At 60.4% G+C, this 115,343-nt stretch carries 104 protein-coding genes, 1 tRNA gene and 1 pseudogene (2 of these 106 running past the window's edge); 59 read left to right on the top strand and 47 right to left on the bottom strand.

The genetic code is table 11. The features are described 5' to 3' along the window. Both HBO11_RS04840 and HBO11_RS04835 read left to right on the top strand, forming a co-directional pair. Window positions 1–188 carry the 3' portion of an SCP2 sterol-binding domain-containing protein gene (locus tag HBO11_RS04840; RefSeq protein ID WP_169956963.1) on the top strand. The gene continues 127 nt to the left of window position 1, outside the view, so 188 of the gene's 315 nt are visible here — the last part of the coding sequence; its start codon lies beyond the left edge, outside the window; the stop codon is at window positions 186–188. A 179-nt stretch (window positions 189–367) separates the two neighbouring features. Then, window positions 368–1,738: a VOC family protein gene (locus tag HBO11_RS04835; protein WP_169956962.1), complete on the top strand. Its 1,371-nt coding sequence runs from the start codon at window positions 368–370 to the stop codon at window positions 1,736–1,738. 150 nt (window positions 1,739–1,888) lie between these two features. On the opposite strand, the gene HBO11_RS04830 is transcribed toward HBO11_RS04835, so the two are convergent. The 8 genes from HBO11_RS04830 to HBO11_RS04795 form a co-directional block, all read right to left on the bottom strand. Then, complete coding sequence (locus HBO11_RS04830) at window positions 1,889–2,128, bottom strand: DUF465 domain-containing protein (RefSeq protein ID WP_032857259.1); 240 nt, start codon at window positions 2,126–2,128, stop codon at window positions 1,889–1,891. Window positions 2,129–2,206: 78 nt separating this feature from the next. Beyond that, on the bottom strand, window positions 2,207–4,741 hold the full coding sequence (locus HBO11_RS04825; RefSeq protein ID WP_169956961.1) for an excinuclease ABC subunit UvrA: 2,535 nt from the start codon (window positions 4,739–4,741) through the stop codon (window positions 2,207–2,209). Between the two features lie 57 nt (window positions 4,742–4,798). Beyond that, the gene (locus HBO11_RS04820) at window positions 4,799–6,928 is read right to left on the bottom strand and encodes a PAS domain-containing hybrid sensor histidine kinase/response regulator (protein ID WP_169956959.1); all 2,130 of its coding nucleotides are present in this window, start codon (window positions 6,926–6,928) and stop codon (window positions 4,799–4,801) included. Window positions 6,929–7,157: 229 nt separating this feature from the next. Then, on the bottom strand, window positions 7,158–10,256 hold the full coding sequence (locus tag HBO11_RS04815; protein WP_346266870.1) for an error-prone DNA polymerase: 3,099 nt from the start codon (window positions 10,254–10,256) through the stop codon (window positions 7,158–7,160). After that, a complete protein-coding gene (locus HBO11_RS04810) occupies window positions 10,232–11,647 on the bottom strand; it encodes a DNA polymerase Y family protein (protein WP_169956957.1) in 1,416 nt (471 codons plus the stop codon). Before HBO11_RS04810 ends, HBO11_RS04815 begins: the two co-directional genes overlap by 25 nt. A 7-nt stretch (window positions 11,648–11,654) precedes the next feature. Continuing rightward, window positions 11,655–12,266, bottom strand: a complete 612-nt coding sequence (gene imuA, locus HBO11_RS04805) for a translesion DNA synthesis-associated protein ImuA (protein WP_169956956.1) — start codon at window positions 12,264–12,266, stop codon at window positions 11,655–11,657. Then, window positions 12,266–12,883 carry a transcriptional repressor LexA gene (lexA, locus tag HBO11_RS04800; protein ID WP_169956955.1) on the bottom strand — a complete coding sequence of 206 codons (618 nt, stop codon included), beginning with the start codon at window positions 12,881–12,883 and terminating at the stop codon, window positions 12,266–12,268. The genes imuA and lexA overlap by 1 nt, the downstream gene beginning before the upstream one ends. A 79-nt stretch (window positions 12,884–12,962) precedes the next feature. Beyond that, on the bottom strand, window positions 12,963–13,931 hold the full coding sequence (locus tag HBO11_RS04795; protein WP_169956954.1) for a Gfo/Idh/MocA family oxidoreductase: 969 nt from the start codon (window positions 13,929–13,931) through the stop codon (window positions 12,963–12,965). Between the two features lie 141 nt (window positions 13,932–14,072). Between HBO11_RS04795 and HBO11_RS04790 the strand changes: the two genes are divergently transcribed. Next, entirely contained in the window at window positions 14,073–14,435 is a 363-nt protein-coding gene (locus HBO11_RS04790; RefSeq protein WP_169956953.1) for an NUDIX hydrolase, read from the top strand. 3 nt (window positions 14,436–14,438) lie between these two features. Here HBO11_RS04790 and HBO11_RS04785 read toward each other — a convergent pair whose 3' ends face one another. Both HBO11_RS04785 and HBO11_RS04780 read right to left on the bottom strand, forming a co-directional pair. Further along, window positions 14,439–14,687 (bottom strand): DUF1652 domain-containing protein, encoded by a 249-nt coding sequence (locus HBO11_RS04785; protein WP_169956952.1) that lies wholly within the window; start codon window positions 14,685–14,687, stop codon window positions 14,439–14,441. Between the two features lie 462 nt (window positions 14,688–15,149). Next, on the bottom strand, window positions 15,150–15,479 hold the full coding sequence (locus HBO11_RS04780) for a hypothetical protein (RefSeq protein WP_169956951.1): 330 nt from the start codon (window positions 15,477–15,479) through the stop codon (window positions 15,150–15,152). Window positions 15,480–15,647: 168 nt separating this feature from the next. Here HBO11_RS04780 and HBO11_RS04775 point away from each other — a divergent pair, with 168 nt between their 5' ends. Beyond that, the gene (locus HBO11_RS04775; protein ID WP_169956950.1) at window positions 15,648–16,193 is read left to right on the top strand and encodes a hypothetical protein; all 546 of its coding nucleotides are present in this window, start codon (window positions 15,648–15,650) and stop codon (window positions 16,191–16,193) included. 57 nt (window positions 16,194–16,250) lie between these two features. Here HBO11_RS04775 and HBO11_RS04770 read toward each other — a convergent pair whose 3' ends face one another. From HBO11_RS04770 to HBO11_RS04750, 5 genes are all read right to left on the bottom strand, one after another. Further along, complete coding sequence (locus HBO11_RS04770; protein WP_169956949.1) at window positions 16,251–16,889, bottom strand: hypothetical protein; 639 nt, start codon at window positions 16,887–16,889, stop codon at window positions 16,251–16,253. 119 nt (window positions 16,890–17,008) lie between these two features. Beyond that, entirely contained in the window at window positions 17,009–19,486 is a 2,478-nt protein-coding gene (locus HBO11_RS04765) for a TonB-dependent siderophore receptor (RefSeq protein ID WP_169956948.1), read from the bottom strand. A gap of 102 nt (window positions 19,487–19,588) precedes the next feature. Beyond that, window positions 19,589–20,533: a FecR family protein gene (locus HBO11_RS04760; RefSeq protein WP_169956947.1), complete on the bottom strand. Its 945-nt coding sequence runs from the start codon at window positions 20,531–20,533 to the stop codon at window positions 19,589–19,591. Further along, window positions 20,533–21,075: a sigma-70 family RNA polymerase sigma factor gene (locus tag HBO11_RS04755; RefSeq protein ID WP_169956975.1), complete on the bottom strand. Its 543-nt coding sequence runs from the start codon at window positions 21,073–21,075 to the stop codon at window positions 20,533–20,535. The genes HBO11_RS04760 and HBO11_RS04755 overlap by 1 nt, the downstream gene beginning before the upstream one ends. Window positions 21,076–21,207: 132 nt before the next feature. Beyond that, window positions 21,208–23,355: a TonB-dependent receptor gene (locus HBO11_RS04750; RefSeq protein ID WP_169956946.1), complete on the bottom strand. Its 2,148-nt coding sequence runs from the start codon at window positions 23,353–23,355 to the stop codon at window positions 21,208–21,210. 171 nt (window positions 23,356–23,526) lie between these two features. Between HBO11_RS04750 and HBO11_RS04745 the strand changes: the two genes are divergently transcribed. The 4 genes from HBO11_RS04745 to HBO11_RS04730 all read left to right on the top strand — a co-directional run bounded on the left by HBO11_RS04745 (window position 23,527) and on the right by HBO11_RS04730 (window position 26,077). After that, entirely contained in the window at window positions 23,527–23,688 is a 162-nt protein-coding gene (locus HBO11_RS04745; RefSeq protein WP_169956945.1) for a hypothetical protein, read from the top strand. Between the two features lie 5 nt (window positions 23,689–23,693). Next, on the top strand, window positions 23,694–24,332 hold the full coding sequence (locus HBO11_RS04740) for an XRE family transcriptional regulator (protein ID WP_169956944.1): 639 nt from the start codon (window positions 23,694–23,696) through the stop codon (window positions 24,330–24,332). Window positions 24,333–24,399: 67 nt separating this feature from the next. Beyond that, a complete protein-coding gene (locus tag HBO11_RS28795) occupies window positions 24,400–24,891 on the top strand; it encodes a hypothetical protein (RefSeq protein ID WP_169956974.1) in 492 nt (163 codons plus the stop codon). Window positions 24,892–25,240: 349 nt separating this feature from the next. Then, entirely contained in the window at window positions 25,241–26,077 is an 837-nt protein-coding gene (locus HBO11_RS04730) for an HAD family acid phosphatase (RefSeq protein ID WP_169956943.1), read from the top strand. Between the two features lie 498 nt (window positions 26,078–26,575). On the opposite strand, the gene HBO11_RS04725 is transcribed toward HBO11_RS04730, so the two are convergent. Then, on the bottom strand, window positions 26,576–27,145 hold the full coding sequence (locus HBO11_RS04725; RefSeq protein WP_170058829.1) for a hypothetical protein: 570 nt from the start codon (window positions 27,143–27,145) through the stop codon (window positions 26,576–26,578). 341 nt (window positions 27,146–27,486) lie between these two features. After that, window positions 27,487–28,254 carry an AraC family transcriptional regulator gene (locus tag HBO11_RS04720; protein ID WP_169956941.1) on the bottom strand — a complete coding sequence of 256 codons (768 nt, stop codon included), beginning with the start codon at window positions 28,252–28,254 and terminating at the stop codon, window positions 27,487–27,489. Between the two features lie 200 nt (window positions 28,255–28,454). Between HBO11_RS04720 and HBO11_RS04715 the strand changes: the two genes are divergently transcribed. Genes HBO11_RS04715 through HBO11_RS04695 form a run of 5 tightly spaced genes read left to right on the top strand, consistent with a single transcriptional unit; the run spans window position 28,455 to window position 34,917 of the window. Next, window positions 28,455–30,071 carry an APC family permease gene (locus HBO11_RS04715; protein WP_169956940.1) on the top strand — a complete coding sequence of 539 codons (1,617 nt, stop codon included), beginning with the start codon at window positions 28,455–28,457 and terminating at the stop codon, window positions 30,069–30,071. Window positions 30,072–30,097: 26 nt separating this feature from the next. Beyond that, entirely contained in the window at window positions 30,098–31,024 is a 927-nt protein-coding gene (locus HBO11_RS04710) for a 4-hydroxyproline epimerase (RefSeq protein WP_170058828.1), read from the top strand. Window positions 31,025–31,068: 44 nt separating this feature from the next. Continuing rightward, on the top strand, window positions 31,069–32,016 hold the full coding sequence (locus HBO11_RS04705; protein ID WP_169954303.1) for a dihydrodipicolinate synthase family protein: 948 nt from the start codon (window positions 31,069–31,071) through the stop codon (window positions 32,014–32,016). A gap of 55 nt (window positions 32,017–32,071) precedes the next feature. After that, entirely contained in the window at window positions 32,072–33,643 is a 1,572-nt protein-coding gene (locus HBO11_RS04700) for an aldehyde dehydrogenase (NADP(+)) (protein WP_169954304.1), read from the top strand. Window positions 33,644–33,645: 2 nt separating this feature from the next. After that, on the top strand, window positions 33,646–34,917 hold the full coding sequence (locus HBO11_RS04695) for an FAD-dependent oxidoreductase (RefSeq protein ID WP_169954305.1): 1,272 nt from the start codon (window positions 33,646–33,648) through the stop codon (window positions 34,915–34,917). 20 nt (window positions 34,918–34,937) lie between these two features. Here the strand turns inward: HBO11_RS04695 and HBO11_RS04690 are convergent, their stop codons facing one another. From HBO11_RS04690 to HBO11_RS04650, 9 genes are all read right to left on the bottom strand, one after another. Further along, entirely contained in the window at window positions 34,938–36,065 is a 1,128-nt protein-coding gene (locus tag HBO11_RS04690) for a fimbrial protein (protein WP_169954306.1), read from the bottom strand. Further along, window positions 36,062–38,521, bottom strand: a complete 2,460-nt coding sequence (locus tag HBO11_RS04685) for a fimbria/pilus outer membrane usher protein (protein ID WP_346266869.1) — start codon at window positions 38,519–38,521, stop codon at window positions 36,062–36,064. The genes HBO11_RS04690 and HBO11_RS04685 overlap by 4 nt, the downstream gene beginning before the upstream one ends. 171 nt (window positions 38,522–38,692) lie before the next feature. Beyond that, the gene (locus HBO11_RS04680) at window positions 38,693–39,358 is read right to left on the bottom strand and encodes a fimbria/pilus periplasmic chaperone (protein ID WP_307830297.1); all 666 of its coding nucleotides are present in this window, start codon (window positions 39,356–39,358) and stop codon (window positions 38,693–38,695) included. 153 nt (window positions 39,359–39,511) lie between these two features. Then, a complete protein-coding gene (locus HBO11_RS04675) occupies window positions 39,512–40,060 on the bottom strand; it encodes a fimbrial protein (RefSeq protein WP_169954308.1) in 549 nt (182 codons plus the stop codon). Window positions 40,061–40,462: 402 nt separating this feature from the next. Continuing rightward, window positions 40,463–42,811 (bottom strand): transporter substrate-binding domain-containing protein, encoded by a 2,349-nt coding sequence (locus tag HBO11_RS04670; protein WP_169954309.1) that lies wholly within the window; start codon window positions 42,809–42,811, stop codon window positions 40,463–40,465. After that, a complete protein-coding gene (locus tag HBO11_RS04665; protein ID WP_262380956.1) occupies window positions 42,808–45,171 on the bottom strand; it encodes an ATP-binding protein in 2,364 nt (787 codons plus the stop codon). The genes HBO11_RS04670 and HBO11_RS04665 overlap by 4 nt, the downstream gene beginning before the upstream one ends. Window positions 45,172–45,191: 20 nt before the next feature. After that, window positions 45,192–45,857 carry a response regulator transcription factor gene (locus HBO11_RS04660; RefSeq protein WP_169954311.1) on the bottom strand — a complete coding sequence of 222 codons (666 nt, stop codon included), beginning with the start codon at window positions 45,855–45,857 and terminating at the stop codon, window positions 45,192–45,194. Window positions 45,858–45,970: 113 nt separating this feature from the next. Next, window positions 45,971–46,636, bottom strand: a complete 666-nt coding sequence (locus tag HBO11_RS04655) for a response regulator transcription factor (protein WP_169954312.1) — start codon at window positions 46,634–46,636, stop codon at window positions 45,971–45,973. Window positions 46,637–47,017: 381 nt separating this feature from the next. Continuing rightward, window positions 47,018–48,352: an EAL domain-containing protein gene (locus tag HBO11_RS04650; protein ID WP_169954313.1), complete on the bottom strand. Its 1,335-nt coding sequence runs from the start codon at window positions 48,350–48,352 to the stop codon at window positions 47,018–47,020. A gap of 298 nt (window positions 48,353–48,650) precedes the next feature. Between HBO11_RS04650 and proP the strand changes: the two genes are divergently transcribed. Then, on the top strand, window positions 48,651–50,153 hold the full coding sequence (gene proP, locus HBO11_RS04645; RefSeq protein WP_169954314.1) for a glycine betaine/L-proline transporter ProP: 1,503 nt from the start codon (window positions 48,651–48,653) through the stop codon (window positions 50,151–50,153). A 177-nt stretch (window positions 50,154–50,330) separates the two neighbouring features. Here the strand turns inward: proP and HBO11_RS04640 are convergent, their stop codons facing one another. The 6 genes from HBO11_RS04640 to HBO11_RS04615 all read right to left on the bottom strand — a co-directional run bounded on the left by HBO11_RS04640 (window position 50,331) and on the right by HBO11_RS04615 (window position 54,823). After that, entirely contained in the window at window positions 50,331–51,653 is a 1,323-nt protein-coding gene (locus tag HBO11_RS04640) for an OprO/OprP family phosphate-selective porin (RefSeq protein WP_169954315.1), read from the bottom strand. 207 nt (window positions 51,654–51,860) lie between these two features. Further along, window positions 51,861–52,772: a LysR family transcriptional regulator gene (locus tag HBO11_RS04635; protein WP_169954316.1), complete on the bottom strand. Its 912-nt coding sequence runs from the start codon at window positions 52,770–52,772 to the stop codon at window positions 51,861–51,863. A gap of 11 nt (window positions 52,773–52,783) precedes the next feature. Continuing rightward, complete coding sequence (locus tag HBO11_RS04630; protein WP_169954317.1) at window positions 52,784–53,116, bottom strand: DUF2790 domain-containing protein; 333 nt, start codon at window positions 53,114–53,116, stop codon at window positions 52,784–52,786. A gap of 95 nt (window positions 53,117–53,211) precedes the next feature. After that, window positions 53,212–54,027 carry an aminoglycoside phosphotransferase family protein gene (locus tag HBO11_RS04625; protein ID WP_222931752.1) on the bottom strand — a complete coding sequence of 272 codons (816 nt, stop codon included), beginning with the start codon at window positions 54,025–54,027 and terminating at the stop codon, window positions 53,212–53,214. Next, window positions 54,024–54,230, bottom strand: coding sequence for a hypothetical protein (locus HBO11_RS04620; RefSeq protein WP_169954318.1), 207 nt, complete (start codon window positions 54,228–54,230; stop codon window positions 54,024–54,026). The genes HBO11_RS04625 and HBO11_RS04620 overlap by 4 nt, the downstream gene beginning before the upstream one ends. A 167-nt stretch (window positions 54,231–54,397) precedes the next feature. After that, complete coding sequence (locus HBO11_RS04615; RefSeq protein WP_169954319.1) at window positions 54,398–54,823, bottom strand: hypothetical protein; 426 nt, start codon at window positions 54,821–54,823, stop codon at window positions 54,398–54,400. Window positions 54,824–55,118: 295 nt separating this feature from the next. Here HBO11_RS04615 and HBO11_RS04610 point away from each other — a divergent pair, with 295 nt between their 5' ends. The 3 genes from HBO11_RS04610 to HBO11_RS04600 all read left to right on the top strand — a co-directional run bounded on the left by HBO11_RS04610 (window position 55,119) and on the right by HBO11_RS04600 (window position 56,859). Beyond that, a complete protein-coding gene (locus HBO11_RS04610) occupies window positions 55,119–55,838 on the top strand; it encodes an endonuclease (RefSeq protein ID WP_262380955.1) in 720 nt (239 codons plus the stop codon). 60 nt (window positions 55,839–55,898) lie between these two features. Then, window positions 55,899–56,081 carry a hypothetical protein gene (locus HBO11_RS04605; protein WP_170058695.1) on the top strand — a complete coding sequence of 61 codons (183 nt, stop codon included), beginning with the start codon at window positions 55,899–55,901 and terminating at the stop codon, window positions 56,079–56,081. A gap of 259 nt (window positions 56,082–56,340) precedes the next feature. Beyond that, window positions 56,341–56,859, top strand: a complete 519-nt coding sequence (locus HBO11_RS04600) for a hypothetical protein (protein WP_169954321.1) — start codon at window positions 56,341–56,343, stop codon at window positions 56,857–56,859. Window positions 56,860–56,905: 46 nt separating this feature from the next. Here the strand turns inward: HBO11_RS04600 and HBO11_RS04595 are convergent, their stop codons facing one another. From HBO11_RS04595 to HBO11_RS04585, 3 genes are all read right to left on the bottom strand, one after another. Next, complete coding sequence (locus tag HBO11_RS04595) at window positions 56,906–57,226, bottom strand: hypothetical protein (protein WP_169954322.1); 321 nt, start codon at window positions 57,224–57,226, stop codon at window positions 56,906–56,908. Window positions 57,227–57,298: 72 nt separating this feature from the next. Next, complete coding sequence (locus HBO11_RS04590; RefSeq protein WP_169954323.1) at window positions 57,299–57,736, bottom strand: hypothetical protein; 438 nt, start codon at window positions 57,734–57,736, stop codon at window positions 57,299–57,301. Window positions 57,737–58,013: 277 nt separating this feature from the next. Further along, window positions 58,014–58,904: a LysR substrate-binding domain-containing protein gene (locus HBO11_RS04585; RefSeq protein ID WP_169954324.1), complete on the bottom strand. Its 891-nt coding sequence runs from the start codon at window positions 58,902–58,904 to the stop codon at window positions 58,014–58,016. 115 nt (window positions 58,905–59,019) lie between these two features. On the opposite strand from HBO11_RS04585, the gene HBO11_RS04580 reads away from it, so the two are divergent. Together HBO11_RS04580 and HBO11_RS04575 are read left to right on the top strand one after the other, a co-directional pair. Further along, a complete protein-coding gene (locus HBO11_RS04580; protein ID WP_169954325.1) occupies window positions 59,020–59,460 on the top strand; it encodes a PACE efflux transporter in 441 nt (146 codons plus the stop codon). Window positions 59,461–59,510: 50 nt separating this feature from the next. Continuing rightward, on the top strand, window positions 59,511–60,041 hold the full coding sequence (locus tag HBO11_RS04575; protein WP_169954326.1) for a hypothetical protein: 531 nt from the start codon (window positions 59,511–59,513) through the stop codon (window positions 60,039–60,041). A gap of 76 nt (window positions 60,042–60,117) precedes the next feature. Here the strand turns inward: HBO11_RS04575 and HBO11_RS04570 are convergent, their stop codons facing one another. After that, a complete protein-coding gene (locus tag HBO11_RS04570; RefSeq protein WP_169954327.1) occupies window positions 60,118–60,678 on the bottom strand; it encodes a hypothetical protein in 561 nt (186 codons plus the stop codon). Between the two features lie 486 nt (window positions 60,679–61,164). Between HBO11_RS04570 and HBO11_RS04565 the strand changes: the two genes are divergently transcribed. Continuing rightward, the gene (locus HBO11_RS04565; RefSeq protein ID WP_169954328.1) at window positions 61,165–61,773 is read left to right on the top strand and encodes a hypothetical protein; all 609 of its coding nucleotides are present in this window, start codon (window positions 61,165–61,167) and stop codon (window positions 61,771–61,773) included. Between the two features lie 637 nt (window positions 61,774–62,410). Here the strand turns inward: HBO11_RS04565 and HBO11_RS28580 are convergent. Further along, a complete protein-coding gene (locus HBO11_RS28580; protein ID WP_262380976.1) occupies window positions 62,411–62,536 on the bottom strand; it encodes a hypothetical protein in 126 nt (41 codons plus the stop codon). Between the two features lie 92 nt (window positions 62,537–62,628). Between HBO11_RS28580 and HBO11_RS04560 the strand changes: the two genes are divergently transcribed. The 7 genes and pseudogenes from HBO11_RS04560 (at window position 62,629) to HBO11_RS04530 (ending at window position 72,664) form a co-directional block, all read left to right on the top strand. Next, window positions 62,629–62,982, top strand: coding sequence for a siphovirus Gp157 family protein (locus HBO11_RS04560; protein ID WP_169954329.1), 354 nt, complete (start codon window positions 62,629–62,631; stop codon window positions 62,980–62,982). Between the two features lie 101 nt (window positions 62,983–63,083). Continuing rightward, complete coding sequence (locus tag HBO11_RS04555; RefSeq protein WP_169954330.1) at window positions 63,084–63,860, top strand: hypothetical protein; 777 nt, start codon at window positions 63,084–63,086, stop codon at window positions 63,858–63,860. Between the two features lie 186 nt (window positions 63,861–64,046). Next, window positions 64,047–64,457, top strand: coding sequence for a hypothetical protein (locus tag HBO11_RS28500; protein ID WP_178121766.1), 411 nt, complete (start codon window positions 64,047–64,049; stop codon window positions 64,455–64,457). 528 nt (window positions 64,458–64,985) lie between these two features. Next, window positions 64,986–66,653 carry a ShlB/FhaC/HecB family hemolysin secretion/activation protein gene (locus HBO11_RS04545; RefSeq protein WP_262380975.1) on the top strand — a complete coding sequence of 556 codons (1,668 nt, stop codon included), beginning with the start codon at window positions 64,986–64,988 and terminating at the stop codon, window positions 66,651–66,653. A 104-nt stretch (window positions 66,654–66,757) separates the two neighbouring features. Next, the gene (locus HBO11_RS04540) at window positions 66,758–71,710 is read left to right on the top strand and encodes a hemagglutinin repeat-containing protein (RefSeq protein ID WP_169954332.1); all 4,953 of its coding nucleotides are present in this window, start codon (window positions 66,758–66,760) and stop codon (window positions 71,708–71,710) included. A 188-nt stretch (window positions 71,711–71,898) separates the two neighbouring features. Further along, window positions 71,899–72,108: pseudogene (locus tag HBO11_RS04535) on the top strand (hypothetical protein). A gap of 319 nt (window positions 72,109–72,427) precedes the next feature. After that, window positions 72,428–72,664, top strand: coding sequence for a hypothetical protein (locus HBO11_RS04530; RefSeq protein WP_178121765.1), 237 nt, complete (start codon window positions 72,428–72,430; stop codon window positions 72,662–72,664). A 115-nt stretch (window positions 72,665–72,779) separates the two neighbouring features. On the opposite strand, the gene HBO11_RS04525 is transcribed toward HBO11_RS04530, so the two are convergent. Further along, window positions 72,780–72,870, bottom strand: a tRNA-Ser gene (locus HBO11_RS04525). A gap of 152 nt (window positions 72,871–73,022) precedes the next feature. Between HBO11_RS04525 and HBO11_RS04520 the strand changes: the two genes are divergently transcribed. The 7 genes from HBO11_RS04520 to HBO11_RS04490 all read left to right on the top strand — a co-directional run bounded on the left by HBO11_RS04520 (window position 73,023) and on the right by HBO11_RS04490 (window position 77,242). Beyond that, the gene (locus tag HBO11_RS04520) at window positions 73,023–73,694 is read left to right on the top strand and encodes a Bax inhibitor-1/YccA family protein (protein ID WP_029293588.1); all 672 of its coding nucleotides are present in this window, start codon (window positions 73,023–73,025) and stop codon (window positions 73,692–73,694) included. 87 nt (window positions 73,695–73,781) lie between these two features. Beyond that, entirely contained in the window at window positions 73,782–74,174 is a 393-nt protein-coding gene (gene tusD / locus HBO11_RS04515) for a sulfurtransferase complex subunit TusD (protein ID WP_169954333.1), read from the top strand. A gap of 1 nt (window position 74,175) precedes the next feature. Beyond that, window positions 74,176–74,526, top strand: coding sequence for a sulfurtransferase complex subunit TusC (tusC, locus tag HBO11_RS04510; RefSeq protein ID WP_057960003.1), 351 nt, complete (start codon window positions 74,176–74,178; stop codon window positions 74,524–74,526). After that, window positions 74,526–74,819 (top strand): sulfurtransferase complex subunit TusB, encoded by a 294-nt coding sequence (tusB, locus tag HBO11_RS04505; RefSeq protein ID WP_169954334.1) that lies wholly within the window; start codon window positions 74,526–74,528, stop codon window positions 74,817–74,819. The genes tusC and tusB overlap by 1 nt, the downstream gene beginning before the upstream one ends. Beyond that, complete coding sequence (locus HBO11_RS04500) at window positions 74,816–75,151, top strand: TusE/DsrC/DsvC family sulfur relay protein (RefSeq protein WP_169954335.1); 336 nt, start codon at window positions 74,816–74,818, stop codon at window positions 75,149–75,151. Before tusB ends, HBO11_RS04500 begins: the two co-directional genes overlap by 4 nt. Further along, window positions 75,148–76,149: a glycosyl transferase family protein gene (locus HBO11_RS04495; RefSeq protein WP_169954336.1), complete on the top strand. Its 1,002-nt coding sequence runs from the start codon at window positions 75,148–75,150 to the stop codon at window positions 76,147–76,149. Before HBO11_RS04500 ends, HBO11_RS04495 begins: the two co-directional genes overlap by 4 nt. Window positions 76,150–76,237: 88 nt before the next feature. Then, window positions 76,238–77,242 (top strand): glutathione S-transferase family protein, encoded by a 1,005-nt coding sequence (locus HBO11_RS04490; protein WP_169954337.1) that lies wholly within the window; start codon window positions 76,238–76,240, stop codon window positions 77,240–77,242. Window positions 77,243–77,308: 66 nt separating this feature from the next. On the opposite strand, the gene cysG is transcribed toward HBO11_RS04490, so the two are convergent. The 6 genes from cysG to HBO11_RS04460 are packed head-to-tail and all read right to left on the bottom strand — an operon-like array spanning window position 77,309 to window position 84,794. After that, a complete protein-coding gene (cysG, locus tag HBO11_RS04485) occupies window positions 77,309–78,703 on the bottom strand; it encodes a siroheme synthase CysG (protein ID WP_029293572.1) in 1,395 nt (464 codons plus the stop codon). Beyond that, entirely contained in the window at window positions 78,704–79,984 is a 1,281-nt protein-coding gene (serS, locus tag HBO11_RS04480; RefSeq protein ID WP_076963826.1) for a serine--tRNA ligase, read from the bottom strand. A gap of 16 nt (window positions 79,985–80,000) precedes the next feature. Further along, on the bottom strand, window positions 80,001–80,375 hold the full coding sequence (crcB, locus tag HBO11_RS04475; RefSeq protein ID WP_169954338.1) for a fluoride efflux transporter CrcB: 375 nt from the start codon (window positions 80,373–80,375) through the stop codon (window positions 80,001–80,003). Continuing rightward, on the bottom strand, window positions 80,372–81,697 hold the full coding sequence (locus HBO11_RS04470) for a replication-associated recombination protein A (RefSeq protein ID WP_169954339.1): 1,326 nt from the start codon (window positions 81,695–81,697) through the stop codon (window positions 80,372–80,374). Before HBO11_RS04470 ends, crcB begins: the two co-directional genes overlap by 4 nt. 10 nt (window positions 81,698–81,707) lie before the next feature. Beyond that, entirely contained in the window at window positions 81,708–82,331 is a 624-nt protein-coding gene (gene lolA, locus HBO11_RS04465) for an outer membrane lipoprotein chaperone LolA (protein ID WP_029293564.1), read from the bottom strand. 57 nt (window positions 82,332–82,388) lie between these two features. After that, on the bottom strand, window positions 82,389–84,794 hold the full coding sequence (locus tag HBO11_RS04460; RefSeq protein WP_169954340.1) for a DNA translocase FtsK: 2,406 nt from the start codon (window positions 84,792–84,794) through the stop codon (window positions 82,389–82,391). Window positions 84,795–85,315: 521 nt separating this feature from the next. On the opposite strand from HBO11_RS04460, the gene aat reads away from it, so the two are divergent. The 3 genes from aat (at window position 85,316) to infA (ending at window position 87,078) form a co-directional block, all read left to right on the top strand. Further along, window positions 85,316–85,996, top strand: coding sequence for a leucyl/phenylalanyl-tRNA--protein transferase (gene aat, locus HBO11_RS04455; protein ID WP_170058827.1), 681 nt, complete (start codon window positions 85,316–85,318; stop codon window positions 85,994–85,996). 55 nt (window positions 85,997–86,051) lie between these two features. Then, a complete protein-coding gene (locus tag HBO11_RS04450; protein ID WP_169954342.1) occupies window positions 86,052–86,759 on the top strand; it encodes an arginyltransferase in 708 nt (235 codons plus the stop codon). A gap of 100 nt (window positions 86,760–86,859) precedes the next feature. Beyond that, complete coding sequence (gene infA / locus HBO11_RS04445; protein ID WP_002553999.1) at window positions 86,860–87,078, top strand: translation initiation factor IF-1; 219 nt, start codon at window positions 86,860–86,862, stop codon at window positions 87,076–87,078. Between the two features lie 178 nt (window positions 87,079–87,256). Here the strand turns inward: infA and clpA are convergent, their stop codons facing one another. Both clpA and clpS read right to left on the bottom strand, forming a co-directional pair. Further along, a complete protein-coding gene (gene clpA / locus HBO11_RS04440) occupies window positions 87,257–89,527 on the bottom strand; it encodes an ATP-dependent Clp protease ATP-binding subunit ClpA (RefSeq protein WP_070995983.1) in 2,271 nt (756 codons plus the stop codon). Between the two features lie 29 nt (window positions 89,528–89,556). Further along, entirely contained in the window at window positions 89,557–89,925 is a 369-nt protein-coding gene (gene clpS, locus HBO11_RS04435; RefSeq protein ID WP_029293391.1) for an ATP-dependent Clp protease adapter ClpS, read from the bottom strand. A gap of 224 nt (window positions 89,926–90,149) precedes the next feature. On the opposite strand from clpS, the gene cspD reads away from it, so the two are divergent. Further along, the gene (cspD, locus tag HBO11_RS04430; protein WP_169954343.1) at window positions 90,150–90,449 is read left to right on the top strand and encodes a cold shock domain-containing protein CspD; all 300 of its coding nucleotides are present in this window, start codon (window positions 90,150–90,152) and stop codon (window positions 90,447–90,449) included. A gap of 68 nt (window positions 90,450–90,517) precedes the next feature. On the opposite strand, the gene icd is transcribed toward cspD, so the two are convergent. Next, window positions 90,518–91,774, bottom strand: a complete 1,257-nt coding sequence (gene icd / locus HBO11_RS04425) for an NADP-dependent isocitrate dehydrogenase (RefSeq protein ID WP_169954344.1) — start codon at window positions 91,772–91,774, stop codon at window positions 90,518–90,520. 495 nt (window positions 91,775–92,269) lie between these two features. Here icd and HBO11_RS04420 point away from each other — a divergent pair, with 495 nt between their 5' ends. The 21 genes from HBO11_RS04420 to nuoL form a co-directional block, all read left to right on the top strand. Beyond that, complete coding sequence (locus HBO11_RS04420) at window positions 92,270–94,495, top strand: NADP-dependent isocitrate dehydrogenase (protein WP_170058826.1); 2,226 nt, start codon at window positions 92,270–92,272, stop codon at window positions 94,493–94,495. A 162-nt stretch (window positions 94,496–94,657) separates the two neighbouring features. Further along, window positions 94,658–95,875 (top strand): serine hydrolase, encoded by a 1,218-nt coding sequence (locus tag HBO11_RS04415; RefSeq protein ID WP_262380954.1) that lies wholly within the window; start codon window positions 94,658–94,660, stop codon window positions 95,873–95,875. Between the two features lie 70 nt (window positions 95,876–95,945). After that, window positions 95,946–96,392 carry an NUDIX hydrolase gene (locus tag HBO11_RS04410; protein ID WP_169954346.1) on the top strand — a complete coding sequence of 149 codons (447 nt, stop codon included), beginning with the start codon at window positions 95,946–95,948 and terminating at the stop codon, window positions 96,390–96,392. A gap of 59 nt (window positions 96,393–96,451) precedes the next feature. Further along, window positions 96,452–97,576, top strand: a complete 1,125-nt coding sequence (gene mnmA, locus HBO11_RS04405) for a tRNA 2-thiouridine(34) synthase MnmA (protein ID WP_169954347.1) — start codon at window positions 96,452–96,454, stop codon at window positions 97,574–97,576. After that, a complete protein-coding gene (hflD, locus tag HBO11_RS04400; protein WP_005789104.1) occupies window positions 97,573–98,196 on the top strand; it encodes a high frequency lysogenization protein HflD in 624 nt (207 codons plus the stop codon). The genes mnmA and hflD overlap by 4 nt, the downstream gene beginning before the upstream one ends. Before the next feature lie 125 nt (window positions 98,197–98,321). Then, complete coding sequence (gene purB, locus HBO11_RS04395; protein ID WP_029293372.1) at window positions 98,322–99,692, top strand: adenylosuccinate lyase; 1,371 nt, start codon at window positions 98,322–98,324, stop codon at window positions 99,690–99,692. An 84-nt stretch (window positions 99,693–99,776) separates the two neighbouring features. Continuing rightward, window positions 99,777–100,946, top strand: a complete 1,170-nt coding sequence (locus tag HBO11_RS04390; protein WP_029293370.1) for a cupin domain-containing protein — start codon at window positions 99,777–99,779, stop codon at window positions 100,944–100,946. After that, window positions 100,939–101,361: a GNAT family N-acetyltransferase gene (locus tag HBO11_RS04385; RefSeq protein WP_169954348.1), complete on the top strand. Its 423-nt coding sequence runs from the start codon at window positions 100,939–100,941 to the stop codon at window positions 101,359–101,361. The genes HBO11_RS04390 and HBO11_RS04385 overlap by 8 nt, the downstream gene beginning before the upstream one ends. A 240-nt stretch (window positions 101,362–101,601) precedes the next feature. After that, complete coding sequence (locus tag HBO11_RS04380; protein WP_169954349.1) at window positions 101,602–102,327, top strand: secretin N-terminal domain-containing protein; 726 nt, start codon at window positions 101,602–101,604, stop codon at window positions 102,325–102,327. 507 nt (window positions 102,328–102,834) lie between these two features. Next, window positions 102,835–104,160 (top strand): isocitrate lyase, encoded by a 1,326-nt coding sequence (aceA, locus tag HBO11_RS04375; RefSeq protein ID WP_003219577.1) that lies wholly within the window; start codon window positions 102,835–102,837, stop codon window positions 104,158–104,160. Window positions 104,161–104,817: 657 nt separating this feature from the next. Then, a complete protein-coding gene (locus HBO11_RS04370; RefSeq protein ID WP_003219575.1) occupies window positions 104,818–105,231 on the top strand; it encodes an NADH-quinone oxidoreductase subunit A in 414 nt (137 codons plus the stop codon). 10 nt (window positions 105,232–105,241) lie between these two features. Continuing rightward, entirely contained in the window at window positions 105,242–105,916 is a 675-nt protein-coding gene (locus tag HBO11_RS04365) for an NADH-quinone oxidoreductase subunit B (protein ID WP_012724951.1), read from the top strand. A gap of 71 nt (window positions 105,917–105,987) precedes the next feature. Further along, the gene (nuoC, locus tag HBO11_RS04360) at window positions 105,988–107,772 is read left to right on the top strand and encodes an NADH-quinone oxidoreductase subunit C/D (RefSeq protein WP_090402815.1); all 1,785 of its coding nucleotides are present in this window, start codon (window positions 105,988–105,990) and stop codon (window positions 107,770–107,772) included. A 2-nt stretch (window positions 107,773–107,774) separates the two neighbouring features. Beyond that, entirely contained in the window at window positions 107,775–108,272 is a 498-nt protein-coding gene (gene nuoE, locus HBO11_RS04355; protein WP_029293358.1) for an NADH-quinone oxidoreductase subunit NuoE, read from the top strand. Next, window positions 108,269–109,624: an NADH-quinone oxidoreductase subunit NuoF gene (nuoF, locus tag HBO11_RS04350; protein WP_169954350.1), complete on the top strand. Its 1,356-nt coding sequence runs from the start codon at window positions 108,269–108,271 to the stop codon at window positions 109,622–109,624. Before nuoE ends, nuoF begins: the two co-directional genes overlap by 4 nt. A 135-nt stretch (window positions 109,625–109,759) precedes the next feature. Then, the gene (gene nuoG, locus HBO11_RS04345) at window positions 109,760–112,474 is read left to right on the top strand and encodes an NADH-quinone oxidoreductase subunit NuoG (protein WP_169954351.1); all 2,715 of its coding nucleotides are present in this window, start codon (window positions 109,760–109,762) and stop codon (window positions 112,472–112,474) included. After that, window positions 112,471–113,478: an NADH-quinone oxidoreductase subunit NuoH gene (gene nuoH, locus HBO11_RS04340; protein ID WP_017737147.1), complete on the top strand. Its 1,008-nt coding sequence runs from the start codon at window positions 112,471–112,473 to the stop codon at window positions 113,476–113,478. Before nuoG ends, nuoH begins: the two co-directional genes overlap by 4 nt. Before the next feature lie 11 nt (window positions 113,479–113,489). Then, on the top strand, window positions 113,490–114,038 hold the full coding sequence (nuoI, locus tag HBO11_RS04335; RefSeq protein WP_003174725.1) for an NADH-quinone oxidoreductase subunit NuoI: 549 nt from the start codon (window positions 113,490–113,492) through the stop codon (window positions 114,036–114,038). Window positions 114,039–114,047: 9 nt separating this feature from the next. Next, complete coding sequence (gene nuoJ, locus HBO11_RS04330) at window positions 114,048–114,551, top strand: NADH-quinone oxidoreductase subunit J (RefSeq protein ID WP_017476146.1); 504 nt, start codon at window positions 114,048–114,050, stop codon at window positions 114,549–114,551. Window positions 114,552–114,553: 2 nt separating this feature from the next. Next, complete coding sequence (nuoK, locus tag HBO11_RS04325; protein WP_003219560.1) at window positions 114,554–114,862, top strand: NADH-quinone oxidoreductase subunit NuoK; 309 nt, start codon at window positions 114,554–114,556, stop codon at window positions 114,860–114,862. Next, window positions 114,859–115,343: the beginning of an NADH-quinone oxidoreductase subunit L gene (gene nuoL, locus HBO11_RS04320; RefSeq protein WP_029293339.1), read on the top strand. It continues 1,369 nt past the right edge of the window; only the first 485 of its 1,854 coding nucleotides appear in the window; its start codon is at window positions 114,859–114,861; the stop codon falls past the right edge of the window. Before nuoK ends, nuoL begins: the two co-directional genes overlap by 4 nt.

The raw sequence follows: 115,343 nt of genomic DNA, 5'->3' as shown, positions 1-115,343 counted from the left end.
ACAGCACTTGCGAATTGCAAGAAGGCGAGAACCCTGACGCCCAGGTGACTCTGGTGATGGATGCTGAAACCATGAAAGGTATCGTCAGCGGCGAAACCGATGGCATGCAGGCCTTCATGGGCGGCAAGCTGCGCGCCGAAGGCGACATGATGCTGGCAATGAAGCTGAGCGAATTGTTCCCAGGCTGATCCAGGGCAACCTGGGTTGACCAATCCCGCCTACCCAGGCGGGATTTTTGTTTATGCCTGTGGCGCTCATTCATTTGCAGAATGAAGTCCAGAGGAATCTTCGTTTGCACCCAAGGGCACCGCCCAACAAAATCTGGCTCACGGCCCATACCACCGTTATCGCAGCCAGGAATTTTTCTATGCCTACCCCGCGCCATATCAGCCCCGACGACATCCGCAAAGACTTCTCCAGGGCCATGTCCGACATGTACCGCGAGGAAGTACCGCTGTATGGCGCGCTGCTGGAGTTGGTGGCCCAAACCAATGCCCGGGTACTGGCCAGCGATACCGACCTGGCGCAGCAACTGCAGCGCACCGGTGAAATCCAACGCCTGGACATGGAGCGCCACGGCGCCATCCGCCTGGGCAGCGCCTATGAGCTGGCAACCATCCGCCGCCTGTTTGCGGTGATGGGCATGCAACCGGTGGGCTACTACGACCTCACCCCGGCCGGCGTGCCGGTGCATTCCACCGCCTTTCGCGCGGTGCATGAAAGCGCCTTGCAGGCAAGCCCGTTCCGGGTCTTTACCTCGCTGCTGCGCCTGGAACTGATCGAAAACCTTGAACTGCGAGCCTTTGCCGAAGCCGCCCTGGCCAAGCGCTCGATCTTCACCCCACGAGCCCTGGCGCTGATAGAGCAAGCTGAAACCGACGGCGGCCTGAATGCCAGCGATGCCCAGGCCTTTGTCCAACAAGCCCTGGAAACCTTTCGCTGGCACCACACCGCCACGGTCAGCGCAGCCCAGTACCAGCAACTCAGCGACCAGCACCGGCTGATTGCCGATGTGGTGGCCTTCAAGGGCCCGCACATCAATCACCTGACCCCACGAACCCTGGACATCGACCGCGTACAAGCCGACATGCCCGGCAAAGGCATCACCCCCAAAGCCGTGATCGAAGGCCCGCCCCGCCGCCAATGCCCGATCCTGCTACGCCAGACCAGCTTCAAGGCCCTCGACGAAGCCATCGCCTTTACCGATGCCAAGGGCAGCCACAGCGCCAGGTTTGGTGAAATCGAACAGCGTGGCGTGGCCCTGACACCCAAAGGCCGGGCACTCTACGACCAGTTGCTCAACGCCGCGCGGGATGAACTGGGCGCCTTCCCCAACGAAGCCAACGCCCAGCGCTACACCGAACTGATGGCGCAGCATTTCCAGGCCTTCCCGGATAATCACCGGGCCATGCGCGAACAAGGGTTGGCGTTCTTTCGCTACTTCGTGACCGACACGGGCCGCGCAGCCGACAAGAGCCCGCAACCCAATCTGGACGCACTGCTTGCGGCCGGCTGCGTGGCAATCGAACCATTGGTGTACGAGGATTTTCTGCCGGTCAGCGCGGCGGGGATTTTCCAGTCGAACCTGGGCGATGCGGCGCAGAGTCACTACACGGCCAACGCCAACCAGGCCGAATTTGAACAGGCCCTGGGCCGCCGGACCCTTGATGAATTGCAACTGTATGCAGACACCCAGCAGCGCTCGATCGACGCTTGCCTACAGGCGCTACGCACCTAGAAAAGAGAGTTCGCCCGACACCACAACGCATTCCATGCGCAGTCAACGTGCCCCAGGGTCGGGCGAACGGTTGGGATAATAGGCAGTGGAGGGGCTGCTGTCCTTCGGTCAATTCTGAACAAATATGGACACCCCCGCTCCCAACGTTGGCTAGTGCCCCTTGGTCTGTTCCAGTTGTTCGACGATTTTATCTTTGATCAACAGGCGTTTCTTTTTCAGGTTCTCTACATCATCGTCATTGGCACTTGCGGATTCTGCTTCCAGCACCTCCTTGTCGGCGACGTCATACTGGGTGAGCAATACATCTAACCGATGGTGGCTTGCCCGACGCTGCTGAACGTCTTCCTTGCTCAACCCCAAATCCTGATAAAGATCATGTTTCACTGGCATGAAGTACCTCCGCAAGTTAATCAATGACTGGTACACCTTGAAGCTAGCCCATCCATGGGCCTCTTGTCATGCCCAAGGTCAATTCCCCTGGCCCAGTTCCCGTGCGAGGAACGGGGCGGTGCGGCTGGTTTTGTTCTGGGCGAGGTGTTGGGGCGTGCCGCTGGCGACGACTTTACCGCCACGGTCGCCGGCGCCTGGGCCGATGTCGATGACCCAGTCGCTCTGGGCCACCACGCGCATTTCGTGTTCGACCACGATCACCGTGTGACCGGCGTCCACCAGGTGGTTGAGTTGCAGTAGCAGGCGGTCGACGTCACGAGGGTGCAGGCCGGTGGTCGGCTCGTCGAGCACATACAAGGTCGCGCCCCGCGCGGTGCGTTGCAGTTCGGTGGCCAGCTTGATCCGCTGGGCCTCGCCGCCGGACAGTTCGGTGGCCGGCTGGCCCAGGCGCAGGTAACCCAGGCCGATGTCGCGCAGGACTAGCAACGCACGCAGTACGCCCGGTTGTTCGGCGAAGACGTCCACCGCCTGCTCGACGGTCAAGCCCAGCACCTGGGCGATGTTCAGGCCCTGCCAGGTAATCGCCAGGGTCTGGGGGTTGTAGCGCGCGCCGTGGCAGATGGGGCATGGTGCGTAGACGCTGGGCATAAACAGCAATTCGACGCTGACAAAACCCTCGCCCTCGCAGTTCGGGCAGCGGCCCTTGGCGACGTTGAAGGAGAACTGCCCGGCATCGTAGTGGTGTTTTTTCGCCGCCGGGGTGGCGGCGAACAGCTTGCGCACGTTATCGAACAGGCCGGTATAGGTCGCAAGGTTGGAGCGCGGGGTGCGGCCGATGGGCTTCTGGTCCACCTGCACCAGGCGGCGGATCTGCTCCAGGCCCGCGCGGATGCGCCCGCCGCTGGTTTGCGGTGCGTCTTCCAGATCGGGCTCGTCGTCGCTGACCACCACCCGCCCCAGGCCCTCCCCCACCAGGTCCAACAGGGCCTGGCTGACCAGGCTGGATTTACCCGAGCCGGAAATCCCCGTCACCGCGGTAAAACAGCCCAGGGGGAAGTCCACGCTCACCCCGTCGAGATTATTGCGGCTGACCCCTTCCAGGCTGAGCCAGCCACTCGGCGCACGGTGCGAGGTGTTCAACGGGCGCGGCTCGGCAAACAGGTACTCGCGGGTCTGTGACGCTTCAATCTGTGCCAGGCCCGCCGGTGGGCCGCTGTACAGCACCTGGCCGCCTTGCTCGCCGGCTGCCGGGCCGACATCGATCAGCCAGTCGGCGCGGCGCATGGTTTCCAGGTCGTGCTCCACCACAAACAGCGAGTTGCCGGCGGCTTTCAGGCGTTCCAAGGCAGTGAACAAGGCTTCGCCATCGGCCGGGTGCAAGCCCGCCGACGGTTCATCCAGCACGTAGATCACGCCGAACAACTGCGAGCCCAATTGCGTCGCCAGGCGCAGGCGCTGCAACTCGCCAGAGGACAGGGTCGGCGTGCTGCGCTCCAGCGACAGATAGCCCAGGCCCAGGTCGGTCAGGGTGCTGACCCGCTCCAGCAAATCCTGGGCGATGCGTTGGGCGGCCAGGCGTTTTTCCACCGAGAGTTTTACCCGCCCCTTGCCCTCGGCCACCGGCCGTAAAAGCTGTGCCAGTTGCAACAACGACAGCTGCGACAACTCGCCAATATCCACTCCGGCGAATGTCACCGACAGCGCAGCCTTGGTCAGGCGCTTGCCCTCGCACAAGGGGCACGGGCTGCCTTGCATGAACTGCGCGACACGCTTTTTCATCAGCGCACTCTGGGTGTGGGTGAAGGTGTGCAGGATGTAGCGCCGGGCGCCGCTGAAGGTGCCCTGGTAACTGGGTTCGAGTTTGCGCTTGAGGGCGTCGCGGGTTTGCGCCGGGGTCAAGCCGGCATACACCGGCACCGTGGGCGTGTCCTCGGTGAAGAGGATCCAGTCACGCTGTTTTTTCGGCAGCTCGCGCCAGGGGACATCGACGTCATAGCCCAGGGTCACGAGGATGTCCCGCAGGTTTTGTCCTTGCCAGGCCAGCGGCCAGGAGGCGACGGCGCGTTGGCGAATGGTCAGCGAGGGATCGGGCACCATCAGCGCCTCGGTCACCTCATACACGCGGCCCAGGCCGTGGCACTGCGGGCAGGCGCCCTGGGGCAGGTTGGGCGAGAAGTCTTCGGCGTACAGCATCGGCTGCCCCGGCGGGTAGCTGCCAGCGCGGGAATAGAGCATGCGGATCAGGCTGGACAAGGTGGTCACGCTGCCCACCGATGAGCGCGTGCTCGGCGTGCCCCGCTGCTGTTGCAAGGCCACGGCGGGCGGCAGGCCTTCGATCGAGTCCACATCCGGCACGCCCACCTGGTCGATCAGGCGCCGGGCATAGGGCGCCACCGACTCGAAGTAACGCCGCTGCGCCTCGGCGTACAACGTGGAAAACGCCAGGGACGACTTGCCCGACCCCGACACCCCGGTGAACACCACCAGGGCATCCCGTGGGATGTCCACATCGACATTGCGCAGGTTGTGTTCCCGGGCGCCCCGCACCCGGACAAAACCGGGGCGCGCGGCAGGCAGATCGGTGGCAGGCGGCAAGTGGCGCTGTGAAGTCATGGTCAACCTTATAGGAGGCGGCAAGTCCAGTGGTGGATCCGGCACCTTGGCAAACGTTCAATCGCAGTGGTTTATCCGCGCGGTCAGCACCGAGCGTACCTGTTGCGTCAGCTCTTCGGGGCTGTAGGGTTTGCCCAGCAGATGTATTTCGCTGCCCAGCAGGTGGTCGCTGGAAAGAATGTCACGGGTATGCCCGGAGGTGAACAGTACCGCAACCGGCGGCTGTTGCGCCTTGGCCCACTCGGCCAGGTCGGTGCTTTTGATTCGCCCCGGCATCACCACATCGGTGAAGATCAGGTCCGGCCGCAAGCCGGTGCGCAGCATCAGCATCGCATCATCGCCATCCTCGGCGGTGAGCACTGTGTAGCCGGACTGTTGCAGCAACTCCACGGCCGCGCCGCGTACACCTTCGTTGTCCTCCACCACCAGGATGGTTTCCCTGCCGCCTTCTTGCAGTGCCACGGCGGCAGGTGCTTCCTGGCTTTCCGGCTCAAGGCTGTGGGGAAAGTACATCTGCACCACGGTGCCCTGCCCTGGCTCGCTGCTGATCTGCACGTGCCCGCCGCTTTGCTTGACGAAACCAAACACCATGCTCAAGCCCAGGCCAGTGCCGTGACCGTCCGGCTTGGTGGTAAAGAATGGCTCGAAGACCCGCCGTAGCACCGCCGGCGGCATGCCCGCCCCGGTGTCACTGACCGACAGGCGCACATATTCACCGGGGGCAATCCCGTTGCGGCTGCCATCCTCGGGTGACAGGGTGATGTTTTCACCGGTGATGCGGATCACCCCCTCGCCCTTCATGGCATCCCGGGCATTGATCGCAAGGTTGAGCACGGCGTTTTCCAACTGATTGCGATCGACATGGATGCACCATGGATCTTGCGGTAATTGCACATCGATCTGGATCGTTTCCCCCAAGGCCCGCTGCAGCAATTCACCCAGGCCTTCATAAATGCGCCGGGGGTTGAACACCGCCGGTGACAGGGGCTGGCGCCGGGCAAAGGCCAACAGTTGCGAGGACAGCTTGGCGCCGCGCTCGACAGCCGCCAGGGCGGCACCGACGCGCCGTTGTACCTGGGGATTGTCCCGTTCATGGCGGGCCAGCAAGTGCAGGTTGCCGGCAATCACCTGCAGCAGATTATTGAAGTCATGGGCCACGCCCCCGGTCAGCCCGCCAATGGCCTCGAGCTTTTGCGACTGGCGCAACTGGTCCTCGGCGGCCGAGCGCGCCTGGACTTCGGCAGCGACGCGCTGCTCCAGGTTATGGGTGAGTTTGAGCAGGGATTCTTCGGCAATCTTGCGCACATGGATATCAATGATCACCCCCGGAAAACGCAGCGGCCGCCCGCCCGCATCCAACTCGCAACGCCCACTGGCCAGTACCCACAGATAGCTGGCGTCAGGGCGCCGCACGCGAAACTCGACGTTATACGACCCACCGGTTTCCAGGGTGCGGGCAATCAGGCGGTTGACCCGCGCCAGGTCATCGGGGTGGATGATCTGGGTGGCAACGGCAATGGACAGGCCCTGCTCCACGTCATCCATAGACAGGCCCAGGGTGCGGGCAAAACGCTCGTCGCCCGACAGCCGATCCGGCAGCACATCCCAGACAAAGGAGCCCAGCAGCGCCCCGGCATTGAGCGCCAGTTGCAAGCGCTCGTCCGCCACGCGGTAAGCGCCCTCGGCTTCCTGGCGCAAACGCTCGGACAGCACATGCGCGGTGGTTTCCACGACAATCGCCAGCACCCCGGCCGGCTGCTGGTCGTCACCGGCCACCGGGCTGTAATAGAGGTCGAGCCACAAGTCTTCGGGGCTGCCATTGCGCAGCAGCATCAAGGCCTTGTTGCGATAGGACAAGGTGCCGCCAGCCAGGCAGGTGTCCATGACATGCCGGTTGAAGTCGGCCACTTCCGGCCAGCCTTGCTCCACCGGCACGCCCAGCAGAAACGGGTGGCGCCCGCCGGCGAACACTGAGTAACTGTCGTTGTAGATCATGTGCCCGGCGCGCCCCCAGAGCATCACCATCGGCACCGGCGAAGCCAGGAGCATCTGCACGGCGCAGGTCAGGCTGGTGGACCAACTGTCAATCGAGCCCAGGTCCGTGGTCGACCAGTCAAAGGCACGAATCCTTTGGGCCATTTCACCGCCCCAGCCGTCACAACCATGGGTATTGGATAAAAATTGCATGGATCAACTCGGTGCAGAGAGAGGACAGTCGCCAATGTTGGAGCATAGCCGGACGCGATGGTTTCACTGCATCTGCGAACCATTGCAGGAGCAAGCTTGCCGGCGATGGTCGTTAACCATGGCGTGGGCCCTAGGTGTTCTTGCTGGCAAGCCTGCACCCACAGAGGATAGCGCTCCGCGCGCAGGCTCTGCCCGTTACACCACGATGGCCGCAGGAAGGTTGCCCCCCTCAGCGGAAATCCCGGCTACGCACGCTGATCCCCGCCAACAGCGGCGTCAGGTCGCTCAAGCGGCCAGCGATCAAATGGCGCACTTCGCCTACCGCTTCCCAGCGCCCATCCACCTTGAGCAGCCGTGAGCCCACCAGCACCTGGCGCTGACGCTCGGCCAGGTCGCGCCAGACCACCACGTTGATGTTGCCAAACTCATCTTCCAGGGTCACGAAGGTCACGCCGCTGGCGGTGCCCGGTCGCTGGCGCCCGGTGACCAGGCCGGCAACGCTGACATTGCGCCCATGCTCCACCGCCTGTAGCTCCTGGGAACTGCGACAGCGCCGTGCGCGCAGTTGATCACGCAGCAGCGCCAAGGGATGGGGCCCCAGGGTGGTGCCCACGCTGGCATAGTCGGCGTACAGGTCTTCGCCGACGCTGGGGGCCGGCAGTTGCACCGCCTCTTCCTGCGGGCTCGACACCCCGGCAAACAAGCCCAGCTGTTTTTCCACCCCGGCCACGTCCCAGCGCGCCCGATGCCGGTGCCCGGCCAACTGGCGCAAGGCCCCGGCATCTGCCAGTAGTTCCTGGGCCCGGCTGTCCAGTTGGGCGCGTTCACCCAGGTCGGCGATAGTCGCAAACCTGGCGCCCTGGCGAGCTTTTTCGATACGCCGGCCCTCTTCTTCGCGAAAGCCGCTGATCATGCGCAACCCCATGCGAATCGCCGGTTGCTGGCCGTCGATGGGTTCCAGGCTGCAATCCCAGTCACTGGCGGTCACGTCCACCGGGCGAATCTGCAAGTGATGGCGGCGTGCGTCCTGCAGGATCTGGTCCGGGCTATAGAAACCCATGGGCCAGCTGTTGATCAGGGCACAGGCGAATGCCGCCGGTTCATGGCATTTGAGCCAGCAACTGGCATAGGTCAGCAAGGCGAAACTGGCCGCGTGGGACTCCGGAAAACCGTAGCTGCCAAAGCCCTTGATCTGCTCGAACACCTGGGCGGCGAAGGCCTCGCTGTAGCCGTTTTTGAGCATGCCGGTGCGCAGCCGCTGGCGATGGGGCTCCAGGCCGCCATGGCGCTTCCAGGCCGCCATCGAGCGGCGCAACTGGTCTGCTTCGCCAGGGGTGTAGTGCGCCGCGACAATGGCGATCTGCATCACTTGTTCCTGGAACAGCGGGATACCCAGGGTGCGTTTGAGTACCGCCTCCAGCTCGGGCGACGGATAGGTCGTAGGCTCTTCCTTGTTCCGCCGCCGCAGATATGGATGCACCATGCCGCCCTGGATCGGCCCGGGGCGTACGATGGCCACCTCGATCACCAGGTCATAGAACGTCTTGGGCCTGAGCCGGGGCAGCATGGACATCTGCGCCCGCGATTCGATCTGGAACACGCCTATCGTGTCGGCGCGGCTGATCATTGCGTAGGTTGCCGCATCGTCCGGGGGCACTGTCGCCAGCGTCAGGTCGCGATGGCGATGGCGGCGCAGCAGGTCGAAGCAGCGGCGGATCGCGCTGAGCATACCGAGGGCGAGGATATCCACCTTGAGTAGGCCCACCGCGTCCAGGTCGTCCTTGTCCCACTGGATGATGGTGCGCTCGGCCATGGCGGCGTTTTCCACCGGCACCAGGGTGTCCAGCGGCTGCTCGGAAATCACGAAGCCGCCGGGGTGCTGGGACAGATGGCGCGGAAAGCCGATCAGTTGTTGGGTCAGGCCCAACACCCGCCGCAACACCGGGCTGTCCGGGTCGAAGCCACCCTCGCGCAAGCGTTCCAGGGGCGGCGCCTCATCGCTCCAGCGCCCACAGCAATCGGCCAGCGCGTTGACCTGATCCGGTGGCAGGCCCAGGGCCTTGGCCACATCCCGCACTGCGCCGGCACCGTGGTAGCTGCTGACCACCGCGGTCAAGGCCGCACGACGCCGGCCATAGCGCTGGAACACGTATTGCAGCACCTCTTCGCGGCGTTCGTGCTCGAAGTCCACGTCGATGTCCGGTGGCTCGTTGCGTTCGCGGGACAGGAAGCGTTCGAACAGCATGTTCATCCGCCCCGGGTCGATCTCGGTGATGCCTAGGGCAAAGCACACTGCCGAGTTGGCCGCCGAGCCACGGCCCTGGCAGAGGATCGAACGGCTGCGGGCGAAGCGCACGATGTCGTGCACCGTCAAAAAGTAGCTTTCGTAGCCCAGTTCGCTGATCAACTGCAGTTCATTATCGATCTGCTCCAGGGTCTTGGCTGGCGCGCCCTCGGGCCAGCGATGGGCGATGCCCTCTTCGGTCAAGGCACGCAGCCAGGATTGTGGGCTCTGCCCTTGCGGCACCAACTCCCTGGGGTATTGATAGCGCAACTGGCTCAGGTCGAAAGTGCAACGGCTAGCAATGTGCAGCGACTCCGCGAGCAAGTGCGCCGGGTACAGCGCGCGCAGGGCCTCCAGGCTGCGCAGGTGTCGCTCGCCATTGGGGTGCAGGCGCTGGCCGGCCTGCGCCACCGGCAGGTGGTGGCGGATGGCGGTCATGGTGTCTTGCAAGGCGCGCCGGCTGCGCACATGCATATGCACATCGCCACAGGCCACGGCCGGCAGGTGCAGGCTGGCGGCCAGTTGCAGGCGCTGCGCCAGGCGGCGGGCATCGTCCTGGGCGCAATGCAGCTCTACCGCCAGCCATAGCCGCCCGCTGAAGGCCTCGCACAGCCACTGGCCGTCGGCAGGCGTATCGCCCTCCTCGGCCAGCCACAGCACCAGCAACCCCGGCAGCGGGTCGGCAAAGTCTTCGCGCAACAGGCGGTACTGGCCTTTTTCGGCACGGCGCCGGGCCAGGGTGATCAACCGGCACAGGTGCTGATAGCCCTGCAGGTTCTCCACCAGCAGCACCAGTTTCGGGCCGTTTTCCAGGCGCACCTCACTGCCGACGATCAACCCCAGCCCGACCTCCTTGGCCGCCTGCCAGGCGCGCACGATGCCGGCCAGGGTGCATTCATCGGTGATTGCCAGGGCCTGATACCCCTGCTGTTTGGCGCGCTCGAACAACTCGCGGGCACTGGACGCGCCACGCTGGAAGCTGAAGTTCGACAGGCAATGCAGTTCGGCGTAGCCCTCCATCATGCAAACCAGCCTTGCAGCCACAACCCGGCGCTGTCGCCCACGGTGCGATAGGCCCAGCCTTGCTGCCCGGCGCGGGTGCGCACCAGGTAGTAATCGCGGCGGATATCGGCGCCATCCCACCAACCGGATTCGATACGCTCCGGGCCCAGCAGGATCTGGATGCCCTGCTCGGCCAGCAAGGTCGGTTCGTTGAGCAGCCAGCCAGGGCGTTGCACCGGGCTCAAGGCTGGGCAGGCGCGGCTGTCGGCGCCCGGCAGCCAGGCGCACTCGGGGCGATGGTCAGCATTAAAGCGCAGGCCCTGCACCGCCTCATCCCCCAGGCGCGCCCGCAGACGTTCGCGCAATTGCACCCACGGTAGGGTTTGCTGCGGGCGCTCGTCGAACAGGTCCTGGCGCTGTGGCACAAACACCGGCAGGTCCTCGGCCAGCAGGCGCAGGCCACGCACCGGTGCGGCCACTTGCACCTGCTCCAGGCGGCCACGGGCCAGTTCAAACAGCATCGAGGGTTCGCGCTCGGCACTCAGCAGGCCCACCGTGATCACGCTGTCTGGCGCCTCGGCATGCTCCAGGTGCAGGGCAAAACGCTGCACGCCACTGTCGCGGCCACAGAGGAACGCGGCGAGGTCGCCAGTCAGGCGCCGCAAGGGAAACAGCAACGCCTGGTGGGACTGCACATCGAAATTCAATTCGATGCGCAGGTCAAACCGATCCGGCGGCTGATAAAAATCCAGGCCCAGCGGCCGCAGCCCGGTCAAGGCATCCAGGTGCTTGAGCAACCCGGCGTCGAAGCGCCTGGCCAAGGTATGCCGGGGCAACGCCTGGACCTGGGCCAGGGTCCGCAGGCCCATGCGCGACAAGGCCGTGGCGGCTTGCGGGTCGATGCCGACGCGATCGATCGGCATCGGCCCAAGGGCTTGCTGGAGCGCCTCGGCATCGGCCACCGCCAGGCCATCGTAGGCATTGGCCAACACCCGCGCGGCGGCCGGGTTGGGGGCGGCGACGATACGGTGGCGAAAGCCCAGGTCGCTCAGTTCCTCGCGCAAGCGTGCTTCCAGCAGCGGCCACGGCCCGAACAGGCCCAGGCTCGATTCGATTTCAAACAGCAAGGCCCGTGGATAGAACACGCTGACCTGGGAACTGAAACGGTAGGCCCAGGCCGCGAGCAGTTGTTGGCAGCGCTCGATATCCACCGGGTCGTATTCGACGCAGGCAAAGGCCTTGGTCAGGGCATGGGCCGCCGTCAGGGATAGGCCGGGGCGCAGGCCCAAGGCACGCGCGGCGCCATTGACGGTTTGCAGCACCCGGCGTTGCGGCGGGCCGGCCAACAACGCCAAGGGTTGCTCGGGCTCGGGACGTCGACGCAAGACCCCGTCCAACGCCAATTGCGGGAAGACAATACACACCCAGCGCATATCAACCTCAGTGCCCGCTGGCCAGGGCAATGGGTGCGGGATGGGCCAGGCCACCGCGGCACTTGAGCACCCGCACCTGGCTCGGCTCGACGGCCAGACGCAGGGCGGCCGGTGACGGGTTGATCGCCTCGCCCATGGCCCGCCAGGCAAACGCCAGGGTCTGGCCGGTCTCGGCGGCCACCTGCAAGCGGCGCAAGGCCCGGTCATCGGCCTTGCGTGGCCAGCACAGCACCGCGCCGCAACTGCCGGAGCGCAGGCACTGCTCGGCCGCCCACAAGGCATCGCGCTCATCGGCCTGGATCACCGAGAGCTGGCGCAGGTCCACCCCGGCGTTCTGCCAGGCGTGGGGGTATGGGGTATACGGCGGCGCCACCAGCACAATGCGCTCGCCGGCCGCCGACAGCCGCGCCAGGGTCGGCCAGACCAGTTGCAACTCGCCCACGCCCTGCTGGGCCACGAGGATTTCACTCAAGGCCGCCGCCGGCCAGCCACCGCTGGGCAACACCGCATCCAGGGCCGCCAGCCCGGTGGGATACACACTGGCCGGCGGCGCGGCCGGCCGCCCCTTCCACACCCGCCCGCCATTGAACAGCGAGTCCAGTGCAACCACGGCGCCCATCACCCTTGCCTCACCAGGCCACAGAACACGCCTTCGATGGCCAGGTCCTGGTCGGCACGGACCACGATAGGTTGATAGGCCGGGTTGCGCGGCAACAGGCGCACGCTGTGGCCCATCCGCTCGAAGCGCTTGATGGTGACCTCGCCGTCCAGGCGCGCGACCACGATCTGCCCGTTCAGCGCCTCGGCACTGCGGCGCACGCCCACCAGGTCGCCATCGAGGATGCCGTCTTCGATCATCGAGTCACCCTGGACCCGCAGCAGATAATCCGGGACCCGGGCAAAGGTCGCCGGGTCCAGCATCAGCCGCGCATGCACTTCGGCGTCGGCGCCGATGGGCAGGCCGGCGGCCACGCGGCCCAGCACCGGGACCTCCAGCCATTGCGGGCGCGCCGGTTGATTGAGCAGGCGAATACCCCGGGCCTGGTTCGGGTTGACCTCGATAAACCCGGCCTCGGTCAGCGCCAGCACGTGTTTGCGCGCCACACTGCGCGAAGCAAAACCGAAGGCCTCGGCGATCTCGGCGAGGCTGGGGGACTGACCTTGCTGCGCGATACGTTCGCGGATGAAGTTCAGGATGGCGGAGCGGCGGGGAGTGAGAGTCGTCATGGAGTACATTTGTACTCCTGTGGGAAATTTCTGACAATAGCCGCCAGTCAGACAAACACCTTGGCGGCTCCGACAAGGGTAGGCGGGGTCAGGGCTTGCGCTGCAACACCCGATCCATGATGCGGTCGGTCTTCAAGGCCTCGATCGCCAGTGCCGGGTGTACGCTCTCGCCACGGATATGCGCGTTCATGCCCAGCACGTGATGCCACTGGATATGGGGGTGATGGGCAATATGCAGGGTCTGGCTGACCTCGGCCTCAAGGTGCAACGGCTGCTCGTCGAACACTGCAAAGCTGATCCGCCCTTTGCTACCGATCAACTCGACCCGGTCTTCACGCCGGTCCGCCACAAAGTTCCAGCAGCCCATCCCCAGCGCGCCCGAGCTGAAGCTCCAGCAGGCGGTGACCGCATCTTCCGCCGCATAGCGCCCGGCCTGGCGCGCGGTATACCCCGTGACCTCGACGATATCCCCCGCCAGGTACTGGAACAGGTCGAAACCATGGCTGGCGAGGTCGGCAAAATAACCACCGCCGGCAATCGCCGGGTCGGTGCGCCAGTTGCTGGCGTTGGTGTCCGTGGGCGATGGCGGCTTGCACAACGTCCAGCTCAGGTGCCGCAACTCACCGATGCGCCCTTCTTGCAGCCAGGCACGGACCTGCTGGAAGCGCGGCAGGGAACGGCGGTAATAGGAAACAAACAGATGCAGCCCGGCCCGCTCGAAGGTGCGCTGCATCAACGCGCTCTGCTCGGCATTCAGCGACATCGGTTTTTCTACACAGCAATGCTTGCCCGCCGCTGCCACCAACAGGCTGTACTCCAGGTGGCTGTCGGGTGGCGTGGCGATGTACACCGCATCCACTTCGGGGTCATCGATCAGCGCCTGGGCATCCGTGTAAAAGCGGGCAATCCCGTGGCGTGCCGCATAATCGCGCACCGCTTCCTCGCGACGCCCCATCACGGCCACCAGGGCCGAGCCTGGCGCTTTGTAGAAAGCGGGTCCACTCTTGAGTTCAGTAACACTGCCACAACCGATCATGCCCCAGCGGATGGTGCTCATCAGACTTTCCTTCAGCGGTATTTTTTCAGTCGGGCAGTATCGGCGTTTTCCTGCGTGGTCTCCAGCCTCCCCCTATAAAGACCTAGCATGACAATTGCATTACACTTTTATGACAATCATCCAGCTGCGGGGGCACAGACGATGAAAATACGCGCAACGGTGATTTGCGAACACGAGGGGCACATTCTGTTCGTGCGCAAGGCCAGGTCGAAATGGGCATTGCCCGGGGGCAAGGTCGAGCGCGATGAGCGCCCGGTCGGCGCGGCCGAGCGGGAGTTGCAGGAGGAAACCGGGCTGAACGTGGATGGGTTGCTGTATCTACAGGAATTGAAAGCCAGTGACACGCTGCATCACGTGTTTGAAGCCTCGGTGGTGAACATCGACCAGGCCCGGCCCTGCAATGAAATCATCGATTGCCAGTGGCATGCCTACAGTGCGTTGGAGCAACTGGACGCCACCGACGCCACCAAGCGCATTGTGCGCTCGTTTCTGCGCCGGCTCTGACGCCTAGCCGAATGCCGCAAACCCACGGCGCCCGGCCTTGAGCTCGGTGCGCAGCTCGCCGATCAGGTTGGAGATGGCACGGATGCTATCCAGGCCCTGGGGCGACACGCCGGTCAACAGCAGGTCGACGCGACCGGACTCCGGTTCAAAGACACGGATGGTCAAGAAACCCTGGGGGTTGACGCTACAGTCGCACGCCAGCGGGACGAAACCGGACGCCATGATGCGGCTCAACTCAACGATCGGAATCATCCTGGGCACCCTTGCTCGCACATGACGCGATGGACGTGATCCATGCAGGGTAGATCAGGTTGTGCAACGCGTGTAGGCAATCCTACGAAAGTGTTAGCTACCCCACACTTTTCCCCGAAAGCGCCGGCGCAATGACGCCAGAAAAACCACGAACACTTATCTGCCAAGCAGGTATGAAGGTCAAATCCCGGGCAAAAAAAATCCCAAGTAGCTGATGGAAACTTGGGATTTAAAAATGCATAAACCGTGGGAGGTGAACGCCCGGTCATAATAACCACCGAGACAACCTGTAACAAGTTTATTATTAGCCTTTCGTCGGATTGAAACAGCGCTAAGTCATTCAATAACCACACATTTTTCATGGTTCGCGATATCTTTAGTGCCACTTTTTGGTGCAACTTCCAAACTTGCCGGGTTAAAACCCTAATAACTATCAGGTTAATAAACCAGTCTGCAGCGTGTCTATCTACGCGCCAGTTTGTAGCGCACGCACTCTTCATAAAAACTCGAACGCACCGCCGTCGGCTTGAGCCGCGAGGGGCTGTCATAAGTCTGCTCGGTGATGCCCATGGCCATCATGCGCATCCACGACTTGTCGAACTTGTACCGCTGAATCTTCTGCCGCGCCGCATACAACGAAACGCCAGCCAACTTCAGCTCCTGGGCCCTGGCCGCCGTACCCGCCCCCCAACTGCACATGTACCGATCCCCTTCACGCAGCGCCTTGCCCTGGGCTGCCGCCGCCCCGCTCGCCAGGGCCAAGGCAATCAGCGTGATTTTTACGTTGCGCATTGGCATCCACCTAACCAACTGAAAATAAAAGTGATTTTGGCGAAACATGCAGCAGATGGGGGCCAGCAAAATGCCTTCTTGGCGATCTCCCCTTCCCGCGCGGGTTGCCGCCCTACCAGCGGCTGACCATAATCGCGCCCCCCTACCCCCCTCACGCAAGGAAATGCCGTGAAGAAGTTTCTTATGTTGGCCCCACTGGTCTTACTGCTGCTGCAAGGTTGCGGCGTGACCATGACGCAATACGAGCCCAATTTCGACAACGTCCAGCGCCTCAAGCAGACGCCAGCGCTGCAACCCATCAGCCAGGCCAAGGTTACTGCCGCCTCGGGCCAGGGTTCGTTGATGGTCCGGGCCAATCCGATCAGCTCGCCCACCGGCAGTATCCCGGCCCATGTGCAGGCGGCGCTTACCCAGGAACTGTCCCTGGCCGGCCTGCTGAATCAAAGCGCGCCGCGGCGCCTTGACGTACTGCTGGTGAAGAACGAGCTGACAGCTGGCGTGGGTTCCGGCCACGGCACACTGGCCGCGCGCTTTACCTTGCTCAAGGATGACGCCGTGGTGTACGACGCCACCAAGGAAGTGACCAGCGTATGGTCCAGTTCATTCTTCGGCCCCATTGCGATTCCGAATGCGGCGAATGCCTATAACCCGCTGGTGCGTGACTTGCTCAAGGCCTTGTACAGCGACCCGCTGTTCATTCAGGCACTCAAGTAAAAACCCGGGTAAAAAAAAGGGAGCCGGTCAGCCGGCTCCCTTTTTTTGCGGCCAAAATCAGGCCCGCGGCACACCGGCATCCAGTGCCGAGTACTTCAGGTTATTGCTCTCGACCATCTGTTTGAGCAGCGCATTGACCTGGCGCGTGAAGGTATCGGTCACCGCTTCTTTTGGCGTGTAGGCCATCATCGGGATAAACCAGATACCCAACCAGGTGTTGATCGCATCGTGGTTGCTGCCTTTGCTCAGCGCCTGGCCCTGTGGGTCCAGGGCCTCCAGGCTCATGGTGTACTGGTCGGTACCCAGCGCCGGGATAATGGTGAAGGTGAAGCCGCTGATAAACGCCAATGCCATCTGACCGCCACCTGGCGGATGGTTGTAGACCTTCAGGCGCAGGCTGTAGTCGCCCGGCTGCTTCTGGAACTCATCCAGGGTCACGCGGCCGAACAGGCCGGAATCGGTGAGGATCTTTTGCAGTTGCGGACGCAGCATGTCCCGCGCCTGGGGGACTTCGGCAGCGGCAGCGTTGGTCGGTTCGCCCTGATAGAAATCAAAGTCGACATAGACGTTCGGCTTGTTGGCGAAGCTCGCCTTCGATGGCAGGGTGACTGGCGCGACTTCGTCCTTGGTGAAGCTGGCGCAGCCACTCACTGCCAACATCATCAGGGCCAACCCCAGCATTTTTCCAATGTGCATTACGACTTCCTTAGTTGATGGAGCGTCTCCATGGCCGGAGGTGCTGGGGGCGGATAATAGAGAGTCAACGGCCCGGGTAAAAGGCCGCCGTAGGAAAAATCCTCACTCGTTATCGGCATTTACCACTGATACGTCGCACTGGCCTGCACCGTGCGTTGCGAGCCGTACCAGCACCACGAGTACGAATAGCAGGACGCCACGTACTCTTTGTCCGCCAGGTTGGTGGCGTTCAGCGCCAGGCGCAGGTTGTCGCCCAGGGTGTTGATGTGCGGGATGTCGTAGTGCACCGACGCATCGAACAAGGTGTAGCCGGGAACCTTCAAGGTGTTGGCCGTATCGCCCCAGGACGAGCCGACATAACGCGCACCCGCGCCGACGCCGAAGCCCTTGAGGTTGCCGTCATGCAGGGTGTAGTCGGCCCACACCGAAGCGGTGTGGCGCGGCACAGCGTAGGTGGTGGTGCCCTGGGTCGACACGGCCGGGCCTACGCCGATGTCGGTGATCGGCGCGTAGCGCACGGTGCTGTTGGATTTGCTGATGCGGTTATCGAGGTAGGCATAGGCCGCCGTGATATCCAGGTTGTCGTTGAGGCTGGCCTTGCCTTCGAGTTCAAAGCCACGGGAGCGCACTTCACCGTCCTGGACCTGGCAGCGACCGTTGCCACACAGGTGGGTGGGATCCGGATCCATGGTCGGCACGTTGTTCTGGCGCAGGTCAAAGATGGCGGCGGTGATAAAGCTGTTGCTGCCTGGCGGCTGGTACTTGATGCCGATTTCGTACTGCTTGCCTTCGGTGGGCTTGAACACCGAACCGCCGTAGCCGGTACCGGTTTGCGGCGAGAAGGATTCGGAATAGCTGGCGTAAGGCGCCAGGCCGTTATCAAAGAGGTAAACCACGCCCAGGCGGCCGGTGAAGGCTTTGCTGTCCAGGGAGGATTTGGTTTTCTTGCCGTCGGTCAAGCTCAACGAGCTGTTATCCGTGCTGGCCCAGTCATAACGACCGCCCATCAACAGTACCCATTTATCCCACTTCGCCTGCTCCTGCAGGTACACACCGGTCTGCTCGCTACGCTGGGTCGCGTCGCTGGAAAATGCCGGGGTGGTCACCGGCGCACCGTACACCGGGTCGAAAATATCCAGGTCCGGTCCCTTGCCGTAACCGGCCTTGGTATCGACGCTGGTGTTCTGGTAATCAAGCCCCATCAACAGCGTGTGCTGCACCGGGCCGGTGTCGAACTTGCCCTGCAACTGGTTATCCAGGTTGTAGGCGTCCATGTCGACATCGGTGGCGATGGTCGAGCGGTTCAAGGTGCGGTAATCGGCCTGCAGGTTGCTGCTGTAGATACTGCGGTAGATCCCTTCGCTGCGCATATAGCGGGCGTTCTGGCGCACGGTCCAGACGTCGTCGAGGTGATGCTCGAAGGCATAGCCGATGGAGTAATGCTCGCGGTCACTCTTCTCGAAGTTTTTCTCGCCATCGTAGAAGTCGACATCGATCTTGCGCCCCAGCGGGCTGTGCAACACCGAGCCCCAGGCCGGCATCGAGCCGTAGGAAGCACCCTTGGGATCCTTCTGAAAATGCCCCAGCAGGGTCAGCGAGGTGTCCTCGTTCGGGCGCCAGGTGAAGGCCGAGGACAGCGATTGACGGCGGGTCTCGGTGTGCTCCACCTGCCCGTCGGCATCGTCGAACAATCCGGCGACGCGGTAGGAATACACCCCTTGCTCATCCAGCGGGCCGCTGAGATCGAAGGTGGTGCGCTTTTTGTCGAAGGTGCCGTACTCCACGCCGACTTCATGGAACGGCGTATCCAACGGGCGCTTGGTGACCATATTGATCACGCCACTGGGGCTGCCCTGGCCGTACAACACCGAGGCTGGGCCGCGCAGGACCTCCACGCGCTCCAGGTCGAAGGCATCCTTTTGCGGCGAGGCATCGCGGCTCGATGCCACGCGCAGGCCGTCGAGGTAAGTCACCGGCGAGAAGCCGCGAATGGTCAACTGGTCCAGGCGCGAGGCGGTGGCGCCACGGGTTTCCGGAACAACCGCGGCGCTGTAGCGCAGGATCTGGTTGAGGCTCTCGGCATTCTGCGCACGCATCTGGTCTTTGGTGACCACCGAGATCGATTGCGGGGTCTCGATCAGCGCGGTGTCGGTCTTGGTGCCCGACAGGCTGCGCGTGGCCACATAACCGGACACCGGGCCGACGGGGCTTTCACTTTGAGCAGCGCCGCTGATGGTGGTGGCCTGCAATTCCACCGAGCCATCCGCCTGGGGAATCGGCTCGATGCGATAGCGCTGGGCAGACAGCGCCTGGGCACGCAAACCGCTGCCCGCCAGCAACTGGGCGAGTGCCGCGTCGCTGCTCAAATGCCCGTTCAAACCGTTGCTGCGCTTGCCACGGGTCAAGACCGGATCAAAGGCCAGGACCAGCCCGGCCTGTTCGGCAAAGCCGTTGAGGGCCTGGCTCAGGTCACCGGCAGGGATCGAGAAATGGCTGCTTTCATCAGCCCATGCGGTGTGAATGGTCAGGGGCACAGCGGCAAAAGCCATCGCCACTGACAGCGCCAGCGGGTGCAACGGACGAGCAAAGCGTGACATGAGAGGTCCTGGAAAAGAGGGTTCTATATTCCATGACGGCCATGTCGGGAAATCGGGTATGAATGAGACCGGTTTTTATTTGAACGGGTGTCTTCAGGCAGATCAGAGGGGCTTGATCACCACCAGCAGGTCGGTGAAATACTCCACCTTGATCGGCAGGTTATCCGCCAGGGTCGCCAGCGCCGCGTCGCTGTCATCGAGCTTGAACACCCCCGACACACGCATCCCGTGCAACGCCTGGGCATCAAACCGCATCACCCCATGGCGATAGCTGGCCAGGGTTTGCAGGACTTCGCTCAACGGCCGGTCATCCACCGTGAGCAAGCCCCGGGTCCAGGCTGCCGGGTCGCTGCTGCCGACCGCTTGCACTGGCTGGGCGTGCCCCTGCCTGAGAATCGCGCGCTGGCCTGCCGTCACCTTCACGGCCTCGCTGTCAGTGCCTTTGGCGGCCACCGCTGACTCGATCACCGTGACCACGGTCGAGCCATCCACCGCACGCTGCACCAGGAAACGCGTGCCCAACGCGGTCGCCGTGCCCTGATCGGTGCGCACCACGAACGGCCGTTGCGCATCCTTGGCCACCTCGACCCACATCTCGCCCTTGAGCAATTCGATCACACGCTGTTGGCCGTCGAACTTCACGTCCAACGCCGAGTTGCTGTTGAGCTGCACCTGGCTGCCATCGGCCAAGACCACCTGACTGCGCTCGCCGACGCCGGTGCGTTGGTCGGCCATCCACAGCGGCAGTTGCTCGACGCTCGCCCAGCCGGCCACCAACACGCCCAACAACGCCAGGGCTTGCCCGCCGCGCACGGCGTACCCGGCTTTGCGTGGGATGAAGGCTTGATTCAACGCCAGGCGTGCAGGTGCAGCAGGCAGTTCATCGAGGCTGCCCCACAACGCCCCCATGCGCTCGAAGGCCACCCGATGGCGTGGATCGGCCGCACACCAGGCTTCAAATGCCTGGCGGTCGGCGGCGCTGACGTCCTCGTCATTGAGCAACGCCAGCCAGCGCGCCGCTTCACTGACAATCTGTTCGGCGGGCATCAGAGCGGGTCCGCGCCATAAAGGGTCTGGTAGCAATGCACCAGCGCGCTGGAGATGTAGTTTTTCACCGTGCTGGACGAGACCTGGAGCTGGGCAGCGATTTCACTGTAGGTCAGCCCATCCAGGCGACTGAGCAGGAACGCCTCGCGGGCCTTGTCCGGCAGGCCGGCGAGCATCAGCGCAATGCGTTCCAGGGCCTGCAACGCCACGTGAATGGTCGCAGGGTCAGGCATGCCGGCGTCTTCGTACTGGATGGCCAGGGCTTGCATATAGGCTTTCTCGATCTTGCGCCGCCGCGCACCGTCAATCAGCAAGCGCCCGGCAGTGGTCGCGAGAAATGCCCGAGGCTCCTGAATGTTGTGGGGCTCGGCCAGCAGCAACACCCGCACGAATGCATCCTGGGCCAGGTCCGCCGCATGCTGCGAACAGCCGAGCTTCTTGCGCAGCCATCCCTGGAGCCAGGAATGGTGGTCGCTGTAGAGCGCGGTGAGTGTCTGCTGGCGGCGGGCTGTATCACAATCGGCCACGGGAAAGTCATGCATGCGCAAAAATTTCTCAAACAAGAAAGATTACCAATCGCGCAAACGATGACAGTAAAACGATGGCAGAGCAAGGGCCCAACGATGGCGCCTGGGTATCGGCGTAGGCGCCAGCTTGCCGGCGCCTGCAAGGGTTTAGCGCAAGCTCCAGGAAACGCCGGCGTACACGCCCATGCCGTCACCCGGCGTCGAGCGCGCCATATCATTGCCATGGTCGTCATAACCCGGGGTCACGGTATTGGCGTAGCGCTGGTTGGTCAGGTTGCGCAGGTCGACCCAGGCTTGCCAGTCCTGTTTCGGTGCGTCGTAGCCGAGGGTGGCGCCCAACAAGCCATAGGCCGACGCGTAGTAGGAGTTGGCATAGTCCACCGCCACCCGCGAGGAATACTCGCCATTGAGGCTGCTGAAAAAGCCGCTGGGATGGCTGTAGCGCAACCGCGCCTGGTAATAGTGCTTGGGGATACCGGGCAATGTGTTGTCGCCAAAGCGCGGGTCGTCGCGGTAGTGGAAGTTACTGAAGGTATAGGCTTGGCGCAGGGCCAGGCGACCGGTATTGCCACCGTCCCACAGCGCGCTGGTGAGGCTCAGTTCCAGACCTTGGTGGAGGGTCGGGCTGGCGTTGGATTCGGCGACCACCTGCGACAAGTTAGGCGTAGCCGCCTGGGTTTCGACGCTCAGCAGTTCATGGCGCACCAGCGAGTGGTACAGCGCCAGGTCCCATTGGCCGAACCACGCTTCGCCGCGCCCGCCCACTTCCAGGGTGGTGGCCGTCTGGTTTTGCAGCTTCACGCCTTCGCGGGCCAAGCCGGAAGCAGGATTATTGGCATCTTTGGCAAAGAACTTGTTGGAACCCCAGATCATCGACCAGGCATGCGGCGGCTCCACCGAGCGGCTCAGGTTGCCATACACCTGCAACTGCGGGTTGAAGTCATAGCGCAGGCCCACGCGCGGGGCATAGTCCCAGTCATGAGTGCTCAAGGGGGCATGGGTGTCGGGATAGGTGACTTCGGTTTCGCGACGGGTATAGATCGCCGCCAGGCCGGTGGTCAGCCACAGGTCGGGCAGCAGCTCCAGGTCGTTGCTCACGTGCAGCACGGTATCCGACCCCAGGTAACTGTAGTCACGGGTCTTGGTCCCCGGGGCGAAACCGGCGGTGGCACCGGCAGGCACCCGCACGTACTCCGACACACCGTTATTGGGCAGGCCCTGGGTGGTGCGCAGGCCGACTGTGGTCTTGCTGTCGCGACCCAGCAGCGTGTCCTGGCGGATGTAGTTCAAGGTGCCGCTGATATCGGTATACGCCACCTTGAGCCGGTTGGTGCCTTCGCGCAGGTCCATGGGGTAGTCGTGATACACCAGCCCCGCTTCGACGCGGGAGTTATCGTCCAATTGCAGCGTGGTCTTGTTGGCGATCCAGGTAGAGCCCGGCTGCAAGCGCTTGGAGTCGCGTGCCAGGTTGAGGGCGTTGGCTGCGCGCGGGCTATGCTCGATCTGCTGGCGCGTGAGTTTGCCAGGGCTGTCGTTGGCGGTTTCGCGGTAACGGAAATAGAAGCGGGTTTCCAGGTCCGGGTTGAACCGGTAGCCGAAGTTGGCCGCCACGCCTTTGCCGCTGCCGGCGCTTTGTTGCTGGAAGCCATCGTAGTCAGTGTCGGTCAGGCTGATGTAATAGTCGGCATCGCCCAGCACTTGCCCGGAGCTGATTTCCCGCTGGGCGTACCCATGGCTGCCGGCCTCGTAGCGCACGCGCAACTTGGGCGCATCGTAGCCGGTGTGGGTGACATAGTTGACCGCCCCGCCCAGGGCCAGTGCGCCGCGATCAAACCCGTTGGCGCCGCGCAGCACTTCGACGCGGCTGAGCCACAGCGGGTCTTTGAGCTCGTAAGGCGTTCCGCCGGGGCCGGTCAGTGGCAGCCCGTCGATGGTTTCATACAGGCCGGATGCATGGCTGCCGGGGCCACGGTTGATGCCCGAGCCACGAATGGAGATTTTCACCCCTTCGTTATTCGCCGCCTTGGCGTAGATGCCAGCCTGGTACTTGAACACATCTTCATTGCTGCTGACCCGCCCCTGCTCGACACTGGCCATGTCGACGTAATTGGTAGCGCCGGGCACCTGCCGGAGTTGCGCCTGGGCCGCTTCGCCTTCGCTCAGTTCGGTGCTGGTGACTTGCAGCGGCGCCAACTGCAGCGCCTCCTGGGCCTGGGCCAGTTGGGTGAATGTCAGGGCAACGCCAAAACCGAGCCAACGAGGAGGGAGAAACAGCAAAGGTTGTGGCAGGCGCATGGGGCCGAATCCTGGGAAAGTTCAAGCGTTGGAAGAACATCGGATACGGCAGGTCACGTCTGTTTTTAAGTCCAAAATAGAATTAATAAATGCAAACTCAGTATTTAAGGAAATAAGCTGCGCGCAGTAATGTGGAGCAACCGAGTCACCACCGTCACCCGAGACTGCGCCATGTCGATATCCGCCAACGTCATTGATTTCACCCTCCACCGCAAACGCCGCCAGGCTCGTGCAGCGGCCCAGTTGATGTGGGCAATGTACGCCGCGCGCGCCGGGTTGTCGGTATTCACGTTGCAGGCCAGTAACGCGCCCAGCGACACACGCCGGGCGTAACGCCGATGAGTTTTCTCCAGGCCCTTCCCGACGTGCTGCCCCCCATTGCTCAACCCAAGGATTGCACCAGCCGCGACGACGATGCCATCGGCCAGTGCGTCGCGCACAACCTGCATCGCCTGCGCAGCAAACGCTACCTGTCCCTGGATGCCCTGGCCCGAGCCTGTGGCGTCAGCCGGGCGATGCTCGCGCAGATCGAGTCCGGGCGCAGCGTACCGTCGATCAAGGTGTTGTGCAAAATTGCCAAGGGCCTGAAAGTGTCGGTGGCGGCGTTCCTGGAAAACCGCTCGTTCGAAGGGGTCGAATTACTGCCCGCCCACCAAAGCAAACGCCTGGTGAGCGCCGACGGCACATTCGTCAGCCGGGCATTGTTCCCCGACGACATGTCGCGCCAGTCCGAATTCTATGAGGTACGCCTGAGCGCACGCGGTGAAGAGGTGTGCGAAGGCCGCCGGCCTGGGATCCAGGCAAACCTGGTGGTGGCCCAGGGCGTGCTGGAGATCAGCGTCAACGAGGAACGATACTTGCTGTCCACCGGCGACTCGATCCTGTTCTATGCCGACCAGCCCCACCGCTATCGCAACCCGGCAGACAGCGATGCGCTGGCGTTCCTGGTCATCCTCCACCCCGAACGCCTGGACTGAACGCAAAAAGCCCCGCCTGATTGCTCAGGCGGGGCTTTTTCATGCGCACGAAACGTCGGTTCAGCAGGTGCAGCACATCATCGGCATGCCGTTGCAGCTGATCATCATCGGCATGGCGCAATCGTTCATCATTTTCTTCATCAGCATGCAGCAGTTGTCCATCATCGCCATGCTCATACCAGGCATCGGCATCATCTTGCAGGTCATGCCATCGGCTTGCAGGGTGCATTCCATGACGCACTTCATCATCGGCATGGTCATCGCTGGCATGTTGTTGAGCATTGCCATGGTGTCCTGCGACATGCACATCATCGACAGGTTGGCGCACTGCATCATCATCGGCATGCCGCAGTTCATCATCATCGCCATCATTTCGGCGTTGTTCTTGAACATCGCCATGTCCATACCGGCGGCCGGCTTCATGGTGCACACCATGGCATCGCCGGTCATCTCGCACTGCATGGTGGCCATCATCATCGGCATGCCCATCATCGGCATCATGGGCATCGTGTTGTTCATTGGCATCTGCATGGCATTCATCATGTTCGAAACTCCGTAATCGACAGGAAAGGTCTAAATTCTGGGGCCGATTCTAGAGATGACGCGCCGCGCTGCAAGACGCTGGCCGAGCAGCAGGAATCGACGCCAGACCGTCCACTTCTGATTAAAAGCAGACTGCAAAAACGTTACAGCAGACGGGCGTTTGTTATTGCATCCAGCGCCTTTGCTGCGACCAGTAAATGGACGCAATGGATATTCACTAAAATGCTATGCACCTTCGATAAGGAAATAAACGATCTAACCCTGATGAAAATAAGCGTCTGATGCAGGCTGGGGCGCAATACTGCGCTACTGTGCCGGGCCTGATCGTCGATCCGCGACCGCCATTTTTGAGGCCGACTCTTTTTATGCGTCTTATGAATTTCGCCGGCGTATGCCTGCTTTCTTCGGTGCTGCTGGGCTGCCTACAGCACCCACCCGCCAACGATCAACTGGATGCGGTGCTGTGGACCCAGACCTCTATCGAACACGAGATGATCTATCGCCAAGTGTTCGCCGACGCCACCCGCCAGCTCGATGTGGCCCTGGCCACCAAGGACTGGGACGCCCTGCCCTTTGCCCCGCGAAACCTCAGCGGCCTGCCGCCGGCAGTGATCGTCGATATCGATGAAACCCTGCTGGACAACGTGCCCCTCAACGCGCGGGACATCGTCAACAACCAGGTCTACTCCTATGACCGCTGGAACACCTGGGTCGACCAGGCCAAGGCCCAGGCCCTGCCCGGCGCCGTGGCGTTTTTGCAGGCGGCGCAGCAACGGGGGATCAAGGTGTATTACCTGACCAACCGCGAGCACAGCCAAGTCCAGGCCACCGTCGCCAACCTGCGCCTGCGCGGCTTCCCGGTGCAGAGCAACGAACACGTACTGGCGGCCGCCACCCCCACCGGCCATTGCGCACCGGCGGGCTACGGCAAGAACTGCCGCCGCCAGTGGGTCGCCAGCCAGGCACGGGTGTTGTTGATGGTCGGGGATTCCCTGGGGGATTTCGTCCAGGCCGAACACAACACCCTGGCCGCCCAACGCCGGGCGGTCGAACCTTATGTCGGCTGGTTCGGCCAACGCTGGTTCCTGCTGCCGAACCCAACCTACGGCAACTGGTACAGCGCGCCCTATGGCGACCGCGAAGAGATTCCATTTGAGCAGAAGCGCTTTTTCAAGCGTGAGGCCCTTCAGTTGCAGCAATGAGGATCAGATGGGGCAGCTGAACTGCAATCCTCCAAACCCAGAGGATCGAGGTGGGAGCTGTCGAGCCTTGGCGAGGCTGCGATGGCGGCGGCATTGCTGGGGTTGATGTTGGCTGACCCACCGCTATCGCTGGCAAGCCAGCTCCTACATTGGATCATCGTACATTGAGTACCGTGTGCATCCTGCGGTGGCAGTGAAATGCAATCCTCCAAACCCTGAGGATCAATGTAGGAGCTGTCGAGCCCCGGCGAGGCTGCGATGGCGGCGGCATTGCTGGGATTGATGCTGGCTGACCCGCCGCTATCGCTGGCAAGCCAGCTCCTACATTGGATCGTCGTACATTGAGTACCGTATGCATCCTGCGGTGGCAGTGAAATGCAATCCTCCAGCCCCTGAAGATCAATGTAGGAGCTGTCGAGCCTTGGCGAGGCGGCGATGGCGGCGGCATTGCTGGAGTGGATGTTGGCTGACCCGCCGCTATCGCTGGCAAGCCAGCTCCTACATTGGATCTTCAGTACATTGAGTACCGTGTGCATCCTGCGGTGGCAGTGAAATGCAATCTTCCAGACCCTGAAGATCGAGGTGGGAGCTGTCGAGCCTTGGCGAGGCTGCGATGGCGGCGGCATTGCTGGGATTGATGCTGGCTGACCCGCCGCTATCGCTGGCAAGCCAGCTCCTACATTGGATCGTCGTACATTGAGTACCGTATGCATCCTGCGGTGGCAGTGAAATGCAATCTTCCAACCCCTGAAGATCAATGTAGGAGCTGTCGAGCCTTGGCGAGGCGGCGATGGCGGCGGCATTGCTGGAGTGGATGTTGGCTGACCCACCGCTATCGCTGGCAAGCCAGCTCCTACATTGGATCGTCGTACATTGAGTACCGTGTGCATCCTGCGGTGGCAGTGAAATGCAATCTTCCAGACCCTGAAGATCGAGGTGGGAGCTGTCGAGCCTTGGCGAGGCTGCGATGGCGGCGGCCTTGCTGAAGTTGATGTTGGCTGACCCGACGCTATCGCTGGCAAGCCAGCTCCTACATTGGATCTTCAGTACATTGAGTACCGTATGCATCCTGCACTGGCAGCTGAAATGCAATCCTCCAATCCCTGAGGATCAATGTAGGAGCTGTCGAGCCTTGGCGAGGCTGCGATGGCGGCGGCATTGCTGGGATTGATGTTGGCTGACCCGCTGCTATCGCTGGCAAGCCAGCTCCTACATTGGATCGTCGTACATTGAGTACCGTGTGCATCCTGCGGTGGCAGTGAAATGCAATCCTCCAAACCCTGAGGATCAATGTAGGAGCTGTCGAGCCTTGGCGAGGCTGCGATGGCGGCGGCATTGCTGGAGTTGATGTTGGCTGACCCGCCGCTATCGCTGGCAAGCCAGCTCCTACAGGGACGTGCGCCCACTCATTAGCGGGTGGCCTGGCGATACTGGCGTGGCGTAAAGCCGGTCAACGCCTTGAACTGGCGGGTGAATGCACTGTGGTCGGTGTAGCCGCATTGCAAGGCCACTTCGGTGATCGGCAACTCGGTATGCAACAGGCGATGGGCATGTTCCAGGCGTACTTTCTGGATCATTTGCCGGGGAGTCAGGTGGAACACGCGCTTGCAGTAGCGCTCCAGCTGAGCCACCGACGTGCCGGCGATGCGCGTCAGTTCACCCAAGGTCACGCGCCGGTTGAAATGGGCCCGGATGTGCTCGTCCACCGCCGCCAATCGCTGATAGGCCGGGTGGGTCTCGCTGGCGGATTGCAGGTCGACCGAGATCCCCGCCAAGCCAATGATCGCGCCCTCGCGGTTGTATAACGGCCACTTGTGGGTCAGGCACCAACCGGGTTCGCGGCTGCCGTACAGGTGCAACTCCAGTTGATCCTCCAGCACCAGGCCCTGTTCGAGCACGCGCCGGTCCTGCTCGGTGTAGCCCGGCCCCAACTGCGCGGGGAACACCTCGGCGCTGGTCTTGCCCAGTAGCGGGCGCCGGTCTTTCAAGCCACAACGCTGTACCAGGGTGTGGTTGGCCATGACATAGCGCGCCTGCACATCCTTGATAAACATCGTCGCATTGGGAATCACGTCGAGCATCGGCAACAGCATGGCCACGCCCGCCAGCAGCTGTTCGAGGCTGTGTGGCCGCTGCTCGCCACCTTGGCACAGGGTTGCAAACGCGTTGTGCATCATGCCGCTCACCGCCTCGTTTATCGCCTCGCCGGGCCAGCAGATTGCCCGATGGCCATGGCCCTGTCGAGCACCGCTGCGCATCCGGCAATTGTGCTGAATTCGTCATTGATGGCCGCGCAAAACATCAATCGCCAGCGGGCTGATGGGTTCACTGTAGCGCCACTGCATGCCTATCCAATAACCCACAAGAAGGCGCCGCTATGTCAGCCCAAGGCAAGTTCAAGAAACAGCTGTCTCTGATTGACCTCACTTTTATCGGACTGGGAGCCATCTTCGGTTCCGGTTGGTTGTTTGCCGCCAGTCACGTGTCGTCCATCGCAGGCCCGGCAGGGATTTTTTCCTGGTTGCTCGGCGGTTTTGCGGTGCTGTTGCTGGGCATTGTGTATTGCGAATTGGGCGCGGCCCTGCCCCGTGCCGGGGGCGTGGTGCGCTACCCGGTGTATTCCCACGGCCCGTTGCTGGGCTACCTGATGGGCTTTATCACACTGATCGCGTTTTCCAGCCTGGTGGCGATTGAAGTGGTCGCCTCAAGGCAATACGCCGCCGCCTGGTTTCCCGAGTTGACCAAGGCCGGCTCCAGCGACCCCACCACCCTGGGCTGGCTGGTGCAGTTCGGCCTGCTCTGCCTGTTTTTCGTGCTCAACTACCGCAGCGTCAAGACCTTCGCCATCGCCAATAACCTGGTCAGCATTTTCAAGTTCATCGTGCCGCTGCTGGTGATCGGCGTGCTGTTCACCTTCTTCAAGCCGGCCAACTTCCACTCCCAGGGGTTCGCCCCGTTCGGCCTGTCGGGGATTGAAATGGCAGTGTCCGCCGGCGGGGTGATTTTTGCCTATCTGGGGCTGACACCGATCATCTCGGTGGCCAGCGAAGTGAAAAACCCGCAACGTACCATTCCCATTGCCCTGATCCTTTCGGTGCTGCTGTCCACGGCAATTTATGTGCTGCTGCAAGTGGCCTTCCTCGGCGGCGTGCCCACCGAAATGCTCACCAATGGCTGGGCCGGCATCAGCAAGGAACTGGCCCTGCCCTATCGCGATATCGCCCTGGCCCTGGGGGTGGGCTGGCTGGCCTACCTGGTGGTGGCCGACGCGGTGATCTCCCCCAGCGGCTGCGGCAACATCTACATGAACGCCACGCCACGGGTGATCTATGGCTGGGCGCAGACAGGCACCTTCTTCAAGATTTTCACGCGCATCGATGAGAAATCCGGCATCCCGCGCCCGGCGCTGTGGCTGACCTTTGGCTTGTCGGTGTTCTGGACCCTGCCGTTCCCGTCCTGGGAGGCGCTGATCAATGTGGTGTCCGCCGCCCTGGTGTTGAGCTACGCCGTGGCCCCGGTGTGCGTCGCGGCGCTGCGACGCAATGCGCCGGACATGCCGCGCCCGTTCCGGGTCAAGTGGATGAGTGTGCTGGGCCCGCTGTCATTCATCATCGCCGCGCTGATCGTCTACTGGTCGGGCTGGAGCACCGTGTCCTGGCTGCTGGGCCTGCAAATCGTGATGTTTGTGGTGTACCTGCTGTGCCGTCGCCTGGTGCCGACCCAGCACCTGAACATCGCCCAGCAAGTGCGTTCCAGCGCGTGGCTGATCGGCTTCTACGCCGTAACCATAGTGCTATCAAAACTCGGCAGTTTTGGTGGCCTGGGCGTGCTCAGCCATCCCTTCGACACCCTGGTCGTCGCCGCCTGCGCCCTGGGCATCTACTACTGGGGCGCCGCCACCGGCGTGCCGGCGCACCTGGTGGAACTGGAACACGAAGACGACGAAAGCGAAGCCGTGCTGCCCGCGAGCGGCATGCACCCGGCGAACGCATAACTGGCCAATCACCAAGGAATAGCTGGATGAAACGACTGCATGTGATTGACTCCCACACCGGCGGCGAACCGACGCGCCTGATCATCAATGGCTTCCCGCAGCTGGCCGGCCAGACCATCGCCGAGCAGCTCGACAGCCTGCGCACCACACACGACCAATGGCGCCGCGCCTGCCTGCTGGAGCCCCGTGGCAACGATGTATTGGTCGGCGCGCTGTACTGCGAGCCGGTCACGCCGGGGGCCACCTGCGGGGTAATTTTCTTCAACAATGCCGGCTACCTCGGCATGTGTGGCCACGGCACCATCGGCCTGGTCGCCTCGTTGCACTACCTGGGCCGCATCGCGCCAGGGGTGCACAGCATCGACACGCCGGTGGGCCAGGTCAGCGCCACCCTGCATGAGGACGGCGCGGTCACCCTGCGCAACGTGCCCGCCTATCGCTATCGCCAGCAGGTGCCCGTGGAGGTGCCGGGGCATGGCCGGATCTACGGCGATATCGCCTGGGGTGGCAACTGGTTTTTCCTGGTGTCCGAGCACGGCCAGGGTGTGCACATGGCCAATGTCGAGGCCCTCACCGACTTCACCTGGGCCATGCTCAAGGCCCTCGAAGCCCAAGGCATCCATGGCGCAGACGGCGCGTTGATCGACCACATCGAACTATTCGCCGATGACGAGCAGGCCGACAGCCGCAACTTCGTCATGTGCCCCGGCAAAGCCTACGACCGCTCGCCCTGCGGCACCGGCACCAGCGCCAAGCTGGCGTGCCTGGCCGCCGACGGAAAACTTCAGGCCGGTGAGCCCTGGGTGCAAGCCAGCATCACCGCCAGCCAATTCGAAGGCCGTTTTGAATGGGAGGGCGAACACATCCGCCCCTTCATCACCGGCCGCGCCTATATGACCGCCGACAGCACCTTGCTGATCGACGAACAGGACCCTTTCGCCTGGGGCATTTGAGCACCCGGCAGCTTTTAAACAGACCCTTCCAAGGAGCTAGAACCATGAGCGATAACATCTTCACTGGCTGCATTCCTGCCCTGATGACCCCGTGCACCGCCGAGCGCCAGCCGGACTTCGACGCCCTGGTCGCCAAGGGCCGCGAGCTGATCGATATCGGCATGAGCGCCGTGGTGTACTGCGGCTCCATGGGCGACTGGCCGTTGCTCACCGAAGCCCAGCGCCAGGAAGGCGTGGCGCGCCTGGTCGCGGCGGGCATCCCGACCATCGTCGGCACCGGCGCGGTCAACAGCCGTGAGGCGGTCTCCCATGCGGCCCACGCGGCCAAGGTCGGCGCCCATGGCTTGATGGTCATCCCACGGGTGCTGTCCCGTGGCGCTTCAGCCAGCGCGCAAAAAGCCCACTTCGCGGCGATCCTCAGCGCCGCGCCGAACCTGCCGTCAGTGATCTACAACAGCCCCTACTACGGCTTTGCCACCCGCGCCGAGCTGTTCTTTGAACTGCGCCGCGAGTACCCGAACCTGATCGGCTTCAAGGAGTTCGGCGGCGGCGCCGACCTGCGCTACGCCGCCGAACACATCACCTCCAAGGACGATGCCGTGACCCTGATGGTCGGTGTCGATACCCAGGTGGTGCACGGTTTCGTCAACTGCAACGCCACCGGCGCGATCACCGGCATCGGCAACGCCCTGCCACGGGAAGTCCTGCAACTGGTGGCCCTGAGCAAGCAGGCCGCCAAGGGCGATGCCAAGGCCCGGCGCCAGGCCCGCGAGCTGGAGGCGGCGCTGGCGGTGCTGTCGTCCTTCGATGAAGGCTGCGACCTGGTGCTCTATTACAAGCACCTGATGGTGCTCAATGGCGACCTGGAATACAGCCTGCACTTCAACCAAAGCGATGTACTGAGCGATGCCCAACGCCGGTATGCCGAGCATCAGTACGCGCTGTTCCGCCAGTGGTACGCCAACTGGTCGGCAGAACAGAACGTCGACTGACTGCTCGTACGCCGCTGTTGCACAGCGGCGTTCCTTCTTATTTCAGGAACAGACCATGACTCTGACAGGCACTATGCTGATCGGTCAGCACTCCATTCCCGGCACCCGCGCAGCCATCCGCGCGATCAACCCGGCCACCGATGCTGCGCTGGAGCCGGCCTATCCCGGCGGCTCCAGCGAGCAGGTGGCCCAGGCCTGCGCGCTGGCGTGGTCAGCCTTCGACAGCTACCGCGAGACATCCCTGGCGGCGCGTGCTGAATTCCTCGAAACCATCGCCAGCGAAATCGAAGCCCTGGGCGATGAACTGCTCGAGCGTGCCGTGGCCGAAACCGGCTTGCCCCTCGCGCGGATCCAGGGCGAACGGGGCCGCACCTGCCAGCAACTGCGCACCTTCGCCCGCACCGTACGCGCCGGCGAATGGCTGGACGTGCGGGTCGATAGCGCCCAACCAGGCCGCCAGCCCCTGCCCCGTGCCGACCTGCGCCAACGCCAGGTGCCGCTGGGCCCGGTGGGCGTATTCGGCGCCAGCAACTTCCCGCTGGCGTTCTCGGTGGCCGGCGGTGATACCGCTTCAGCCCTCGCCGCCGGTTGCCCGGTGATCGTCAAGGCCCACGGCGCCCACCCCGGCACCAGCGAACTGGTGGGCCGTGCGCTGGCCCGTGCCGTGAAGCAGTGTGGCCTGCCCGAAGGTGTGTTCTCGCTGCTGTACGGCGCTGGCCGCGAAGTGGGGATTGCCCTGGTCAGCGACCCACGGATCAAGGCGGTGGGCTTTACCGGCTCGCAAAGTGGCGGCATCGCTTTGTGCCAGGCGGCCCAGGCGCGGCCGGAGCCGATCCCGGTGTATGCGGAAATGAGTTCGATCAACCCGGTGTACCTGTTCCCGGCCGCCCTCAAGGCGCGCGGCGAAGCGCTGGCGCAAGGGTTTGTCGCCTCGTTGACCCAGGGCGCCGGGCAGTTTTGCACCAATCCCGGGCTGGTGATTGCGGTTCAAGGTCCGCAACTGCAGCAGTTTGTCAGCCTCGCCAGCGACTTGCTGCAACGTAGCCCGGCGCAGACCATGCTCACCCCGGGCATCTTCCAGGCCTATGAAGCGGGCGTCGGCGCACTGGCCGAGCATGCCCATTGCGTAGCCAGCGGGTTGCCGGCGCAAGGGCCGAACCAATGCCAGGCGCAGCTGTTTACCACCCACGCGCAAGACTTCCTTGCCAACCCGCATTTGCAGGCCGAAGTCTTCGGCGCCGCCTCGCTCCTGGTGCAGTGCGCCGACAACGCGCAAATGCGCCAAGTGACCGAGCACCTCGAAGGCCAGTTGACCGCCACCTTGCACCTGGATCAGGACGATCTTGAGCAGGCACGGGCATTGCTGCCGGCCCTTGAGCGCAAGGCTGGCCGGCTGTTGGTCAATGGCTGGCCGACCGGGGTCGAGGTGTGTGATGCCATGGTGCATGGCGGGCCCTTCCCCGCGACCTCGGATTCGCGCTCGACCTCGGTCGGCACCGCCGCGATCCGGCGTTTCCTGCGGCCGGTGTGCTACCAGGATTTCCCCGACAGCCTGCTGCCCGCAGCCCTGAAACAAGACAACCCGCTGCGGCTGCGACGCTTGCTCGACGGCCAGAGAGAAGCCTGAACATGCAAGACAACCGTCAACCCGAGATCGACATCGCGGTGGTCGGCGCCGGCATCATCGGCGTCGCCTGCGCGCTGCAACTGGCGCGCCAGGGCCGGCGCGTGGTGGTCATCGACCAGCAGGAACCGGGGATGGGCGCCTCGTTCGGCAATGCCGGGCATTTGGCCACCGAACAGGTGTTCCCCATCGCCGACCTGTCGATCCTGATGCGCCTGCCCGCGATGCTCATGGACCCCATGGGCCCGCTGCGCCTGGACTGGAAATACCTGCCCCGTGCGCTGCCCTGGTTTGCTCGCCTCTTGTTAAACCTGCGCCCGGCCGCTTACCAGCGCACGGTCGCCGGTATCCGTGCCCTCAACGAAAGCAGCCTGGGCGCCTGGCAGCGCTTGTTGGCGAACATCGACCGGCCCCAGTTGATGCGCGAGGACGGCTCGCTGCTGGTGTTCGAGCGTGCCGAGTCGCGACAAGCGATTGAAGGTTTGCAAGCACGCATGACCCAGCAAAACGTGCCGGTGGATTGCTGGTCGGCCAGCGCCGTGCAACAGGCGGCACCGCAGTTAAGCGAGCGGATCCAGGGGGGCTTGTTCTTTCCCCGCACCGGGCATTTCCTCGATCCGTATCGCGTGGTGTGCGAACTGGTCGAGGCCGCCAAGGCCAGCGGCGTGACCTTTCTCAAGCGTCAGGTCCAGGATGGCCAGCTTCAGGCCCAGGGCGTTGCACTGATCACCGACCAGGGCCGCTTGGCCGCACGCCAGGTGGTGATCGCCTGCGGCGCCCACTCGGCCAGGCTCACCCAGGCGCTGACGGGCAAAAAGGTGCCCCTGGACACCGAGCGCGGTTATCACCTGATGCTGCCCCACGAGCAAGACCGCTTGCCCTTCGCCGTCACCTCGCTGGAGCGCAAGTTCATCATGACGCCCATGAGCGGTGGGCTACGGCTGGCCGGCACCGTGGAATTCGCCGGCCTCGACCGCCCGCCGAACATGCGGCGCGCCTGGCAGTTGCACCGGCTCAGCCGCGGCCTGTTGCGTGACGAACTGAGCGCTGAGGACGCCACGCCGTGGATGGGCTTTCGGCCCTCGTTGCCGGACTCGCTGCCGATCATCGACCGGGTGTGCGACGGCAAGGTGTTGCTCGCTTTCGGGCATCAACATTTGGGGCTGACGCAAGCGGCCGTCACTGCCGAGCTGGTCGCCCAGTTGGTATCGCCGATCTCCCTGCCCCTGCCCCTGGGATTGCCGGCATTGGCGGCCTATCGGTTGGATCGGTTCTGACGCAGGCCTTGCAGGAGCAATCACTGGTAAATAATCGTAAACGTCGCCGAGGCATTCGCCGGGCCGGGGGTTACCTTGCTCGCCGTCTGCAGGTAACGGGCGCGCAAGGGGATCGTATAACTCCCCTCGTTGGGGCGCAGGGTGAGGCCGCTGCTTTGGTTGGCCCCAAGGATGACCGAGTTGCCGTTGCGGTTCTGCACCTGCACGCCAACCCCTGTGGCGGCGGGCGCACTGCCCGTGGCGCCAGGGTCGAGGCTCAGTACACCGTTATTCGTGTTGATCGCCGTACGCGCGGGGTCGATGCGGTACTGCAGGGTGTTACGCACCAGAGAGCCACTATCGACGTTCGTACCAAGAGGCGACGTGCCACTTTGCGATGACCAGGCCGGCCCCGTTGTCGTATAGATCCCGTTGAACGCCGGGCAGTCATTCAAAGCGATGGAAAAATCCGTCCAGCCCGTGCTGCTGTTGAGCCCGGTGAACTTGGAGGTCAGATGAGAGCCCATGGGCACCGAGACATCCGGTGTACGACAGGTACTCGAGACAATCTGGATATTGCCGGAGATCCCCATACTGAAGCCGCGCATTCTCGCATCGCCGAAGTTGCCGAACAGACTGACGACCGGCAACGTACTGCCCACCAATACACCAGGCGTTACATCGCCCAGTTTGATCAAGATCAGCTCAAAGTTCGAAGGCCCGTCAAATGGGACCAAACACCTGTAGCCAGATGTGCATGTGGTCCATGCCTTGCCAGATTGCCTTGGCAGCAGGCCGCCCGAGCTGTTGAAGGCAACCCCCAGCCCCGGAATGCTGGTTCTATAGACTTTGTTGGCGTAGGTCCCGCTGGACACATTGGCCATGGCATAACTGGAGTCGACTGTCATCTCAGTCCACTGCTGATACGGGGCATAGAGGCATTCAAGCTTGGGCGCCTGGCCCGCAGCCATGCTGAAGCGCTGACGATATACCTCGGTACCCACCGGCAGATCGCGCCCGATAGTGATCGCCGAAATCTGCAATGGCATGGAGCCCACCGCCGGCTGGATACCCTCCATGTAGGTGCAGGTGACCGCCATGGCCGTCCCCGCCGCCGCCCACAATGCCGCGACGGCCAGGCCCGCCTTGATCAAAGCGCCAATATTCATAACTGTACCTTTTGAAGAGTGTTGGGCTGCACGCTGCCAGCCACTTGCTTACCGGCCGCACAAACCGCGTCTACCTGTTGCAATTGCTGCCCTTCGCCGGGGCCCGCCGGGATGACCAGTGCGCACTGTTGATGGGTCTTGCTTCCCCAGTTGATCAGTAACTGACGGGTTTGCGGCTTGATCCGTGCGTAGAGCTGGCCACCCTGCCCGACCACGCCGACCGAGGTGCCGTCGATATCTGTCACGCCAGCACCAAAGGGCAGGCTGCTGCCATCGTCGAGGCGTACGTTGAGCAACACTGCGCGGCCCTGGTTGGTGGTGTACTTGAGGTGCACCACCGCACCGGCACGCGGGGCCACCTGTTGGCTGGTTTCGCTGAGCTCGACGTCCAGCGAGCTACCAATAGGGTCGATTGCCACTTCGTTCAACTCATATGGCCGTAGGTACGGCACCACGGCATTGCCGCGGCTGTCGAGCTTGAGGCCAGGGTAGCCGGACACCTTGGCCCCCTGCGCACCCGGGGCACTGACCACCGCCATGGTTTCACCGCGATAAGGAGTCATGGTCACCCCATCGGCATGCGCCACCACGCTGCCGCTCGCGCCCACCGAGGCGCTGGTGTAGCCATCACCGCGTCCCAGGGCAGCGCTGAGCATGGCGCGCGCGCCGGTGTATTGGCCATTGAGGGCCGCGCTCTTGCTGTTACTGGCACCGTCATGGCCGACTGTCGCGCCGTAGCCATATTGACGGTCCTCGCCAGCGGTGCCGCTGATGCCAGCCTGCTCGCTGTAGTTGCCTTGGGAGTCACGTCCTACCTGTGCGGTCATTTGCGGGCTGAAGCCTGGACCGCCAAATTCCAGAGGCATGCTCATGGTCAGCAAAAAGCTGTTTTCCATGTCCCCCAGGCCCATGCGGCTGCGGTTGGCGTTCACACTGAAGCTGATGCGATTGAACTGCTTGCTGTAGCTGAACTGGTACTGCAAATCACTGCCCGGCAGGTTCCAGTAGTTCTGCGCATAGCCACTGATTGCCACTTGCCCCCACTCCCCCAGGCTCTGGTCGGCGGTGACCGAAAAGCGACTGCGCGGACGCCCGAACATGCTGGTGTCCCACCCCGTTTTCTCGGCATCGAGCAGTTGCATGGCGTTACTGAAGTCCAGGTATTCGCTGGTAGAAAAACGATAAGCCGCAACGGTGAAGTTACTGCCCGTGCTGAGTACATTTTTGCTGTAGGACACCCGCATGCTCTGCCCTTTGGCGGCACCGGTGGCCAGGTCGGTCTGGGCGTGAGTCAAGTCGATGGCCATGGCACCGATCGGCGTGCCAAACGCCAGGCCGGTGAGCACGGCGGTGTAGTCATCGCTGGACTGCATCCCGGCAAATCCGGTGAACGTATTGTTCAGGCCATATTGCACAGTGCCTTGTAGCAGGCGCGATTGCTTGTCGACGTAGTTGTTGCGGGTCTCGCCTGCGGTCAGGCTGAAACGCGAGGTACCGGGGCGCAGCAACTGGCTGACCGAGGCATAGGGCACGATGAAGTTCTGCTCGGTGCCGTCGGCTTCCGCCACGCTGACACTGAGGTCGCCGCCATAGCCGGTTGAATACAGGTCATCAATCACAAATGCCCCGGGCGCCACGGTGGTTTCCAGCAGGATATTGCCGGCCTGGCGAATGGTCACACGGGCGTTGGTGCGGGCAATCCCACGGATCACCGGGGCATAGCCGCGCATGGAGTCGGGCAGCATGCGGTCGTCACTGGCCAGTTGCACACCACGGTAGGCCAGGGTGTCGAAGATCTCGCCGGTGGTGTTGGACTCGCCCACCGTCAGTTGGCTTTTCAACACGGTGATGTCGCGTTGCGCATAGGAGTCCAGGGCTTGGTAATTATTGCCCTGACGTGACTGCCAGCTCATCGACGCGTTGTGGCGCAGGCGCCAGTCACCCAGGTTGAGGCCGGTGTGCAGGCCCAGGAATGCCGAGTCAGAGTTGCCACTGCGGGTACGGTTACGGCTGCCATTGAAGCTGTAGCTGAGCATGCCTGCGGTCACGCCGCGATCCCACAGTTCCGGGCTGACGTATCCCCGGACATTGCGCCGCAGCGCCGCCTGGGGAATGCTCAGGTCGAGGGCCTGGTTTTCCGGGGAAAAATTCGCGGTTGCACCCGGGATCAGACTGCCCACGGCGGCACAGCCCTGGCTGTCCAGCGCCAAAGTGCTTTCAGGCGACAGCTTGCTCATCTCCACGCCCTGACGCTCAAGCAAGCTACGCGTCATGCAGACCACCGGCTTGCTGCCGTCGGCCTGGGCGTCGATGCGAATGTCCTGGCGGCTGTTCAACTGGCCGTTAAGCACTACGTCTGCACGGTATTGCCCGGGCATCACCGGGTTGCCGGTCTGGTAGGCGCCCAAGTCGAGATTGCGCGAGTCTTCAGGCAGGAACGCATCGTTGAACTGCACCTCTTGCGCCAGCGCACCCTGTATACCCCATGCACCAGGGGCGATAGCCAATACCCTTAGGATCAAGGCAGAGAGCGGATTCAAGGCGAAGCAAGGCCGCGCCCGCAGAGAAAGCCTGCAGCTGGAAGAGGTCGACATAAATGACTCGCGACTAAAAAACTTGAGGTTTAATCAGGGCTTGAGTGCTTTACGGGTCGGGATCAGTGCGCCGTAATCGTTGATGGCGCTGAACTCCACCTGAGCACCCGCAGCCGGTCGGACCTTGAGCGTTGGGAGCACAAATTGGCGGGTTTCACCCGGAGCGATCATGCCGTCTTCACTGCGCTCACGCTGGGCGCCAGCCACCAGTTCCAACTCGATCAGCGAAACATGGAACGCCGACGGATTGAAGGCCTGCAAGGCCAAGCCTTGCCCATCGCGTGCGGGCACCAATTGCCACTGCACCTGCTCGATCGCCTCGCTGGCAGTGCCTGGCAAGCCGGTCGGGCGATAAAACAATTTGATCCGCGAACGGAATGCCATTTGCAGCGTATTGATATCTGCACCCGCCTCGGGCTTGGGTGGAATTTCCAATACGTTGAGCCAGAACACCGACTCTTTGTCCTGGGCCATTGGAGCCCCGGTAAACAACACCCGCAGGCTTTGGCCCTTGGTCGGATCGATGCGCGCCACCGGCGGTGAAAGCAGGAACGGCGCCTTGGAGCTGGTCGGAGTCGACTCGACGCTGCCGGTGTCGATCCACGACTGGATCAGCGCTGGCTGCGTGCCATTGTTGTTGAGTTTTACCGTGATTTCTTTCTGGTCCGCCGGGTAGAGCAGGCGGGTTCCGGTAATCACTACACCCCCGATAGCCTGGGAACACGTCAGTGTCACAAGGCTTGCCAGGAGCAATTGTCTGAGGGCAGATGTGCAAGGCATTACGTAATCCCGTTGCTGCCTGGAAGCACGCCCTTTTGTTGCTGAACAGGGCGTGTATCCATGAGCGGCGACTTACTGATAATTGATGGAGTAAGTCACGGAGCCAACTACGGTACCCGGAGTGGTCGGGGCTTGAGCGTAGTACTGGACAGCGTATGGCAGGATGGCGGCCTTGGAGGTTGCATTGATGGCAATACGGCTGGTGGAAGTGACCTGCGCAGTGTTGCCGGCCTTGATCGCGTTGCCATTGGTTGCGTCAACCAATTGCAGCTGAACCTGGGTGGCAGTACCGCTCACGTTCTTCAGGTTGCCGCTGGTTGCATCAACGCTGCCGCTCGACTCAAAGAATGCAGCAGCTGTTTTCAGCGCGGCAGAGCAATCGCTCAGCTCGATATTGAAACCGGTCTGGCCTGCCACTTGGCCTTTTGCTCCCAGGGCAGCGGTAGAGATGGTTGGCAGCGTGACAGTCGACGGGCTCGCACCAGCCGCGCCGTTAACCGCAACCTTGCAGGTTTCGGCTTTCAGTTCGCCGTTGAAATCGATTTTGCCGTCTGAAGCCAGAGCAACGGTAGAGGCGGTGGCAGCGACCAGTACAGCGAGGGCGCGGGCTTTGTAATTCATGAGTAACTCCGAGAGAGCGATGTTCTACAGTAAGTTGTAAAGCCTCCGTTTATCGGAGAGCTTCTGTGCTGTTGCGGGGCTAAGTTTAGGGAGCCCACATCGAACTCAATATAGGAGTGCTCTGAAAAACAATTGAGCACGGTAAATCCCCAACAATTAAAACCACTATAAAACTTACTGTTGCACTGCACTGCTTAATGAAAAAAGCATTAATAGCCCGTCTATAGGAGCACTCCTAAAAACAGGCGCTGCAATGTTTATCAATAGAGAAGCTGCGAACAACCCGTGGCCGCCATCGAGCTTTATCGAGGCGGTGAGGCATATGTTGCGGCAGGGCATGCAATTCGCGGCGATTGCATCATTCCCAGAGCAACCTGTCCTGCTGTGAAGCCCCTACTCTACCTAGGCTCCGCAGGGAAGCCCGGCCCTGTGCTCAAGCAGGCTACGGGCATGACCCGCAACCGCTTCTGCTGGCCAGTTCACTTCGTCCTGCAACAGCACTTCGATACGCTGCGCCGTGGCCGCGAAGTCCTCCCAACCGACGTCCAACGCGGCAGTGCGCAGCCTGTGTAGCGCCTCCAGCGCCATGCCGCGATCGCGCAGGGCAAGTAGTTCTATGAGGCTGTTAAGTTCCTGGCGCACGGCCTCCGGCGACCCTGGAGTTTCCGGGTACTCTGCAACTTGCGGCGCCGGGGTTACTTCGCACCAGAGTTCAATCATCTGCTGCAACATGACCTGTTGGAGCGGTTTGCTCAGTACACCATCCATACCGGCATCGAAACAACGTTGCAGGTATTCATTCCCGCTAAATTGCGAGAGCGCGATGATCGGGCAATATGAGCGTTCCTGTTGGAGCTGCGACTCACGAAACGCGCTGACCATGCGCTCGGCGTCGCCCTCTGGCGAGTCACAGTCGATCAGCACCATATCGACCCGGTGCGCACTGAACAACGCCACCGCCTGGTCGGCATCAGCCGCCGGCAGCACCGCGCAACCAAGGCTGTCGAGTTGTGCCTGCAACACTTGCCGACTGGGTAGCGAGTCGTCCACCACCAACACCTGCAAACCGTTAGCCGATTCCGCGCTCGGCGCAGGCTCAGGTGCCGGCAGTTGCGGGGAAACAGCCCGTTCAACTGGCAACCGTACCTCGACCTGGGTACCGACCCCCTGCAAGCTGCTGAGCACCAACCTGCCACGCATCAACCTGACCAGGCGCCGGCAGATCACCAGGCCCAGGCCGGTACCGCCAGTGCGTCGATAGGATTGCTTGGCCTGGGCATACGGCCGGAACAGCGAGGCTTGCGCCTGCTTGGACAAGCCTATGCCCGTATCGATGACCCGGATCACCAGTTGTCGCACCTCGACCGCAGGCTTTTCCAGCTGTAGCAACTGCACCTCTACCCGACCCACATCGGTGAACTTGACGGCGTTGCAGATCAGGTTGCGCAGCACCTGCGCCAGACGCAGTTCGTCCAGCAACAATGGGTCGCCGGGACGCTCGCCGGTGACGAGCAGCTCAATGCCCTTTTCCTGCGCTTGCGTTCGATGCTCGTCGACTACCCGCAAGACCAGCGCCCATGGGTCCACCGGTTCAAGATTGAGGGCCAGTTGCCCGGCTTCCATCTTGGAGATATCCAACACATCATCCACCAGCCGCAGCAAGGTATTGGCGCCGCTATTGGCCAAGCCGGTGAAATGTCGCTGCTGCTCATCGAGCGGGGTGTGCTCCAGCAGTTCCACGGAGGCCAGCACTGCGTTCATCGGCGAACGCACTTCATGGCTGATGACCGCCAGGAACATCGCCTTCTCCCGTTCGCTGTTCATGGCCTGGCGCCGTTGCAGGCGACTTTGCACGACCAGTCCGACGAGCACTGCCACCACGGCCAGCAGCAACCACAGCTCACTTTGGTAGTGCTCGGCAATGGCCTTGACGGTAGGAATGTCCAGGTCCATATCCGCAAACCAGGCGTCATAGATCGCCTTGCGCTCTTCGCCGCTGATGGAAGCCAGCACCTTGTCCAAAATAGACAGCAGGAGCACATCGCTGTCACGTACTGCCATGCTCACACCGGTATGCAGCAACGGCAGCACCCCAGAAATCTGCAGTACCCCATGATATTGGCGGGACAGGTAGGGAATCAGCAGCCATTCCGAAGCAATCGCCGCGTCCGTGCGGCCGTCCTTGACCATCGCCATCATGTCCAGCGCATTCAGGGCAGAAACAATGGTTATCCCCGGGGCCTTACGCTTCAAAAAAGCGACGTAATCCTCCTCGCGCCCCAGCATCACCACCCGCTTGCCGGCGAGTTGCTCCAAGTCGGCAAACGGTTGATCGCCAAAACGGCTGACGATAACGGTCGAGCTGGTGTTGTAGGGCGTGGTGTAACGCAGCCCGAGATCCTTTGCCGGGTCATCGTCCCGGCGCCGGGTGGACAAGATATCGACTTCGCCGCTGATCAGCATGTCCTTGCGGGCGCTGCGCGTAGTGGTGGTGACGGGTTCGAAATACAGGCCCGTGCGCGATGCAATCAACCCCAGGTATTTGGCTGACAACCCTCTGAGTTGGCCATTGCTGATGTATTCAAAAGGCAGCAAGTTATCGAATACGCCAACACGCAGCACCGGATGGGCAGCAATCCAATCACGCTCCTGCTGGGTCAGCTCCAGCGGCGTCGGGCCGGCCTGCACCCCGACGCCCAGGTTTCCCAGCACGAACGCTATCAGCAGCAGGCGTAGCAATTTGGCGTTCATCGCTGGGTCACCCGCGTGGCACGCGCGGGCGGCAGCACTTCCAGGGGAGCATCCCCGCCCAAGGCCCGCCAATGCTCAACCAACGCCCGCAGGGCCTGGGCGTAGGCCGGGCTATCCCAGCCCTCCTGCGCACGCAGCAGGCGCTCCAGATACTCGGCACTCTGCCCCAGGGCCAGCCACTCCATAATCAGCGCAGCACCGTGCAGACGATGGGCAACGTGGACGGCGCTGGGGCGGTCACAGAGCGCTATGGCCTTGATCAGGCTCCCCAGGTCACTGGCCATCTCCCGATTGATCGCCGCCTGATCCAGCTGTGGGGCCATCAGGCTCGCACGGGGTGCAGCCAGGGTGACGTCGCACCAACGCTCGATCACTTCGCGCAGTTGCCCAAGGCGTATCGGCTTGCTCAATGCGGCGTCCATCCCAGCATCCATGCAACGTTTGAGGTGCTGTTCACCGGTCAGGGCAGAAATGGCAATGATTGGGCAGCGTGGACGCCCCAAGCCGCGCTCGAACTCACGCAGTTCGCGAACCAGGCTGTAACCGTCCTGGTCCGGCAGGTCACAGTCCATCAGGATCAATTGGTAGGCCTGCTGCGCGAACAAGCTGTGGGCCTGGGCGGCATCGGCGGCGATCACCGCCTCGCAGCCAAAGCCGCCGATCTGCGCCCGCAGCACTTCCTGGTTGGCCAGAGTGTCTTCCACGACCAGGATTTGCAGGCCGCCCGTCTCGGCCTCTGGCGCGGACTGCTGAATCTGCGGTGGTTCAGCAGTCTGGGGGGCAACCGTTACCGGCACGCAGAGGATGAAGGTCGTGCCAACCCCCGGCTCACTGCTGAGTGTGAACGACCCCTGCATCAAGTTCGCCAGTTGCTGGCAGATCACCAGGCCCAGCCCGGTACCACCGGAGCGCTTGTAGGATTGACTGGCCTGGGCATATGGCCGGAACAACGATGCCTGTACCGCTTCGCTGATACCGATCCCGGTATCGCGCACCTTGACTTGCAACTGTTGACCACCGGCCGGTAGGTCCAACAGGCACAGCTTGATGTCGACACCGCCGGCATCGGTGAACTTGATGGCATTGGAAAGCAGGTTATGAAGAATCTGCGTCAGGCGGGAGCTGTCGAGTAACAGCAAGGGCAGCGCGGTGTGGATGCTCACATTCAGGCTCAGGTGCTTTTCCCGTGCGCGCAGGCGGTGCAAGCCCACTACGCCCTGCACCAGCGCCGTCACATCGGTCGGTTCAATGCTCAGGCGCAACGCCCGCGCACCCGAGCCTGGCGTGTCCAGCACGTTATCCAGCAAACGCACCAACGCATTGGCGCCGCCATTGGCAAGGTGCACAAAGTGGCGCTGCTGCTCATTGAGCCGGGTGTGCCCCAATAACTCCATGGCCGCCAGCACGGCATTCATCGGCGAACGAATTTCATGGCCCATGACCGCCAGGAACATGGTTTTTTCCTGCTCGTTGCGCACAGCCTGACGCCGCCTGCGATGGCCGCGATAGACCAGCACACACAGGCTGGCCAGCACCAACGCCCCCATGATCAGGACATGCCAGTAGTGGCTGGAGATGGCAAGCAGGGTTGGAACATCCAGATCCAGCTCGTGATACCAGTGGTCGTACATGTCATTGCGTTGCTCGGCAGTGATCGAGCCCAGGACTTTTTCGAGGATCGAATGCAGCAGTGCCTGGTCCGAGCGAACCGCCATGCTGACATCCAGCATCTGGCTGCCGACCACACCTGAAGCCTCCAGGATGCCCTGGAACTGGCGGTACAGATAAGGCATCAGGAAGGTTTCCGTGGCAACGGCCGCGTCAGCACTGCCGTCCTGGACGCGGGTCAGCATCTCCAGGGCCGATTTGCTTTTGATCAGCGTGACCTCGATTCCTGATGCTCCGACGATCTCTTCGTAATGATCCACGTCAGGAACCATCACGGTTTTGCCATGCAGTTGGTCGAGGTCGAAAATATCCGGGCCTTCGAAACGCGTCACGATGATCGGCGAGGTGGTCTGGTAGGTCAGCAAGGCAAGGCCCTTGGTGGCCGGCTCAGACCTGAAACGCAAGTAAGAGGACAGCAGATCCACCTGGCCATCGAGGAGCATTTGCTCGCGTATCTCAATGGTCTTTCCCGGAACATAGGTGAATTCAAGGCCGGTGGCATCGGTCACCAATTGCAGGTAATGCACTGAGCGTCCCTGCAGGGTGCCATCACGCATGTACTCAAAAGGTATCAGGTCTTCGACCACGCCCACCCGCAACACCGGATGCTGCTGTATCCAGCGCTGCTCCTGCTCGCTCAGTTGAACCGGGCCAGCAGCGAAGACGGCCCCTCCCAGCGACCACAACAACAAGCCCCCCAACCACCACCGCCTCATGGCGAGCCAATGATTTTGTTGAGCTTGAACAGTTCGTTGTTCGACGTAACCCCCAGCTTGCGAAACGCCGAGGTTTTCTGGGTGCTGATGGTCTTGATGCTGCGATTGAACTTCTCGGCAATTTCAGTGATGGTCATGCCCGCCAGGTAACAACGAATGACCTCCTGCTCGCGACTGGTCAACTCCGCCAGGATCAGGGCGTCCGGCACTTCGTCAGAGCCTTTGCGGGTATCACTGGTGACGGTTTCGGCCAGGCGATAGGTCATGTCGGGACTCAGGTACACCGCCCCCGATGCCACTTTGCGGATGGCCTTGACCAGCTGGTCCATGTCCTCACCCTTGCCGACAAACCCGCGGGCTCCGACACGCATGGCCAGGCCCACGGTCGCCGGGTCGTGATGGGTGGACAACACAAGGATGTGGCTAGCGGGAAACTTGACTCGCAAGGCACGGATCAATGAGACGCCGTCCAACTCCTCGGGACTCAGGGAGAAATCCAGTAGCAGCAAGTCTGCAGGCGCCGTGGCGAGACCGGCGATCAGGTCGCGGCTGCGCTCATAAATGCCTACTACTTCAAAGTTCGCCTCGGCCGCCAGGGTATTGGCCAGCCCATGTCGAACAACCGCGTGATCATCCAACAAAGCAATACGTATAGATTTCATTATGATCGAGCCCACTCAACCCAGCGCAAGCCGCGCTGCCGAAAACAGGGATACCCAACGATAGAACAGTATATGCAACAAGCGGCAAATGACACGGCGCCAACCCGCCAGGTTCAGATACCTTCAATGAGGTGCTTGATCTTGAATAGCTCGTTGTTCGATATCACACCCAACTTGCGAAAAGCCGAAGCCTTTTGGGAGCTGATGGTCTTGATGCTACGGCTGAATTTCTCAGCAATTTCGGTGATGGTCATGCCCGTCAGATAACAGCGAATCACTTCTTGCTCACGGGCAGACAGACTGACAAAGCGCAACGCATCCTCGCGATTGCGCGCCTCGCCGTCATAGTTGACCGCAGTGGCTTCGGCAACCCTGTAGGCCATGTCCGGGCTCAGGTAAACCGCCCCCGACGCCACCAACCGGACGGCGTCGACCAACTGACCCATGTCTTCACCCTTGCCGAGAAATCCCCGGGCACCGGCACGCAAGGCCAGGATCACGGTGGCGGCGTCATGGTGCGTAGAGAACACCAGGATGCGGCATTGTGGAAACTTCACCCGTAACGCTCGAATCAGTAACACGCCATCCAACTCGCTGGGCCCCAGGACATAGTCCAGTAACAGCACCTGCGCCGGGTCCTTGGCCAGCCCTGCCAATAGTTCACGCGTACGGGCGTAGACACCGACCACTTCAAAATCAGGTTCCTGCAGCAATCGATTGACCAGGCCATGTCGCACGATTGCATGATCATCCAGCAAAGCAATTTGTAAGCGTTTCATAGATCACAGGACACTCTGTATAACGAGCAAAAAGATGAAAAATAACGCTATCTCATCATTGGTAAGTTGCCGCCAGGGAAGACGGACCTACAACATCAATTCCATCCGTGCAACTGAGCCATCGCACATTAAAAACAAACAGGCGAACTTTCGATCAGGCAATACAACACCCACCGGCAAACTTTAAGTTGCCAGGCAAGTAGTCGACTTTTTGAGATTCAAGACATCCAGCAGTGGTTATCGAATGGGCAGAGCAGTTAACTCCAGCGGCATACAATTTAAAAAAATCGATGATGGAAATTTAAAGCCATGGCGAAACAATTGAAATAAGAGCACTCCTAAAAACCGCCTCCTCCCAGAGCCACACAGACAGAAGTATGTTTACGGGTGTTTCCCCCGCTCAATCAGGAAGCTCAAAAAGGCCTCGATTTCCATCGGCCGCGCCAGCGCATAACCCTGCCCGACGCGGCAGCCCAGGCGATGCAGCAGAGGGATCGTGGACTCATCCTCAATGCCCTCGGCCACCAGGTTCAGATTCAGCAGGCCGGCCCAACTGACGATACCCGCAATCACCTTGCGTGATGACGAGTGCTGCTCTACGGCACGCACGAATGAGCCGTCGATTTTCATTTCATCGAACGACAGGTTCGCCAACAGGTTCAACGTGGCCGCGCCGGTACCAAAATCATCCAGGGACACCTGGAAACCCTTGGCGCGGATTGCCGTCAGCGATGCGGAAAGATGCAGTTCGTCCGGTTCGGGTACGTCCTCGGTAAGCTCGATTTTCAGCAAGTGGTTTGGCAATTCGGCCTGCTGCATCCGTGTGGCGAGGCGGTCGGCAAAATATGGGGTGCAAATGGTTTTTGCCGAGGCATTCACCGCGATGGGGATCAGAATGTTTTCACGCTTGAGGGCCAGCATCGCCCGGATGCTCCACATTTCCACCAGGCTGAACAGCAACAGGTCCAGGCCCAGTCGGTTAACCAACGGCATCAGCACCGACGGCGGGATTTCACCAAAGCGCGGGTGCTTCCAGCGCACCAATGCCTCGGCTCCCACTACACGCCGGCTCAACAGCTCGAATTGTGGCTGGAACACAAAGCGTAAGCCCTCCCCCGTGGTCAGCGCATTGATCACTTCATCCTCGGCCAAGGCGTCGAATGTGGTCATGTGCAACTGCGGGTCCGGTTTCGCGCGGGTCAGCATCACGGCTCGCAAGGCATCGCCCAGTTCCAGGGTTGCGCCTTCGCGCAGGATCTCCACCAGAATCCCGGCGGCGCGGGCCAATCGGGCATGGGACTCCAACGCACTGATGGCGACCCCGCCCATGTGCTTGATCCAGCGCTGCGGGGTGCCGCCATGCAGGGAAGCCACGCCGCCCTCTTCCACAGCACGCACCTGCGCATTCAAGGTGGCTTCACCGGTCCAGAAGATGCTCGGCAACTGCGCCACGGCGCCGGCTTCGTGCAGCCCCTTGAGCAGGCTTGGCAGCATCAGCCCATCATCAGACCCCGGACGAATTTCGCAGCAGATGACGTCCACCGGCTGGTCGACCAGCCAGGCCTCTACGTCGCTCAAGGATTTAGCGTTGGCCAGCGCTGTAACGCCCATACTGCTCAACGCGCCGGACAGCCAATTGGCACAGGTGGCGTCGGTTGCCAACGTGATAACGCGTAGGGCGTTGAACTCGTTGGGTACGGCGGCATTTACGATCATGACAAGAATTTCCCGATACTTTTCCAGGAAAAAAGCTTATCAGTGGCAAAAAAGAAGCAAATAGGATTGGGACTAAAAGCACCCTTGTCTGCGGGGTGGGCGACCATAACGGAGCGCTGTGCGGTGGGTATCAGGGCAGTTGTGCTGCGTCAGCGTTGACGAATATCGCCGGCAAGCCGGCTCCTACAGGAAAAAAAACATTAAGCGGTGAATTATTTCGTGTCCTCATGTATCTGACCGAGTAGACCATGCCATTAAAACAATGGCATCGACACCGTTCAGTGACAGAGTGACCTGTATGAAATCACGCAAGAAAAGTGTCAGCCCAATCGGGTTGAAAGACATCACCATTGTCGACGACGCCAAGATGCGCAAGGCGATCACCGCCGCAGCACTGGGCAATGCCATGGAGTGGTTCGACTTCGGGGTGTATGGCTTCGTGGCCTATGTGCTGGGCAAGGTGTTCTTCCCCGGCGCCGACCCTGGCGTGCAGATGATCGCGGCGCTGGCGACCTTTTCCGTGCCGTTCCTGATCCGCCCACTGGGTGGCCTGTTCTTTGGTGCGCTGGGGGATAAGTACGGGCGGCAGAAAGTCCTCGCGGCCACCATCGTGATCATGTCCATCAGCACCTTTGCCATCGGCCTGATTCCGTCCTATGCCTCGATTGGCATCTGGGCCCCGATCCTGTTGCTGTTGGCCAAGATGGCCCAGGGCTTCTCGGTGGGTGGTGAATACACCGGGGCCTCGATCTTCGTCGCCGAATACGCCCCCGACCGCAAGCGCGGCTTCCTCGGCAGTTGGCTGGACTTCGGCTCCATCGCAGGCTTTGTGCTCGGTGCGGGCGTAGTGGTGGCGATCTCCAGCGTGCTAGGTGAAGAACAGTTCCAGGAGTGGGGCTGGCGCCTGCCGTTCTTCCTCGCCCTGCCCCTGGGCATGATCGGCTTGTACCTGCGCCACGCCCTGGAAGAAACCCCAGCCTTCCAACAGCATGTCGAAAAGCTTGAACAGGGCGACCGCGAAGGCCTGGCACGTGGCCCGCGCGTATCGTTCAAGGAGGTCGCCACTCAGCATTGGCGCAGCCTGCTGACCTGTGTCGGCGTGGTGGCCGTGACCAACGTCACCTATTACATGCTGCTCACCTACATGCCCAGCTACCTGACGCACAACTTGCACTACAGCGAAAACCACGGGGTGCTGATCATCATCGCGATCATGGTCGGCATGCTGTTCGTGCAACCCATGATCGGCTTTATCAGCGACAAGGTCGGGCGCCGGCCCTTTATCATCGCCGGCAGTATCGGCCTGCTGGCCCTGGCTATTCCGGCCTTTATGCTGATCAACAGCGGCAAGCTCGGGCTGATCTTCGCAGGCTTGCTGATGCTGGCGGTGGTGCTGAACTTTTTTATCGGCGTGATGGCGTCCACCCTGCCCGCGATGTTCCCCACCCACATCCGCTACAGCGCCCTGGCCAGTGCGTTCAACATCTCGGTACTGATCGCCGGCCTGACCCCGACCGCCGTGGCCTGGCTGGTGGAAAGTACCAACGACCTGTACATGCCTGCGTACTACCTGATGGTCATTGCCGTGGTGGGCCTGGTCACCGGCCTGACCATGAAGGAAACCGCCAACAAACCCCTGCGCGGCGCGGCCCCGGCAGCGTCGGACATGGAAGAGGCACGGGAGCTGTTGCAGGAGCATCACGACAATATCGAACAGAAGATCGAAGACCTCGACGAACAGATCGCCGAGCTGGAAGCCAAGCGCCAGAACCTGGCGCAACAGCATCCGCGGATTGACTGATTGCGCTACACAACAAATGTAGGAGCTGGCTTGCCGGCGATAGCGGTGGATCAGCCGCCGACAATGGTGACTGAACCACCGCCCTCTCGAGCAAGCCCGCTCCTACAGGGGATGACGGCAGACCAGTCGACAGTATCGCCGACTCGCCGGGGCTCATCTGATTTCGGAACCTGTGGCTTAGAAAGCGTATTGCAGGCGCATCACCACCCCATCACCGGTGTCATCACCCAGGGTGTTGCTGACGTTGTCCGTGCGGGCCTTGACGTAGTTGGCGCTGACCTTGACCGCCTCATTGGCGTACCAGTTGACGCCCAGGGTGTGCGCCTTGCCCTGGCTGTCACCTACCTGGCGCACATTGGTGCTGACCACGACATTATCGTCTTCGACGGTAAACGCGTCGTAGCGGTAGAACACCTCCCAGGCGCCGATTTGTTTGTTTTGCGGTTTGATGGAGTCGAACTTGGCGCCATCGAGTTTGTAGATGCGAGGCTCGCCGGTCAGGGTATAGGCCAGTTGTGCGTAGTAGCCGCTGGCCTTGATGTCACTCTGTGCTGCATCGGCCTTGAGGGTCCGTCGCAGGTACTCACCCTGCACCGAGAACGCATCCAGCGCCCAAGCACCTTCCAGGCCCCACACCGAGTCGTCCTGCCATAAGCCTTGCTGGGCCGCACTCCCGCCAAATACCGAGCGGGTGCCATTGGTGCCGGCACTGTTGCCACCGTTGGTCTCGACGCCACGCATGCCCATGCGTGAGCGGATGCGCGTGTCGATGGCGGCGTCCTTGAGGTCTCGGTAGGCGTATTGCAGCCCTACGTGCAACACATTGCCGGATTCGTGCAGTGGCGCAAACACGCCGCGCAGGTTGTAGCGCTTGACGCTGTCGCCGTCAGTGTCGTTGTTGTTTTCGCTGAACACACTGCCGGACAAATAGGCCATCTGTCCCACCACGCCGTTGGCCTGTACGCCCATGCCGACGTTGTCGTTGACCCACTCGGCCACATCGTAGGAAAGGTTACGCTCCAGGGCCGTGACCCATTTGGAACTGGTGGCTTTCTCCAAGCCAAAATCGGTGTAGAAACGCCCTACTTTTACATTCAACGGATTGAACCCGGTGTAGGTCACGCTGCCTTCGTCGAAGTAGCCTGCGCTGTCATTGCCCACGTTACGGGACAGGTCGTAGTTGATCTGGTATTTCCAGTCCTTGTAGACCGTACCGCCAAACTCCAGATAGGCACGCCGAAAATACGCGGCGTCCGCCGTGTTGCCGTTACGGGTGTAGTAATCATCAAACCGGGCGTAATCGGCCTGGATACGCCCGCCCAGCTTGAAGCTGAACTCTTTGTCGGCAGTGGCCACTTCCAGGCCGCCCTTGGTTTTGAGCACAATATCGGCGCCATCGGTGGTTACCGTGCCTGCCTGCGCCGAAATGGCCAATACGCTGCCCGCCACCGCCAGGCTGAATTGAGTTAACCGAACGCACTTTGAATAACTAATCGACATCAACTTCCCCTCACTATCGTTAAGTATTACTTGGCGACGGGGAGTTTCCAAAGACCAAATGACATTTTGGATTTATTCACAAGACAGTTTTGTGACCATGGATATTTCTTGCCCTTTAACCGCGACAAGGACCTTATAAACAAGGGAATTACAAGTTACACAGGCATTCACATCGAATATTTCAGAATGGTTAAAACCAATACCAACTTAGATGACTCTTTCAAACCAGTCACGCCGTTCTTCGAACACTTTGTGAATCAACGCCACCAGCGCTTGCACATGGGGTTGCTCAGCGGTCAAGGGCGCCGTGGACAGCCATGCCAGCCGTTCCATAGGCTCACCAAACAAGGGGGTCAGGGCCAGCAGGTTTTTATCCAAATGGCCGATGTAGTCCGGTAACAAACCGACACAGGCACTGTGCCTGACCCACTCCTGCACCCACGCCTGGGAATGCACCTGGGCCACTGCGCGCTGGCGCTGTTTGACCAGGCGGTTCCAGGGTGCAAACGCCGCAACCGGCGCATTCGTACGGCCTTGCACCAGCATAAAGTCGGACAAGTGCGCAATTTGCGTCGGCAAACGGTTGCCGCGACAGTAACGCTTGGCCATATGCGGGCTGAAGTCAATGCGCGCCAGACGTTGCGGCGTGGTCATGGCAAACCCCGGCGCTGGACGAGGACGGTCAGCATCCGCCAACCACACCATGACATCCGCCTGGCGTGTTGGCTCGCCCGTCAGCGGGATGACTTCCAACTGCATTGCCGGGTGCTTGCGCATAAAATCCAGCACCTCACGCGCCAGCAGGTCGTGCATGAGGGAGTCTTCCACGGCCAGACGCAACAGCGGTTGAGGCACGGCGCCCACTTGTGGTTGAACATCGCCAAACCGCGCTATCAGCAGCGCTTGCAGGCGCTGCCCCTTGAGGGTCAGGCGTAGGGCATTTTCTCGTAATACAAACAGCGGGCTACCCAGCCGCCCCTCCAACTGGGCCAGTTGCTTGCGCAGTTCTGCAGTACGGATATTCAGGCTACGGGCAGCCTGGCGAAAGCTGGCACAGCGTGCGCATGTCAGAAAACGCTGCGCCAGCTCGCGGTCAATCAACGGTGCCTGCGCAGTCATAGGGCAACCTTTCAGCGGCCATTATTACGGCACTGCCCCATGACTTGATATTCGATAGTGTTGAGCTTGCCGCTCGAGTCCTCGTAAGTCATGCGCGACGGGACGATGTCGCAGGAGCTGATCTTAGGGGTCACGTTGACCACCTTGGCGATGTCCAGTTTCATGCCATAGCGATAGTCCTGGACCTGGGGTTGTTCCTTACCTTGTTTTAGCGCATAAGCAGCCATGGCTTGCTGGTTATCGCTCATCAACTTCTCATACCCACGATCACCGCCGTTTGTGGCGAACGCGACCGTGGATAATGACAACGCCAATGCAGCAATACTTAGTTTCAACAGGTTCATCAGATTTATCTCTCAAGTCATTTTTCCAGACTTGAGATTAACTAACCGACCCTTTCACCAAGGTAGCTTAAAGATTACCTTTCTGTTATGTGCAACTAAGCCTGACGATAATCACCGCCCAGTGCCGCCGCCGCCAGGTGCGCCACCCCGAGGGTGATTCCCGGCTCTTCACCGTCTTCGAGCATCCAGGTCGACGACAAACCTGCCCAGGCGAGCACCCATTGCAGGAGCCTACGCCGCTCGATTCCAGAGGCTTTGGCGACCACTTCGATCCGCCGCGCAAAGCACTCGGGAGCCAGGGCGCTTTGATCGGGGTTGCAGAAGAGGTTGGCGTAATCAAAGCCGCGCTCGCCGTAGAGGCCCTTGGGGTCGATAGCCAGCCAGCCGGCCGCGGCAAAATCCAGGACATTGCCATGGTGGATGTCGCCATGCAGTACCGCGACATCCTGGGGCGCCGCCAGCAGATCGCGGGCGGTGCTGGCGCACTGCGCAAGGATCCCGCCGTGCCTCGCCGCCCCCGGCCATAGCGCTTCGAACCACCGCGCCAGGGGAACCAGCGCGGGAATCGGCTTGGCCCGTGGCGCATGCAGGCGCGCGGCCACGCCACAAAGGATGCGCGTGGCCTCTTCATCGCGACCGCCGTTGGCCATCTGTACAAGCGAAGCCGAGCCCAGCGCACGCACCATCAGCAAGGCCTCCCCGTCATAGGCCAGCACCGGCGCTGCACCGTCACCGTCCCACCAGGCCATCAGCACGCTGCCGGCTTGCTCCTCGGCCACTTGGGAGACCTTGAGCATGGCCGGCACACCGTCCTGGCGAACAGGCAATAGATTGCCGTTGCGCGAGGCGAATGCATCGCCATCGACGGTCAGGTCCCATCGCTCCAGGTATTGATCAAATAGACACATCATGGCTGAGGCGGGAACTTCACAAAGCCCATGGCAAACAGCCAACCGCTGAGCATGGACAGGTAGAGGGAGGTATATGAAGCAACGGTGTAGTCCAATAAGAAGTTGAGCGCGGTGAACGCAATGGCAGCGCACAGGAACTGCGTGCGGGTAAACCGCCTCACAAAGCGTTCCATTGCGGCATTCAAGGTGCGCAGGTACTTCATTGGTTTTCCCCTGGAAATGGTGACGGCATCTACACAGTTGCGCCCGTCGGCCCTGAAAAGCGCAAGAATAGTGCTGCATGGAGTTGACGAGAATCAACCACCGAGATGCCCTGGTTGCCCGTACAGCAAAACTGGCCGAGGCGGCGACAGCGCACGCGTTGCCCGCCCTAGGCCAGGGTATTCCACACCTGCGCCAACCCCACCAGGTGCACCAGCCCGTACACCACGCAAATCCCCGAGCTGATCATGATAAAGCGCGTACTACGGCCCGTGCCGGCCAACACGAACGGGCCCAGCAGACCACGCAACAGATACACCAGTGTGATTACGCACAACGCAGGGCGCAGCAGGGGCAAGGGGTCGATCACTCCGGCGCCGGACAGCGCATAGGCCGACCACGCGGCGAGCACCAGGGCAATCCCCGACGTCACCACCGCCGGGAAGCGGCGACCGGCCTTGGCTGCACGTACAAAGCGCTCGCCCGCGCCAAACAGGTGATACCAGGACGGCCCTTTGACGATGACCCCGATATGCATCAGCGCCACCAGCAGGTTAAGCCCGGCAGCGACCAGCAGTGCCGTGTTGTATTCCATTCCATCACTCCCTGATGCCAATTAGCCACATTGCGCGCAAAGGTATCATGCCCCCTCTCCCACGGCGATCAGCGCATTAAAATCGGCCCCGCAAGCCTGATCACTATCGACTGCCGCGAGACTGGACCGACCGGCGGCAACCCTTTCGGCCAGTTGATGCCGCACTATATCCGGCATGCCTCTACGCCCGACTCTCCCCGCCCCACCCTTTGAATACCCTGCCCACCTTCGCGCCCAGGCCGAGGCGGCACCGCGTGCGCCCGGCGTGTATTTTTTCTACGCGCAAGGTGAATCGATGCCGCTGTACATCGGTAAAAGTGTCGATATCCGCAGCCGCCTGCTGGCGCACCTGCGTACCCCCGAAGAAGCGCGCATGTTGCGCCAGGCACAGCGGATCGAATATCAGCAAACCGCGGGAGAAATCGGTGCGCTGTTGCTGGAGTCGCGCCTGATCAAAGAGATGCAGCCTTTGAAGAACAAGCGCCTGCGCCGGCAGCGCCGCCTGTGCTCGCTACGCCTGCACGGGGGCAAACTGCAGATCATCGACACCACCGCGCTGGCCGAGGGGCCGCAGTTGTACGGGCTGTTTCGCAGCCGACGCATGGCAATCGAAGCGTTGATCCTGCTCGCCGACGAGCACCGCCTCTGCCATAGCCTGCTGGGTATAGAACCACCCAGCGCGAAGGGCTGTTTCCGTGCGCAGATCCGTAAATGCGCCGGGGCATGCCGGGGCGATGAAACCCATGCAGCCCACACCGAGCGTTTGCTGCAGGCGTTGGCCCACTGGGCCGTCCATCGCTGGCCATACCCCGCCGCCATTGCACTGCACGAACGCCATGGCCAGTTGGAGCAATACCACGTCGTGGATAACTGGCGGTACATCGGGACTTACGCCTGCGAGGCCGAGGCCCGATTGGCGCCGGCCTTGCCATCGCAGTCGTTCGATGCTGACAGCTACAAAATCCTTGTACGGCCCGTGCTGTTCGAGAGTGCTCGTGTGGTGCTGCTGTCGTAAGAGGCGCCTTGCAGAGCCAGCCCGCCAGGAACCTTTTGCACAATCGGGAATCAGTGCTGCATGTTTTCACACCAACAACTCAGCGAATTCCCAATGATTTTCAGAAGATCCCTGCTCTGTATCGCCTTGGTGGCCATCGGCTTTATTGCCGGGTACGCCGCAAAACCCAATGATGTGCTTCAACTGACCGCTGGCCAACTCATAGAGTGTGGCGAGGTGACCATTCCTACGCTGGGCATGTGAGCCCGAAATCCGGCCGCTTTCGGTAGAGGTTACTCAGGCTTGGATTCCGGAACCCGCAGGTGCGCGCCGCAACCATAGCTGCCTGAACTACTTTGATAAAACGTCTCCCCCGTATGATGGGCGGCATTTTGTTTCAGGAAATCAACGCTGTTAAGATCGCGAGATACTGGTTCATGGACTCGTGGCGAGCGATCTGCGGGAGGAAACTTAATGCACAAGATGCCTATAATTCTGGCACCGAGGATAGAGAGCAGCAAAATTGAAAAAGAACTCGTACCTTTATTTGGTGCCTATGATTTTTGGAACGATGCTGACTATTTCATTGCTTTTCGCATGGCGTAGCCATATTTATTCAGTGATTTTTTTCAAGCCGAACTTTCAAAAAATCTATATCACCAGCTCATTAATCTTGGCAGCTATAAGCTCGTTAGGCTTTATCATCTTTAAAAAAGACATATTGTCTGGAAACCTCATAAACACCCTAAAAAAGATTACAGCACTTCCACTGGCATTATTTTTAGTGTGCCTGCTAACACTACAAATTCCGCTCTCACTTTTAATTTATTTATCCGACGGAACTCAAAGCACTTACACAACGGCATATACACAATCCCCTGGCGGTAGAAATAGCTGCCGCGGCATTGAGATTTTTGAGCCAGAGCTAAATAAGGCAATAAAAATATGTCACTCCAGTGGCGACAGCAATAAGGGTTTAGTCAAGATTTATAAAACCAGCAATACGAAAGGCATCGTCATAACAGGCGCCGCATTTTATTGACGGTTTTTCCAGGTTTGAGATGACTGGCTGGAACAGCTGGCCCCCCCTAACCTGCCTTCAAGCTGCGATGCGTAGTAAGCACGCCTTTGTCGTCAAACAGGAAAATCATCTGGTTCCCCCCATTATCCTGGCAAACCACACCTTCAGTTTCCCCGTCAACGATCCCTTGGCAAGCCATGTTCCAGACATAAGGACGGATCTGGCACTTCAGCGTCTTACCGTCTTCAATCACCAGATGATGGGTGGCGGAGATGCTTTCTGGAGCGGGTTTTGGGCAGGCTCCCTCCCCCCAATTGATACCTTGGTGATTAGGTTGGGAAACACAACCAGCCAGCAGGAGCATGGGCAACAGGCATTTGTAATTCATGATCACCATCCTTAGTTGTTGCTCTGTAACAGGGTGCGGGATGCTCGACCCCGTAAAGATGTAGCAGATACTCTAGAACCCCGGCGGAATGTAACCAGGGACGTAAGGAATATTTTTACACTTATTACTGACTATACGGCCATTATCAATCTTGAAATCCACAATCTTGCCAAACGGGTTGACGGTGGCCTCAATCGTACAATCAGAACTGTGCCCTACAGTTTCATAATACTCCGTGTACACCATGCCGTTACCGGTATGATTCATCGAGGTTCCTGCAGCTTCGGTATTGGTCCAGCTTGAAGACTTCTCCCATGTCAGGACAATAAGTTCCTCTCCATTCGCGCCCTTCACCTTCTTGACTGCTGCTGGTTTACCAAATAGGTTCAAGGCTTCCTGATCTGACCTTCCCACCCATCGCTCCTGAGCAATCACCCGGCAACCATTAACAAGCAAGATAACCGGAATTATTGTGGCAACCAGCAACACCTTCGAGATGCGATTAAACATAAAACCTCTTTCACAATAAAAACAAAGTAAAAAAGTTAGCATTGATGCCCTTACTGGGGAATTAGCACAGATGTGCTAATGGCTCATTGCCCCGTTGTAAAATAAGTAGTGATTGCGCCGATTGTTTAGCTGATACCCTTGCGGTTCAACGTGCTACCTACTCAACTGTTTTGCCCCCCTCCCGGCGTCCTGCCGACAGAACACAAGCTCCCGAATAGCACACGAGTCCTGAGACTTGTCGTATGTCCGCGCTCAAAAAAGTGTAGGCCGAGTATCGTCAGCCGTCCTGCAGAGCGGCTCCTGCCAGCCACATAAGGAACGCACTCACAGGCACCTGCCGCTCCCGTCCTGGCACGCACACCGCAACGTAACGCGGACCAAGCAGGCTTACTTCTGGTCTATAGGCCACTAATTCTCCATGCCTGAGGCTGTCGGCTACCAGTACATTGCTTGCCAGCACCAGCCCATGACCAGCAATCGCAGCGCTCAAGGCAAAATACTCATCGTCGAACTCACGCATCTGCGCCGTTTCAAGCCAGGTCTGGCATTCTGCGGCCGCGCACCAGCTTTCCCAGTTGATTGAGAATGCTCCCGGAATTTTCCAGTGTAAGTTGATCAGTTCGATCTGATTTACATTCAACGAGGCCACCAGGCCTGGGGCGCCGTAAACAGAGAATTGCTCTTTCATTAGCTCCTGACAGAACAACTTCGGGTCGTCGCGGCTGACTGAACGAATAGCGACATCGATACTGGAATCACGCAGTAGATCGACTAGTTCGTTACCTGTATCGACCCGCACCTTGACTTGTGGAAAGCTTCGATAGAAACCACCCAGTCGTGGAATTAGCCAGGCAGCGGCCAAGCCCGGCGTAGTGGAAATGGTTAGGGTTTGGGGAACGGTGTCCGGATAAAAAGCCTCCAGGCTGCGGCGAATGTCTAACAAGGCGCGGTGAGTCTGGCGATATAGCAACTCGCCCTCTTCGGTCAATGCGACGCCTTGTCCAGCTCGCTTGAACAGCATCGCTCCGAGGCGGGCTTCCAACATCCTGACCTGGTGGGAAATGGCCGCGGGGGTGACTGAGAGTTCCTCAGCTGCCGCTTTAAAGCTACCCAGTCGCGCAGCCGCCTCGAAGGTGCGCAGCGCGTTCAGCGGAAGAGTCGAAAACACGCATCGTTCCCTAGATGAATTGAATTGATGAATATTTAATTTATCTCATTTTTCTTGGTGTGTACGCAGCGATACCGTCGCAGGTATTCGATCTCGCCACCCTTGGGAAAAAACCATGCAAGGACCTTCGCGAAAAATTCTTCAAGCCATCCTCTATGAATCAATCGCTGTTGCGGTGCTATCGCCTAGCATCTCGTTGATATACGACGAAGGTTTGGCCCATGCGGGTGCGCTGTCGGTGATGTTATCTGTATGCGCGCTGCTGTGGAACGTGCTGTTTAACTACGCTTTTGAACTCTGGGAAGCGCGTCAGCCACAGCGTGCTCGCACGTTGGGCAGACGCTTGCTGCACTCACTGGGCTTTGAGGGTGGGCTAGTTCTAATGTTGGTACCACTGGTGGCATGGTGGCTGGAGATTTCTTGGTGGGCTGCACTGGTCACCGATCTGGGGCTGTTCGTTTTCTTCTTCTTTTACGCGCTGGCGTTTCAGTGGGTCTTCGATAGGATGTTCGATGTACCAAATTCCGCGAAGGGGGAAGTTTCGGTTAACCCATAATTCACGCGGAATCCAGATTCGCCAATCTGTAGCAGCATTAGGATTTGTCCATGAAAAATGCCACCAGAGCGATTGAGAGCTACATCTTCGGTAAGGACGGAAATCGGCCTGACTTATTGCAACATGCTTTCAGTCTAGACGCAGCTCTTAACGTGCTAGTGCAGAGAGGCAACGTCCTTTTTCCTCCCAACGTCCAGGGGCGCGAAGATATTGCTGAAGTACTAGTACGCAGCTTTAGCCTGCAATATGAGAACGTTTATACATTCTGCCTCGGTGACGCTCCAAAGCCCGACGCCAATGTTCATAAGTGCAAATGGCTGGTTGGCATGTCAACAAAAGCGACTGGGGAGTTACGTGTAGGCTGCGGGGAATATCATTGGATCTTTTCACCGCAAAGCGGCTTGGCCACTCAGCTGTCCATTACCATCGAACACATGTTGGAGTGTCCTTCCCAGCATATGCGAAAAATAATGGACTGGCTTCAAGGTCGTAGCTATCCATGGTGTGAACCTACCGACATGCTTGATTCGGCACCGCCGCTCACTTGCCTCCAGCCGGTTCTTGTCTACGTTGCTACATGACCCCTACTGATATAAACGTACGCGTTTGGCCGATTGCGGACCTCATGATAGGCAGCAAACGGCCAAAAGCAGCCTCTCAACGCGTCGCACATTGACCTCTGCGAAGAAAATCTTTAAGCGTCGCCTGATAGAGCGTCAATGGCTGATTGCCCGTATTGAGAAGTGCAAACGGAATCATCGTCAGATGTGAAAACGACGTGGAGTTTATCGAGTAGGTTTTCTGCCTGCAAAAGCGCTGGTCCTTATTCAATATAAAATCAAACTTGAAAAGGTTTGTCCGCGTACACCAACTGGGGATCAAACCCAGACTCAGCCCCGTCAAGTAATCTTGTCCGCAAGCGCCGCCAGATGAGAACTCCGAGATCTTTATTTCTAATGCTGGCAGGCTCGGGGCGGCAAGGCTGGAGTTCTTATCCTGTGCACCGGGAATAACGTTGAGTGTCGCTGCGTATGCGTCCTTGCCGAAGCGACTGTCTTTCCATGGAGAATTTATTGCGTAACTGAAGCTGGAGATAATTTCTTGTGTTTCGGGTTCAACGGGTTCGTTGATTGTCGGCTGGGACGAATAAGATGTGCAGCTGCAACAGAGTATAGCAATGCTGACAAACACAAACCCGTTGGCTATTAAACGACGCATACTCAGTTTTCCCTAATTATCAATCAGCCAACATACCTGTCACTTACTGCCGTATAGCATCTTATCTACACGCCGGACGGCTGAATCAGCATAACAGGACAGACTGTACACGCGCACTTCGGGAGAGAGAAAAGGCCGCCGCTATGCTCTCTTTGCCCCAACCCAGTGCGAACCCGCGAACGTTGAAGGCAAACGCTGAACGACAACACCTGCCCAAGCTGTCCAGCGGCTCCTATTGGCCGCAAGCTGACGTTGATCATACCGTGCAAAAGCAGGAAAAAGTGGACGTTAGGCACGAGCCTGTTGAAACTGACGTCGAATTGACCCAGAGGCCTATGCCACTGCCCCATCCCGTCAGTAAATATCTAGCGCTGGTAATAGTTCACAGGGTAGGATCCTGGATCAGTAAAGTTTCTGTAACAGGGCCAATCCAGCACTGGCGATAATAATCTCAGGCGATATACACGTTTTACCAGAGGTGAAGTAATGCCGTTAGATAAAGATTGGCAGCCAAGTTTTGGGACTATCTTCACGTGGTTCGCCATGGATCGACATGGGCGTATAGCTGTAATGGTGAATAACTGTTTCGGCCCTATCCCTTCGAGCTTGTTGGCTATTCCAGAGCTAGAGGAAAAACTCGACAGTATAAATGAGTTTATGTGGGAAGAGTCGCGTGAGTTTCAAAGTTATCCAAAAAACAAGGAAGGTCGAACTCTTTTAGATATATATAGGTTTCGCAGGCACCTCAAACCCTCGTCGCGCGACGAAATGGAACGCATAGTCTTAGAGAGTTCGAACTTTTATCAAGAGCTCACGGAGTATTCACTTCCATCAATAAAAGGCTTCTATGTTTATCACGCGCTAGAAGATTACGTGTCCAGCGAAGACAATCCGATTGGTTATGAGGGAGACGCGGAAATTGGAGACTACTTTCGATATTTGATTCCAACGGTATGCGCTAGCATCGAAGACTTCCCTGAAGAATTAAGGTCACTAATCGCCGTATCCGACACATTAGATTTCACAGTTGACCGAGCCATATTTAGTATGTCAATCAATCAGAGTTTTAAGCGATCTTTTAATCAACGGAAGTGAAAGATTAGCAGTTTTTAAAAAGTAGTCGTTTCATCGGCTACGCAGTGAAGCGCTCCTGGATTTGTAGACAAACGGAGTGTCAGCTATTGGCCGTTTTCAGTCGGTTGTCACCGGCAGAAATCGGCCAAAAGCGGTCATCGAGAGTCTCCAAAAACAGGAGCGATTCTGGCAGCTGAAATGCAGGGCCGAGATTTGATATCTCAAATTACTGAGCTAGGATCTTGGCTAAATGCCATCACTCGAAAAGGAAATCACCTTGGCCTTACCTGATACCCTCCGCCTCGCTGTGCTCGGTGTTTCAGCGGACACTCCATTTGAAAGTGCATAGAGCAATGTCAATACGAGGGCATTGGATATAAACCCTTTCATTACTCAGAACCATTTAATGATTGAAAATTAAAGTCCGTGAGCCATGGTAAGCGATTACTGGAAAGGGCGTCGAACCGCCTAAAACGGAGTGTCGGTGAGAGGCTGCCATTGATCGAAAGGAGAAACCCCTAAAGCAGGCGTACCAAACACCAACTGCTACGCTGTTCACTCCAAGGAGGAACACCGATGCCGAGCTCAGACCTGCCCCCCTCCCCGCGGTCCAAAATCAACGAAAACCAACTCACCCTTGAAGCAGCCATCATGGAGCTTACAAACTGGGTTGAGCAGTGGGGCCGATATCCAGGCTGGCACAGACCTCGGTAACCGGCTGACCCTCATCAAGCACCATGCTGGCAGCCTTGAGTTTGAACTCACTCGAAGACGATTGACGCATATCCAGACACCTCAGATTTGGGCGCTATCATAGCGCCCGATTGAAGTGTCCAAGATCATTAGGTCACCAGCAAACTCGCCGAACTCCAAGCGATGGCCGACGCCAGGAAGAACACCGTCGGCAAGCTCGTCGAGTACCTGCGCAAAAACATGGAGGCCACCGATATAAAAACGATCAGGCGGCCCTTGTTCACGATCACTTTGGCTCTAGCGCCCGAAAAGATCATCGTCGATAAAGAGGACGATATCCCGGACGACTTCATCGACACTAAAACCGTGTTCTCTCCCGACAAGCGCACCATCACGGCCAACCTCAAGGAAATCCGAGAGCACAACGTAGCCGTACGAAAACGCATGGCCGCCGGTGAAGATGCAGAACACGAACTACTCGAAGAGCCGATCTGGGCACACCTCGAGCGCGGTGACAGTTCCATACGGATCAAGTAAGACAACAGGGTTTTGTAGCAAAAGTGGCGTTATGACGGCGATCATACGCTTCGGGCCAGTTCGGCCTGCACTCATAAGCACTTCACTTAAGGATGAGTAACATGAACGATGATTTGAAGCAGTCAGGCTCTACTACCACCTCGCAAACCACCACCTCGTTAGAGCAGGTCAAAACCGGCAGGGTCTTGGATTTCACCTGGGCGCCAAACGCCAACACAACGACCACCACCGTCTCGGCGGACTTTGTCGACTACAAGGTCGACACCTCCCAGGGCAGCCCTACTGGAGACAGCCACTCCATTGCGCGGTTTACCTATGTCCAAGGTAAGGGCGGTGGCCAGATCAGTCAGCTGTTCCTTGAAGAGATGCGTGCCGGCGTACGTGCCAACACCCAGATCGGGCTGATGGTAGGACGCAAATGGGTTCTGGATCCCAACGCTGAAGTATCAGGCAGCATCGGCACCTACGTGGTCGAGCAATTCGATGACATGCGCGCCAGTGTCAATTATGTCGGCGCCTTCGCCCGCGTCTTCGCAGACCCACGAATGGTCAGCTACCACGCCGGGGGCCACGTACACACCAACGTCTCCATCACCGGCAGCAGACCACTGACCATGGTGGACTCAGGTAAGTCGGTTCTGGTTATCAGCGATACAGACGTCACGCTCACCATTGGTGATGACGTGACTGAAGGGTTCAGGGTGAATCTGATCCAGGCGGCCGCCGGCAAGGTCAACATCGCCGTATCGAGCAGCCATGTGATCTACAGCAATGCTGGGAGTCGCACACACACGCTCAACCCACTGGATGAGCTGGAAGTCAGTACCTTCCCATTCGGCCCGGTGTTCCTGGCCTTCCGGGTCAGACCTACTGCCTAACGATCCATTGCGCGCTGGCAGAGGTGGGTCTTACTGCCAGCGCCGTAATCACCGACAGTCCTGGCTCGCACTGCCGGCCAGCGGAATAGAAGAGGCAGGCTAGTTCGGGAAATTTCAGAGAGGAATGCCGCCCACCCTTCCAAGTATCTGCTGATCAACAAGCAGGGAAAAAGGATGACGAAGGGGATGCTGCGCTTGCGCTGGGACAAGGCGCGAGAGATGGCTTGCGAGAAAGCTATCGAACAAGGAGATCCGACGCTCGCCGCGAAGATCGGCGGGTTTCAGTTGCGAGATATTCGACCCAAGGCGGCGTCGGAAATCGTGGATATCGGCGACGCAAGCCTGCTGCTGGGCACAGCAATCAGGAAGTCACAAAGCGCGTTGACAGAAGGCTCGGCGCCACTACGAAGCCGTCAAAATAGAAAAGTTATGGAACGGTTCCATAAAAATACAAGCCAGCCACAGCCGCCCCCCAGAAACACAAAAGCCCCGCATAAGCGGGGCTTTTATCTGCATCTTGGCGGGAAACCAGGGACTCGAACCCTGGGAACGCTATTAACGTTCGCCGACTTTCAAGGCTGGCGATTTTTTCTTTAAATTCAGCAAGTTAACCTTTTTAGCGCTTTCGTATCCCTCCATATTTCGATACGCTAAAAGCTCCATAACTCAAGGGGTGCACATCAGGTTGCGGAAATGATTTACTCCCCGCCCCGACGTCCTGCCGACCAGCACACAAACTACCAAATTGCCCACGATTCGTGGCGTTTGTCCTATGGCCCCCCAGCGGCATTTGTAAAAGGCAAAGGGGTAAATACGTCTGAAAGGTAGGATTGATCGGTGAGTCAGCAGAATGAGGGTAAAAATCGCCTCATGAAACGCCCAAGGAGTTATCGCCTGGCCCTCCCGCACCACCTCTGTGCATTTATTTTGTGAATAACGCTGCATTCCCCACGTTTTACGTAAAAAATCCTACAACTGATGTAGCAGACAGTTTAATGATGGCTCAACTGTGCAAGATCCCTGAGTTTACCGTTTGGCTAGGGGTATGGATTGTGTGTATTTCTACGTTAAGGATGTCGAGTGCCGAATCAGCCCTCAACCCAACGCCTGTGTTGTATCCAGAGCCTGGGCGTCGCCCTGCTCTGCCTGTGCGCGCTGCCGGCCGCCGCCGATGGGCGGCAAGCGGGCCAGGAAGCGCTGCGCTTGCAGCAGCAACAGCAGCGCGACTTGCAGCAATTACACCTGGAGCAGCGCCAACGGCAGCTGCAACGCGGTAGTTTCAGTACGCAAGCGGCCACGCCGGCCTTGCCAACAGACATAGCCAAGGATGAACGCTGCTGGCCGCTAAGTGGCACGCGCCTGGCCGGGGTCACGCTGTTCAGCAAGGCTGAGCTGAACCAACGCATCGAACCCTACGTGGCGCCGTGCATGGGCGTCACCCAGATCAACCGCCTGCTGGCCGAGATCACCCAGCTGTATGTGCAAGCCGGCTATATCGCCAGCCGCCCGTACCTGATCAGCCCGCCAGCGGCCGGGCAGTCGCTGGATATTCACGTCGAAGAGGGCTACCTCGAAGCCATCGAACTGGCCGACCAGAGCCTGCCGGTGTCGTTAGGCGGCGCGTTCCCCGGGATGCTCGGCAAGCCGCTGAACCTGCGCGATTTGGAACAAGGCCTGGACCAGCTCAACCGCCTGCGTTCGGTGGACCTCACCGCCGACATCGCCCCTGGCAGTGAAGCTGGCGCCTCGCGCATCATCCTGCGCTCGCGCAGCACGGCGTCACGCTGGGGGCTGGGGCTTGGAGTGGATAACCTCGGCAGCGCCGGCACGGGGCGTGATCGCAATGCCATCAACCTGAGCCTGGACAGCCCGCTCACGCTCAACGATTCGCTCAACCTGAGCTTCAGCGACACGCTCAATCACGGGCCGCGCTACAGCCGCAGCAACAGCCTGTTTTATTCCATCCCTTACGGGTACTGGACCTACAGCCTGTTCGCCAGCCACAACGAATACCGCTCGCCGTACAAGCTCAGCCGCGCCACGTTTTACAACAGCGGCCGTACCGACCAGGTCAGTTTGCGCACCGACCGCGTGCTGTGGCGCGACCAGGGCCATCAACTCAGCGCCAACCTGCAACTGGCCTACAAAGACGTCGACAGCTACCTGCAAAAGGTTCGCTTAGGCATCCAGAGCCCGACGCTGACAGTGGCCGAGGCTGGCCTGAATCTGTTCTGGCTCAACAGCGCAGTGTGGAACCTCGACGTCAATTACGCCCAAGGCCTGACATGGTTCGGCGCCGACCGTGATGCTGACCACACGCAAAAAAACCTGCCCCAGGCGCAATTCCATAAGTACCGCGCCAACCTCACCCAATGGCGCAACGGCCAATGGCTGGGGCAACCGTGGCAGTGGCAGAGCCAGCTGTCGGCGCAATACAGCCCGGATGCGTTGCCTGCCATCGAACAACTGCTGGGCACCGACGATTCGGCGGTGCGTGGCTACCGCGAAAACATCGCGTCCGGGGCCATCGGCGCGGTATGGCGCAACACCTTGCGCCTGCCGCTCACCAGCGACCTGCCGGTAACAATCACCCCGCGCCTGGGCCTGGACAACGGCTGGATCAAGCGCGAACACGGCGCTCAAAGCCAGCGCCTGAGCGGTGCCAGTGCAGGGCTCAACCTGAGCTGGAAAAACGTGCAACTGGACCTCGATTACCAACGCAACCTCAACACGCCCACAGGGTTTGGCCAGGAGCGGGAGGTCTGGCTGACGCGCCTTAGCGTGCAGATTTGAGCAACACCTGTTTAGCCTGAGTTTACCGCCGTACCTGACCACCACAGCAGCGTTGCAACGAACAACGCACGTCGCGGATCAGCCAACACAGAGCGAATTTATTTATGCCGACTGACACCCATACGTTTCACCTTTCACCCCAGGGCAAACTGCGCTGGGCCATCGCCAGCCTGTTCCTGCTACCGCAGCTGGTACTGGCCGGTGGCTTAACCGTCGTCGAAGGGCCTGGCGGTACGCCGCAGCTGCAAAACCAGGGCGGCGTGCCCATCGTCAACATCGTCGCGCCGAATGCCGGCGGCCTGTCCCATAACCAGTTCCTGGACTACAACGTTGACCGCCAGGGAGTGGTGTTGAACAACGCCTTGCAGGCTGGTCAATCGCAACTCGCCGGGCAGCTGGCGGCCAACCCGCAGTTCCAGGGCCAGGCGGCGAGCGTAATCCTCAACGAAGTGGTGAGCCGCAACGCCTCGGCCATCAACGGCGCTCAGGAGATTTTTGGCCGGGCTGCCGATTATGTGCTGGCCAACCCCAATGGCATTTCCGTCAACGGCGGCAGTTTCATCAACACCCCAAATGCCAACCTGGTAGTGGGCCGCCCTGAACTCAACGACGGCAAGCTGCAAGGCTTGAACACTCGCGATGCAAGCGGCCAACTGACGGTGCAAGGCCAGGGCCTGCAAAACGGTGCGGGTTCGATCAACCTGATCGCGCCGCGTATCGACAGCGATGGGCGCCTCAGTGCGCGTGACCAATTGAACCTCACGGTCGGCCGCAATCAGGTCGACTACGCCAGCGGCCAGGTGCGCCAGGTCGACCCGGCGAGCAAAGCCCAGGACCAGCGTATCGACGCCCGCCTGTTCGGGGCAATGCAGGCCGGCCGTATCAACATCATCAGCACCGCCGAAGGTGCCGGGGTGCGCGTGGGTGCGGTGCAAGTCGCGGGCCGTGATGGGGTGAAGGTCAGCTCGGCCGGCAACCTCGATATCAGCGGCCAGGTCTACGCCAACAGCCTCGACGCCACCCGCGCCGGTGTGCAGAGCCGCCAGGGCGATGTCGACTTGCACAGTGCCAAAGACTTGAACCTCGCCGCCACCGACGTCGGCGGGCGCAACGTCAAGCTCGACGCCGGCCGCAACCTCACCCTCAGCAGCCTGGAAAGCAAAAAACTTCAGGAAAAACGTGAGCAGTGGAACAACAGCAACTTCCTGTTCACCTACGAAACCTATGACCGCACCACCACCGACAAGGACTCGCGTCAGCACGGCAACAACGTCGTCGCACAACAACAGGCCACGCTGTTGTCCGGCGCCAACACCCAGATCAAGGCCAGCAAGGTCGAAGCAGGCGACGCATTGCGCATCAACAGCGGCGCCGACCTGCAACTGAGCGCCGCCACCGAAACCCACGAAACCCGCGACCAGGGCAACCACCGCAAGCACCTGTGGAAAGCCAACTGGGACAATTCCAGCAGCGAACAGCGCAGCGTCACCAGCAGCCTCAAGGCCGGCAAAGCCCTGGAGCTGACCAGCCAGCAAAAACTGCAACTGCAAGGCGCCGAACTGAAATCTGCGGGCGACATTCAATTGGCCGCTCGGCAAGTCGACATCACCAGCGCCAGCCGTACCCAGCGCAGCAGTGACAACGCTTACTCCGGCGACCTGACTGGCGGCAGTTTCTTCGGCAAGAACGGCGATGGCGATAAGGGCAAGACCCTGAACACCGGCAGCAAGGTCAACGCCGATGGCAAGCTGATCGTCAAGGCGGACGACGTGCGCATCAACGGCAGCCAGGCGCGTGGTGGCCGACAGGCCAGCGTCATCAGCGACAAAGGCTCGCTGGTGATCGACGGCGTGCAAAACACCTCCCACGACAATAGCTACAGCAACGACAGCAAGTTCTTCGGTATCACCAAGGATGAAAGCCGCAAGAACCTCAAGGACAGCACCGTCGTCGCCAGCAACCTGCGCTCGGACAGCAACCTCAAACTGCAAAGCGCCAAAGACATCAGCGTCAGCGGCTCCAAGGTCTCTGCGGCAGGCGAACTGCAAGCGAATGCCAAGGGTGACATCAAAGTCGCGTCGGCTGAAAACACCTCTCACACCACTACCAGCACTCACACGCGGGGTTTCGATGGCTACGCCAAGGAGACCGCCGACGGCACGCGTCAGTACCGCGCGGGTGTGAACTATGCAGACCAGCAGCACGCCAGCAAGACCGACACCACCCAGCAGCAAGCTTCCAGCCTCAGCGGCGGCAGCCTGGCCGTCACGGCCGGTGGCGACGTTAGCATCAAGGGTTCCGAGCTGAAGGCGACCCAGGGCGATGCGACCGTGAGCGGCAAAAACGTCGAGCTATTGGCGACCGATGACAGCACCCGGAGCCAAACCGACACCACCACCACCGCTGGCGGCGTGTATTACACCGGCGGCCTGGACCGAGCCGGCAATGGTGCGCAGTTCAGCCACCAGAGCAGCAATGACACCAGCCACAAAACCACCGCGCAAACCAGCAGCGTGGCGTCGGCCGGCACGCTGACGATCAACGCCGGCAACACCCTGACCAGCCAGGGCGCGCAGGTGAAGGCCGGTTCTGAGTTGCAGGTCAACGCGGCGCAGGTCGATAACCAGGCGGCGCATAACACCGAGACCGGCACCCACAAAGAGAACGGTTGGACCGCCGACGTCGGCGCCAATGTTGAATACAAAGGCATCACCCGGCCGATCGAAAAAGCCGTCAACGGCGTGGCCCAGGCCAAATTCCATCAGCCCGGCCTGCTGGATGCCTTCGAGCAACCGAATGTCGGGCTCGATGTGGAAGTCGGCCATACCAACAAGACCCGCACACAGCAGGACAGTACCGCCGTGGTCAGCCAGTTCAGCGGTGGCACGGTGCAGGTCAATGTCGCCAACACCGTGAAAGATGAAGGCACCCAGTACCGCGCCAGTGAGGGCGGGCTGAAGATCAATGCCGGCGAGCACCTCGCCACGGCGGCCGCCAACACCCACACCAGCAGCGAGCAAAGCGTTGACGCCAAAGTGGGCGTGCGCGTCTACACCACCACCGGTGAAGACTTGAACGTGCGCGGCAATGGCGCAGGCGGCAGCAGCGATGTGCGCGAATCCAGCAGCACGGCGGTGGTCGGCAGCTACGCCGGGACCCAGGGTGTGAACATCGAGACCCAAGGCGACGCGCGTTATGAAGGCAGCCAGTTCAACGGCGGCCAGGCCGGCGTCAACCTCAAAGCCGGTGGCGAATTGGCGCTGAACCAGGCCAGCGATACCCAGAGCAGCACCAATAACAGCCTGCGTGGCAGCGGTTCATTGACCGTGGGCACGGCGCCGGGCAGCAACGGTACGAACGTCAACCTCGGTGCCGGTGTGCAACTGGACGACAAGCGCCTTAACACCCAGGACAGCCAGGCGCGTGTCGCGACGCTGCAGGGCAACGGCCCGATCCAGCTCAGCAGCGGTGGCGACATGACCCTGCAAGGCACCAAGGTCGGCAGCAGCACCGCGAAGACCGGTGACATCAGCCTCAACGCTGGCGGCAAGCTGAACCTGCAAGCAGCCACCGATACTCATGTGAGCAGCGGCAGCAACCTGGGCGGCGGCCTGACGGTCGGTGCCGGCAAGACCAGCAGCGCTGAAAGCAGCGGCACCACCGGCAGCCTGAGCGCCAACTTCAACATCGGCAAAGTCGCCGAAAACGACCAAGGCGTTAGCGTCGGGCAGTTGCACAGCAACGGCAAGGTGAGCCTCACCAGCGGCGCCAACGCGGCGGATGCGATCCACCTGCAGGGGACTCAGGTGATGGCTGACAGCGTGAATCTGAATGCGCAAAACGGCGGCATCCTGCAAGAGTCGGCGCAATCGACCCAGGCGCATAACAGCTGGGGCGTGACCCTGGGCGCAGGCGGCAGCGGCGGCAAAACCACCCTGGCCGACGCCGGTGGACACGACACCCCCAAGACCCAGCACGGCATCAATGCGCGGGCCAAGGTCGACGTGGATCACCTGCAAGGCACCACCCAGCACGACAGCCTGATCAAGGCGAATAAGGTGGTGATCAACAGTGCCGGTGACACCCATCTGGCCGGCGCGCGGATTGAAGCCGAGCAGGTCAGTGGCAATGTCGGCGGCGACCTCGTCATTGAGAGCCGCAAGGATCAAGTCAGCAGCACCCAAGTCAACGTCGACGCCAAGCTTGATGTCGAGAAAAACCAGCCCGGCGTGGTCAACAAACTGGCCAAGGCCAGCGGCCCGCTCAAGGACAAGGTGCAAGCCAAGGCCGAGGGCGCGTTTGACAAGCATCGCGAAAAGCTCGAGAACGCCGTGGACAAGGGCACCGAGCACCTGGCCTCGGCCAAGGACAGCGTGGTCAACAGCGTTGGTAACGCCAAGGAACGCCTGGGCGAAAAACTCACCCGCAGCGGTAGCTACGACGTGAACCCCGAGCCCCGCGGCGCCTTCGGTACGAGCGTGGACAAGGCCAAGGCTTACCTGGCGGACAAGAAGGATGCCGTGGGTACTCGCCTGTCCGACCTCAAGGAAAAGGCCTGGCCAAAAACCACTGACAGCTACGCCGTCAGCGGCAAAAACACCACCGGCAGTTCGGTGGCCAATACCACCGCAAACGTGCTGTTCGGCGACAAGAGCGGCAACACGTCCTACACCCCGACGTTGAACCTGGACGTCAGCCATGTGGTGAAAGACAGCGTCACTCAAGCGTCGGGCATCCGCACGCAAGGCGTCAACCTGCAGGTGAGTGGCGAAACCCACCTGACTGGCGCCCGGATCAGCGCGGACCAGGGCAAGGTCGACCTGGGTGGTTCCAAGGTGACGGCAACGACGTTGGCCGGCAGCGATTACCGAGCGGATGTCGGGCTGAACCTGTCGAAGTCACCGGTCAACCTGGTGCTGGGCGCCAAGGACGAATTGACCCAGAAACAGGACGACGCCATACGTAAGGATCAAGCCTTCAACCTTGGACCGCTGAGAGTCGGCGGGCACAGTGATCGCCAGGCGTTACAGGCCGGGATTGATCAGCAAACCAATTAACTAGCAATCCACTCGTGGAAGCAGGAGGCTATCCTGCTTCCACTACTGATCGCGTAAACACCAAAATCCGTATGCGTGAATTAGAGTTTTTCTATGTTAACCAACCCTCGCTGAAATCCATCGACCTCCACGAAAAGCACATCTGCGCCATCATCAGCCTACGCTGTTCACTCAAAGGAGGAACACCGATGCCGAACGCTGACTTACTCCCTTCCCTGCTGTCCAAAATCATCGAAAACTAACTCGCCCTTGAAGCAGCCATCATGGAGCTTAAGAACTGGGTTGAGCAGCAAGGCGGCACCGAAATGGCCGACAACGTGCGTGGTGCACTGGATACCATCGACCGCAACGAAGAGTTCATCAAGCTGACCCTGGCGGTCCTTATGACGCCTGACTAATCAACAGAGACCGTTAGCTCTTAACGCCCCCACTCCCCGGTCAGAAAGGTGGGACTCTTTCGAGCGCAGCGCTGCGAGAAGCTCATTATCATCAGGAGGGTTGCTGACCTTCCGGGTCAGACCTACTGCCTAACGATCCATTGCGCGCTGGCAGAGGTGGATCTTACTGCCAGCGCCGTAATCACCGACAGTCCTGGCTCGCACTGCCGGCCAGCGGAATAGAAGAGGCAGGCTAGTTCGGGAAATTTCAGAGAGGAATGCCGCCCACCCTTCCAAGGATCTGCTGATCAAAAAGTATGGAAAAAGGATGACGAAGGGGATGTTGCGCTTGCGCTGGGACAAGGCACGAGAGATGGCTTGCGAGAAAACTATCGAACAAGGATATCCGACGCTCGCCGCGAAGATCGGCGGGTTTCAGTTGCAAGATATTCGACCCAAGGCGGCGTCGGAAATCGTGGATATCGGCAACGCAAGCCTGCTGCTGGGGCAGAGCAATCAGGAAATCACAAAGTGCGTTGACAGAAGGCTCGGCGCCACTACGAAGCCGTCAAAATAGAAAAGTTATGGAACGGTTCCATAATAGTTATGGAACACCGAGCAAATACAAGCCAGCCACAGCCGAACCCCAGAAACACAAAAGCCCCGCATAAGCGGGGCTTTTGTATGAATCTTGGCGGGAAACCAGGGATTCGAACCCTGGGAACGCTATTAACGTTCGCCGGTTTTCAAGACCGGTGCATTCAACCACTCTGCCAATTTCCCTTGTGCAACACAGGATTATAGTAGCCCATCCTGTCTCAGCGGGCGCCATAATACCCGAATGAAACACACTGTCAAACTCTCTGCATAGCTTGTTACAGAGCGTCTGTTATGATCTTTGCGACTGAACGTTTCAAAACTGAAGGAGTGTCGCCATGCGCGAACAGGATTACGCAGTTAATAGCAACGTGCAGGCTGAGCAGCTAGAGGTTAGCCGCGTCCTGCGCAATACATACGGCCTGCTCGCCCTCACCCTCGCATTTAGCGGCGTGATGGCGTATGTGGCGCAACAGATGCGTGTCGGCTACCCGAATATCTTCGTGGTACTGATCGGTTTCTACGGCCTGTTTTTCCTCACCAACAAGCTGCGCGACTCGGCCTGGGGCCTGGTGTCGGCGTTTGCCCTGACCGGTTTCATGGGGTTCCTGCTCGGCCCGATCCTTAACCGTTACCTGGGCATGCAGGGCGGCGCGGAAGTGGTCAGCTCGGCATTTGCCATGACGGCCTTGGTGTTTGGTGGCCTGTCGGCGTATGTGCTGATTACCCGTAAGGACATGAGCTTCCTCGGCGGCTTCATCACTGCAGGTTTCTTCGTGTTGCTGGCGGCTGTGCTGGCGAGCATGTTCTTCCAGATCAGCGGCCTGCAATTGGCAATCAGCGCAGGTTTCGTGCTGTTTTCCTCGGTCTGCATTCTGTTCCAGACCAGCGCTATCATCCATGGCGGCGAGCGTAACTACATCATGGCGACCATCAGCCTGTATGTATCGATCTACAACCTGTTTGTCAGCCTGTTGCAGATCTTCGGCATCATGAGCCGCGACGACTGATCCCAGCCTTACCAAAAAGCCCGCTTCGGCGGGCTTTTTGTTGCCTGCGGCTTTATCATTGGCAAAGGTTTGCCAACAGAGTGTTCCATGAAGTTCGCGATTGCGCTTTTTTCCGCCGCCCATGCGCCCTCCTCGCGCCGCGCCCTGCAGTTTGCCCAGGCGGTGCTGGCCGGTGGGCATGAGATTGTGCGGCTGTTTTTCTATCAGGATGGCGTCTACAGCGCCGCCAATTCGGTGGTCGCGCCCCAGGATGAGCAGGATATCGCCCAACAATGGAGCGCCTTCGTCAGCAAGCATCAGCTTGATGGCGTGGTCTGTATCGCTGCGGCGCTGCGCCGTGGGGTGTTGAATGCTGAAGAAGCTGCGCGCTACCAGCGCAGTGCGGTGAATCTGGATGCGCCGTGGGCGCTGTCAGGCCTTGGGCAGTTGCATGATGCCATCCAGGATGCCGACCGCCTGATCTGCTTTGGAGGGCCATGAAATGTCCAGATCCTTGTTGGTAATCAGCCGTCAGGCGCCGTGGTCCGGACCCAGTGCGCGAGAAGCGCTGGATGTGGTGCTGGCCGGCGGCGCATTCGACTTGCCGATTGGCCTGCTGTTTCTTGATGATGGGGTGTTTCAACTGGCAACCGCCCAAGATGCCAAGGCCGTGCAACAAAAGGATGTGACGGCCAACCTGCAGGCACTCTCGCTGTTTGGCATCGACGACGTGTTCGCCTGCAGCCACAGCCTGGCAGAGCGTGGATTGACCGCCCCTGATAGCGCGCAGCCACTTAGCAGCGAACAGATTTCCCAGATGATTGACCGTTACGACCAGGTGATGACCCTCTGATGTCGACCTTGCATGTGTTGTCCCACTCCCCTTTTTCCGACACCCGCCTGGACAGTTGCCTACGCCTGTGTGGCGCGCAAGATGTGATCTTGCTGTGCGGCGATGCAACCTATGCCCTGCAAGCCGGCAGCGCGCCCTTCCAGGCCCTGCAAGCCAAGGCCCTGGGCATCTTTGTACTGGCCGAAGATGCCCAGGCCCGCGGCCTGGTGTTGCCGCAGTGGGCCAAGAGTGTCGACTACCCGGGGTTTGTGCAGCTGTCGATCGAGCATGACAAGGTCAACACCTGGCTATGAACACCTTGACCGTAGGCACACACACCCTTGAGCTGGACAAGGATGGTTACCTGGTTGACCTGGATGCCTGGTCGACCGAGGTGGCCAACGCCCTGGCGAGCGCCGAAGCGCTGGAGCTGACTGACGAACACTGGGAAATCCTTGAGCTGCTCAGGGGTTTTTACCAGGAGTTCCAGTTGTCCCCGGCCACCCGCCCACTGATCAAGTACACCGCCCTGAAGCTGGGCCCGGAAAAGGGCAACAGCCTGCACCTCAACCGACTGTTCAAAGGCACTCCCGCCAAACTTGCCACCAAGCTGGCGGGCCTGCCCAGGCCGACGAATTGCTTATGACCGACTTTGCTCCGTTGATCACCGAAACTCCCGCCGAACACCCCTTTGCGCCGTTTGTGCGGATCCTCGGCAAAGGCAAGCGCGGCGCCCGCAGCCTGACGCGCGAAGAAGCCCGGGAAGCCATGGGCATGCTGCTCGACGAGAAAGTCGAGGACTCCCAGCTCGGTGCGTTCCTGATGCTGCTGCGCCACAAGGAGGAAAGCCCGGAGGAACTCGCAGGCTTCACCGAGGCCCTGCGCGAGCGCCTCAACCCGCCATCTCTGAGAGTGGATGTCGATTGGCCCACCTACGCCGGGAAAAAGCGCCACCTGCCGTGGTACCTGCTGGCCGCCAAGTGCCTGGCGCAGAGCGGCGTGCGGATTTTCATGCACGGCGGCGGCGCACACACGGCCGGCCGGCTGTACACCGAACAGTTGCTGGGTGAACTGCAGATTCCACTGTGCCGCAATTGGCAACAGGTCGAGACCGCCCTGGAGCAAGGCAGCCTGGCGTTTATGCCGCTGGGCGACTGGGCCCCACAGCTGCAACGCATGATTGACCTGCGCAATATCCTCGGCCTGCGCTCGCCCATCCACTCCCTGGCCCGCATCCTCAACCCGCTGGGCGCACACTGCGGCCTGCAAAGCATCTTCCATCCCGGTTACCAGGGCGTACACCGCGATGCCAGTGGTTTGCTGGGTGACAACACCATTGTGATCAAGGGCGATGGCGGCGAGATCGAGATCAATCCCGACACCACCAGCCACTTGTACGGCACCACCGGCGGCGCAAGCTGGGATGAGGAGTGGCCAGCCCTCTCCGCCCAGCGCCACGTCAAGCCGGCCAGCCTCGACCCCGAGCATTTGAAGGCGATGTGGCGCGGCGAGGTGCAGGACAGCTACCCGCAATTGGCGCTGATTGCCACTATGGCCCTGGCCTTGCGCGGTCTTGGGCAACCACGGGAACAGGCCTTCGCACTGGCACAACAGTACTGGGACGCGCGGGACAGATCGATTTAATCGATCATTAACCCCGACCCTTTGCGCTATTTGTTCGAACCCAGACGATTAGACTGCACTCCAACGCTTACTAGCCAAGGAGTCAGTCATGGGTTTGCTAATAGAAGGACGCTGGCACGACCAGTGGTACGAAAGTAGCGCAGATGGCGCCTTCCAACGGGAACAGGCGCAACGCCGCAACTGGGTCACCGTCGACGGCCAACCTGGCCCGAGCGGTGATGGTGGCTTCAAGGCCGAAGCCGGCCGCTACCATCTCTATGTTTCACTAGCCTGCCCGTGGGCGCACCGCACCCTGATCCTGCGCAAGCTCAAAGGCCTGGAAAGCCTGATCGACGTGTCGGTGGTCAGTTGGTTGATGCTGGAAAATGGCTGGACCTTCGACAAGGCCCATGGCTCTACCGGCGACAAGCTCGACGACTTTGCCTTCATGCACCAGCGCTATACCGCCGATACCGCCGATACCGCCGACTACACCGGGCGTGTCACGGTGCCGGTGCTGTGGGACAAGAAGCTCAAGCGCATCGTCAGCAATGAATCGGCGGAGATCATCCGCATGCTCAATAGCGCGTTCAACGGGCTAACTGGCAATAACCTGGACTTCTACCCCGAACCGCTGCGCCCCACCATCGACGCGCTGAACGAGCGGATCTATCCCGCCGTGAACAATGGCGTGTATCGCGCAGGCTTTGCCACGTCGCAGCAGGCGTATGAAAGCGCATTTGATGAGGTGTTTGCCGACCTGGATCACCTGGAACAACACCTGGGCAAGCATCGTTACCTGGCCGGTGAATACCTGACCGAGGCCGATGTACGACTGTTTACCACGCTGATTCGTTTTGATGCGGTGTATTACAGCCACTTCAAATGCAACCTACGGCGGATTGCGGATTATCCGAATCTGTCGAATTGGCTGCGGGAGCTGTATCAATGGCCGGGGGTGGCCGAGACCGTGGATTTTGCGCATATCAAGGGGCATTACTATGCCAGCCACCGGACGATCAATCCGACAGGGATTGTGCCGAAGGGGCCGTTGCAGGTGTTTGATAGCAAACATGATCGAGAAGGATTGAGCGGTAAAGAGATCTGGCGCTGATGCGCCAGCCTCATCGCGGGCAAGCCCGGCTCCCACAGTGGGTCTGTGTGCAGCCGGGCGAACAGGTTATACCTGGGACTGGGCGCCTTCAAACCACTTCAGCTTCTCACGCAACACCACCACTTCGCCTACGATCACCAGCGTCGGCGCATGCACTTCATGCTCCGCCACCAGGCGCGGCAAGTCGGCCAGGGTGCCGGTAAACACACGCTGGTTGGACGTGGTGCCTTGCTGGATCAGCGCAGCCGGGGTGTCCGCCGAGCGGCCATGGCGGATCAGTTGCTCGCAGATGATCGGCAAACCGATCAGGCCCATGTAGAACACCAGGGTCTGCGACGGTCCCACCAGGTCATTCCAGGGCAAATCCGAGGTGCCATCTTTCAGGTGGCCGGTGATGAAGCGTACCGATTGCGCATAGTCGCGATGGGTCAAAGGGATGCCAGCGTAAGCCGCGCAACCACTGGCCGCGGTAATCCCCGGCACCACCTGGAACGGGATGCCATTGGCTGCCAGCTCCTCGATCTCTTCACCGCCACGCCCAAAAATAAACGGATCGCCGCCCTTGAGGCGCAGTACACGCTTGCCCTGCTTGGCCAGTTTCACCAGTTGCTGGTTGATCTGGTCCTGCGGCACCGCGTGATCGGCGCGGCGCTTGCCGACATACACGCGCTCGGCGTCGCGCCGGCACAGTTCAAGAATCGCTGGCGCCACCAGGCGGTCATACAGCACCACATCGGCTTGCTGCATCAAACGCAGCGCGCGAAAGGTCAGGAGGTCCGGGTCACCAGGGCCTGCGCCCACCAGATACACCTCACCCGGGGCATGGGGCGGCTTGCCGTTGACTTTTTCTACCAGCAAACGCTCGGCTTCATCGCCTTGCCCAGCCAGTTGCCGATCAGCAATCGGGCCCTGGAAAACCTCTTCCCAGAAAGCCCGGCGTTGCTGCACATCAGGATACAAACCCTTGACCTGGGCGCGAAAGCGCGCGGCCAGCCCGGCCAATTGGCCGTAGGTGGACGGAATCCATGTTTCCAGCTTGGCGCGAATCAAGCGCGCCAGCACCGGCGCATCGCCGCCGCTGGACACTGCAATCACCAAGGGCGAACGGTCGACAATCGCCGGGAAGATCACGCTGCACAGTGCCGGCGCATCGACGACATTGACCGGTACGCACCGGCGCCGGGCATCGCTGGACACTTGCGCGTTCAGCGGCTCGTCGTCGGTTGCCGCGATGATCAGGGTGCAGCCATCAAGATCCGCCTCCTGGTAACCACGCACAATCAGCTCACCGCCACTGCCCTGCACCAGTTCACGCAACTGGTCTTCGATCAGGGGAGCAACCACCCGCAACAACGCGCCGGCATCGGCCAGCAGCCGGGATTTGCGCAAGGCAATCTCCCCGCCACCGACGACCAACACACGACTGCCGCGCAGGTTATGAAACAGTGGCAGAAATTCCATTTAGCCGATGACCTCAACGCCCGCCATGTACGGCTTGAGCACTTCAGGTACGCGGATCGAACCGTCGGCCTGCTGGTAGTTTTCCAGCACCGCGACCAGGGTCCGCCCTACCGCCAGGCCCGAGCCGTTGAGGGTGTGGACCAGCTCCGGCTTGCCGGTTTCCGGGTTGCGGAAACGCGCCTGCATACGTCGGGCCTGGAAATCACCGCAGTTGGAGCACGAGGAAATCTCGCGGTATTTGTCCTGGCTCGGCACCCAGACTTCGAGGTCGTAGGTCTTCACCGCGCTGAAACCCATGTCGCCGGTGCACAGCGCCAATACGCGGTACGGCAGCTCCAGCAGTTGCAGGACGCGCTCGGCGTTGGCGGTCAGGCCTTCCAGGGCTTCCATGGAGGTCGATGGCTCGACGACCTGCACCATCTCGACCTTGTCGAACTGGTGCTGGCGGATCATGCCGCGAGTGTCACGCCCCGAGGCACCGGCTTCGCTGCGAAAGCACGGGCTGTGGGCGACGAACTTGATCGGCAATTGCTTGGCGTCGAGGATCTCGCCGGCCACGATGTTGGTCAGCGACACTTCGGCGGTCGGAATCAGGTACAGATCGGCTTCGCCGTCGCGGCTGATCTTGAACAGGTCTTCTTCGAATTTCGGCAGTTGACTGGTGCCCATCAGCGCCGGCGCCTGCACCAGGTACGGGGTGTAGGCCTCTTCGTAACCATGCTCGCCGGTGTGCAGGTTGAGCATGAACTGCGCCAGGGCACGGTGCATGCGCGCGATCGGGCCGCGCAGCAAGGCAAAGCGCGCGCCGGACATTTTGGCCGCGGTTTCAAAATCCAGGCCGCCGGTCAATTCGCCCAGGGCGACGTGGTCCTTGATCTCGAAATCAAAGGTTTTTGGCGTGCCCCAGCGGCGTACTTCGACGTTGCCGTCTTCATCTTCGCCAACCGGTACCGACTCGTGCGGCAGGTTGGGAATACCCAGCAGGATCGAATCCAACTCGGACTGAATCTTGTCCAGCTCGACTTTACCGTCGGACAGCTCGCTGCCCATGCGCTCGACGTCCGCCATCAACGGCGCGATGTCTTCACCACGCTGCTTGGCCTGACCGATGGATTTGGAACGTGCATTGCGCTCAGCCTGCAGTGCTTCGGTGCGGGTCTGGACGGTCTTGCGCTGTTCTTCCAGCGCTTCGATGCGCGCAACATCCAAGGCAAAGCCACGGGATGCAAGGCGGTCCGCTACGTCCTGAAGGTTGCTACGTAACAGTTTGGAATCGAGCATGTCGGTCTCTCGTTTATCAAAGTTTGGTCAAGGACAGGCCAGCCCAGGTGGCAAGCAGCCCGCCGAATACACTGATGGCCACATAGCTTAAAGCCAGCGGCACTTGCCCGCTTTCCAGCAGGCGCACGGTATCCAGTGAAAAGGATGAAAAAGTCGTCAGGCCGCCAAGGAAGCCCACCATCAACCCGGCGCGCACTTCAACAGGCACTTCCGGGCGTAACAGGAACAGGCCGTATAACACCCCGATCAGCAGGCAGCCCACGATATTAACGGCCAGCGTCGCGGTATAGAAGTGTTTCGGCCAATTGGCGTTGATCCAATTGCCGGTGGCAAAGCGCAATAGGGTGCCGGCCACACCGCCTACGGAAACAGCAATCACCAAGGGAATCATGGTTTTCTCCGCTGTTTGGGACTCAAGCGGTCAAGTTGCGCCAGGTGGTTGAGCTTTTCCCCGATCTTCAACTCCAGGCCACGAGGCACCGGCTGGTAGAACGGTTGCGGCTCAAGGTCGTCGGGAAAGTAGTCTTCACCGGCGGCATAGGCATCTGGTTCATCGTGGGCGTAACGGTATTCGTCGCCGTAACCCAGTTGTTTCATCAGCTTGGTCGGCGCGTTGCGCAGGTGCAGCGGCACTTCCAGCGAGCCATGCTCGGCCGCCGCACGCAGCGCCGACTTGAAGCCCATGTAAACTGCATTACTTTTCGGCGCGCAGGCCAGGTAGGTGATGGCCTGCGCCACCGCCAACTCGCCTTCCGGGCTGCCCAGACGCTCCTGGACCTCCCACGCCGCCAGGCACAGGCTCAGGGCCCGCGGGTCGGCGTTGCCAATGTCTTCGCTGGCCATGCGCACCACACGCCGGGCCAGGTACAACGGATCGCAGCCACCGTCGATCATGCGCGCAAACCAGTACAGCGCGCCGTCCGGGTTGGAACCGCGCACGGATTTGTGCAGCGCGGAAATCTGGTCGTAGAAGGCCTCACCACCCTTGTCGAAACGCCGCCGGGTATCGCCCAGCAGGCTTTGCAGCAGGTCGACGCCAATCTCGCTATTGTCTTCAGCCAGGTCAGAGGCGTTTTCCAGCAGGTTGAGGAAACGTCGGCCATCGCCGTCAGCCGCCGCCAGCAGGATCTTGAAACCCTCGTCACCTAGGCTCAGGTGGCGCTTACCCAACCCCTTGTCCTCGCCCAGCGCCCGCTGCAGCAACCTCTGCATCGCGGCTTCGTCGAGGCTCTTGAGCACATACACCCGTGCCCGCGAGAGCAAGGCGTTGTTCAGTTCAAACGAGGGGTTTTCCGTGGTGGCGCCGATAAAAATCAGCGTGCCATCTTCCACGTAAGGCAGGAATGCATCCTGCTGCGACTTGTTGAAGCGATGCACTTCGTCGACGAACAGGATAGTGCGCCGGCCATACTGCCCCGCCTGCTGCTTGGCGACTTCCACCGCCTGGCGGATCTCCTTGACCCCGGCCAATACCGCCGAGACCGTTTCAAAGTGCGCATCCGAGACTTTCGCCAGCAGCCGCGCCAGGGTGGTCTTGCCCACGCCCGGCGGCCCCCAGAAGATCATCGAGTGCAGGGCACCCTGCTCCAGGGCCTCACGCAGGGGCTTGCCGCGGGCCAGCAAGTGCTCTTGCCCGACATACTCATCCAGGTTGGTCGAGCGCAAGCGCGCGGCCAGGGGCTGGGCAATCGGGTCACTGCGAAACAGGTCCATGGGCAGCGATTTACTCCTGGATCACATCGGCACCCTTGGGGATGTCGAACTTGAACGTGGAGGCCGGGACCGGCTCATTGGCCTTGACCCCGGTGAACAAGATATTGGTGCGTTGGCCGACGCTGTCGACCAGTTGCATATCGTTGATCACGCCATTGCGAAACGACAGGCGCAGGCTGTCGAACAGCGTGTCCTTGGACTTGGGCTTGAGGGTGAAGTCGATCACGTTGCTTTGTTGCTTGGAGGTAATCTCGAAACTCTCGCTGATCTGCGACACATCACCCGACAGCAGCAAGGCCGGGGTCTGGCTCAGGCGTGGGTCGAGGGTCTTGATGGTCGCCTGCTCCAGGTCCGGGTCCCACAGCGTGACTTTCTTGCCATCGGAGACGATGGTCTGCTCGTTGGGCGCGTCGGTCTTCCAGAAGAACAGGCCTGGGCGTTGCACGGCCATTTCACCGGCTGTTTCCTGCAACTGAGTGCCACCACCGTCCAGGGTCAACTGGGAGAAGCGCGCAGTCAGGGTCTTGGATTTGTCCAGCAGGTTGGTCAGGCTCGCGACGGATGCCTGGTCTGCGTGGGCCGAAAACGCGGTCAGGGCCAATGCCGGCAACAACAGCATGCGGATAAGACGCATGGGAGTCCTCATAGAATAATGTGAAAGGCGCGCCGCATGCTGCCACGCGGCACGAGGTCAGTCGCGCATCGGCCCTGGCGCGATCACTTCGCGCGAGCCGTTGGTGTTCATGGCCGTGACGACGCCGGCCATTTCCATGGATTCGATCATACGCGCGGCGCGGTTGTAGCCGATCTTCAGTTTACGTTGCACCGCCGAGATCGAGGCGCGACGGCTTTCCAGCACGAACGCCACCGCTTCGTCGTACAGCGCGTCGGTCTCGGCATCATCGTCGCCGCCGCTGCCACCGTCGAAGCCGCTACCGGCCTCCTCGACACCGGCCAGGATATCGTCGTTGTATTCCGGCGCGCCGCGCAGTTTCCAAGCCTCGACCACACGATGCACTTCGTCATCGGAAACGAAGGCGCCGTGAACACGGATCGGTAGGCTGGTGCCGGGCGGCATGTAGAGCATGTCACCATGGCCCAGCAGCTGCTCGGCGCCGCCCTGGTCGATGATGGTCCGTGAGTCGATCTTGCTCGATACCTGGAACGCCATACGGGTCGGGATGTTGGCCTTGATCAGGCCGGTAATCACATCCACCGACGGCCGCTGGGTCGCGAGGATCAAGTGGATCCCGGCCGCACGGGCCTTCTGCGCGATACGCGCGATCAATTCTTCGACCTTCTTGCCGACGATCATCATCATGTCGGCAAATTCGTCGACCACCACGACAATGGTCGGCAGCTTGGTCAGTAGCGGCGCTTCATCGTGAATGCTTTCGCGCTTGTACAGCGGGTCGGTCAGCGGTGTGCCGGCGTCCTGGGCTTCCTTGACCTTGGCGTTGAAGCCAGACAGGTTACGCACGCCCATCTTCGCCATCAGCTTGTAGCGCCGCTCCATCTCGGCCACGCTCCAGCGCAGGGCGTTGGCGGCGTCCTTCATGTCGGTCACCACCGGGCACAGCAGGTGCGGGATGCCTTCGTAGATCGACAGTTCAAGCATCTTCGGGTCGATCATGATCAGCTTGGCGTCTTCCGGGCCGGACTTGAACAGGATCGACAGGATCATTGCGTTCACACCCACCGATTTACCGGAACCGGTGGTACCGGCAACCAGCAGGTGAGGCATTTTCGCCAGGTCCGTGATCACCGGCTTACCGCCAATGTCATGCCCGAGAGCCAGGGTGACCGGCGATTTGAAGTTGTCGTATTCCGGGGTCGACAGCACTTCGGAGAAGCGCACGATCTGCCGGTCTTCGTTGGGAATCTCGATACCCACGGTGGTTTTGCCGGGAATTACTTCCACCACGCGCACGCTGGTCACGGCCAGGGAGCGCGCCAGGTCTTTGGCCAGGTTTGCAATACGGCTGACCTTGACCCCAGCGGCCGGCTGGATTTCGTAACGGGTGATCACAGGGCCCGGGTGAATCGAGTCCACCGACACCTCGACGCCAAACTCCTTGAGTTTGATTTCCAGCAGATGGCCGACCGCCGCCAGGGATTCCGGGGAATAGTTGAGCTGTTTCTTTTCTGCCGGATCGAGGATCGAGATCGGCGGCAAGGTGCCTTCGACGGCGCTGTCGATAAATAGCGGCGCCTGCTTTTCTTTCTGCACCCGATGGCTTGGCTCGGGCGCCTTGACGGGCGCCGGGGCGATAACCGGCGGCACTTGCTTCTCGCGGTCGGACATGTGCTTGGTCAGGGCCTGCTCGCGTTCGATCAGGCGCTCCTTGACCTTGGCCTGCTCACGGCGGTCCGGCGTGCTCGGGGCCACTACTTCGTTGACCCGGGTATCGACTTCACGCAATTGCGCAACCATGCGCTTGCGGTCCACACGGGCGGCCCACCAGCGGTTGGCGGCGCCCTGGAACAGCTCGAACAGGTCGAGGGTGATCTTGCCGGTCACATCCATGACCTTGAACCACGACAAGTCGGTAAATACCGTCAGGCCGAACAAGAACAGGGCGATGAACATCAGTGTGCTGCCCTGGATATTCAAGGTTTTGCGGGCCAGGTCACCCAGGCTTTCGCCCAGGGCACCACCCGCACCCGCCGGCAGGCCAGTCGGCGCATGGAAATGAATATGTGCCAGCGCTGCGCCCGACAACACCAGGAACACTAGGCCGATCAGGCGCCAGGAGAACAGCCAGCCGCTCCACTGCCACGGTTCATGGCGCTGGCGGAAGATCTGCCAGGTCTTGATCGCCAGCAGCAGCGGGAAGATATAAGCGAAATAGCCGAGGATCATGAACAGGATATCGGCGCTGTAGGAGCCCACGGGCCCGCCGAAGTTCTGCACATCGTCGATCTTGCTGTTATGGCTCCAGCCTGGATCATCCTTGCCATAGGTCAGCAAGGCCATCATCAGGAACAGGCATAAAGCACCGATGGCAATCAGCGCGCCTTCCTTGAGCCGATAGTGCAGGTGCTGGCGCCAGGCCGGTACCACTGCTGTTTTGGGTGCTGCGGCGGATTTCTTCAAAACGGGTCTTTTCCTGCGCCTTAAGCGCGTCCAACAGTTGAATGACTATAAAAATACTGCCCAATCCGGGCAGATGAAAAGTGAACGAGCGTCGTCAAACGTCCTTTAACACTCCGTGACTCATTCATGAACGGGCGTTAATGCCGGCCCACAAGGACATAGTGCCGCCATTGTACGGGTTTGTGTGCCCGTTGCCACGCTGCCGGCCTCGCTCATGGAGCATAGACAAGCGCATTGCTCATACGCTTCAATTTGAGCATGCATTGTCTTTACTGACAAAGGCTTATGAGCTGTTTTTATCAGACTGGACAAGCTTTACCCAGCATTCCCGCCCAACGGATGGCGACATGACGCGATTACGACCGCACCACCGCTATAGAGTTGCAGAAACACGCGCTCATGCATCAAGGCATTGATTACATGATCGGGCTGGCCGAGTGGCGCCGGGTCGACAATAATCACTGCTTACACGACGGGCCCTGGCCTGTCACCGCCCTCCCCTTCCGTAAGCCCGACTACCCATGCTCACCTGGCTGCAACGCAACACCCTGACGTTTCCACCGCTGGCCAAAGCCATGCGTGAACCCAACGGCCTGCTGGCTGCCGGTGGCGACCTGTCTGCCGACCGCCTGGTCCAGGCCTATCGCCATGGCTGCTTCCCCTGGTTCTCCGAAGGCCAGCCCATCCTGTGGTGGTCGCCAGACCCGCGCACGGTACTGTTCCCCACAGAGCTGCACGTGTCCCGCAGCCTCGCCAAGCTGCTGCGCCAGCAACGCTACGAGGTGACCTTTGACCAGGACTTCGCCGCCGTCATCCAGGCCTGTGCTGCGCCTCGCAGCTATGCAGACGGCACCTGGATCACCGAGGCCATGCAGAATGCCTACCTGCAACTTCACCAACGGGGCTATGCCCATTCCGTCGAGGTATGGGACCAGGGCGAACTGGTCGGCGGCCTGTATGGCCTGGCCATGGGCCGGCTGTTTTTTGGCGAATCGATGTTCAGTCGCGCAGACAACGCCTCGAAATACGGCTTTGCCACGCTCGTCAGGCAATTGCAGGCCTGGGGCTTTGTGCTGATCGACTGCCAGATGCCCACCGATCACCTGCACAGCCTCGGTGCCCGCGCCATTCCCCGCAGCGACTTTGCCGGTTACCTGCGCGACCATCTTGATCAGGCCAGCAGTGGGCCATGGGTTTCTTAGGCGACTTGCGCGCACCTGGCTTACACTTATTTCAAAGCTTATCCGAGGGTTGATCATGACCGAGTTGGCGCGCTTGAAGTTTTATGCCACTCAACCCCACTCTTGCAGCTACCTGCCCGAAGAACAGGCCACCACGCTGTTCCTCGACCCCAGCCAGCCGATGGACGTGCATGTGTATGCCGATCTGTCAGAGATGGGGTTTCGGCGCAGCGGCGACCACCTGTACCGGCCGCACTGCCAGAACTGCAACGCTTGTGTGCCGGCGCGCATCCCCGTAGCGCAATTTTTGCCGGATCGTAATCAAAAACGCATCCTCAAGCGCAATGCCGACCTGATCGTGACCCCCGCCAAGCCCGGCTTCAGCGAAGAGTACTTCGATCTTTACCAGCGCTATATCGAACAACGCCACGCCGACGGCGATATGTTCCCACCCAGTCGCGACCAGTTTTCCACGTTCCTGGTGCGCGACCTGCCGTTCTCGCGCTTCTACGAGTTCCGCCTTGAGGGAAGGCTGCTGGCGGTCGCGGTCACCGACCTGCTGCCCAATGGATTGTCGGCGGTCTATACCTTTTATGAACCCGCCGAGGAGCGTCGCAGCCTGGGGCGTTTTGCCATTTTGTGGCAGATCGGTGAAGCATCCAGGCAAAATCTGGAAGCGGTGTACCTGGGATACTGGATCAAAAACTGCAAAAAGATGAACTACAAGACCCAATATCGGCCCATTGAGCTACTAATTAATCAAAGATGGGTCACGCTTAACTAGAACCCCTTGGCTTAAACACCCTTTTTCGGGCACAATGCACGCCGCTTTTGCCTGGCGCAGTTGCACCGGGCCATTCACTGGATACCGAGGGCTTTACTGCATGTCGAAAGAAGACAGCTTCGAAATGGAAGGCACTGTCGTCGACACCCTGCCCAACACCATGTTTCGTGTGGAGTTGGAAAATGGGCACGTCGTAACCGCGCATATCTCCGGCAAGATGCGCAAGAACTACATTCGTATTCTTACCGGTGACAAAGTGCGCGTCGAGCTGACGCCCTATGACTTGAGCAAAGGGCGCATCACTTACCGCGCCCGCTAAACAAGTCAATACAAGACGCCCGGTTATGCCGGGCGTTTTTGTGTGTGTGGGATTTAACCAGCACCGCAGAATGAGTGTGGGAGCAGGCTTGCCTGCTCCCACATTTGATCTTCATTGACTGGGATTTGGCGGGCAGCAAAAAGGCGCCTTTCGGCGCCTTTTCTACTGCTGTGAAGCATCAGGCCATTTCAGCAGTGGTCTCGAACTCGAAGGTCAGCTCGCCGTCCTTCAAATCGATATGCACCACGCCGCCATGGTCGGAGAGCTCGCCAAACAGGATCTCTTCGGCCAACGGCCGCTTGATCTTGTCCTGGATCAGACGCGCCATTGGACGAGCGCCCATTGCCGCGTCGTAACCACCCTCGGCGATCCAACTGCGTGCCGCTTCCGTCACCTCCAGCTGTACGCGCTTGTCTTCCAACTGCGCCTGAAGCTCGGTAAGGAACTTGTCCACCACGCTCTTGATAACCTCATGACTGAGGCGACCAAACTGGATAATGGTGTCCAGGCGGTTGCGGAACTCCGGCGTGAAGCTCTTCTTGATCACTTCCATGGCGTCGGAAGAGTGATCCTGATGAGTAAAGCCAATGGAAGCCCGCGCGGCCGTCTCGGCACCGGCGTTAGTGGTCATGATCACGATCACGTTGCGGAAATCCGCCTTGCGCCCGTTGTTGTCGGTCAGGGTCCCGTGGTCCATTACCTGCAGCAGCAGGTTGAAGACTTCCGGGTGAGCCTTTTCGATTTCATCGAGCAGCAGTACGCAATGCGGCTGCTTGGTGATCGCCTCGGTCAACAGGCCGCCCTGGTCGAAGCCGACATAGCCTGGAGGCGCACCGATCAGGCGCGACACAGTGTGGCGCTCCATGTATTCGGACATGTCGAACCGCACCAGCTCAATGCCCATGGCCTTGGCCAACTGCCGCGCGGCTTCGGTCTTGCCGACGCCGGTAGGGCCGGCGAACAGGAACGAACCCACCGGCTTGTCCGGCGACTTGAGGCCGGCCCGGGACAGCTTGATCGCCGTCGACAGCGAATCAATCGCCGCATCCTGGCCAAACACCGTCAGCTTGAGATCGCGCTCCAGGTTACGCAGCAGCTCCTTGTCGGAACTGGTGACGTGCTTTGGCGGAATACGCGCGATTTTCGCCACGATATCCTCGACCTGGGCCACTTCGATACGCTTCACGCGCTTCTCTACCGGCTGCAGGCGCTGGTAGGCACCCGCTTCGTCAATCACATCGATGGCTTTGTCCGGCATGTGCCGGTCATTGATGTAGCGCGAAGCCAGCTCGGCGGCTGCACGCAGCGCCTCATCACTGTATTCGATGCCGTGGTGTGCTTCGAAGCGTCCTTTCAGGCCGCGCAGGATGCCAATAGTGTCTTCAACCGAAGGCTCGGACACGTCGACTTTCTGGAAGCGCCGTGCCAGGGCACGGTCTTTTTCGAAGATCCCGCGAAACTCCTGGAACGTGGTCGAGCCGATGCAGCGGATATCACCCGAAGACAACAGCGGCTTGAGCAGGTTGGACGCATCCATCACCCCACCGGAAGCCGCACCGGCGCCAATGATGGTGTGGATCTCATCAATGAACAGGATCGCCTGCGGACGCTTTTTCAGCTCGCCAAGCAAAGCCTTGAAACGCTTTTCAAAGTCGCCACGGTACTTGGTCCCGGCGAGCAGCGCCCCCAGGTCCAGGGAGTAGACAACGCTGTTGGCCAGCAGGTCAGGCACCTGGTTATCAACAATGCGCTTGGCCAGGCCTTCGGCAATCGCGGTCTTGCCCACGCCCGCCTCGCCCACCAGCAAAGGGTTGTTCTTGCGACGACGCGCGAGGATCTGCGCAACACGCTCAACTTCCATCTCGCGCCCCACCAGCGGATCGATCCGCCCCTGGCGCGCCAGTTCGTTGAGATTGCTGGCGTAGGCATCCAGCGGGTTGCTTGAAGAAGAAGACTCACCGCCCTCGTCGTCCTGCATATCCTGCTCACCCTCGGAGTGATCGCCATGCCCTGGCACTTTCGAGATGCCATGGGCGATGTAGTTGACGACATCGATACGCGCCACGCTCTGCTGCTTGAGCAGGAATACCGCCTGGCTTTCCTGCTCACTGAAGATGGCAACCAATACATTGGCGCCCGTCACTTCGCGCTTGCCGGAGCTCTGCACGTGGAAGACAGCACGCTGCAACACCCGCTGGAAGCCCAGGGTTGGCTGGGTCTCGCGGTCCTCGTCATGCACGGGGATCAGTGGCGTGGTGGAGTCGATAAACTCCTGCAGATCATGCTTGAGCTTGTCGAGGTTGGCGCCGCACGCACGCAGGACCGTGGCGGCAGCTTCGTTATCCAAAAGTGCCAGCAGCAGGTGTTCGACGGTCATGAATTCATGACGCTTCGAACGGGCCTCCTTGAAGGCAAGATTGAGGGTGACTTCGAGCTCGCGGTTTAACATAGCTTCACCTCATACCCAAGTGGTCGGAGTTAACCGTCCTTCTCGATTTCACAGAGTAGCGGATGCTGGCTTTCCCTGGCGTACTGGTTGACCTGCATGGCCTTGGTCTCGGCGATGTCGCGGGTAAACACTCCACATACTGCCCGTCCTTCTGTGTGAACGGCCAGCATTACCTTGGTCGCCAACTCGCGGTTCAGATTAAAAAACACCTCGAGCACTTCGACGACGAAATCCATCGGCGTGTAGTCATCATTGAACAAAACCACCTTGTACATCGGCGGCGCCTGTAAAGCAGGCTTGGCCTCCTGAACAGCGATGCCTGCAGAACCGTCATCGTCTTCTAGATGATCCGGGCGATCCTGATTGAATGTTAGTCGAATCTGGCTGAATGCATGCATGGAAAGAAAGGTTCGTCTGTTGTGCATTTACAGTGATGGGGGCGACCTGTCAGAAATTCAACTCCGACCGACTGGTCACCTTGACTATCGGCAAAACGGTGTTACAACCAATAGAACCCACAGTGGGTAAAAAAGGTCCGCGCAGTCAACCTTATTTATTCGGGTTAGGACGGATAAACTGGATGATACTCCAGTGATGGAGTCTGGTGCAGAGGGATATGGGTATGTCTGGCGTCAAGATCAGTGGCAAGGTCAAATGGTTCAACAATGCCAAGGGGTACGGCTTCATTAATGAAGACGGCAAGGAAGAAGACCTTTTTGCGCATTATTCGGCAATTGCCATGGAGGGCTATAAAACGCTGAAAGCAGGTCAATTGGTGTCCTTTGAAATCATCCAGGGGCCCAAGGGCCTGCATGCTGTAGCTATCAGTGCAGCAGGCGCGACCGCACCCGGGAAACAGCACGAAGACAAGCACAACAATAAAGGTAAACCCGCTCATTCCAAAGAGCAGCAAACGGCCTGATCAGCCACTGCGCATTAAAAAACGGCCACCCTGAGCTATCAGGATGGCCGTTTTTTATAGCCTTCGACTTACATATGTGAAATCAGCGCATCACCGAAACCCGACGACGACACCAACTTGGCGCCGTCCATCAGACGCTCGAAGTCATAGGTCACGGTCTTGGCCGAAATCGCCCCGTTGGTGCCCTTGATGATCAGGTCGGCCGCCTCGGTCCAGCCCATGTGGCGCAGCATCATTTCCGCCGACAGAATCAGCGAACCCGGGTTGACCTGGTCCTTGCCGGCGTATTTTGGCGCAGTACCGTGGGTGGCTTCGAACATTGCCACGGTGTCGGACAGGTTGGCGCCCGGCGCAATACCGATGCCGCCCACTTCTGCCGCCAGGGCGTCGGAGAGATAGTCACCGTTGAGGTTGAGGGTGGCGATCACGTCGTATTCGGCCGGGCGCAGCAGGATCTGCTGGAGCATGGCGTCGGCAATCGCATCCTTGACCACTACATTGCGGCCAGTGCGCGGGTTCTTGAACTGCATCCACGGCCCGCCATCAAGCAGGGTTGCGCCGAACTCTTCGGCCGCCACTTCGTAGGCCCATTCCTTGAAGGCACCTTCGGTGAACTTCATAATGTTGCCTTTGTGCACGATGGTCAGCGACTCACGGTCGTTATCCACTACATATTGCAGGGCCTTGCGCGCCAGGCGCTTGGTGCCCTCTTTGGAAACCGGCTTGATGCCAATCCCGCAATCCTGGTCGAAACGAATCTTGGTAACACCCATCTCCTCCTTGAGGAACTTGATGACCTTGATAGCTTCAGGCGAACCGGCCTTCCACTCGATGCCGGCGTAAATATCCTCGGAGTTCTCACGGAAGATGGTCATGTCCACATCGCCAGGCTTCTTGACCGGGCTTGGCACACCTTCGAACCAACGCACCGGACGCAGGCATACATACAGGTCCAGTTGCTGGCGCAGGGCCACGTTCAGCGAGCGGATACCACCACCGACCGGCGTGGTCAGCGGGCCCTTGATGGAAACTACGTAGTCCTTGACCGCGTCCAGGGTTTCCTGGGGCAGCCAGGTGTCCTGGTCGTAAACTTGAGTCGCCTTCTCGCCGGCATACACCTCCATCCAGGAGATTTTGCGCTTGCCGCCGTAAGCCTTGTTAACAGCTGCATCGACCACCTTGATCATCACCGGGCTGATGTCGACGCCAATACCGTCACCTTCGATGAAGGGAATGATCGGGTTGTCAGGAACATTGAGAGAATGGTCTGCGTTGACGGTGATTTTGTCGCCGACTGCCGGAACCTGAATCTTCTTGTATCCCATGCTGAACTCCGTTTGTGGATTGAACATCTGGCTGTGCCCGAGCCTACTCCAGTTGTATGTGGACTGGAACCTTGCACCCGGCACATTTGCTGCGAAAACCGTAGATTTAGTCGCCTACAACCTTGAAACAAAAGGGAAAAACGCCAAACTTGAGCACCGTGTGCGACTTTAGGCGCAATCCGGTCCCTGCGACCTTTAGACCAATGGACGACCCACCTTTTGTATGAAGGCTCGGCGTAAGCATAGCGACCTATGTATAATGCCGCCGCTGACCAAAGAGTCACGACGGCCGACCGCTCTATATCGAGCACCTGCGCCTGAAAAAGCCGGGCTGCCACCGTAGCCCACCCGCTTGACGCTCGACTGATGCAACCCAACATCACCGCGAAGAAACATCGACATTCGGCTCATGGATGACTTTGAACGAACGCGCTTTACCCGGCGCATCTCGAGTTTCCGCGCACGCTTTTAGCAAAGAAGAGAGTTAATCCGAATATGCCCACCCGCTCGAAGATCATCTATACCTTCACCGACGAAGCCCCAGCCCTCGCCACCTATTCACTGCTGCCTATCGTAGAGGCCTTCACCGCTTCCGCTGATATTGAAGTGGAAACCCGCGACATCTCCCTCGCAGGGCGCATCCTCGCAAGCTTCCCCGAGCAACTGGGCACCAAGGCCGTTGCGGACCACCTCGCCGAACTGGGCGCCCTGGCCGTTACCCCCGAAGCCAATATCATCAAGCTGCCTAACATCAGCGCCTCGACCCCGCAGCTGCAAGCCGCGATCAAGGAACTGCAGGCCCAGGGCTACGCCCTGCCGGACTACCCGGAAACCGTAACCACCGACGCGGAAAAAGAAACCCGTGCACGTTACGACAAGGTCAAGGGCAGCGCCGTGAACCCGGTCCTGCGCGAAGGCAACTCCGATCGCCGCGCGCCACTGTCGGTCAAGAACTACGCACGCAAGCACCCGCACAAAATGGGCGCCTGGGCCGCTGACTCCAAGTCCCACGTGGCTCACATGAGCAACGGCGACTTCTACGGCAGCGAAAAAGCCGTACAGATCGAAGCCGCCGATGCTGTCAAAATCGAGCTGGTCGGCAAGGATGGCAGCACCACCATCCTGAAAGAAAAAACCTCCGCACTGGCCGGCGAGATCCTCGACAGCGCCGTGCTGAGCAAGAACGCCCTGCGCGCGTTCATTGCCGCCGAAATCGAAGACGCCAAGAAACAAGGCGTGCTGCTGTCGGTCCACCTCAAAGCCACCATGATGAAGGTCTCCGACCCGATCATGTTCGGCCAGATCGTTGCCGAGTTCTATAAAGACGCCCTGGCCAAGCACGCTACCGTGCTGGAGCAGATCGGCTTCAACCTGAACAACGGCATCGGCGACCTGTACGCCCGCATCAAGGCCCTGCCGGCCGACCAGCAAGCGCAGATCGAAGCTGACATCCAGGCGGTCTACGCCGCTCGCCCTTCCCTGGCGATGGTCAACTCCGACAAAGGCATCACCAACCTGCACGTGCCGAGCGACGTAATCGTCGACGCCTCGATGCCGGCCATGATCCGTGACTCCGGCAAGATGTGGGGCACTGACGGTCAGTTGCACGACACCAAGGCCGTGATCCCGGATCGCTGCTACGCCACCATCTACCAGGCGGTCATCGAAGACTGCAAGGCCAATGGCGCCTTCGATCCAACCACCATGGGCAGCGTGCCAAACGTTGGCCTGATGGCGAAGAAAGCCGAAGAGTACGGCTCCCACGACAAGACCTTCCAGATCAAGGCCGACGGCGTAGTCCGCGTCACCGACAGCCAGGGCAAGCTGCTGATGGAACAGTCGGTTGAAGCCGGCGACATCTTCCGCATGTGCCAGACCAAAGACGCGCCGATCCAGGACTGGGTCAAACTGGCCGTCAACCGCGCCCGCGCCAGCAACACCCCGGCCATTTTCTGGCTGGACCCGCTGCGCGCCCACGACGGCGTAGTGGTCGAGAAAGTCCAGGCCTACCTGAAAGACCACAACACTGAAGGCCTGGACATCCGCATCATGTCGCCGGTCGACGCGATGAAGTTCACCCTGGAACGCACCCGCAAGGGCCTGGACACCATCTCGGTGACCGGCAACGTACTGCGCGACTACCTGACTGACCTGTTCCCGATCATGGAACTGGGCACCAGCGCCAAGATGCTGTCGATCGTGCCGCTGATGAACGGTGGCGGCCTGTTCGAAACCGGCGCTGGCGGTTCGGCGCCAAAACACGTGCAGCAACTGCTGGAAGAAAACTTCCTGCGTTGGGACTCCCTGGGCGAATTCCTGGCCCTGGCAGCCTCCCTTGAGCATTTGGGTGTGAACTACAACAACCCGAAAGCCCTGGTACTGTCCAAGACCCTGGACCAGGCTACCGGCCAGTTCCTCGACAACAACAAGTCGCCATCGCGCAAAGTCGGCAACATCGACAACCGCGGCAGCCACTTCTACCTGGCGCTGTACTGGGCACAAGCCCTGGCCGCCCAGACTGAAGATACCGCGCTGCAGGCGCAGTTCGCTCAACTGGCAAAAACCCTGGCCGAGAACGAGGCAACCATCGTTGCCGAACTCAACGCCGTACAGGGCAAGCCAGTGGACATCGGCGGCTACTACGCGCCGAATCCTGAGCTGACCAGCAAGGCCATGCGTCGAAGCAACACCCTCAATGCGGCGATTGCTGCACTGGTGTGATGCGCTGATGTGACGATGCTTGATTGATCGTCACACCACAGGAAAATCCGGAACCCGAAGGGGTTCCGGATTTTTTTTGCGCTTTTTTCCGCAAGTGGGCGCAGGACTTGCTTTGTGTTTTTGCTCAAGCCATTTCAGAAAACAACAAATAAGGAAGTCTTTATGCAAAGAGCTCACTTCCAGGCGCTGGCCTGGGCCTCGGCAATCGCCCTGCTGACCGCCTGCGCGAGCCACTCGCCACCCTACCCGCATGCACAGGAGCCGATTGGCGACGTGCAGACCATGTACGATGGCAAACTCAGCCCCGACGCCGCCGTCAGCACCTTTCGCAATATCGACCGCTTGTTTCCGGTGCGCACCATCAAGGCCGGCGGCCACCCTTTCCCGTTGCCGCACAGCAGCCGGGCGCTGGGACCGGTTGCGTTCGATTACGAAGGCAAACGCTATAGCCTTGATGACTACGTCACCCTCAACCGGGTAACAGGCCTGCTGGTGATCAAGGACGGCCAAGTCGTTACTGAACGCTACGAAAAAGGTAATACCGCCGAAACCCGCTGGATGTCGATGTCGGTGGCCAAGTCGATTACATCCACCCTCGTCGGCGCGGCCTTGCAGGACGGTTCGATCAAGAGCCTGGATGACAAAGTGACCCAGTATTTGCCTGCACTGGCCGGCAGCGGCTACGACCAGGCCACCGTACGCCAGGTGCTGGCGATGCGTTCGGGGGTCAAATGGAGTGAGAAATACGCCGACCCGACGTCGGATCGACGCATGATGCTCAAGCTGCAGACCGAACAAGTGCCCGGCTCCGCCCTCAAGTTCATGGCGAGCCTGCCCAGCGCCGCGCCGCCTGGCACCCGCACCAACTACAGCACTGGCGAGACACAAGTGCTCGGCCAACTGGTCAGCGCCGCCGTGGGCAAGCCCCTGGCGAACTACCTCAGCGAGAAAATCTGGGCGCCGTATGGCATGCAGACCGATGCGAACTGGTGGCTCGACGGTCCGAACGGCAACGAAGTGGGCGGCAGCGGCATCAGCGCAACACTGGAAGATTACGGGCGCTTCGGACAGTTCGTACTCAGTGGCGGAAAAGCCGGCGACAAGCAAGTACTGCCCAAAGGCTGGATGAGCTTTGCCAGCGCCACTACCGGCACCGATGCCGCCTACGGTGACTTTGCCTCCATGTGGTGGCCGGCCTGGACTGCCGCGTCAAAAGCCGACAAAGCCTTCACAGCTGCCGGCATTTTCGGCCAGTTCATCTACATAAACCCTACGCAAAACGTGGTGATCGTCGTGTGGCAAGCGCAGACCAAAGCCACCGGCGGTGAAGTCATTGACGACATGGTCGCCTTCGACGCCATCACCAAGGCCGCCCGGTAACCAAGCGCAACACCCGGCGGGCGCGCCTGTATGATGGGCGCCTGCCCCACTGATCGCTTGAGAGCCCTCCATGACCTGGCAACCCCACATCACCGTCGCCACCATCGTCGAAGACAATGGCCGCTTCCTCATGGTCGAAGAGCTCAAGGGCGGCCGCGCCGTGCTCAACCAGCCTGCCGGCCATCTCGACCCGCACGAAACCCTGACCGAAGCCGCCGTGCGCGAAACCCTCGAAGAAACCGGCTGGGACGTCGAAGCCACCGGCATCGTCGGCATCTACCTGTACACCGCCCCCAGCAATGGCGTGACCTACCAACGGGTGTGCTTCATCGCCAAGGCCCTGCGACACCACCCGGACTATCAACTGGACGAAGGTATCGTGCGCGCCCGCTGGCTGAGCCGTGACGAGCTGATAGCCTTGCGCGACGACTGGCGCAGCGAGTTGATCATTCGCTGTATCGACGACTATTTGGCCGGTCAGCGCCATAGTCTCGAGCTGATCCGCCCTTCTCTTTAGCCTTGCGGGCTCGGGCCTGCTAGAATCGCGTCCTTTTTCAAGACACCCGTTGAAATCCTATGCGTGATCCAGCCCCTTCTGACACACAAAAGAAGCGCGTCATCGTCGGCATGTCCGGCGGCGTGGATTCTTCCGTTTCCGCCGTTCTGCTCATGGAGCAGGGTTATGAGGTGGAAGGCCTGTTCATGAAGAACTGGGAAGAAGACGATGGAACGGAATACTGCACCGCCATGGACGACCTGGCGGACGCCCAGGCCGTGTGCGACAAGATTGGCATCAAGCTGCACACCGCCAACTTTGCCGCCGAGTACTGGGACAACGTGTTCGAACATTTCCTGGCCGAATACAAGGCCGGTCGTACGCCGAACCCGGACATCCTGTGCAACCGCGAAATCAAGTTCAAGGCGTTCCTCGATTACGCCATGATCCTCGGCGCCGACCTGATTGCCACTGGCCACTACGTGCGCCGTCGCGATATCGATGGCCGCACCGAATTGCTCAAGGGCCTGGACCCGAACAAGGACCAGAGTTACTTCCTGCACGCCGTGGGCGGTGAACAGATCGCCAAGACCCTGTTCCCGGTGGGCGAACTGGAAAAGCCCGAAGTGCGCAAGATCGCCGAGAAACATGGCCTGGCCACCGCCAAGAAAAAGGATTCCACCGGGATCTGCTTTATCGGCGAGCGCCGCTTCAGCGACTTCCTCAAGCAATACCTGCCAGCCCAGCCGGGCGAGATCAAGACCACTGAAGGCGAAGTCATCGGCCGTCACCACGGCCTGATGTACCACACCATCGGCCAGCGCCAGGGCCTGGGTATCGGCGGCTTGAAGGACGCCGGTGAAGAGCCGTGGTACGTGCTGGTCAAGGATCTGGAGCACAACGTGCTGATCGTCGGCCAGGGCAACGAGCATCCCCTGCTGTTCTCCGGCGCGCTGCTGGCTTCAGAGATTTATTGGGTCAACCCGATCGACCTGAGCAGCCCACGCCGCTTGACCGCCAAGGTGCGCTATCGCCAGAGCGACCAGCCCTGCACCCTGGAAAAAACCGCCAATGGCTACCGTGCCACGTTCGATGACCCGCAACGCGCGGTCACGCCCGGCCAGTCCGTGGTGTTCTACGACGGTGAGATCTGCCTGGGGGGCGGCGTGATTGAAGTCGCCGAACCCTGGAGCACCCCGGCATGAGCCCGACCCAGGAGCAATTGACAGCACTGGGCGGGGTGTTTCTCGCCGCCGTGCTGGTGGACAAGATCGCAAAGACCGGCCAGGTGACCGAGGCAGGCCTGACCTGCATGCTCGGCAGCCTGCTGGTGGTCGACCCGAAGGACACCCTGGATGTGTACGGTGGCGATGACCTGAGCCTGCGCGAAGGTTATCGCGCGCTGATCGGCGCCCTCGAGCGCGACCCCAGCACCCTGCAGCGCGAGCCGCTGCGCTATGCGTTGTCGATGCTCGGCCTTGAGCGGCAACTGGCCAAGCGCGACGACCTGCTGGAAACCATCGGCAAGCGCCTGCCGCAGATCCAGTCCCAGGTAGAGCACTTCGGCCCGGCCCACGAGAACGTGATCGCGGCCTGTGGCGCCTTGTACCAGGACACCTTGAGCACCTTGCGCCAGCGGATCCAGGTCCACGGCGACATGCGCAACCTGCAACAACCCAACAACGCCTCGAAAATCCGCGCCCTGCTCTTGGCCGGTATCCGTTCTGCGCGGTTGTGGCGGCAGTTGGGCGGTCATCGTTGGCAGTTGGTCATCAGCCGACGCAAATTGCTCAAAGAGCTTTACCCGTTGATGCGCAACGAATAAGTCGCAGCCGCGGGCTATTTTCAAGCCGTTACGCGTAATACGCCGGTCAGTTGGCAACGGACCGGCGGATTTTTTCATGTATGATACGCGCCCCATTTCGTTGCCCGACTGTCCGAGAACACCCCATGCAGCTCTCTTCGCTCACTGCGGTTTCCCCTGTTGACGGCCGCTACGCCGGCAAGACCCAGGCCCTGCGCCCTATTTTCAGCGAATACGGCCTGATCCGTGCTCGCGTACTGGTTGAAGTGCGCTGGCTCCAGCGCCTGGCCGCTCACCCTGCCATCAGCGAAGTGCCGGCGTTCTCCGCCGAGGCTAACGCTGTACTGAACACCCTGGCGGAAAACTTCTCCCTGGAGCACGCCGAGCGTGTGAAAGAGATCGAGCGCACCACCAACCACGATGTCAAAGCCATCGAGTACCTGCTCAAAGAGCAAGCGGCCAAGCTGCCGGAACTGGCCCAGGTCAGCGAGTTCATCCACTTTGCCTGCACCAGCGAGGACATCAACAACCTGTCCCACGCCCTGATGCTGCGCGAAGGCCGTGATGACGTGATGCTGCCACTGATGCGCCAGACCGCCAACGCCATCCGTGAACTGGCTATCCGCTTCGCCGACGTGCCGATGCTGTCGCGCACCCACGGCCAGCCGGCCTCGCCGACCACCCTGGGCAAAGAACTGGCCAACGTGGTGTACCGCCTGGAGCGCCAGATCGCGCAAGTGGCTGCCGTGCCACTGCTGGGCAAGATCAACGGCGCCGTGGGCAACTACAACGCGCACCTGTCGGCCTACCCTGAGATCGACTGGGAAGCCAACGCCCGCGCCTTCATCGAAGACGAGCTGGGCCTGGGCTTCAACCCGTACACCACGCAGATCGAACCCCACGACTACATCGCCGAGCTGTTCGACGCCATTGCGCGCTTCAACACCATCCTGATCGACTTCGATCGCGATATCTGGGGCTACATCTCCCTGGGCTACTTCAAGCAGCGCACCATCGCTGGCGAAATCGGCTCCTCGACCATGCCGCACAAGGTCAACCCGATCGACTTCGAAAACTCCGAAGGCAACCTGGGCATCGCCAACGCCTTGTTCCAGCACCTGGCCAGCAAGTTGCCGATCTCCCGCTGGCAGCGCGACCTGACCGACTCCACCGTACTGCGCAACCTCGGCGTGGGCTTTGCCCATAGCGTGATCGCCTACGAAGCCAGCCTCAAAGGCATCAGCAAACTGGAACTCAACGCGCAGAAAATCGCCGCTGACCTGGACGCTTGCTGGGAAGTCCTGGCCGAGCCGATCCAGACCGTAATGCGCCGCTACAACATCGAAAACCCCTACGAAAAGCTGAAAGAGTTGACACGCGGCAAGGGCATCAGCCCCGAGGCGCTGCAAACTTTCATCGACGGCCTGGACATGCCAGCCGCGGCCAAGGCCGAGCTGAAACTGCTGACTCCGGCCAACTACATCGGCAACGCTGTAGACCAAGCCAAACGCATCTGATTGCGGCTTGATCCCTTGAGACGCCCGGCAGCGCCGGGCGTTTTTATTCCCGTCTGAAAAGTGCTTTTTTTCAATAGGTTACACATGAATCCTGATATTCCTCTTCAACTTCTGGGCGGCATCACGGCACGGGAATTCCTGCGCGACTACTGGCAGAAAAAACCGCTGCTGATCCGCCAGGCCATCCCTGATTTCGAAAGCCCGATCGACGCCGACGAACTGGCCGGCCTGGCGCTGGAAGAAGAAGTCGAGTCACGCCTGGTGATCGAGCACGGCGAGCGCCCATGGGAGCTGCGCCGCGGCCCGTTTGCCGAAGACGCCTTCAGCACCCTGCCAGAGCGCGAGTGGACCCTGCTGGTGCAGGCGGTCGACCAGTTCGTACCGGAAGTGGCCGAGTTGCTGGAGCAGTTCCGCTTCCTGCCAAGCTGGCGCATCGACGACGTGATGATCAGCTTTGCCGCCCCCGGTGGCAGCGTAGGCCCACACTTCGATAACTACGATGTGTTCCTGCTGCAAGCCCAGGGCAAGCGCAACTGGAAGATCGGCCAGATGTGCAGCTCGGAAAGCCCGCTGCTGCAACACGCCGACCTGCGCATCCTCGCCGAATTCGAAGAGAGCGCCGAATGGGTGCTGGAGCCGGGCGACATGCTCTACCTGCCGCCGCGCCTGGCGCACTTTGGCATCGCTGAAGATGACTGCATGACCTACTCGGTAGGCTTCCGCGCACCGAGCGCCGCTGAAGTGCTGACCCATTTCACCGACTTCCTCAGCCAGTACCTGACAGATGAGGAGCGCTACACCGACGCCGACGCCCAGCCTGTCAGCGACCCGCACCAAATCCAGAGCGACGCCCTCGACCGCCTGAAAAGCCTGCTGGCCGAGCACATGAGCGACGAACGCATGCTGCTGACCTGGTTCGGCCAATTCATGACCGAGCCACGCTACCCGGAACTGGTCGCCGGCCCTGAAGAGCTGGCGCAGGATGAAGTCATCAGCAGCCTGGAAGACGGTGCAGTCCTGATCCGCAATCCGAGCGCACGTCTGGCCTGGTCGGAAGTGGACGACGATGTACTGCTGTTCGCCAGCGGCCAGAGCCGTTACCTGCCGGGCAAACTGCGCGAGCTGCTGAAGCTGATCTGCGCGGCCGACGCCCTGCACGTCGACAACCTGGGCCCGTGGCTGGCCGATGAAGATGGCCGCGACCTGCTGTGCGAACTGGTCAAGCAAGGAAGCCTGGGGTTTGCCGATGAATAAAATTCACGTAAGTGTCGCAGACTGGCAAAAGGATATCGCCGAGATCCGGCGCATTCGTGAAGCGGTATTTATCGCTGAGCAATCGGTTCCACCTGAGCTGGAATGGGACGCAGACGACGCCGGGGCCATGCATTTCCTCGCATTCGAAGGCGACTTTCCGATTGGCACTGCGCGCCTGCTACCCAGCGGCGAGATCGGTCGCGTGTCGGTCCTCAAGGACTGGCGCGGGCTGAAAGTCGGCGACAAGCTGATGGAAGCAGTGATCGGCCAGGCCGAAAAACGCGGCCAGACCCGGCAGTTCCTCAGCGCACAGGTGTATGCCGCGCCGTTCTATGAGCGGCTGGGGTTCAAGATCGTCAGCGGGGAATTCCTGGAAGTCGGGATTCCCCATGTTGATATGGAGCGCGAAGGCTGACTTTAGACCCAGTCGCGCCCTTCGCGAGCAAGCCCGCTCCCACACCTGATCGAGCTCGACCTCTGAAATGTGGTCAAAAGTGGGAGCGGGCTTGCTCGCGAAGGCGTCATTAGCAGCCCCCCAAAAAGGCCCTGCCATCCCCCGATGCCAGGGCCTTTTGCCGTCTACGATTCAACTTGCGCCCCTCCGGGCCGATAAACTGGCACCATCAAGCCCAAATGACTTGCAGAGATAACGGACATGTCCCTACGCACCCTAGTCGCCAGCCTGCTCATGGCCGCCAGCTTTTCAGCAATGGCAGCCACTGAAGTCGTACCCCTGAACAACCGCACCAGCGCCGACCTGTTACCCGTGGCGCAGAATTTCATTGGCAAGGACGGCACGGTCAGCGCCTACGGCAATCAACTGATCGTGAATGCCGAACCCGACAAGATCCAGGGCCTGCGCGCCCTGCTCACACAGCTGGACACCCCGTCCAAGCGCCTGTTGATCACCGTCGACACTAATGAGAACAATCAGCAGGCCAACCGCCAGGTCATTACCTACAGCACCGAAAGCCGAGAGGGCGGGGTCCAGCAGATCCAGGCCAGCGAAGGTGTGCCCGCGCTGATCCAGGTCGGCCAGAGCGTCCCCCTGACCACCACCCAGCCCGACGCCTACGGCCGCCCGCAAAACCAGACCCAGTACCGCAACGTCACCCAGGGCTTCTACGTGACCGCCAGCGTCACCGGCGAGACCGTGCACCTGAGCATCAGCACCAATCGTGACCGCATGAGCCAGGAACGTCCCGATGTAGTGAACGTGCAAAGTACCGACACAACCGTCAGCGGGCGCCTGGGCGAGTGGATCACCCTGGCCGGCATCAATCGCCAGACCCAGGCCGACAAACAGGGCACAACCCGCACCTACTCGACCCAGGGCCGGGATGACCTGACAGTGCGGGTCAAAGTCGAGGCCTTGAACTGAAGCACCAAAAACTGACTGATTAGTCGTATTAGACCAAAGATGTAGTGCCATAAAAAAAGCACTACAAAACATTTGACGATCCAAAAAAGCATGGGCATGATGGCCTCGCTCCCGCTAATCAGGGGCCCTGGCAAGGGCCTTCGGATCGTCGCTCCAAGTTACCCACCTGAGCCGATTCGTGTCTGTACCGCCCACAAGGCGTGTTTGACGAGGTTGCGACTGGAACGAAGTTGTCCCGAGGGACGGAAGCTAACCAGGTAACTCGGCAACACACTGATGGATCGTACCAAGGCCCACGACGCCCGAAGACTGTTCTCGGTTCGCCTCTACCTGCTCACTTTCTCCCTTGAGCCTATCGTTCATCCCGTCGCCTTCCCCGCCAAGCCCAACTTGACCGCCTAAGCTTCTGGTCAGCGAGCAGCCATAACCACGCACTGAATACGTGGCTGGCAAACGGAATTTTCAACCCAGTAGTTTTTCCACAAAGACGCGACGAGGTTTTTCCCCATGGCACTGACACGCGAACAGCAAATTGCAGCCCTTGAAAAAGACTGGGCTGAAAACCCACGCTGGAAAGGCGTGACTCGCGCTTACTCCGCTGCTGACGTCGTCCGCCTGCGCGGCTCGGTTCAACCTGAGCACACCTTTGCAAAACTGGGCGCCGAGAAGCTGTGGAAGCTGGTTACCCAGGGCGCCAAGCCGTCCTTCCGCCCCGAGAAAGATTTCGTCAACTGCATGGGTGCCCTGACCGGCGGCCAGGCTGTGCAACAAGTCAAGGCCGGCATCCAGGCGATCTACCTGTCCGGCTGGCAAGTGGCTGCGGACAACAACTCCGCCGAGTCCATGTACCCTGACCAATCGCTGTACCCGGTGGACTCCGTGCCAACCGTGGTCAAGCGCATCAACAACTCGTTCCGCCGCGCCGACCAGATCCAGTGGAAAGCCGGTAAAGGTCCGGGCGACGAAGGCTACATCGACTACTTCGCGCCAATCGTGGCGGACGCCGAAGCCGGTTTCGGTGGCGTACTGAACGCCTACGAGCTGATGAAAAGCATGATCGAGGCAGGCGCCGCCGGCGTGCACTTCGAAGACCAACTGGCTTCCGTGAAAAAATGCGGCCACATGGGCGGCAAGGTCCTGGTTCCAACCCAGGAAGCCGTACAGAAGCTGACCGCTGCCCGCCTGGCAGCTGACGTAGCCGGCACGCCGACCATCATCCTGGCCCGTACCGACGCCAACGCCGCTGACCTGCTGACTTCGGACTGCGACCCGTACGACCAGCCGTTCGTGACTGGCGAGCGCACCCAGGAAGGTTTCTACAAGGTGCGTGCAGGCCTGGATCAAGCCATTGCCCGTGGCCTGGCCTACGCGCCGTACGCCGACCTGATCTGGTGCGAAACCGCCAAGCCAGACCTGGACGAAGCCCGTCGCTTCGCCGAGGCGATCAAGAAGGAATACCCGGACCAACTGCTGTCCTACAACTGCTCGCCTTCCTTCAACTGGAAGAAGAACCTGGACGACGCGACCATCGCCAAGTTCCAGCGCGAACTGTCCGCCATGGGCTACAAGCACCAGTTCATCACCCTGGCCGGCATTCACAACATGTGGCACAGCATGTTCAACCTGGCGCACGACTACGCCCGCAACGACATGACTGCCTACGTGAAGCTGCAGGAGCAGGAGTTCGCTGACGCCGCCAAAGGCTACACCTTCGTGGCGCACCAGCAGGAAGTGGGCACTGGCTACTTCGACGACATGACCACCGTGATCCAGGGCGGCACCTCGTCCGTGACCGCGCTGACCGGTTCGACCGAAGAAGAACAGTTCCACTGAGTAAACTGAGTACACGGCCATTGCGGGCCCGATAGAAAGCTAACCGCAGTGCCGCACGATCTGACGCCCCGACTGGTTCGGGGCGTTTTTTTGCCTGAAAAATCGCTCCGGACCCAGTGAAGATCAAAATGTGGGAGCGGGCTTGCTCGCGATAGCGATATGTCAGTCAAGAAAGTGCTGGCTGACACACCGCTATCGCGAGCAAGCCCGCTCCCACAATGAAAATGCGCTCAGCCTGGTGTTTTTTGCGCAAAACCTTGATCCAGAGCGGTATTCGCCCAGAAAAAATCAGTTAAAAGTTGCGCGCTGGCAACTTGCGCCAAACGGGCAAGTAACAACAACTTTCCCTGCGCCCCGCTCATTATCCGCTTAAAACTCTTGCAAACAATATTCATTATCATTTAGAGCAATAAAACTTCGTTACACCCTAAACAAAACACAATTGATTAAAATCAAGCTAATGCCCGCAGCGTCTGGGCTACAGCCCCATAAAGGTGCACTATGTCCTTATTTCAGCGAATAATTTAGCTACAGGAATTTTACTTGCTAGGTGTTTAGCCATAAAATCACCGCGATTGATTGCGCTGCGACATATCGTCACTGCGTCGTTACTTTTTCGAGCTCAGAGACCTTTGCTCTCTGTTAAGGATTTCCAGCATGACCGAAGCGACAGGACTCATGGCCCACAACTGGGGCTTTGCCATTTTCCTCCTCGGTGTTGTCGGCCTCTGCGCCTTCATGCTCGGTGTCTCCAGCCTTCTCGGGTCAAAAGCCTGGGGCCGCAGCAAAAACGAACCGTTCGAGTCCGGCATGCTACCTACAGGTGGCGCCCGCTTGCGGCTCTCAGCCAAATTCTATCTGGTCGCGATGTTGTTCGTGATCTTCGATATCGAAGCCCTCTTTCTCTTTGCCTGGTCTGTGTCCGTCCGCGAAAGCGGCTGGACCGGATTCGTCGAAGCCCTCGTTTTCATAGCAATTCTGTTGGCAGGCCTTGTCTACCTATTTCGAGTGGGCGCCCTTGACTGGGCTCCGGAAGCTCGTCGCAAGCGGCAAGCGAAGCTGAAACAATGAGGCTTTGGCGATGCAATACAATCTCACCAGGATCGACCCGGATGCTCCTAACGATCAGTACCCCATCGGCGAACGGGAAACCGTCTCCGATCCGTTAGAAGACCAAGTCCACAAAAACATCTACATGGGCAAGCTGGAAGACGTGCTGAGTGGCGCGGTCAACTGGGGGCGCAAGAATTCCCTGTGGCCGTACAACTTCGGCCTTTCGTGCTGCTACGTGGAAATGACCACTGCCTTCACGGCGCCCCACGACATCGCGCGCTTTGGCGCCGAAGTTATCCGGGCATCACCGCGCCAGGCGGATTTCATGGTTATCGCCGGCACCTGCTTTATCAAGATGGCGCCGATCATCCAGCGTCTCTACGAGCAAATGCTCGAGCCGAAGTGGGTTATCTCCATGGGTTCGTGCGCCAACTCCGGTGGCATGTACGACATCTATTCCGTAGTTCAGGGGGTGGACAAGTTCCTGCCTGTGGACGTTTACGTGCCTGGCTGCCCGCCCCGCCCTGAAGCTTTCCTGCAAGGCCTGATGCTGTTGCAGGAATCGATTGGCAAGGAGCGTCGCCCACTGTCCTGGGTCGTCGGTGATCAAGGCGTGTACCGCGCCGAGATGCCTTCGCAAAAGGAACAGCGCCGCGAACAGCGAATCGCAGTCACCAACCTGCGCAGCCCCGACGAAGTCTGATCCAGCCCGCTTCTTTTATAGAACGAAAACCTGGCCTCATTCTTTACGTTGACCGAAAGCGATAAAAAACCATGACTACAGGCAGTGCTCTGTATATCCCGCCTTATAAGGCAGACGACCAGGATGTGGTCGTCGAACTCAATAACCGTTTTGGCCCTGACGCCTTCACCGCCCAGGCCACACGCACCGGTATGCCGGTGCTGTGGGTGGCGCGCGCCAAGCTCGTCGAAGTCCTGACCTTCCTGCGCAACTTGCCCAAGCCGTACGTCATGCTCTATGACCTGCATGGCGTGGACGAGCGTCTGCGCACCAAGCGCCAGGGGCTGCCGAGCGGCGCCGACTTCACCGTGTTCTATCACCTGATGTCGCTGGAACGTAACAGCGACGTGATGATCAAGGTCGCCCTCTCGGAAAGCGACCTGAGCATCCCGACCGTGACCGGTATCTGGCCGAACGCCAGCTGGTACGAGCGTGAAGTCTGGGACATGTTCGGGATCGACTTCCCGGGCCACCCGCACCTGACGCGCATCATGATGCCGCCGACCTGGGAAGGTCACCCGCTGCGCAAGGACTTCCCTGCCCGCGCCACCGAATTCGATCCGTTCAGCCTCAACCTGGCCAAGCAGCAGCTTGAAGAAGAAGCCGCGCGCTTCCGTCCGGAAGACTGGGGCATGAAGCGTTCCGGCACCAACGAGGACTACATGTTCCTCAACCTGGGCCCGAACCACCCTTCGGCCCACGGTGCCTTCCGTATCATCCTGCAACTGGACGGCGAAGAAATCGTCGACTGCGTGCCGGACATCGGCTACCACCACCGTGGTGCCGAGAAGATGGCCGAGCGCCAGTCCTGGCACAGCTTCATCCCGTACACCGACCGTATCGACTACCTCGGCGGCGTGATGAACAACCTGCCGTACGTGCTCTCGGTCGAGAAGCTGGCGGGCATCAAGGTGCCAGACCGCGTCGACACCATCCGCATCATGATGGCCGAGTTCTTCCGGATCACCAGCCACCTGCTGTTCCTGGGTACCTATATCCAGGACGTCGGCGCCATGACCCCGGTGTTCTTCACCTTCACCGACCGTCAGCGTGCGTACAAGGTCATCGAAGCCATCACGGGCTTTCGCCTGCACCCGGCCTGGTACCGCATCGGCGGCGTGGCCCACGACCTGCCGAACGGCTGGGAGCGCCTGGTCAAGGAATTCATCGACTGGATGCCCAAGCGTCTGGACGAGTACCAAAAGGCTGCGCTGGACAACAGTATTCTCAAGGGCCGGACCATCGGCGTCGCTGCCTACAACACCAAAGAGGCCCTGGAATGGGGCGTCACCGGTGCTGGCCTGCGATCCACCGGTTGCGACTTCGACCTGCGCAAGGCGCGCCCGTACTCCGGCTATGAGAACTTCGAGTTCGAAGTTCCGCTGGCAGCCAATGGCGATGCCTACGACCGTTGCATCGTGCGCGTCGAAGAAATGCGCCAGAGCCTGAAAATCATCGAGCAATGCATGCGCAACATGCCGGCAGGCCCGTACAAAGCGGATCACCCGCTGACCACGCCGCCGCCAAAAGAGCGCACCCTGCAGCACATCGAGACCCTGATCACGCACTTCCTGCAAGTCTCGTGGGGCCCGGTGATGCCGGCCAACGAGTCCTTCCAGATGATCGAAGCGACCAAGGGTATCAACAGTTATTACCTGACGAGCGATGGCGGCACCATGAGCTACCGCACCCGGATTCGTACCCCAAGCTTCGCCCACTTGCAGCAGATCCCTTCGGTGATCAAAGGCGAGATGGTCGCGGACTTGATTGCGTACCTGGGTAGTATCGATTTCGTTATGGCCGACGTGGACCGCTAAGCATGAACAGCACGCTTATCCAGACAGACCGTTTCACCTTGAGTGAAACCGAGCGCTCGGCCATCGAGCACGAGCTGCATCACTACGAAGACCCGCGCGCGGCGTCGATCGAAGCCTTGAAGATCGTCCAGAAGGAACGTGGCTGGGTGCCCGACGGCGCCCTCTACGCCATCGGCGAGATCCTCGGCATCCCGGCCAGCGATGTGGAAGGCGTGGCGACGTTCTACAGCCAGATCTTCCGCCAGCCGGTCGGCCGCCACATCATTCGCGTGTGCGACAGCATGGTCTGCTACATCGGTGGCCACGAGTCAGTGGTCGACGCGATCCAGAGCAAGCTGGGCATCGGCCTGGGCCAGACCACTGCAGACGGGCGCTTCACGCTGCTGCCGGTATGCTGCCTGGGCAACTGCGACAAAGCGCCGGCGTTGATGATCGACGACGACACATTCGGCGACGTGCAGGCCTCTGGCGTCACCCAATTGCTCGAGGGCTACCCATGACCCTGACTTCCTTTGGCCCGGCCAACCTGATCAAGCGTTCGGCCGAAACCCACCCGCTGACCTGGCGCCTGCGTGACGACGGCGAGCCTGTATGGCTTGACGAGTACCAGGCCAAGAACGGTTACGCCGCTGCGCGCAAAGCCTTTGCCGACATGGCTCAGGACGATATCGTCCAGACCGTGAAGGACGCTGGTCTCAAAGGTCGCGGCGGCGCAGGCTTCCCCACGGGTGTGAAGTGGGGACTGATGCCAAAAGATGAATCCATCAACATCCGTTACCTGTTGTGTAACGCCGATGAAATGGAGCCCAACACCTGGAAAGACCGCATGCTGATGGAGCAACTGCCCCATCTGCTGATCGAAGGCATGCTGATCAGCGCCCGTGCGCTGAAAACCTACCGGGGCTACATCTTCCTGCGGGGCGAATACACCACCGCCGCCAAACACCTGAACCGTGCCGTGGCCGAAGCCAAGGCCGCAGGCCTGTTGGGCAAGAACATCCTCGGTTCGGGTTTTGACTTCGAGTTGTTCGTGCACACCGGCGCCGGGCGTTACATCTGCGGTGAAGAAACCGCACTGATCAACTCCCTCGAAGGCCGCCGCGCCAACCCGCGCTCCAAGCCGCCCTTCCCCGCCGCCGTTGGCGTGTGGGGCAAGCCTACGTGCGTGAACAACGTCGAGACCCTGTGCAACGTGCCGGCGATCATCGCCGACGGCGTGGACTGGTACAAATCCCTGGCCCGCGAAGGCAGCGAAGACATGGGCACCAAGCTCATGGGCTTCTCCGGTAAGGTCAAGAACCCTGGCCTGTGGGAACTGCCATTCGGCGTGACCGCCCGCGAGCTGTTCGAGGACTACGCTGGCGGCATGCGCGACGGCTACACCCTCAAGGCCTGGCAGCCAGGCGGTGCCGGCACCGGTTTCCTGTTGCCCGAGCACCTCGACGCACAGATGTATGCCGGCGGCATCGGCAAGGTGGGCACCCGGATGGGTACCGGCCTGGCGATGGCGGTGGACAACACCGTGAACATGGTCTCGCTGCTGCGCAACATGGAGCAGTTCTTCGCTCGCGAATCCTGTGGTTTCTGCACCCCGTGCCGCGATGGCTTGCCATGGAGCGTCAAGCTCCTGATGGCGATCGAGAAAGGCGAAGGCCAGCCGGGGGATATCGAAACCCTGCTGGGCCTGGTCGGTTTCCTCGGCCCTGGCAAGACCTTCTGTGCTCACGCACCGGGCGCCGTGGAGCCACTGGGCAGCGCAATCAAGTACTTCCGCTCGGAGTTCGAAGCCGGCATCGCGCCCAAAAGCGCCGCCGTCCCGCCTCTGGCAAAGCCGATCGTAGTCGGCGCGTAACGCTTCAATAGGCGAAGGGTCCGTGCCCTTCGCCTTGTCATGTGCTGACGCCGTGAAGGCTGTGTTGATGCACATGAATAACAAGATTCCATTAGCCACGCCCGCTGACAACGGGCCAACGAAGAACTTTGAACCATGGCCACTATCCACGTAGACGGCAAAGCGCTCGAAGTCGATGGGGCGGACAACCTGTTACAGGCGTGTCTGTCACTAGGCCTCGACATCCCTTATTTCTGCTGGCACCCGGCGCTTGGTAGCGTCGGTGCCTGTCGCCAGTGTGCGGTCAAGCAGTACACCGATGAAAACGACACCCGTGGTCGTATCGTCATGTCCTGCATGACGCCGGCCACCGACAACACCTGGATTTCCATCGACGATGATGAGTCCAAGGCGTTTCGCGCCAGCGTTGTCGAATGGCTGATGACCAACCACCCCCACGACTGCCCGGTCTGTGAGGAAGGCGGTCACTGCCACCTGCAAGACATGACGGTGATGACCGGCCACAACGAGCGCCGTTATCGCTTCACCAAGCGTACCCACCAGAACCAGGACCTCGGCCCGTTCATTTCCCACGAAATGAACCGCTGCATCGCCTGCTACCGCTGCGTACGCTTCTATAAAGACTACGCCGGCGGCACCGACCTGGGCGTATTCGGCGCCCATGACAACGTGTACTTCGGGCGCGTTGAAGATGGCGTCCTGGAAAGCGAGTTCTCCGGCAACCTCACCGAGGTCTGCCCGACCGGTGTGTTCACCGACAAGACTCACTCCGAGCGCTACAACCGCAAGTGGGACATGCAGTTCTCGCCGAGCATCTGCCATGGCTGCTCCAGCGGTTGCAACATCTCCCCGGGCGAGCGCTACGGCGAACTGCGGCGCATCGAAAACCGCTTCAACGGTTCGGTCAACCAGTACTTCCTGTGCGACCGTGGCCGCTTCGGCTATGGCTACGTCAACCGCGAAGACCGTCCTCGCCAGCCATTGCTGGCCGATGGCGCCAAGCTAAGCCTGGACGAGGCGCTGGACAAAGCCGCCGACCTGCTGCGCGGGCGCAACATCGTCGGTATCGGTTCGCCACGCGCCAGCCTCGAAAGCAACTACGCGCTGCGTGAACTGGTGGGTGCCGAGCACTTCTACAGCGGTATCGAAGCCGGCGAGCTGGAGCGTATCCGCCTGGTCCTGCAGGTGCTCAATGACAGCCCGCTGCCAGTGCCGAACATGCGCGACATCGAAGACCACGACGCAATCTTCGTGCTCGGTGAAGACCTGACCCAGACCGCCGCGCGTATCGCGCTGTCCCTGCGCCAGTCGGTCAAAGGCAAGGCCGAAGAAATGGCCGACGCCATGCGCGTACAGCCTTGGCTCGACGCAGCGGTGAAAAACATCGGCCAGCACGCGCTGAACCCGCTGTTTATCGCAAGCCTTGCCGAAACCAAGCTCGACGATATCGCTGAAGAATGCGTGCACGCAGCACCTGACGACCTGGCCCGTATCGGTTTCGCCGTGGCCCACGCCCTCGACGCCAGCGCCCCTGCCGTCGAAGGCCTGGACGCAGAAGCCGTGGCCCTGGCCCAGCGTATTGCCGACGCCCTGCTCGCGGCCAAGCGTCCTTTGATCATTGCCGGTACCTCGTTGGGTTCCAAGGCGCTGATCGAAGCCGCCGCCAACATCGCCAAGGCCCTCAAGCTGCGCGAGAAGAACGGCTCCATCAGCCTGGTCGTGCCGGAAGCCAACAGCCTTGGCCTGGCCATGCTCGGTGGCGAGTCCCTGGACAGCGCCCTGCAAGCCGTGATCGACGGCAGTGCCGACGCCATCGTGGTGCTGGAAAACGACCTGTACACCCGCACCGATGCGGGCAAGGTCGATGCCGCGCTGAGTGCTGCCAAAGTACTGATCGTCGCCGATCACCAAAAGACCGCGACCAGCGACCGTGCCCATCTGGTCTTGCCAGCCGCGAGCTTCGCCGAAGGCGACGGGACCCTGGTCAGCCAGGAAGGCCGCGCCCAGCGCTTCTTCCAGGTGTTCGATCCGAAGTACATGGACGCCAGCATCCTGGTTCACGAAGGCTGGCGCTGGCTGCATGCCCTGCGTGCGACCCTGCTGAACCAGCCAATCGACTGGACCCAGCTCGACCACGTCACCGCAGCCGTCGCCGCGAGCGCACCGCAACTGGCGCGTATCGTCGACGCCGCACCGTCCGCCGCGTTCCGTATCAAGGGCATGAAGCTGGCCCGTGAACCGCTGCGTTATTCCGGGCGTACCGCCATGCGTGCTGATATCAGCGTGCACGAACCGCGTACCCCACAAGACAACGACACCGCGTTCGCCTTCTCCATGGAAGGTTACTCGGGTTCGGTCGAGCCCCGTCAGCAGGTGCCGTTTGCCTGGTCGCCGGGCTGGAACTCGCCGCAGGCCTGGAACAAGTTCCAGGACGAAGTCGGTGGTCATATCCGCGCTGGCGACCCGGGCACCCGCCTGATCGAAAGCACTGGTGATTCGCTGAACTGGTTCGCTGCAGTACCGCGTCCGTTCAACCCGGCCCAGGGCACCTGGCAGGTTGTGCCGTTCTTCCACCTGTTCGGCAGCGAAGAGACCTCTTCCAAGGCCGCGCCGGTGCAAGAGCGCATTCCCGCCGCCTACGTATCCGTGGCCAAGTCCGAAGCCGATCGCCTGGGCGTCAACGACGGTGCCCTGCTCAGCTTGAACGTAGCCGGCCAGACCCTGCGTCTGCCGCTGCGCATCAACGACGAGCTGGGTGCTGGCCTGGTTGCACTGCCAAAAGGCCTCGCCGGGATTCCTCCTGCGATCTTTGGCCAAACCGTTGACGGTCTGCAGGAGGCAGCGCAATGACCTGGTTCACCCCTGAAGTGATCGACGTGATCATCTCGGTCGTCAAGGCCATCGTGATCCTGTTGGCCGTGGTCGTCGCGGGCGCCCTGCTCAGCTTCGTCGAACGTCGCCTGCTGGGCTGGTGGCAGGACCGTTACGGTCCGAACCGCGTTGGCCCATTTGGTATGTTCCAGATCGCCGCCGACATGCTGAAAATGTTCTTCAAGGAAGACTGGACCCCGCCGTTTGCCGACAAGGTGATCTTCACCCTGGCACCGGTCGTGGCCATGAGCGCCTTGCTGATCGCCTTCGCGATCATCCCGATCACCCCGACCTGGGGCGTGGCGGACCTGAACATCGGCTTGCTGTTCTTCTTCGCCATGGCCGGTTTGTCGGTCTATGCGGTGCTGTTCGCCGGCTGGGCCAGTAACAACAAGTTCGCCCTGCTGGGCAGCTTGCGGGCCTCGGCCCAGACTGTGTCCTACGAAGTGTTCATGGGCCTGGCGCTGATGGGCATCGTGGTGCAGGTGGGCTCGTTCAACATGCGCGACATCGTCGAGTACCAGGCTCAGAACCTGTGGTTCATCATTCCGCAGTTCTTCGGCTTCTGTACCTTCTTCATCGCTGGCGTGGCCGTGACTCACCGTCACCCCTTCGACCAGCCGGAAGCGGAACAGGAACTGGCCGACGGCTACCACATCGAATACGCCGGCATGAAATGGGGCATGTTCTTCGTCGGTGAGTACATCGGCATCATCTTGATCTCGGCCCTGCTGGTCACGCTGTTCTTCGGCGGCTGGCACGGTCCGTTCGGCATCCTGCCGCAGTTGGCGTTCTTCTGGTTCTTCCTCAAGACCGCGTTCTTCATCATGTTGTTTATCCTGCTGCGCGCTTCCATTCCGCGCCCACGATACGACCAGGTGATGGATTTCAGCTGGCGCTTCTGCCTGCCGCTGACCCTGATCAATTTGCTGGTGACTGCTGCCGTTGTGTTGTTGAACACGCCAGCGGGCGCGGTTCAGTGAGGATTTGACCCATGTTCAAATATATTGGCGACATCGTTAAGGGTACCGGTACCCAGTTGCGAAGCCTGGTGATGGTGTTCGGTCACGGCTTTCGCAAACGCGACACCCTGCAATACCCGGAAGAAGCGGTGTACCTGCCGCCGCGCTATCGCGGCCGGATCGTACTGACCCGCGACCCCGATGGCGAAGAGCGTTGCGTAGCCTGCAACCTGTGCGCCGTGGCGTGCCCGGTTGGCTGTATCTCCCTGCAGAAAGCTGAAACCGAAGACGGTCGCTGGTACCCGGACTTCTTCCGCATCAACTTCTCGCGCTGCATTTTCTGCGGCCTCTGCGAGGAAGCTTGCCCGACCACCGCGATCCAGCTGACACCGGATTTCGAGATGGCCGAGTTCAAACGTCAGGACCTGGTGTACGAGAAAGAAGATCTGCTGATCTCTGGTCCCGGTAAAAACCCTGATTACAACTTCTATCGTGTTGCAGGTATGGCCGTTGCCGGTAAGCCCAAGGGCGCCGCACAAAACGAAGCCGAGCCGATCAACGTGAAGAGCTTGCTGCCTTAAGGAAGAAAGATGGAATTCGCTTTCTATTTCGCATCGGGTATTGCAGTGGTGTCCACGCTTCGCGTGATCACCAACACCAACCCCGTGCACGCCCTGCTCTACCTGATCATTTCGCTGATCGCCGTGGCCATGACCTTTTTCAGCCTCGGCGCACCGTTCGCCGGTGTGCTGGAAGTGATCGCCTACGCTGGCGCCATCATGGTGCTGTTCGTGTTTGTGGTGATGATGCTCAACCTGGGGCCGGCTTCGGTCGCCCAGGAGCGCGTCTGGCTCAAGCCCGGCATCTGGCTTGGCCCGGTGATCCTGGCAGCGCTGCTGCTGGCTGAACTGCTGTATGTGCTGTTCGCTCACCAGAGCGGCCAGGCCATCGGCCACACCACCGTAGACGCCAAGGCCGTGGGCATCAGCCTGTTTGGCCCGTACCTGCTGGTGGTCGAACTGGCTTCGATGCTGCTGCTCGCTGCAGCCATCACCGCCTTCCACTTGGGCCGCAACGAAGCCAAGGAGCAATGACGATGCCTGCTATCCCTTTGGAGCATGGTCTGGCGGTCGCCGGCATCCTGTTCTGCCTTGGCCTGGTCGGCCTGATGGTTCGCCGCAACATTCTGTTCGTGTTGATGAGCCTGGAAATCATGATGAACGCTGCCGCACTGGCCTTCATCGTTGCGGGCAGCCGTTGGGGCCAGCCGGATGGGCAAGTGATGTTCATCCTGGTGATCAGCCTGGCAGCCGCCGAGGCCAGTATTGGCCTGGCGATCCTGCTGCAACTGTATCGTCGCTTCCACACGCTTGATATCGACGCTGCCAGTGAGATGCGCGGATGAACATGATCTTTCTGACTTTCGTATTTCCCCTGATCGGTTTCCTGCTGCTGTCGTTCTCCCGTGGACGCTGGTCGGAAAACCTCTCGGCCCTGGTCGGCGTGGGTTCCATTGGCCTGTCGGCGATTGTCGCCGCCTACGTCATCTGGCAGTTCAACGTGGCGCCGCCCGAAGCCGGTCACTACACCCTGGTGCTGTGGCAATGGATGGCGGTCGAGGGGTTCAAGCCTGACTTCGCCCTCTACGTCGACGGCCTGTCGATCACCATGCTCGGCGTGGTGGTGGGCGTGGGCTTCCTGATCCACCTGTTCGCGTCCTGGTACATGCGCGGTGAGGCCGGTTACTCGCGCTTCTTCGCCTACACCAACCTGTTTATCGCCAGCATGCTGTTCCTGGTGCTGGGCGATAACCTGTTGTTCCTGTACTTCGGCTGGGAAGGCGTGGGCCTGTGCTCGTACCTGTTGATCGGTTTCTACTACAGCAA

The organism is Pseudomonas sp. WS 5010 (genome assembly GCF_012985565.1).
In the GTDB taxonomy this organism is placed as follows: domain Bacteria; phylum Pseudomonadota; class Gammaproteobacteria; order Pseudomonadales; family Pseudomonadaceae; genus Aquipseudomonas.
This window is presented reverse-complemented; position numbering and strand designations above follow the sequence as displayed.

Bases quoted from the DNA above. Each gene is read 5' to 3' on its own strand.
- HBO11_RS04835 (WP_169956962.1), top strand. From the start codon at position 368: ATGCCTACCCCGCGCCATATCAGCCCCGACGACATCCGCAAAGACTTC.
- HBO11_RS04830 (WP_032857259.1), bottom strand. From the start codon at position 2,128: ATGCCAGTGAAACATGATCTTTATCAGGATTTGGGGTTGAGCAAGGAA.
- HBO11_RS04825 (WP_169956961.1), bottom strand. From the start codon at position 4,741: ATGACTTCACAGCGCCACTTGCCGCCTGCCACCGATCTGCCTGCCGCG.
- HBO11_RS04820 (WP_169956959.1), bottom strand. From the start codon at position 6,928: ATGCAATTTTTATCCAATACCCATGGTTGTGACGGCTGGGGCGGTGAA.
- HBO11_RS04810 (WP_169956957.1), bottom strand. From the start codon at position 11,647: ATGCGCTGGGTGTGTATTGTCTTCCCGCAATTGGCGTTGGACGGGGTC.
- imuA (WP_169956956.1), bottom strand. From the start codon at position 12,266: ATGGGCGCCGTGGTTGCACTGGACTCGCTGTTCAATGGCGGGCGGGTG.
- lexA (WP_169956955.1), bottom strand. From the start codon at position 12,883: ATGTACTCCATGACGACTCTCACTCCCCGCCGCTCCGCCATCCTGAAC.
- HBO11_RS04795 (WP_169956954.1), bottom strand. From the start codon at position 13,931: ATGAGCACCATCCGCTGGGGCATGATCGGTTGTGGCAGTGTTACTGAA.
- HBO11_RS04790 (WP_169956953.1), top strand. From the start codon at position 14,073: ATGAAAATACGCGCAACGGTGATTTGCGAACACGAGGGGCACATTCTG.
- HBO11_RS04785 (WP_169956952.1), bottom strand. From the start codon at position 14,687: ATGATTCCGATCGTTGAGTTGAGCCGCATCATGGCGTCCGGTTTCGTC.
- HBO11_RS04780 (WP_169956951.1), bottom strand. From the start codon at position 15,479: ATGCGCAACGTAAAAATCACGCTGATTGCCTTGGCCCTGGCGAGCGGG.
- HBO11_RS04770 (WP_169956949.1), bottom strand. From the start codon at position 16,889: ATGCACATTGGAAAAATGCTGGGGTTGGCCCTGATGATGTTGGCAGTG.
- HBO11_RS04765 (WP_169956948.1), bottom strand. From the start codon at position 19,486: ATGTCACGCTTTGCTCGTCCGTTGCACCCGCTGGCGCTGTCAGTGGCG.
- HBO11_RS04760 (WP_169956947.1), bottom strand. From the start codon at position 20,533: ATGCCCGCCGAACAGATTGTCAGTGAAGCGGCGCGCTGGCTGGCGTTG.
- HBO11_RS04755 (WP_169956975.1), bottom strand. From the start codon at position 21,075: ATGCATGACTTTCCCGTGGCCGATTGTGATACAGCCCGCCGCCAGCAG.
- HBO11_RS04750 (WP_169956946.1), bottom strand. From the start codon at position 23,355: ATGCGCCTGCCACAACCTTTGCTGTTTCTCCCTCCTCGTTGGCTCGGT.
- HBO11_RS04745 (WP_169956945.1), top strand. From the start codon at position 23,527: ATGTCGATATCCGCCAACGTCATTGATTTCACCCTCCACCGCAAACGC.
- HBO11_RS04740 (WP_169956944.1), top strand. From the start codon at position 23,694: ATGAGTTTTCTCCAGGCCCTTCCCGACGTGCTGCCCCCCATTGCTCAA.
- HBO11_RS04730 (WP_169956943.1), top strand. From the start codon at position 25,241: ATGCGTCTTATGAATTTCGCCGGCGTATGCCTGCTTTCTTCGGTGCTG.
- HBO11_RS04725 (WP_170058829.1), bottom strand. From the start codon at position 27,145: ATGCATACGGTACTCAATGTACTGAAGATCCAATGTAGGAGCTGGCTT.
- HBO11_RS04720 (WP_169956941.1), bottom strand. From the start codon at position 28,254: ATGATGCACAACGCGTTTGCAACCCTGTGCCAAGGTGGCGAGCAGCGG.
- HBO11_RS04715 (WP_169956940.1), top strand. From the start codon at position 28,455: ATGTCAGCCCAAGGCAAGTTCAAGAAACAGCTGTCTCTGATTGACCTC.
- HBO11_RS04710 (WP_170058828.1), top strand. From the start codon at position 30,098: ATGAAACGACTGCATGTGATTGACTCCCACACCGGCGGCGAACCGACG.
- HBO11_RS04705 (WP_169954303.1), top strand. From the start codon at position 31,069: ATGAGCGATAACATCTTCACTGGCTGCATTCCTGCCCTGATGACCCCG.
- HBO11_RS04700 (WP_169954304.1), top strand. From the start codon at position 32,072: ATGACTCTGACAGGCACTATGCTGATCGGTCAGCACTCCATTCCCGGC.
- HBO11_RS04695 (WP_169954305.1), top strand. From the start codon at position 33,646: ATGCAAGACAACCGTCAACCCGAGATCGACATCGCGGTGGTCGGCGCC.
- HBO11_RS04690 (WP_169954306.1), bottom strand. From the start codon at position 36,065: ATGAATATTGGCGCTTTGATCAAGGCGGGCCTGGCCGTCGCGGCATTG.
- HBO11_RS04675 (WP_169954308.1), bottom strand. From the start codon at position 40,060: ATGAATTACAAAGCCCGCGCCCTCGCTGTACTGGTCGCTGCCACCGCC.
- HBO11_RS04670 (WP_169954309.1), bottom strand. From the start codon at position 42,811: ATGAACGCCAAATTGCTACGCCTGCTGCTGATAGCGTTCGTGCTGGGA.
- HBO11_RS04660 (WP_169954311.1), bottom strand. From the start codon at position 45,857: ATGAAATCTATACGTATTGCTTTGTTGGATGATCACGCGGTTGTTCGA.
- HBO11_RS04655 (WP_169954312.1), bottom strand. From the start codon at position 46,636: ATGAAACGCTTACAAATTGCTTTGCTGGATGATCATGCAATCGTGCGA.
- HBO11_RS04650 (WP_169954313.1), bottom strand. From the start codon at position 48,352: ATGATCGTAAATGCCGCCGTACCCAACGAGTTCAACGCCCTACGCGTT.
- proP (WP_169954314.1), top strand. From the start codon at position 48,651: ATGAAATCACGCAAGAAAAGTGTCAGCCCAATCGGGTTGAAAGACATC.
- HBO11_RS04640 (WP_169954315.1), bottom strand. From the start codon at position 51,653: ATGTCGATTAGTTATTCAAAGTGCGTTCGGTTAACTCAATTCAGCCTG.
- HBO11_RS04635 (WP_169954316.1), bottom strand. From the start codon at position 52,772: ATGACTGCGCAGGCACCGTTGATTGACCGCGAGCTGGCGCAGCGTTTT.
- HBO11_RS04630 (WP_169954317.1), bottom strand. From the start codon at position 53,116: ATGAACCTGTTGAAACTAAGTATTGCTGCATTGGCGTTGTCATTATCC.
- HBO11_RS04625 (WP_222931752.1), bottom strand. From the start codon at position 54,027: ATGATGTGTCTATTTGATCAATACCTGGAGCGATGGGACCTGACCGTC.
- HBO11_RS04620 (WP_169954318.1), bottom strand. From the start codon at position 54,230: ATGAAGTACCTGCGCACCTTGAATGCCGCAATGGAACGCTTTGTGAGG.
- HBO11_RS04615 (WP_169954319.1), bottom strand. From the start codon at position 54,823: ATGGAATACAACACGGCACTGCTGGTCGCTGCCGGGCTTAACCTGCTG.
- HBO11_RS04610 (WP_262380955.1), top strand. From the start codon at position 55,119: ATGCCGCTGTACATCGGTAAAAGTGTCGATATCCGCAGCCGCCTGCTG.
- HBO11_RS04605 (WP_170058695.1), top strand. From the start codon at position 55,899: ATGTTTTCACACCAACAACTCAGCGAATTCCCAATGATTTTCAGAAGA.
- HBO11_RS04595 (WP_169954322.1), bottom strand. From the start codon at position 57,226: ATGAATTACAAATGCCTGTTGCCCATGCTCCTGCTGGCTGGTTGTGTT.
- HBO11_RS04590 (WP_169954323.1), bottom strand. From the start codon at position 57,736: ATGTTTAATCGCATCTCGAAGGTGTTGCTGGTTGCCACAATAATTCCG.
- HBO11_RS04580 (WP_169954325.1), top strand. From the start codon at position 59,020: ATGCAAGGACCTTCGCGAAAAATTCTTCAAGCCATCCTCTATGAATCA.
- HBO11_RS04575 (WP_169954326.1), top strand. From the start codon at position 59,511: ATGAAAAATGCCACCAGAGCGATTGAGAGCTACATCTTCGGTAAGGAC.
- HBO11_RS04570 (WP_169954327.1), bottom strand. From the start codon at position 60,678: ATGCGTCGTTTAATAGCCAACGGGTTTGTGTTTGTCAGCATTGCTATA.
- HBO11_RS04565 (WP_169954328.1), top strand. From the start codon at position 61,165: ATGCCGTTAGATAAAGATTGGCAGCCAAGTTTTGGGACTATCTTCACG.
- HBO11_RS28580 (WP_262380976.1), bottom strand. From the start codon at position 62,536: ATGCGTCAATCGTCTTCGAGTGAGTTCAAACTCAAGGCTGCCAGCATG.
- HBO11_RS04560 (WP_169954329.1), top strand. From the start codon at position 62,629: ATGGCCGACGCCAGGAAGAACACCGTCGGCAAGCTCGTCGAGTACCTG.
- HBO11_RS04555 (WP_169954330.1), top strand. From the start codon at position 63,084: ATGAACGATGATTTGAAGCAGTCAGGCTCTACTACCACCTCGCAAACC.
- HBO11_RS28500 (WP_178121766.1), top strand. From the start codon at position 64,047: ATGCTGCGCTTGCGCTGGGACAAGGCGCGAGAGATGGCTTGCGAGAAA.
- HBO11_RS04540 (WP_169954332.1), top strand. From the start codon at position 66,758: ATGCCGACTGACACCCATACGTTTCACCTTTCACCCCAGGGCAAACTG.
- HBO11_RS04530 (WP_178121765.1), top strand. From the start codon at position 72,428: ATGTTGCGCTTGCGCTGGGACAAGGCACGAGAGATGGCTTGCGAGAAA.
- HBO11_RS04520 (WP_029293588.1), top strand. From the start codon at position 73,023: ATGCGCGAACAGGATTACGCAGTTAATAGCAACGTGCAGGCTGAGCAG.
- tusD (WP_169954333.1), top strand. From the start codon at position 73,782: ATGAAGTTCGCGATTGCGCTTTTTTCCGCCGCCCATGCGCCCTCCTCG.
- tusC (WP_057960003.1), top strand. From the start codon at position 74,176: ATGTCCAGATCCTTGTTGGTAATCAGCCGTCAGGCGCCGTGGTCCGGA.
- tusB (WP_169954334.1), top strand. From the start codon at position 74,526: ATGTCGACCTTGCATGTGTTGTCCCACTCCCCTTTTTCCGACACCCGC.
- HBO11_RS04500 (WP_169954335.1), top strand. From the start codon at position 74,816: ATGAACACCTTGACCGTAGGCACACACACCCTTGAGCTGGACAAGGAT.
- HBO11_RS04495 (WP_169954336.1), top strand. From the start codon at position 75,148: ATGACCGACTTTGCTCCGTTGATCACCGAAACTCCCGCCGAACACCCC.
- HBO11_RS04490 (WP_169954337.1), top strand. From the start codon at position 76,238: ATGGGTTTGCTAATAGAAGGACGCTGGCACGACCAGTGGTACGAAAGT.
- cysG (WP_029293572.1), bottom strand. From the start codon at position 78,703: ATGGAATTTCTGCCACTGTTTCATAACCTGCGCGGCAGTCGTGTGTTG.
- serS (WP_076963826.1), bottom strand. From the start codon at position 79,984: ATGCTCGATTCCAAACTGTTACGTAGCAACCTTCAGGACGTAGCGGAC.
- crcB (WP_169954338.1), bottom strand. From the start codon at position 80,375: ATGATTCCCTTGGTGATTGCTGTTTCCGTAGGCGGTGTGGCCGGCACC.
- HBO11_RS04470 (WP_169954339.1), bottom strand. From the start codon at position 81,697: ATGGACCTGTTTCGCAGTGACCCGATTGCCCAGCCCCTGGCCGCGCGC.
- lolA (WP_029293564.1), bottom strand. From the start codon at position 82,331: ATGCGTCTTATCCGCATGCTGTTGTTGCCGGCATTGGCCCTGACCGCG.
- aat (WP_170058827.1), top strand. From the start codon at position 85,316: ATGCTCACCTGGCTGCAACGCAACACCCTGACGTTTCCACCGCTGGCC.
- HBO11_RS04450 (WP_169954342.1), top strand. From the start codon at position 86,052: ATGACCGAGTTGGCGCGCTTGAAGTTTTATGCCACTCAACCCCACTCT.
- infA (WP_002553999.1), top strand. From the start codon at position 86,860: ATGTCGAAAGAAGACAGCTTCGAAATGGAAGGCACTGTCGTCGACACC.
- clpA (WP_070995983.1), bottom strand. From the start codon at position 89,527: ATGTTAAACCGCGAGCTCGAAGTCACCCTCAATCTTGCCTTCAAGGAG.
- clpS (WP_029293391.1), bottom strand. From the start codon at position 89,925: ATGCATGCATTCAGCCAGATTCGACTAACATTCAATCAGGATCGCCCG.
- cspD (WP_169954343.1), top strand. From the start codon at position 90,150: ATGTCTGGCGTCAAGATCAGTGGCAAGGTCAAATGGTTCAACAATGCC.
- icd (WP_169954344.1), bottom strand. From the start codon at position 91,774: ATGGGATACAAGAAGATTCAGGTTCCGGCAGTCGGCGACAAAATCACC.
- HBO11_RS04420 (WP_170058826.1), top strand. From the start codon at position 92,270: ATGCCCACCCGCTCGAAGATCATCTATACCTTCACCGACGAAGCCCCA.
- HBO11_RS04415 (WP_262380954.1), top strand. From the start codon at position 94,658: ATGCAAAGAGCTCACTTCCAGGCGCTGGCCTGGGCCTCGGCAATCGCC.
- HBO11_RS04410 (WP_169954346.1), top strand. From the start codon at position 95,946: ATGACCTGGCAACCCCACATCACCGTCGCCACCATCGTCGAAGACAAT.
- mnmA (WP_169954347.1), top strand. From the start codon at position 96,452: ATGCGTGATCCAGCCCCTTCTGACACACAAAAGAAGCGCGTCATCGTC.
- hflD (WP_005789104.1), top strand. From the start codon at position 97,573: ATGAGCCCGACCCAGGAGCAATTGACAGCACTGGGCGGGGTGTTTCTC.
- purB (WP_029293372.1), top strand. From the start codon at position 98,322: ATGCAGCTCTCTTCGCTCACTGCGGTTTCCCCTGTTGACGGCCGCTAC.
- HBO11_RS04390 (WP_029293370.1), top strand. From the start codon at position 99,777: ATGAATCCTGATATTCCTCTTCAACTTCTGGGCGGCATCACGGCACGG.
- HBO11_RS04385 (WP_169954348.1), top strand. From the start codon at position 100,939: ATGAATAAAATTCACGTAAGTGTCGCAGACTGGCAAAAGGATATCGCC.
- HBO11_RS04380 (WP_169954349.1), top strand. From the start codon at position 101,602: ATGTCCCTACGCACCCTAGTCGCCAGCCTGCTCATGGCCGCCAGCTTT.
- aceA (WP_003219577.1), top strand. From the start codon at position 102,835: ATGGCACTGACACGCGAACAGCAAATTGCAGCCCTTGAAAAAGACTGG.
- HBO11_RS04370 (WP_003219575.1), top strand. From the start codon at position 104,818: ATGACCGAAGCGACAGGACTCATGGCCCACAACTGGGGCTTTGCCATT.
- HBO11_RS04365 (WP_012724951.1), top strand. From the start codon at position 105,242: ATGCAATACAATCTCACCAGGATCGACCCGGATGCTCCTAACGATCAG.
- nuoC (WP_090402815.1), top strand. From the start codon at position 105,988: ATGACTACAGGCAGTGCTCTGTATATCCCGCCTTATAAGGCAGACGAC.
- nuoE (WP_029293358.1), top strand. From the start codon at position 107,775: ATGAACAGCACGCTTATCCAGACAGACCGTTTCACCTTGAGTGAAACC.
- nuoF (WP_169954350.1), top strand. From the start codon at position 108,269: ATGACCCTGACTTCCTTTGGCCCGGCCAACCTGATCAAGCGTTCGGCC.
- nuoG (WP_169954351.1), top strand. From the start codon at position 109,760: ATGGCCACTATCCACGTAGACGGCAAAGCGCTCGAAGTCGATGGGGCG.
- nuoH (WP_017737147.1), top strand. From the start codon at position 112,471: ATGACCTGGTTCACCCCTGAAGTGATCGACGTGATCATCTCGGTCGTC.
- nuoI (WP_003174725.1), top strand. From the start codon at position 113,490: ATGTTCAAATATATTGGCGACATCGTTAAGGGTACCGGTACCCAGTTG.
- nuoJ (WP_017476146.1), top strand. From the start codon at position 114,048: ATGGAATTCGCTTTCTATTTCGCATCGGGTATTGCAGTGGTGTCCACG.
- nuoK (WP_003219560.1), top strand. From the start codon at position 114,554: ATGCCTGCTATCCCTTTGGAGCATGGTCTGGCGGTCGCCGGCATCCTG.